General features: G+C 60.0%; 106 protein-coding genes and 5 pseudogenes (2 of these 111 only partly in view). 68 read left to right on the top strand and 43 right to left on the bottom strand.

Going from position 1 to position 114,311, the window contains the following annotated elements:
• The 28 genes from tssC to BXA01_RS15380 form a co-directional block, all read left to right on the top strand.
• Positions 1-60, top strand: the 3' end of a protein-coding gene (gene tssC, locus BXA01_RS15515; RefSeq protein WP_076564584.1) for a type VI secretion system contractile sheath large subunit. 1,416 nt of this gene lie to the left of the window's left edge; 60 of the gene's 1,476 nt are visible here — the last part of the coding sequence; the start codon falls outside the window, past its left edge; the stop codon is at positions 58-60.
• A 9-nt stretch (positions 61-69) separates the two neighbouring features.
• Complete coding sequence (tssE, locus tag BXA01_RS15510) at positions 70-477, top strand: type VI secretion system baseplate subunit TssE (RefSeq protein ID WP_007920274.1); 408 nt, start codon at positions 70-72, stop codon at positions 475-477.
• Positions 478-488: 11 nt separating this feature from the next.
• Entirely contained in the window at positions 489-992 is a 504-nt protein-coding gene (locus BXA01_RS15505; protein WP_076564582.1) for a PAAR domain-containing protein, read from the top strand.
• Between the two features lie 5 nt (positions 993-997).
• A complete protein-coding gene (locus tag BXA01_RS15500) occupies positions 998-1,849 on the top strand; it encodes a hypothetical protein (protein WP_076564580.1) in 852 nt (283 codons plus the stop codon).
• Complete coding sequence (locus BXA01_RS15495; RefSeq protein WP_076564579.1) at positions 1,846-2,223, top strand: hypothetical protein; 378 nt, start codon at positions 1,846-1,848, stop codon at positions 2,221-2,223. The genes BXA01_RS15500 and BXA01_RS15495 overlap by 4 nt, the downstream gene beginning before the upstream one ends.
• A 108-nt stretch (positions 2,224-2,331) precedes the next feature.
• Positions 2,332-4,119, top strand: coding sequence for a type VI secretion system baseplate subunit TssF (tssF, locus tag BXA01_RS15490; RefSeq protein ID WP_024014825.1), 1,788 nt, complete (start codon positions 2,332-2,334; stop codon positions 4,117-4,119).
• Positions 4,083-5,090: a type VI secretion system baseplate subunit TssG gene (gene tssG, locus BXA01_RS15485; protein ID WP_056790879.1), complete on the top strand. Its 1,008-nt coding sequence runs from the start codon at positions 4,083-4,085 to the stop codon at positions 5,088-5,090. The genes tssF and tssG overlap by 37 nt, the downstream gene beginning before the upstream one ends.
• 11 nt (positions 5,091-5,101) lie before the next feature.
• Positions 5,102-7,759, top strand: coding sequence for a type VI secretion system ATPase TssH (gene tssH, locus BXA01_RS15480; RefSeq protein WP_076564577.1), 2,658 nt, complete (start codon positions 5,102-5,104; stop codon positions 7,757-7,759).
• 10 nt (positions 7,760-7,769) lie between these two features.
• Positions 7,770-9,290: a sigma-54 interaction domain-containing protein gene (locus tag BXA01_RS15475; protein WP_076564575.1), complete on the top strand. Its 1,521-nt coding sequence runs from the start codon at positions 7,770-7,772 to the stop codon at positions 9,288-9,290.
• Positions 9,291-9,587: 297 nt separating this feature from the next.
• Positions 9,588-9,728: a hypothetical protein gene (locus BXA01_RS15470; protein WP_003229566.1), complete on the top strand. Its 141-nt coding sequence runs from the start codon at positions 9,588-9,590 to the stop codon at positions 9,726-9,728.
• A gap of 18 nt (positions 9,729-9,746) precedes the next feature.
• Positions 9,747-10,943 (top strand): type VI secretion system-associated FHA domain protein TagH, encoded by a 1,197-nt coding sequence (gene tagH, locus BXA01_RS15465; RefSeq protein ID WP_016772508.1) that lies wholly within the window; start codon positions 9,747-9,749, stop codon positions 10,941-10,943.
• A 5-nt stretch (positions 10,944-10,948) separates the two neighbouring features.
• Positions 10,949-11,449: a type VI secretion system lipoprotein TssJ gene (gene tssJ, locus BXA01_RS15460; RefSeq protein ID WP_016772509.1), complete on the top strand. Its 501-nt coding sequence runs from the start codon at positions 10,949-10,951 to the stop codon at positions 11,447-11,449.
• A 2-nt stretch (positions 11,450-11,451) separates the two neighbouring features.
• On the top strand, positions 11,452-12,783 hold the full coding sequence (tssK, locus tag BXA01_RS15455) for a type VI secretion system baseplate subunit TssK (RefSeq protein WP_016772510.1): 1,332 nt from the start codon (positions 11,452-11,454) through the stop codon (positions 12,781-12,783).
• 5 nt (positions 12,784-12,788) lie between these two features.
• Entirely contained in the window at positions 12,789-13,664 is an 876-nt protein-coding gene (gene icmH, locus BXA01_RS15450; protein ID WP_016772511.1) for a type IVB secretion system protein IcmH/DotU, read from the top strand.
• 14 nt (positions 13,665-13,678) lie between these two features.
• Positions 13,679-17,218 carry a type VI secretion system membrane subunit TssM gene (gene tssM / locus BXA01_RS15445; protein WP_016772512.1) on the top strand — a complete coding sequence of 1,180 codons (3,540 nt, stop codon included), beginning with the start codon at positions 13,679-13,681 and terminating at the stop codon, positions 17,216-17,218.
• Positions 17,218-17,946 (top strand): PP2C family protein-serine/threonine phosphatase, encoded by a 729-nt coding sequence (locus tag BXA01_RS15440; RefSeq protein ID WP_042608097.1) that lies wholly within the window; start codon positions 17,218-17,220, stop codon positions 17,944-17,946. Before tssM ends, BXA01_RS15440 begins: the two co-directional genes overlap by 1 nt.
• Entirely contained in the window at positions 17,943-18,944 is a 1,002-nt protein-coding gene (locus BXA01_RS15435; protein ID WP_076564573.1) for a serine/threonine-protein kinase, read from the top strand. The genes BXA01_RS15440 and BXA01_RS15435 overlap by 4 nt, the downstream gene beginning before the upstream one ends.
• A gap of 28 nt (positions 18,945-18,972) precedes the next feature.
• Positions 18,973-21,015: a type VI secretion system Vgr family protein gene (locus BXA01_RS15430; protein WP_076564570.1), complete on the top strand. Its 2,043-nt coding sequence runs from the start codon at positions 18,973-18,975 to the stop codon at positions 21,013-21,015.
• Between the two features lie 203 nt (positions 21,016-21,218).
• Positions 21,219-23,714, top strand: a complete 2,496-nt coding sequence (locus tag BXA01_RS15425) for a pesticin C-terminus-like muramidase (protein ID WP_331717071.1) — start codon at positions 21,219-21,221, stop codon at positions 23,712-23,714.
• Positions 23,696-24,286: a lysozyme inhibitor LprI family protein gene (locus BXA01_RS15420; RefSeq protein ID WP_076564567.1), complete on the top strand. Its 591-nt coding sequence runs from the start codon at positions 23,696-23,698 to the stop codon at positions 24,284-24,286. Before BXA01_RS15425 ends, BXA01_RS15420 begins: the two co-directional genes overlap by 19 nt.
• Before the next feature lie 128 nt (positions 24,287-24,414).
• Positions 24,415-25,779 (top strand): lysozyme inhibitor LprI family protein, encoded by a 1,365-nt coding sequence (locus BXA01_RS15415; RefSeq protein WP_076567743.1) that lies wholly within the window; start codon positions 24,415-24,417, stop codon positions 25,777-25,779.
• 139 nt (positions 25,780-25,918) lie between these two features.
• Positions 25,919-26,407: a cell division protein gene (locus BXA01_RS15410; protein ID WP_076564565.1), complete on the top strand. Its 489-nt coding sequence runs from the start codon at positions 25,919-25,921 to the stop codon at positions 26,405-26,407.
• Complete coding sequence (locus BXA01_RS15405) at positions 26,400-27,152, top strand: hypothetical protein (protein ID WP_231990978.1); 753 nt, start codon at positions 26,400-26,402, stop codon at positions 27,150-27,152. The genes BXA01_RS15410 and BXA01_RS15405 overlap by 8 nt, the downstream gene beginning before the upstream one ends.
• Positions 27,153-27,240: 88 nt before the next feature.
• Positions 27,241-27,690 carry a hypothetical protein gene (locus BXA01_RS15400; protein ID WP_076567737.1) on the top strand — a complete coding sequence of 150 codons (450 nt, stop codon included), beginning with the start codon at positions 27,241-27,243 and terminating at the stop codon, positions 27,688-27,690.
• 11 nt (positions 27,691-27,701) lie between these two features.
• Positions 27,702-28,565: a tetratricopeptide repeat protein gene (locus tag BXA01_RS15395; protein WP_076564562.1), complete on the top strand. Its 864-nt coding sequence runs from the start codon at positions 27,702-27,704 to the stop codon at positions 28,563-28,565.
• A 2-nt stretch (positions 28,566-28,567) separates the two neighbouring features.
• Positions 28,568-29,326, top strand: coding sequence for a lysozyme inhibitor LprI family protein (locus tag BXA01_RS15390; RefSeq protein ID WP_076564559.1), 759 nt, complete (start codon positions 28,568-28,570; stop codon positions 29,324-29,326).
• A 58-nt stretch (positions 29,327-29,384) separates the two neighbouring features.
• Positions 29,385-30,473, top strand: a complete 1,089-nt coding sequence (locus BXA01_RS15385; protein WP_076564556.1) for a tetratricopeptide repeat protein — start codon at positions 29,385-29,387, stop codon at positions 30,471-30,473.
• Between the two features lie 73 nt (positions 30,474-30,546).
• Entirely contained in the window at positions 30,547-30,975 is a 429-nt protein-coding gene (locus BXA01_RS15380) for a hypothetical protein (protein ID WP_076564553.1), read from the top strand.
• A gap of 58 nt (positions 30,976-31,033) precedes the next feature.
• Here the strand turns inward: BXA01_RS15380 and BXA01_RS15375 are convergent, their stop codons facing one another.
• Positions 31,034-31,426 (bottom strand): DUF6124 family protein, encoded by a 393-nt coding sequence (locus BXA01_RS15375; protein WP_231990977.1) that lies wholly within the window; start codon positions 31,424-31,426, stop codon positions 31,034-31,036.
• Between the two features lie 378 nt (positions 31,427-31,804).
• Between BXA01_RS15375 and BXA01_RS15370 the strand changes: the two genes are divergently transcribed.
• Entirely contained in the window at positions 31,805-32,188 is a 384-nt protein-coding gene (locus BXA01_RS15370) for a hypothetical protein (RefSeq protein WP_056790828.1), read from the top strand.
• 188 nt (positions 32,189-32,376) lie between these two features.
• Entirely contained in the window at positions 32,377-34,941 is a 2,565-nt protein-coding gene (locus BXA01_RS15365; RefSeq protein ID WP_076564551.1) for a hypothetical protein, read from the top strand.
• 88 nt (positions 34,942-35,029) lie between these two features.
• Here the strand turns inward: BXA01_RS15365 and BXA01_RS15360 are convergent.
• The 6 genes and pseudogenes from BXA01_RS15360 to exbB all read right to left on the bottom strand — a co-directional run bounded on the left by BXA01_RS15360 (position 35,030) and on the right by exbB (position 41,929).
• Positions 35,030-36,426, bottom strand: a pseudogene (locus BXA01_RS15360) (aminoacyl-tRNA deacylase and HDOD domain-containing protein).
• A 79-nt stretch (positions 36,427-36,505) separates the two neighbouring features.
• On the bottom strand, positions 36,506-38,581 hold the full coding sequence (gene recG, locus BXA01_RS15355; protein WP_076564549.1) for an ATP-dependent DNA helicase RecG: 2,076 nt from the start codon (positions 38,579-38,581) through the stop codon (positions 36,506-36,508).
• Positions 38,582-38,590: 9 nt separating this feature from the next.
• Positions 38,591-39,520, bottom strand: coding sequence for a hydrogen peroxide-inducible genes activator (locus BXA01_RS15350; RefSeq protein WP_016772533.1), 930 nt, complete (start codon positions 39,518-39,520; stop codon positions 38,591-38,593).
• Between the two features lie 277 nt (positions 39,521-39,797).
• On the bottom strand, positions 39,798-40,544 hold the full coding sequence (locus tag BXA01_RS15345) for a TonB family protein (RefSeq protein WP_076564548.1): 747 nt from the start codon (positions 40,542-40,544) through the stop codon (positions 39,798-39,800).
• The gene (gene exbD, locus BXA01_RS15340; protein ID WP_016772535.1) at positions 40,541-40,969 is read right to left on the bottom strand and encodes a TonB system transport protein ExbD; all 429 of its coding nucleotides are present in this window, start codon (positions 40,967-40,969) and stop codon (positions 40,541-40,543) included. The genes BXA01_RS15345 and exbD overlap by 4 nt, the downstream gene beginning before the upstream one ends.
• A 6-nt stretch (positions 40,970-40,975) precedes the next feature.
• On the bottom strand, positions 40,976-41,929 hold the full coding sequence (exbB, locus tag BXA01_RS15335; protein ID WP_024014803.1) for a tonB-system energizer ExbB: 954 nt from the start codon (positions 41,927-41,929) through the stop codon (positions 40,976-40,978).
• 188 nt (positions 41,930-42,117) lie between these two features.
• Between exbB and BXA01_RS15330 the strand changes: the two genes are divergently transcribed.
• Complete coding sequence (locus BXA01_RS15330; RefSeq protein ID WP_076564547.1) at positions 42,118-42,975, top strand: SDR family oxidoreductase; 858 nt, start codon at positions 42,118-42,120, stop codon at positions 42,973-42,975.
• Between the two features lie 140 nt (positions 42,976-43,115).
• On the opposite strand, the gene BXA01_RS15325 is transcribed toward BXA01_RS15330, so the two are convergent.
• The 6 genes from BXA01_RS15325 to BXA01_RS15300 all read right to left on the bottom strand — a co-directional run bounded on the left by BXA01_RS15325 (position 43,116) and on the right by BXA01_RS15300 (position 48,418).
• Positions 43,116-43,856, bottom strand: coding sequence for a hypothetical protein (locus BXA01_RS15325; protein WP_071172109.1), 741 nt, complete (start codon positions 43,854-43,856; stop codon positions 43,116-43,118).
• Between the two features lie 65 nt (positions 43,857-43,921).
• Positions 43,922-44,302: a RidA family protein gene (locus BXA01_RS15320; protein ID WP_014340863.1), complete on the bottom strand. Its 381-nt coding sequence runs from the start codon at positions 44,300-44,302 to the stop codon at positions 43,922-43,924.
• Positions 44,303-44,326: 24 nt separating this feature from the next.
• Positions 44,327-46,432 (bottom strand): bifunctional GTP diphosphokinase/guanosine-3',5'-bis pyrophosphate 3'-pyrophosphohydrolase, encoded by a 2,106-nt coding sequence (gene spoT, locus BXA01_RS15315; RefSeq protein WP_007920338.1) that lies wholly within the window; start codon positions 46,430-46,432, stop codon positions 44,327-44,329.
• Between the two features lie 57 nt (positions 46,433-46,489).
• Positions 46,490-46,753 (bottom strand): DNA-directed RNA polymerase subunit omega, encoded by a 264-nt coding sequence (gene rpoZ, locus BXA01_RS15310; RefSeq protein WP_008030604.1) that lies wholly within the window; start codon positions 46,751-46,753, stop codon positions 46,490-46,492.
• A 168-nt stretch (positions 46,754-46,921) separates the two neighbouring features.
• The gene (gene gmk / locus BXA01_RS15305; RefSeq protein WP_039757364.1) at positions 46,922-47,542 is read right to left on the bottom strand and encodes a guanylate kinase; all 621 of its coding nucleotides are present in this window, start codon (positions 47,540-47,542) and stop codon (positions 46,922-46,924) included.
• 12 nt (positions 47,543-47,554) lie between these two features.
• Positions 47,555-48,418, bottom strand: a complete 864-nt coding sequence (locus BXA01_RS15300) for a YicC/YloC family endoribonuclease (protein WP_076564546.1) — start codon at positions 48,416-48,418, stop codon at positions 47,555-47,557.
• 268 nt (positions 48,419-48,686) lie between these two features.
• On the opposite strand from BXA01_RS15300, the gene rph reads away from it, so the two are divergent.
• From rph to gltS, 3 genes are all read left to right on the top strand, one after another.
• Positions 48,687-49,409: a ribonuclease PH gene (rph, locus tag BXA01_RS15295; protein WP_024014799.1), complete on the top strand. Its 723-nt coding sequence runs from the start codon at positions 48,687-48,689 to the stop codon at positions 49,407-49,409.
• 24 nt (positions 49,410-49,433) lie between these two features.
• The gene (locus tag BXA01_RS15290) at positions 49,434-49,802 is read left to right on the top strand and encodes a DUF4870 domain-containing protein (RefSeq protein WP_016772541.1); all 369 of its coding nucleotides are present in this window, start codon (positions 49,434-49,436) and stop codon (positions 49,800-49,802) included.
• A 370-nt stretch (positions 49,803-50,172) separates the two neighbouring features.
• A complete protein-coding gene (gene gltS, locus BXA01_RS15285) occupies positions 50,173-51,381 on the top strand; it encodes a sodium/glutamate symporter (RefSeq protein ID WP_076564545.1) in 1,209 nt (402 codons plus the stop codon).
• 65 nt (positions 51,382-51,446) lie between these two features.
• On the opposite strand, the gene BXA01_RS15280 is transcribed toward gltS, so the two are convergent.
• Positions 51,447-52,226: an exodeoxyribonuclease III gene (locus BXA01_RS15280; protein ID WP_016772543.1), complete on the bottom strand. Its 780-nt coding sequence runs from the start codon at positions 52,224-52,226 to the stop codon at positions 51,447-51,449.
• Between the two features lie 82 nt (positions 52,227-52,308).
• Here BXA01_RS15280 and pyrE point away from each other — a divergent pair, with 82 nt between their 5' ends.
• Entirely contained in the window at positions 52,309-52,953 is a 645-nt protein-coding gene (gene pyrE, locus BXA01_RS15275) for an orotate phosphoribosyltransferase (RefSeq protein WP_076564544.1), read from the top strand.
• Between the two features lie 136 nt (positions 52,954-53,089).
• On the opposite strand, the gene BXA01_RS15270 is transcribed toward pyrE, so the two are convergent.
• The 6 genes and pseudogenes from BXA01_RS15270 to coaBC all read right to left on the bottom strand — a co-directional run bounded on the left by BXA01_RS15270 (position 53,090) and on the right by coaBC (position 58,692).
• A complete protein-coding gene (locus tag BXA01_RS15270; RefSeq protein ID WP_076564543.1) occupies positions 53,090-53,473 on the bottom strand; it encodes a hypothetical protein in 384 nt (127 codons plus the stop codon).
• On the bottom strand, positions 53,460-54,032 hold the full coding sequence (locus tag BXA01_RS15265; protein WP_076564542.1) for a hypothetical protein: 573 nt from the start codon (positions 54,030-54,032) through the stop codon (positions 53,460-53,462). The genes BXA01_RS15270 and BXA01_RS15265 overlap by 14 nt, the downstream gene beginning before the upstream one ends.
• A 424-nt stretch (positions 54,033-54,456) precedes the next feature.
• Complete coding sequence (gene argB / locus BXA01_RS15255) at positions 54,457-55,362, bottom strand: acetylglutamate kinase (RefSeq protein ID WP_016772548.1); 906 nt, start codon at positions 55,360-55,362, stop codon at positions 54,457-54,459.
• Positions 55,363-55,379: 17 nt separating this feature from the next.
• Positions 55,380-56,783, bottom strand: a pseudogene (locus BXA01_RS15250) (phosphomannomutase/phosphoglucomutase); the annotation flags it as partial.
• Positions 56,784-57,022: 239 nt separating this feature from the next.
• Positions 57,023-57,478, bottom strand: a complete 456-nt coding sequence (gene dut / locus BXA01_RS15245; RefSeq protein ID WP_041476635.1) for a dUTP diphosphatase — start codon at positions 57,476-57,478, stop codon at positions 57,023-57,025.
• Between the two features lie 5 nt (positions 57,479-57,483).
• Positions 57,484-58,692 (bottom strand): bifunctional phosphopantothenoylcysteine decarboxylase/phosphopantothenate--cysteine ligase CoaBC, encoded by a 1,209-nt coding sequence (gene coaBC, locus BXA01_RS15240; protein ID WP_016772551.1) that lies wholly within the window; start codon positions 58,690-58,692, stop codon positions 57,484-57,486.
• A gap of 133 nt (positions 58,693-58,825) precedes the next feature.
• On the opposite strand from coaBC, the gene radC reads away from it, so the two are divergent.
• The gene (gene radC / locus BXA01_RS15235; protein ID WP_016772552.1) at positions 58,826-59,500 is read left to right on the top strand and encodes a RadC family protein; all 675 of its coding nucleotides are present in this window, start codon (positions 58,826-58,828) and stop codon (positions 59,498-59,500) included.
• A gap of 147 nt (positions 59,501-59,647) precedes the next feature.
• Here radC and BXA01_RS15230 read toward each other — a convergent pair whose 3' ends face one another.
• The gene (locus BXA01_RS15230) at positions 59,648-61,234 is read right to left on the bottom strand and encodes an ABC transporter substrate-binding protein (RefSeq protein ID WP_076564541.1); all 1,587 of its coding nucleotides are present in this window, start codon (positions 61,232-61,234) and stop codon (positions 59,648-59,650) included.
• A 446-nt stretch (positions 61,235-61,680) separates the two neighbouring features.
• On the opposite strand from BXA01_RS15230, the gene rpmB reads away from it, so the two are divergent.
• Together rpmB and rpmG are read left to right on the top strand one after the other, a co-directional pair.
• Positions 61,681-61,914, top strand: a complete 234-nt coding sequence (gene rpmB, locus BXA01_RS15225) for a 50S ribosomal protein L28 (protein WP_007920377.1) — start codon at positions 61,681-61,683, stop codon at positions 61,912-61,914.
• A gap of 11 nt (positions 61,915-61,925) precedes the next feature.
• A complete protein-coding gene (rpmG, locus tag BXA01_RS15220; protein WP_016772554.1) occupies positions 61,926-62,081 on the top strand; it encodes a 50S ribosomal protein L33 in 156 nt (51 codons plus the stop codon).
• A 205-nt stretch (positions 62,082-62,286) separates the two neighbouring features.
• Here the strand turns inward: rpmG and BXA01_RS15215 are convergent, their stop codons facing one another.
• Positions 62,287-62,649: a cupin domain-containing protein gene (locus BXA01_RS15215; RefSeq protein ID WP_016772555.1), complete on the bottom strand. Its 363-nt coding sequence runs from the start codon at positions 62,647-62,649 to the stop codon at positions 62,287-62,289.
• A 236-nt stretch (positions 62,650-62,885) separates the two neighbouring features.
• Here BXA01_RS15215 and BXA01_RS15210 point away from each other — a divergent pair, with 236 nt between their 5' ends.
• Both BXA01_RS15210 and BXA01_RS15205 read left to right on the top strand, forming a co-directional pair.
• Positions 62,886-64,379 (top strand): aldehyde dehydrogenase, encoded by a 1,494-nt coding sequence (locus tag BXA01_RS15210; RefSeq protein ID WP_076564540.1) that lies wholly within the window; start codon positions 62,886-62,888, stop codon positions 64,377-64,379.
• Positions 64,380-64,639: 260 nt separating this feature from the next.
• On the top strand, positions 64,640-65,785 hold the full coding sequence (locus tag BXA01_RS15205) for an MFS transporter (protein ID WP_016772557.1): 1,146 nt from the start codon (positions 64,640-64,642) through the stop codon (positions 65,783-65,785).
• A gap of 33 nt (positions 65,786-65,818) precedes the next feature.
• Here BXA01_RS15205 and BXA01_RS15200 read toward each other — a convergent pair whose 3' ends face one another.
• The gene (locus BXA01_RS15200; protein ID WP_076564539.1) at positions 65,819-67,387 is read right to left on the bottom strand and encodes a phospholipase D family protein; all 1,569 of its coding nucleotides are present in this window, start codon (positions 67,385-67,387) and stop codon (positions 65,819-65,821) included.
• A gap of 61 nt (positions 67,388-67,448) precedes the next feature.
• Positions 67,449-68,870, bottom strand: a complete 1,422-nt coding sequence (locus tag BXA01_RS15195) for an aminotransferase-like domain-containing protein (RefSeq protein ID WP_076564538.1) — start codon at positions 68,868-68,870, stop codon at positions 67,449-67,451.
• Between the two features lie 175 nt (positions 68,871-69,045).
• On the opposite strand from BXA01_RS15195, the gene BXA01_RS15190 reads away from it, so the two are divergent.
• On the top strand, positions 69,046-69,288 hold the full coding sequence (locus tag BXA01_RS15190) for a DUF1127 domain-containing protein (RefSeq protein ID WP_076564537.1): 243 nt from the start codon (positions 69,046-69,048) through the stop codon (positions 69,286-69,288).
• Between the two features lie 126 nt (positions 69,289-69,414).
• Here BXA01_RS15190 and BXA01_RS15185 read toward each other — a convergent pair whose 3' ends face one another.
• Positions 69,415-70,725, bottom strand: coding sequence for an NAD(P)/FAD-dependent oxidoreductase (locus BXA01_RS15185; protein ID WP_076564536.1), 1,311 nt, complete (start codon positions 70,723-70,725; stop codon positions 69,415-69,417).
• A gap of 146 nt (positions 70,726-70,871) precedes the next feature.
• Here BXA01_RS15185 and BXA01_RS15180 point away from each other — a divergent pair, with 146 nt between their 5' ends.
• Complete coding sequence (locus tag BXA01_RS15180; RefSeq protein WP_041476668.1) at positions 70,872-71,225, top strand: YkgJ family cysteine cluster protein; 354 nt, start codon at positions 70,872-70,874, stop codon at positions 71,223-71,225.
• 120 nt (positions 71,226-71,345) lie between these two features.
• Here BXA01_RS15180 and BXA01_RS15175 read toward each other — a convergent pair whose 3' ends face one another.
• Positions 71,346-71,834: an Lrp/AsnC ligand binding domain-containing protein gene (locus BXA01_RS15175; protein WP_010465173.1), complete on the bottom strand. Its 489-nt coding sequence runs from the start codon at positions 71,832-71,834 to the stop codon at positions 71,346-71,348.
• Between the two features lie 153 nt (positions 71,835-71,987).
• On the opposite strand from BXA01_RS15175, the gene dadA reads away from it, so the two are divergent.
• From dadA to BXA01_RS15145, 6 genes are all read left to right on the top strand, one after another.
• Positions 71,988-73,292, top strand: coding sequence for a D-amino acid dehydrogenase (dadA, locus tag BXA01_RS15170; RefSeq protein WP_071172120.1), 1,305 nt, complete (start codon positions 71,988-71,990; stop codon positions 73,290-73,292).
• Entirely contained in the window at positions 73,264-73,617 is a 354-nt protein-coding gene (locus BXA01_RS15165) for a RidA family protein (RefSeq protein WP_041476645.1), read from the top strand. The genes dadA and BXA01_RS15165 overlap by 29 nt, the downstream gene beginning before the upstream one ends.
• 92 nt (positions 73,618-73,709) lie before the next feature.
• Complete coding sequence (alr, locus tag BXA01_RS15160) at positions 73,710-74,783, top strand: alanine racemase (RefSeq protein WP_076564535.1); 1,074 nt, start codon at positions 73,710-73,712, stop codon at positions 74,781-74,783.
• 88 nt (positions 74,784-74,871) lie between these two features.
• Positions 74,872-75,420, top strand: coding sequence for a cupin domain-containing protein (locus tag BXA01_RS15155; RefSeq protein WP_016772566.1), 549 nt, complete (start codon positions 74,872-74,874; stop codon positions 75,418-75,420).
• 181 nt (positions 75,421-75,601) lie between these two features.
• The gene (locus tag BXA01_RS15150) at positions 75,602-76,015 is read left to right on the top strand and encodes a c-type cytochrome (protein ID WP_016772567.1); all 414 of its coding nucleotides are present in this window, start codon (positions 75,602-75,604) and stop codon (positions 76,013-76,015) included.
• 169 nt (positions 76,016-76,184) lie between these two features.
• A complete protein-coding gene (locus BXA01_RS15145) occupies positions 76,185-78,107 on the top strand; it encodes an acetyl-CoA hydrolase/transferase C-terminal domain-containing protein (protein ID WP_076564534.1) in 1,923 nt (640 codons plus the stop codon).
• A 133-nt stretch (positions 78,108-78,240) separates the two neighbouring features.
• Here BXA01_RS15145 and BXA01_RS15140 read toward each other — a convergent pair whose 3' ends face one another.
• Together BXA01_RS15140 and rep are read right to left on the bottom strand one after the other, a co-directional pair.
• Entirely contained in the window at positions 78,241-78,813 is a 573-nt protein-coding gene (locus BXA01_RS15140; protein ID WP_016772573.1) for a xanthine phosphoribosyltransferase, read from the bottom strand.
• A gap of 57 nt (positions 78,814-78,870) precedes the next feature.
• Positions 78,871-80,880, bottom strand: a complete 2,010-nt coding sequence (gene rep, locus BXA01_RS15135) for a DNA helicase Rep (RefSeq protein WP_076564533.1) — start codon at positions 80,878-80,880, stop codon at positions 78,871-78,873.
• Positions 80,881-81,152: 272 nt separating this feature from the next.
• Here rep and BXA01_RS15130 point away from each other — a divergent pair, with 272 nt between their 5' ends.
• Positions 81,153-82,826 (top strand): putative bifunctional diguanylate cyclase/phosphodiesterase, encoded by a 1,674-nt coding sequence (locus BXA01_RS15130; RefSeq protein ID WP_076564532.1) that lies wholly within the window; start codon positions 81,153-81,155, stop codon positions 82,824-82,826.
• A gap of 127 nt (positions 82,827-82,953) precedes the next feature.
• On the opposite strand, the gene BXA01_RS15125 is transcribed toward BXA01_RS15130, so the two are convergent.
• On the bottom strand, positions 82,954-84,348 hold the full coding sequence (locus BXA01_RS15125) for a NorM family multidrug efflux MATE transporter (protein WP_076564531.1): 1,395 nt from the start codon (positions 84,346-84,348) through the stop codon (positions 82,954-82,956).
• 159 nt (positions 84,349-84,507) lie between these two features.
• Between BXA01_RS15125 and BXA01_RS15120 the strand changes: the two genes are divergently transcribed.
• The 3 genes from BXA01_RS15120 (at position 84,508) to BXA01_RS15110 (ending at position 89,002) form a co-directional block, all read left to right on the top strand.
• Positions 84,508-85,428, top strand: a complete 921-nt coding sequence (locus BXA01_RS15120) for a LysR substrate-binding domain-containing protein (protein WP_024014781.1) — start codon at positions 84,508-84,510, stop codon at positions 85,426-85,428.
• 187 nt (positions 85,429-85,615) lie between these two features.
• Entirely contained in the window at positions 85,616-87,592 is a 1,977-nt protein-coding gene (locus BXA01_RS15115; protein WP_016772578.1) for a methyl-accepting chemotaxis protein, read from the top strand.
• A gap of 195 nt (positions 87,593-87,787) precedes the next feature.
• A complete protein-coding gene (locus BXA01_RS15110) occupies positions 87,788-89,002 on the top strand; it encodes an aldose 1-epimerase family protein (protein ID WP_076564530.1) in 1,215 nt (404 codons plus the stop codon).
• On the opposite strand, the gene BXA01_RS15105 is transcribed toward BXA01_RS15110, so the two are convergent.
• Together BXA01_RS15105 and BXA01_RS15100 are read right to left on the bottom strand one after the other, a co-directional pair.
• A complete protein-coding gene (locus tag BXA01_RS15105; RefSeq protein WP_071172128.1) occupies positions 88,999-90,492 on the bottom strand; it encodes a YifB family Mg chelatase-like AAA ATPase in 1,494 nt (497 codons plus the stop codon). The two genes, BXA01_RS15110 and BXA01_RS15105, sit on opposite strands and share 4 nt — an antisense overlap.
• A 383-nt stretch (positions 90,493-90,875) precedes the next feature.
• The gene (locus tag BXA01_RS15100) at positions 90,876-91,340 is read right to left on the bottom strand and encodes a hypothetical protein (protein ID WP_073470953.1); all 465 of its coding nucleotides are present in this window, start codon (positions 91,338-91,340) and stop codon (positions 90,876-90,878) included.
• 252 nt (positions 91,341-91,592) lie between these two features.
• Between BXA01_RS15100 and BXA01_RS15095 the strand changes: the two genes are divergently transcribed.
• Positions 91,593-91,862, top strand: coding sequence for a HigA family addiction module antitoxin (locus BXA01_RS15095; protein WP_076564529.1), 270 nt, complete (start codon positions 91,593-91,595; stop codon positions 91,860-91,862).
• Here the strand turns inward: BXA01_RS15095 and BXA01_RS15090 are convergent.
• Both BXA01_RS15090 and BXA01_RS15085 read right to left on the bottom strand, forming a co-directional pair.
• Positions 91,857-92,378, bottom strand: a pseudogene (locus BXA01_RS15090) (BRO-N domain-containing protein). The gene BXA01_RS15095 and the pseudogene BXA01_RS15090 overlap by 6 nt on opposite strands.
• 364 nt (positions 92,379-92,742) lie before the next feature.
• Positions 92,743-93,003: an accessory factor UbiK family protein gene (locus BXA01_RS15085; RefSeq protein WP_007920416.1), complete on the bottom strand. Its 261-nt coding sequence runs from the start codon at positions 93,001-93,003 to the stop codon at positions 92,743-92,745.
• A 394-nt stretch (positions 93,004-93,397) separates the two neighbouring features.
• Between BXA01_RS15085 and glnK the strand changes: the two genes are divergently transcribed.
• From glnK to sutA, 4 genes are all read left to right on the top strand, one after another.
• Positions 93,398-93,736 carry a P-II family nitrogen regulator gene (gene glnK / locus BXA01_RS15080; RefSeq protein ID WP_002555808.1) on the top strand — a complete coding sequence of 113 codons (339 nt, stop codon included), beginning with the start codon at positions 93,398-93,400 and terminating at the stop codon, positions 93,734-93,736.
• Positions 93,737-93,773: 37 nt separating this feature from the next.
• A complete protein-coding gene (locus BXA01_RS15075) occupies positions 93,774-95,111 on the top strand; it encodes an ammonium transporter (protein ID WP_041476939.1) in 1,338 nt (445 codons plus the stop codon).
• A 214-nt stretch (positions 95,112-95,325) separates the two neighbouring features.
• Positions 95,326-95,751 carry a secondary thiamine-phosphate synthase enzyme YjbQ gene (locus tag BXA01_RS15070; RefSeq protein ID WP_076564528.1) on the top strand — a complete coding sequence of 142 codons (426 nt, stop codon included), beginning with the start codon at positions 95,326-95,328 and terminating at the stop codon, positions 95,749-95,751.
• Between the two features lie 101 nt (positions 95,752-95,852).
• A complete protein-coding gene (gene sutA, locus BXA01_RS15065) occupies positions 95,853-96,179 on the top strand; it encodes a transcriptional regulator SutA (RefSeq protein WP_016772583.1) in 327 nt (108 codons plus the stop codon).
• Between the two features lie 189 nt (positions 96,180-96,368).
• Here the strand turns inward: sutA and BXA01_RS15060 are convergent, their stop codons facing one another.
• From BXA01_RS15060 to lptM, 6 genes are read right to left on the bottom strand one after another with little or no spacing between them, the layout of a single operon-like run.
• Complete coding sequence (locus tag BXA01_RS15060) at positions 96,369-97,076, bottom strand: HAD family hydrolase (protein WP_076564527.1); 708 nt, start codon at positions 97,074-97,076, stop codon at positions 96,369-96,371.
• Positions 97,073-97,972 carry a tyrosine recombinase XerC gene (gene xerC, locus BXA01_RS15055; RefSeq protein WP_076564526.1) on the bottom strand — a complete coding sequence of 300 codons (900 nt, stop codon included), beginning with the start codon at positions 97,970-97,972 and terminating at the stop codon, positions 97,073-97,075. Before xerC ends, BXA01_RS15060 begins: the two co-directional genes overlap by 4 nt.
• A 2-nt stretch (positions 97,973-97,974) precedes the next feature.
• Positions 97,975-98,700: a DUF484 family protein gene (locus BXA01_RS15050; protein WP_024014772.1), complete on the bottom strand. Its 726-nt coding sequence runs from the start codon at positions 98,698-98,700 to the stop codon at positions 97,975-97,977.
• 13 nt (positions 98,701-98,713) lie between these two features.
• Positions 98,714-99,544, bottom strand: a complete 831-nt coding sequence (gene dapF / locus BXA01_RS15045) for a diaminopimelate epimerase (RefSeq protein ID WP_041476933.1) — start codon at positions 99,542-99,544, stop codon at positions 98,714-98,716.
• Positions 99,545-99,547: 3 nt separating this feature from the next.
• Complete coding sequence (lysA, locus tag BXA01_RS15040) at positions 99,548-100,795, bottom strand: diaminopimelate decarboxylase (RefSeq protein ID WP_056791636.1); 1,248 nt, start codon at positions 100,793-100,795, stop codon at positions 99,548-99,550.
• Positions 100,796-100,804: 9 nt separating this feature from the next.
• The gene (gene lptM / locus BXA01_RS15035; protein ID WP_016772589.1) at positions 100,805-100,975 is read right to left on the bottom strand and encodes an LPS translocon maturation chaperone LptM; all 171 of its coding nucleotides are present in this window, start codon (positions 100,973-100,975) and stop codon (positions 100,805-100,807) included.
• Positions 100,976-101,289: 314 nt separating this feature from the next.
• Here lptM and cyaY point away from each other — a divergent pair, with 314 nt between their 5' ends.
• The 3 genes from cyaY to rnk all read left to right on the top strand — a co-directional run bounded on the left by cyaY (position 101,290) and on the right by rnk (position 102,521).
• Positions 101,290-101,622, top strand: coding sequence for an iron donor protein CyaY (gene cyaY, locus BXA01_RS15025; protein WP_041476930.1), 333 nt, complete (start codon positions 101,290-101,292; stop codon positions 101,620-101,622).
• A gap of 3 nt (positions 101,623-101,625) precedes the next feature.
• On the top strand, positions 101,626-101,847 hold the full coding sequence (locus BXA01_RS15020) for a DUF1289 domain-containing protein (protein ID WP_076564524.1): 222 nt from the start codon (positions 101,626-101,628) through the stop codon (positions 101,845-101,847).
• 254 nt (positions 101,848-102,101) lie between these two features.
• On the top strand, positions 102,102-102,521 hold the full coding sequence (gene rnk, locus BXA01_RS15010; RefSeq protein WP_039757397.1) for a nucleoside diphosphate kinase regulator: 420 nt from the start codon (positions 102,102-102,104) through the stop codon (positions 102,519-102,521).
• Positions 102,522-102,530: 9 nt separating this feature from the next.
• Here the strand turns inward: rnk and BXA01_RS15005 are convergent, their stop codons facing one another.
• The 3 genes from BXA01_RS15005 to BXA01_RS14995 form a co-directional block, all read right to left on the bottom strand.
• On the bottom strand, positions 102,531-105,374 hold the full coding sequence (locus tag BXA01_RS15005) for a class I adenylate cyclase (RefSeq protein WP_076564522.1): 2,844 nt from the start codon (positions 105,372-105,374) through the stop codon (positions 102,531-102,533).
• Between the two features lie 181 nt (positions 105,375-105,555).
• On the bottom strand, positions 105,556-105,801 hold the full coding sequence (locus BXA01_RS15000; RefSeq protein ID WP_076564521.1) for a TIGR02647 family protein: 246 nt from the start codon (positions 105,799-105,801) through the stop codon (positions 105,556-105,558).
• A gap of 196 nt (positions 105,802-105,997) precedes the next feature.
• Positions 105,998-106,288, bottom strand: a complete 291-nt coding sequence (locus BXA01_RS14995; RefSeq protein ID WP_076564520.1) for a hypothetical protein — start codon at positions 106,286-106,288, stop codon at positions 105,998-106,000.
• A gap of 123 nt (positions 106,289-106,411) precedes the next feature.
• Between BXA01_RS14995 and BXA01_RS14990 the strand changes: the two genes are divergently transcribed.
• Positions 106,412-107,071: a glutathione S-transferase family protein gene (locus tag BXA01_RS14990; RefSeq protein ID WP_076564519.1), complete on the top strand. Its 660-nt coding sequence runs from the start codon at positions 106,412-106,414 to the stop codon at positions 107,069-107,071.
• Between the two features lie 119 nt (positions 107,072-107,190).
• Here BXA01_RS14990 and argH read toward each other — a convergent pair whose 3' ends face one another.
• A complete protein-coding gene (gene argH / locus BXA01_RS14985) occupies positions 107,191-108,585 on the bottom strand; it encodes an argininosuccinate lyase (RefSeq protein ID WP_039757402.1) in 1,395 nt (464 codons plus the stop codon).
• Positions 108,586-108,896: 311 nt separating this feature from the next.
• Between argH and BXA01_RS27320 the strand changes: the two are divergent.
• The 7 genes and pseudogenes from BXA01_RS27320 to BXA01_RS14960 form a co-directional block, all read left to right on the top strand.
• Positions 108,897-109,058 (top strand): annotated as a pseudogene (locus tag BXA01_RS27320) (sensor histidine kinase); the annotation flags it as partial.
• The gene (locus BXA01_RS14980; protein ID WP_016772598.1) at positions 109,055-109,801 is read left to right on the top strand and encodes a LytR/AlgR family response regulator transcription factor; all 747 of its coding nucleotides are present in this window, start codon (positions 109,055-109,057) and stop codon (positions 109,799-109,801) included. The pseudogene BXA01_RS27320 and the gene BXA01_RS14980, both read left to right, overlap by 4 nt.
• A 137-nt stretch (positions 109,802-109,938) precedes the next feature.
• A complete protein-coding gene (hemC, locus tag BXA01_RS14975; RefSeq protein WP_076564518.1) occupies positions 109,939-110,880 on the top strand; it encodes a hydroxymethylbilane synthase in 942 nt (313 codons plus the stop codon).
• Positions 110,877-111,575, top strand: a pseudogene (locus BXA01_RS27315) (uroporphyrinogen-III synthase); the annotation flags it as partial. The gene hemC and the pseudogene BXA01_RS27315, both read left to right, overlap by 4 nt.
• Positions 111,576-111,659: 84 nt before the next feature.
• A complete protein-coding gene (locus BXA01_RS27310) occupies positions 111,660-112,802 on the top strand; it encodes a uroporphyrinogen-III C-methyltransferase (RefSeq protein WP_231991048.1) in 1,143 nt (380 codons plus the stop codon).
• Positions 112,799-114,037: a heme biosynthesis protein HemY gene (locus BXA01_RS14965; RefSeq protein ID WP_076564516.1), complete on the top strand. Its 1,239-nt coding sequence runs from the start codon at positions 112,799-112,801 to the stop codon at positions 114,035-114,037. Before BXA01_RS27310 ends, BXA01_RS14965 begins: the two co-directional genes overlap by 4 nt.
• A gap of 216 nt (positions 114,038-114,253) precedes the next feature.
• A protein-coding gene (locus tag BXA01_RS14960; RefSeq protein WP_016772601.1) for a disulfide bond formation protein B crosses the window boundary here: on the top strand, positions 114,254-114,311 show its 5' portion. It continues 494 nt past the right edge of the window; the window shows 58 of its 552 coding nt (coding positions 1-58); its start codon is at positions 114,254-114,256; its stop codon lies off the right edge, out of view.

The raw sequence follows: 114,311 nt of genomic DNA, 5'->3' as shown, positions 1-114,311 counted from the left end.
TTCAAGTACATGGGTGCCGATTTCACCCTGTCGCTGGTTGGCAAGCTGGACAAAGAGTAAGAGCGACTCATGGACGGATACGGCAGCCTGTTCGAACGCCTCAACGGCGACGCACAACTACGCAAGGGCAACAGCCTTGAGGCTTGTGCCATGGCGTCAGTGGCTGCCCATCTGGCCAAAATGCTCAGCACCCGGGCCGGCAGCGTGCAAACGCTGGCCGACTACGGGTTGCCCGATCTCAATGACATGCGCCTGAGCCTGCACGACTCGCTGAGTCAGGCCCGCCTGGCCATCGAAAACTTCATCGAAGCCTACGAGCCACGCCTGAGCAACGTGCGTGTCATTTCCCTGCCGCGTGACCACGATCAACTTCGCCTGGCCTTCAGTATCGAAGGCCTGCTGGAAGTCGAGGGTTTCAAGCGTCAGGTCAGTTTCTCCGCGCGCCTGGATGGCAGCGGTCAAGTCAAGGTCACCTAAGGAGATCCCCGATGTCTGGCAAACCCGCAGCACGCGTATCCGACCCCACCGCTTGCCCGCTCCCCGGCCACGGCACCAACCCGATCGCCGCCGGTTCCGGCGACGTGTTCTTCGACGGCCTCGCGGCCGCCCGCCAAGGCGATGTCTCGGCGTGTGGTGGTGCGATGGTCGGCGATCTTGCGACAACCGTGTTGATCAACGGCAAACCGGCTGCGACCGTAGGTTCGGTTGGATCTCACGGCAATAAGGTCACGGCCGGATCCGGGACGGTGATTATTGGCAATTCGCATACGCCGGCGCCGTTTGTGCCGCCGGAGCCGGTCATCATTCCTGGAATATTCAATCGTGTCTTTGAATTCAAAACCGCAGATGGAAGAACGGTTGAAAATTTAAACTACATCATGCGCTCTGATAGCGGGATTGAGAAAACAGGCTCAACGTCAACAGGCATGTCAGGTGGTTTTTCAACTGGAAAGACGGCAGAGCCTGTAACTATATATATTTCGGCGGACTAGTAGGTATGGAGACCGTAATCAACATCGATGGTGTCGCTTACACGTTTGTGACTCAGGACGAGGTGACTACACTTAAAGTTCTTACCGAAACAACTGAGAGCAAGGATACAAAGCCGAAGAAAGTTGACCTTCCGTTGGCCTGGATTATTACGCGAAAAAGTGGTGTGCCACTCTTCGCCTTGAAACCGGGTAAGGATGACTCTCCATTCAGAATTATCACTGCGGAGAAACTATACGCAGAAAAGGGTCAGTGGTTCGAACCGTTGGCCAGATATTATAGAGAGCTTGTCTGGATCAACCCGGAAACAACGCAGGCCGGATCAGAATCGCATGCGGCTTATAAACATGTTACTTGGCAGGAGCTGATCGACTTCGCAATCGTCGACCGGTTTTCATTCACTTTTCACTCTGGAATGCCGGGTGACTGGAAATTCCGTGCCGTGGGCGGTGCTGAGTTCTTGATGGTGTTCATGGAGGATAAACCGTATTGGACTGATGGCATTGGCCAGGTGCCGTTTGCGGTTAACACCTATAGAAAATATCTGCGAGAAACAAAGCAGGTAGAACTCGCAATAAAGCTGGCTGGTGAAACGGGTGTGACCTGGGGCGACGGCAAAGCCTATACCGGAGCAGAGCGAGGACCGAAAGACGTTTACGATAACTTCATCATATTGCGAGGGATATTGTGGGCAAAAGAAAACTGCAAGTTGGTTGTGAAAAAAGACACGGTATACGATAAAGGTATCCCGCACACAATTGAACTTACTGACGCACCTTATGTGTCTGTATCGAATGCGAAGTTAATAAATCCAATTTCGCAAGGCGATATGGATCAGTACGGGGCATGGAATAAATGAAAGCTCGTCGCTTAGTTGCCTGTATTCCACACCTGATAGTATGTGCCCTGTATATTCCTTTGCATAACTACGGTGTCGACGTATATATCGATATGTATGGCGGGTTGACATCGAGAGGTATCGGCATCGGTATGACGCCGGATCTAATGGTTCAGTATTTTGTGGTGATGAACGCTATAGCGTTTTTTGTCCCCAAGCTGAAATTAAAGGTCCTGTCTGTCTCATTAATGCTGGGACTTATTTTGTACTATTTTTTGCCTCACTACCCCGTCCGTGCGATGGCTTACACCTCGATGGGTGGTGTCCTGACTTTTGCGGCGATATTTGCTGGCCAATTGATTGATCGCGTTTTTTTTTTCAAATCGAGAAGTTAAAGCATGACTGTTGGGCGTTATGGCCGACATTGCCCGCGGGGAGTTTCTTACCCGCATGAACTGTTCTGCTGTTTTTTTAAATGAGTTCCACTACCAGGCAGGTACACCGTGTCCTTTAACCACTACTACCAAAGCGAACTCACCGCACTGCGCCAGCTCGGTCGCCGTTTCGCCGAGCGTAGTCCGGCGCTGGCGCCGTATCTGGGGCAGGCCGGGCGGGATCCGGATGTAGAGCGGTTGCTCGAAGGCTTTGCATTCCTCACCGGGCGCCTGCGCCAGAAGCTCGATGACGAACTGCCGGAGCTCAGCCATTCGCTGATGCAGTTGCTGTGGCCGAACTACATGCGCCCGCTGCCGGCGTTCAGCATTTTGCAGTTTGATCCGCTCAAGCGTTCCGGGCCGGCGCTGCTGGTCGAGCGCGATACGCCGATCGAGAGCAAGCCGATAGAAGACGTGCGCTGCCGCTTCCGCACCTGCTACCCGACCGAAGTGCTGCCGCTGGATCTGGCCGCGCTGAATTACTCGGTCAAGGGCGACGGCTCGCTGCTGAGCCTGCGCCTGGAAATGAGCGCTGACGGGCACCTCGGCGAACTGGAGCTGAGCAAGTTGCGCCTGCACTTTGCCGGTGAGCGCTACATCAGCCAGATGCTCTACCTGAGCCTGCTGCGCAACCTCGACGGCATCGAACTGATCCCGCTCGACGGCGCCGGCAAGCCGATTGATGGCGTCAGCGGCAAGCCGATGGCGTTCAAGATTCCCGGCGACCGGGTGAAACCGGTGGGCTTTGCCGAAGAAGAAGCGTTGATCCCGTATCCGCTGAACACCTTCCGTGGCTATCGCTACTTGCAGGAATATTTCGCCTTCCAGGACAAGTTCCTGTTCGTCGACGTCAACGGTCTGGACATTCTCAAGGCGCTGCCGGAAGACACCCTCAAGCAGATGCGCGGCCTCGAATTGCGTTTCGACATTCGCAAGAGCGGCATCATGCGCATGCGCCCGACGCTTGATAACGTGAAGCTGTTCTGCACGCCGATCGTCAATCTGTTCGAGCACGACGCGCTGCCGATCCGTCTCGATGGCAAGCAGGATGAGTACCTGTTGCTGCCGGCGGAATACGACCTGGAAAACTGCGGCGTGTTCTCGGTGGAGACCGTCACTGGCTGGAAGCCCGGCGGTCTCGGTTATCAGGAGTACGTGCCGTTCGAATCCTTCGAGCACGACCCGAGTTTCGACGTGCCCAACAGCCGTCCGCACTACAGCATTCGCCAGCGTTCGTCCTTGTTGCATGACGGCCTCGACACTTACCTGAGCTTCGGCATCCGCCACACCGAAGCCCACGAAACCCTGTCGATCGAGCTGATGTGCACCAACCAGAACCTGCCGAAAAAGCTCAAGCTCGGCGACATCTGCATGGCCAGCGAGCAGACCCCGGAATTCCTCAGTTTCCGCAACATCACCCCGGCCACTCCGAGTTTCGCGCCGCCGCTGAACCGTGACTTCCTGTGGAAGCTGATCAGCAACATGTCGCTTAACTATCTGTCGCTGGCCGACGTCAATGCGTTGAAGGTGATTCTGGAAACCTACGACCTGCCGCGCTACTACGACCAGCACGCGGAGAAGGTCAGCAAGCGCCTGCTGGGCGGCCTCAAGCACATCAAGCATCACCACGTCGACCGACTGCATCGCGGCCTGCCGGTGCGCGGTTTGCGCACCGAACTGACCATCGACCCGGAAGGCTATATCGGCGAAGGCGACCTGTTCGTCTTCGCTTCGGTTCTCAACGAGTTTTTCGCGCTTTACGCCAGTCTCAATTCATTCCATGAGCTGCGGGTAAAAAGCACACAGGGAGAGGTGTACCAATGGACACCACGTATGGGCCTGCAGCCCCTGCTTTAAGCGGGCTGACCAAGGTAATACGCGAGTACTCGCTGTTTCAGGCCGTGCTGCTGGTGATCGACCGGCTGCGCGAGGCACACCCGCATCTGAGCGAAGACGATCTGTACGACCAGGTCGAGTTCCAGGCCAACCCGAGCCTGGGCTTTCCGCGCAGCGACGTCGATCGCGTCGAGTTTTTCGAAGAACACGGCAAGATGCGCGCGCGCATGCGCTTCAACCTGATCGGCCTGGTCGGCTCCGGTTCGCCGCTGCCGGCGTTCTATGGCGAACAAGCCCTGGGCGACAGCGAGGACGGCAACCCGACGCGCAATTTCCTCGACCTGTTCCACCATCGCCTGCAACGACTGATGCTGCCGATCTGGCGCAAGTACCGCTACCGCGCGAGCTTCCAGAGCGGCGCGATCGACCCGTTCTCGGCGCAACTTTTTGCGCTGATCGGCCTGGGTGGCGACGAGATCCGCAAGGCCAAGGAACTCAACTGGAAACGCCTGCTGCCGTACCTCGGTCTGCTCAGCTTGCGGGCGCACTCGGCGGCGCTGATCGAAGCCGTGCTGCGTTACTACTTCAAGCACGAAGACCTGGTCATCGAGCAGTGCATCGAGCGCCGCGTGGAAATTCTCGACGAGCAGCGCAATCGTTTGGGCCGCGCCAACAGCGTACTCGGCGAAGACCTGGTGCTGGGCGAACACGTGCGCGATCGCAGTGGCAAATTCCGCATTCACATCACCGAACTCGACTGGCAGCGATTCCATGAATTCCTGCCGATCGGTTTCGGTTACCAGCCGCTTTGCGCGCTGGTGCGGTTCACCTTGCGTGACCCGCTCGATTACGACATTCGCCTGGTCCTGCGCCAGGAAGAAATCCGCGAACTGCGCATCGGTGAGCAGAACGCCTGTCGCCTCGGTTGGACCAGTTGGCTGGGCCGCGAAAAAGCGGACGGCGTGGTGACCCTGGGCAGCAAAATTCATTAAGGACGTGAGCCATGATCAACGTAGACCTGCAACAACTCATCCAGGCGCTGGACGCCGAAACCCGTCGTGATCTGGAACGTTCGGCCGAGCGTTGCGTCGCCCGTGGCGGCAGCAAGATCCTCGTCGAAGACTTGCTGCTGGGCTTGCTCGAGCGCCCGAACGGCTTGCTGTCGCGCGCGCTGCAAGATGCTGACGTCGACGCCGGTGAACTGACCGCTGCATTGCAGTCGCGGGTCGAGCACAGCGCTTCGCGCAACCCGGTGTTCGCCCCGGAACTGGTGCAATGGCTGCAAGACGCGCTGCTGGTGGCCAACCTCGAGCTGGGCCAGACCCAGGTCGAAGACGCCGCGCTGATCCTGGCGTTGCTGCGCAACCCGATGCGTTATGCCGGCAGCCGTTATCAGCCGCTGCTCGCCAAGCTGAACATCGATCGCCTGAAAGAATTTGCCCTGTCGCAACAAGAGCAACCGGCGGCTAACGGCAAACCGGCGGCGCAGGGCGAATCGCTGTTGCAGCGTTTCACCCACAACCTGACCCAACAGGCCCGCGACGGCAAACTCGACCCGGTGCTGTGCCGTGACGGCGCGATCCGGCAGATGGTCGACATCCTCGCCCGTCGCCGCAAGAACAACCCGATCGTCGTCGGTGAGGCCGGTGTCGGTAAGACCGCCATCGTCGAAGGCCTCGCCTCGCGCATCGCTGCCGGTGAAGTGCCGCAGGTGCTCAAAGGCGTTGAATTACTCTCGCTGGACATGGGCCTGTTGCAGGCCGGCGCCAGCGTCAAAGGTGAATTCGAGCGCCGTTTGAAAGGCGTGATCGACGAAGTCAAAGCCTCGCCGAAACCAATCATCCTGTTCATCGACGAAGCCCACACGCTGATCGGTGCTGGCGGCAACGCTGGCGGTTCCGACGCGGCCAACCTGCTGAAACCGGCGCTGGCCCGTGGCGAACTGCGCACCATCGCCGCGACGACCTGGGCCGAGTACAAGAAATACTTCGAGAAAGACCCGGCGCTGGCCCGTCGTTTCCAGCCCGTGCAACTGCACGAACCGACTGTCAGCGAAGCAGTGACCATTCTGCGTGGTCTGGCTCAGGTCTACGAGAAGAGCCACGGCATCTACCTGCGCGATGACGCGGTGGTGTCCGCTGCTGAATTGTCCGCGCGTTACCTGGCCGGTCGGCAACTGCCGGACAAGGCCGTCGACGTCCTCGACACCGCGTGCGCCCGCGTGCGCATCAGCCTCGCTGCGGCCCCGGAAAGTCTGGAGCGCCTGCGTGGCGAACTGGCTGAAGGCGGCCGTCAGCGTCAGGCTCTGCGCCGCGATGCCGAGGCCGGTCTGCTGATCGACCACGAAGCGCTGGAAGCACTGGAAGCGCGTCTGGACGAAGCCGAAAGCGAGATGGTTGCGCTCGAGACCTTGTGGACTGAGCAAAAAGAATTGGCCGAGCGTCTGCTGGAACTGCGTCAGCAACTGGCCAAGGCCCGCGAAGCCGCAGCCGTCGAGCCGACCGTCAGCGTGGAAGAAGACGCCGAAGGCACCGTGATTGAAACCGTGGTCGCCGAAGTCGAAGAAGGCCAGAGCGTCGAAGCGCTGGAAGCCCAATTGCATGAAACCCACGCCGCGTTGACCGCTGCGCAAGTCAAAGAACGTCTGGTCAGCTTCGAAGTGTGCCCGCGTCTGGTCGCCGAAGTGATCAGCGCCTGGACCGGTGTGCCGCTGGCGCAACTGGCCCGCGAGCACAACGCCAAGGTCGCCAGTTTCGCCACCGATCTGCGCACGCGCATCCGTGGCCAGGAACAAGCCGTGCACGCGCTGGATCGTTCGATGCGCGCCACCGCTGCCGGTCTGAACAAGCCTGATGCACCGGTCGGTGTGTTCCTGCTGGTCGGCCCGAGCGGCGTCGGCAAGACCGAAACCGCGCTGGCACTGGCGGACCTGCTGTACGGCGGCGACCGCTTCATCACCACCATCAACATGTCCGAGTTCCAGGAGAAGCACACCGTCTCGCGTCTGATCGGCGCGCCACCGGGCTACGTCGGTTACGGCGAGGGCGGCATGCTCACCGAAGCGGTACGCCAGAAGCCGTACTCGGTGGTGCTGCTCGATGAAGTCGAGAAGGCCGATCCGGACGTGCTCAACCTGTTCTACCAAATCTTCGACAAAGGCGTGGCCAACGACGGCGAAGGTCGCGAGATCGACTTCCGCAATACGTTGATCCTGATGACCTCGAACCTTGGCAGCGACAAGATCAGCGAACTCTGCGAAGACGGCGCGCGGCCGACCGCTGAAGTGCTCGAAGAAACCATTCGCCCGGTGCTCAGCAAACACTTCAAACCGGCGCTGCTGGCGCGGATGAAAGTGGTGCCGTACTACCCGGTGGGCGGGCCGGTGCTGCGCGAGCTGATCGAAATCAAACTCGGCCGTCTCGGCGAGCGCCTGAACCGTCGTCAGCTGGACTTCAGCTGGTGCCAGAACCTCGTCGATCACCTGTCCGAGCGTTGCACGCAAAGCGAAAGCGGTGCGCGCCTGATCGATCATCTGCTCGATCAACACGTGCTGCCGTTGGTGGCCGATCGTCTGCTCGATGCGATGGCGACCGGCGAAAGCCTCAAGCGTGTGCATGCCACGCTCGACGGCAACTCCAGCGTGACCTGCGAGTTCGTCTGAGGTGGGCGTGATGTTCACTCAAGTGCCGCAGCCACTGGTCTATGCCGAAGCGTTGCTGGCGCAGTTCGCCAGTCTTTCGCGCGCGGCGGACAGTGCTGCGCTGCTGGGTGAATTCGTCCGTGGTCTGGCCGAGCTGAGCGGCTGCGAACTGACGCAGCTGTATCTGCTCGACGCCACCCACACCTGCCTGGGGATGAACGCCGAGTGCCTCGACGGCGCGCTGCAACCGCGTCAGGCGGCGAGCCTGCCGGCGGATTACAACGGTGAACAACTGCTGCAATTCGCCCTGTGCCAGAACCGCGTGGTGTGCCTCGACGACCTGACCGGCAGCCTGCACGAAACCAGTTTTCTGCCGGCGGCGAGCACGCCGTGGCAGTCGCTGTTGTGCGTGCCGCTGGTCAATCAGCACAAGTCGGTTGAGGGCTTGTTGCTGTGTGCCAGTCGTCGTCGCACTGACTTGCAGGGTTTTGCCGATTCCCTCGGCCAGCTCGGCTCGTTTGTGCTCGGCCAGCTGCATCTGCTGCAACGCCTGCGTCAGCCGCCGGCCGAATCGGCCACCGCCACACGCAGCGTGCCGAGCATCAGCGGCTACGGCCTGATCGGCAAAAGCGCGGCGATGCGCCAGACCTATTCGCTGATCAGCAAGATTCTTCACAGCCCGTACACCGTGCTGTTGCGTGGCGAGACCGGCACCGGCAAGGAGGTGGTGGCACGGGCGATTCACGATTGCGGCCCGCGTCGCTCCCAGGCGTTCATCGTGCAGAACTGCGCGGCGTTCCCGGAAAACCTGCTGGAAAGCGAACTGTTCGGCTATCGCAAGGGCGCCTTCACCGGTGCCGATCGCGATCGTGCCGGGCTGTTCGACGCGGCCAATGGCGGCACGTTGCTGCTCGACGAAATCGGTGACATGCCGTTGTCGCTGCAAGCGAAGATTCTGCGCGTGTTGCAGGAAGGCGAGATTCGTCCGCTGGGTTCCAACGACACGCACAAGATCGACGTGCGCATCATCGCCGCGACGCACCGTGATCTGGCGGCGCTGGTCAGCGAAGGCAAGTTCCGCGAGGACTTGTACTACCGCCTCGCACAATTTCCGATCGAGCTCCCGGCCCTGCGTCAGCGCGAAGGCGACATCCTCGATCTGGCCCGGCATTTCGCCGAGAAGACCTGCACGTTTTTGCAGCGTGATCCGGTGCGCTGGTCGGACTCGGCGCTGGAGCATCTGTGCGGCTACACATTCCCCGGCAACGTTCGCGAACTCAAGGCACTGGTCGAGCGCGCGGTGTTGCTCTGCGAGGGCGGCGAGTTGCTCGCCGAGCATTTTTCCCTGCGCCTGGAAGCGATGCCCGAGGACAACAGCGGCCTGAATCTGCGCGAACGCCTGGAGCAGGTCGAGCGCACTTTGCTGCTCGATTGCCTGCGCAAGAACGACGGCAACCAGACCCTCGCCGCCCGCGAACTGGGCCTGCCACGGCGCACGCTGCTGTACCGCCTCGGGCGCCTGAATATCAATTTGGGTGACTTTGATGGTTGAGCTACAGCACTTCTTCGAACCCAACACATACCCTGTGGAGAGGGGATTTATCCCCGTCCGGCTGCGCAGCAGTCGCAGTCCGGTACATACGGTTTCACTGAGAAATCGCGCTGGCAGGTTATGGGGGCGCTGCGCACCCCAACGGGGACAAGTCCCCTCGCCACGGGAGGTCGCCGTACCTCCAGGCTATGGCGCAAGGCCCCGATCTAGAGGCTTCGAGCCCACCTCAAAAACTTATTTCAGCGCCGCCCGCAAGGGTCGGCGCTTTGTGCTTTGTCTACACCTGGAGACCCTCTGATGTCTGTTCGTCACTGGCACGCTGTCCTGCTGACCCTCGTCGTTCTATGCGGCCTTGGCGGCTGTAGCGGCAATTACAAATTCAACGACAACGACTATCGCCCGTTGGGTGATCCGCAAGCGGTCAATCGCGGCAAGTGACCGCAAGGAGCATCAAACATGGAATTGGTTTTCGAAATGCTGAACACCAAGCAGTTCGTGCCCACCGAGCTGTGCCAGCGGACCTTCAAGCAGGCCGGTGGCGTGATCGGGCGCGGCGAGGACTGCGACTGGATCATCCCTGACCGCAAGCGTCACCTGTCCAATCACCACGCGATTGTCAGCTACCGCGAGGGCTCGTTCTTCCTTACCGATACCAGCAGCAACGGTGTCCAGGACGGCAGCAGCGGCGCACGCCTGCACAAGGGCGAACCGGTGCGCATCGAGCACGGCAGCACCTACATTCTCGGCGACTTCGAGATCCGTGCGCGGCTGGTTCGTGACCCGGCGACCTTCGACGGCGAAGTCGGCCGTCCGCGCGCCGCTGGCAGCATCATTCCGGACGACGCGTTTCTTGACCTCGACCCGCTCAACGCCCTCGAACAGCAAGAGCGCGTGTACTCGGAAATCGACGAACTGCTGTCGCCTACCGCCAAGCCGGAAGACTCCCGTCAACGTGCCGACTACGCGCGCATCGACATGGAAAGCCTGATGGTCCCGGAGCTGATTGCCGCCCCGGTCGAACCTGAGCCGGCGCCTGCACCGAAAGCCGTCGAGCGTCAGAGCGAAGGTTTCTGGGAGCACTTCGGCGCGGCGCTGGGTGTCGACGTCAAAGGCCTCAGCCACGACGAACGCGAAGCGCTGGCGCTGAACGCTGCGCGGCTGCTGCGCCAGAGCATCGGCGGTTTGCAGCAGAGCCTGCGTACCCGCTCCGAGCTGAAAAACGAACTGCGTCTGGCGCAGACCACCGTGCAAGGCACCAACAAGAACCCGCTGAAATTCGCCGTTGATCCGAGCGAAGCACTGCAGATTCTGTTGCAGCCAAGCAAGCCTGGCCATCTGCCCGCCGAGCAAGCGATCTCCCGTGCATTCCGTGATTTGCAGGCGCACCAAGTGGCTCTGCTGACCGCCAGTCGCGCCGCTGTGCGTGGCACGCTGGAGCACTTCTCGCCGGAGCAACTGACCCTGCGTTTCGAGCGCGACAGCAAGCCGTTGATCGCCACGTCGGGCGGGCGCTGGAGAGCGTTCGGCCGCTATCACCAGGCACTGCGTCAGGACGATGACTGGAGCGAGCGTCTGCTGGCCCGCGACTTCGCCCAGGCCTACGAAGAACAGATCCGCCTGATCTCCACCCTCCACACCGACCACCAAGGATGATGCGCATGTCTCGCCGCTCGACCGCTTTTTTCAAGACGCTGACTGCGCTCACCGTGCTGGTGCTGCTTGCCGGTTGCTCGTCGCTGTCGCCGTACTCGAAAGTGACCAAGATCAACCTCAAGCTGACTGGCAGCGATCAGCTCAACCCGGACCTCAATGGTCGGCCGTCGCCGATCGTCGTGCGCCTGTTCGAACTCAAGCACCCGGTGACCTTCGAGAACGCTGATTTCTTCAGCCTCTACGAGCGCGCCAAGGAATCCCTCAACCCGGATCTGGTGGCCAGCGAAGAACTCGAACTGCGCCCGGGTGAAACCGTGGAACTGAAACTCAGCGTGGAGGAGGGCAGCCGTTACGTGGGCATCCTTGCTGCCTATCGCGACCTGCCGGATACCCAGTGGCGCCACACCGTGCAGATCACTCCGCTGGAACTCACCGAGGCTGATCTGACCCTCGATCAGGCCGGTATCCGCAATACCCAACAAGTGCTCGCCAAGGCGGATGACTGATCATGAACACCCATAAAGTCATTTGGCAGGAAGGCATGCTGCTGCGACCGCAGCACTTCCAGCACAACGATCGTTACTACGATCACCAGATGAAAACCCGCACGCAATTGCTCGGTGGCTATACCTGGGGTTTTCTCAATCTGGAAATCGACTTGCAGTTCCTCAACATGGGCAAACTGGTGATCAGTGAAGCCTCGGGGATTCTGCCGGACGGCAGCCTGTTCGAACTCGGTGGCAACACCGAGCCGCTGGCGCTGGACGTGCCGCCGAACACCGGCAACACGCCGATCTATCTGGCGCTGCCGCTGGTCACCGGCAACCACATCGAGGCCCGGCGCCCGGAGCAATCCGACGTGCTCGCGCGCTACACCGCGTATGACGCGGAAGTCGCCGACTCCAACGCCGGCGACGATTCCGCCAGCCAGGTCAGCTGCGGTCGTCCGGACTTCAAACTGTTGCTCGGCGAGCAGCAGAGCGATCAGGCCTATGTGAAGCTGAAAATCTGCGACGTGCTCGACACCACGCCCGACGGCGTGATCAGCCTCGACCCGGATTTCGTCCCGACCTACATTCAGGCCCACGCCTCCAGCTACCTGCTGTCGTGCCTGAAAGAAGTCATCAGTATGCTCAGCCACCGTGGCGACACGATTGCCGAGCGGATTCGCTCCAATGGCAAGGTCGGCGGCGCTGAAGTCGGCGACTTCATGATGCTGCAACTGATCAACCGTACCGAACTGCTGCTGCGCCATTACCTCGGTCTGGAACAAGTGCACCCGGAAGAGTTGTATCGCACGCTGCTGACCATGCTCGGCGATCTGGCGACCTTCTCCGGCGAGAGCAAACGCCCGCGTCTGGACAGCCGCTATTCCCACGCCGATCAGGGCGCAAGCTTCCGCAAACTGATGGAAGCGATCCGTCAGGTGCTGTCGATGGTACTCGAACAGCACGCCATCGAACTGATCCTGCAGGCGCGTCAGTACGGCATCATCGTCTCGCCGTTGCACGATCACAAACTGCTCGGCTCGGCCTCGTTCGTGCTGGCAGCCAGTGCCAACTGCGACTCCGAAGAACTGCGTCAGCGTTTGCCGCAGCACCTCAAGGTCGGCCCGGTGGAGCGCATCCGCCAACTGGTCAACCTGCACTTGCCGGGGATCAAGGTCAAACCGTTGCCGGTGGCCCCGCGGCAGATCGCGTTCCACTCGAACAAAACCTATTTCATCCTCGAACTCAGTTCCGAAGACCTGGCACAACTCGAACGCTCCGGCGGTTTCGCGTTCCACGTGTCCGGCGAATTCGCCGAGCTTGAACTGAAATTCTGGGCCATCAGGAACTGACCGACATGATCAAGGAAACGGATTACAACCAGGACGACAAAACCGTCCTGCTCGACCGTCAGGGCCACGGACCGGCATCGAGTCCGCTGACCGACTTCGCCGCGCCGCCGCGTTTCGAGCAACTGGAAGAACGCATGATCTACGCCGCGCGCCTGCGTCCGGCGGAGGCGTTCAACATCAGCCTCAACTCGCTGGTCGCGGCCTCGTCCGACCTGCTCTCGGAAGTGGTGCGCCTCAAGCACAGCGAAACCCGCGAAGACCTGTATGCGCTGAATGAGCGGCTGACTGCCGGGCTGAAATTGTTTGAAGTGCGCGCCCTGCACAACGGCGCCGAAAGCAGCCAGGTAATGGCCGCGCGTTACGTGCTCTGCACCGTGGTCGACGAAGCCGTCGTGACCACGCCGTGGGGCAACGAAAGCGAGTGGTCGCAGATGAGCCTGCTGAGCAGCTTCCACAACGAAACCTTCGGCGGCGAGAAGTTTTTCCAGCTGCTCGATCGGCTGTCGAAAAACCCGGTCAAGCACCTGCCGATGCTCGAACTGATGTACCTGTGCCTGTCCCTCGGTTTCGAGGGCAAGTACCGCGTACAGGCACGCGGCATGCTTGAGCTTGAAGGCATCCGCGACGCCTTGTACCGGCAGATCCGTCAGTTGCGTGGCGACGTGCCGCGCGAGTTGTCGCCGCACTGGGAAGGCCTCAACGACCAGCGCCGCAACCTGGTGCGCATCGTGCCGGCGTGGATGGTGGTGCTCTTTACTCTGGTCTGCCTGGTGGTGATGTATTCGGGCTTCGCCTGGGTCCTGAGCGAACAACGCGACACCGTTCTGCATCCTTATCAGCCGCTTGATCCAGCCGCGGTGCAACCGCAGGCGCAGCCGTAAAACAGGGACGTGTGATGAAAAAGTTTTTCAAGAAAGTCGGCGCTTTCCTGCGCCAGACCTGGGTCTGGACTCTGCTGCTGGTGCTGTTCGTGGCGCTGCTGGTGTGGTTCGTCGGCCCGTTGTTGGCGGTCGATGATTACAAGTTCTGGGAAAGCGCGACCTCGCGCCTGCTGACCATCAGCGTGCTGTTCCTGATCTGGGGCCTGACCATGGTCTTCGTCAGCTGGCGCGCGGGTATCCGCAAGAAGGCCGAGGAGGAAAGCGAGGACGGTCAGGACCGCATTCGCCGCGAAGAGCTGATCGACGAAGAACAGAAAGAGTTGAAGGCGCGTTTCAAGGACGCGCTGAAAACCCTTAAGACGTCGAGCCTGTATCGCGGTCGCAGCGAGCGCTGGCGCAGTGACTTGCCGTGGTACCTGCTGATCGGTCCGCAGGCCTCGGGCAAAACCAGCCTGCTGGACTTCTCCGGTCTGGAATTCCCGATCAACAAGATCGACCGCAAGCTGACCCGCGACACCCTCGGCACCCGTCATTGCGACTGGTATTTCGCCGACCACGGTGTACTGATCGACACCGCCGGGCGCTACACCACTCAACCGGACGCGGAAGTCGACGGCAACGCCTGGACAACCCTGCTGGAGCTGCTGCGCAAGCGTCGTCGCGGCCGTCCGTTGAACGGTGTGCTGGTGACCATTCCGGTGGAAACCCTCACCGGCGGCAGCGAGCAGGACATCGAGACTCTCGCACGCCAGGTGCGCAGCCGTCTGCAGGACGTGCACCAGAAACTCCACGTCGACGTGCCGGTGTATCTGGTCCTGAGCAAGGCTGACAAGCTGCTCGGCTTCGACGAATTCTTCGATCAACTGACCCGCGAAGAAAGTGATCAGGTGCTCGGCACCAGTTTCCGCAAGGATCAGGTCGGCACCGACGTCACGGTCCTGCGCAACGAGTTCGAAGAGCTGCTGCGCCGCCTCAACAGCCAAGTGATCATGCGCATGCACTCCGAGCGCGACACTCAGCGCCGTGGCCGCATCCTCGACTTCCCGCATCAGTTGGGGCAGATCGGCGAGCGTCTGTGCCTGTTCGTCGACATGGCGTTCACCGGCAACCGCTATCAGCGCGCCACGCAACTGCGCGGCTTCTACCTGACCAGCGCGCCGCACCTGACCCAGGAAATGGATTCGACCACCGCCGGCATCGGCGCCAGCCTGGGCATGAACGCCGGCGTGCTGCCGACTCTGCGCAGCGGTCGTTCGCGATTCATCCACCACTTGCTCAGCCAAGTGATTTTCCCCGAGGCCGATCTGGCCGGTCTGGACAAGCGCGAGCGCAGCCGCATTCATTGGGGCCAGCGTGCGCTGTACGTCGGCGCTCTGGCGGCGCTGGCACTGTTCGGCATGCTCTGGGCCGGTGGTTTCTCGGCCAACTATGAGCGTCTGGAAAATCTGCGCACGCTGGCGCAGAACTGGACCCAGCAACGCTCGGCCGTCACGCCGCGTGATGACGCCATGGGCGTGCTGAAAGTGCTCGACACCAGCTACGCCGCGACCCAGGTGTTCCCGAGCAAGGGCGACGTCTCGTACCACGAGCGTGGCGGCCTGTATCAGGGCGAAGAGATCAACCCGGTGGTGAAAACCGCCTACGAGCGTGAGCTTGAAGCGCAGTTGCTGCCACGGGTCGCAACCATGCTCGAAGGGCAGATCCGCGCCAACATGAAGGACCGCGATCGCCTGCTCAACAGCCTGCGCGCGTACCTGATGCTGAACATGAAGGATCGTCGCGACGCGGCGTGGCTCAAGGACTGGGTCGCCACTGACTGGTCGCAGCGCTACACCGGCAACACCGCGGTGCAGAACGGTCTGAACACGCACCTTGAGCGCTTGCTCAAGCAGCCGTTCATCTACCCGCTGAACGATCAGTTGGTGACGCAGGCGCGTCAGGTCCTGCGCAGCGAATCGCTGGCCAATGTGGTTTACCGCATGCTCCGCGAGCAGGCGCGCAACCTGCCGGACTACCGCTTCAGCCAGCACCTCGGCCCGCAAGGTTCGTTGTTCATCGGCACTGAATACGTGATCCCGGGTTTCTACACCCAGCAGGGTTATCAGCAGTATTTCTCGGTGCAGGGCGCCGCGCTGGTCACCGACATCCTGCGCGACAACTGGGTGCTGGGCGAAGGCGCGGGCATCAGCGACATGGACTTGCGTCGCCTGATGGTCGAGCTTGAGCAGCTGTACTTCCGCGACTACGCCAACTACTGGAGCGAAGCCGTTGGCCAGGTCGCGTTGCCACCAATCAGCGACGCTGGCGAAGGCGCCGAGCAACTGGCGGGCCTGACGTCGGCCAACTCGCCGGTCCTCGCATTGCTCACCGAAGTGCGTGAAAACACTCGCTTCGAAGCCGCGGCTGATCCGGTCGATGAAGCCGGCGAAGCCGCCGATGCGCTGGCCGGGCAGAAAGGCAAACTGGGCAAGGTCGGCAAACTCGCCGCGGCTGCCGCCGACAAGGCTTCGGCGCTGAACGTGGCGAAGAATCTGCCGGACACCGCGAAGAAATCCCTGCAACGCCGCTTCGAACCGCTGCATCGTCTGCTCGATGACAACAACGGCCCGGGCGCTGACCTGACGCCAGCGTTCAGCGCGCTCAACGACCTGCAACTGCAACTGGCCGGTCTGGCCCGTTCCAGCACGCCGGAGCAAGCCGCATTCGAGATGGCCAAGACGCGCATGAGCGGCCAGCGTGATGCGCTGACCAACCTGCGCAATGCCTCCGGTCGTCTGCCGCGTCCGCTGAGCGTGTGGTTCAACGTGCTGGCCGAAGACTCGTGGCGCCTGGTGCTCAACGATGCCTATCAATACCTGAACGGCCGTTATCAGAACGAGCTGTACAGCGTGTATGGCAAGACCATCAGCAAGCGTTATCCGTTCAGCGCCAGCAGCACCAGCGACGTGGCGATCAGCGACTTCCGTGAGTTCTTCCGTGCGCAAGGTACCGTCGACCGCTTCTTCGACAGCTACATGCGGCCGTTCGTCAGCGGCGATCCGGGGAACTACCGCATGCGCAGCGTCGACGGTCACAGCCTGCCGGTATCGAAGGTCTACCTCGATCAGATGGCGGCGGCGCAGACCATTCGCCAGAGCTTCTTCTCGATCAACCCGGCCGAGCCGACCGTGCAGTTCAAGCTTGAGCCGTACACCCTCGACCCGGCGGTCAGCCGCTCCGAATTCAAGTTCGGCGACAAGACCATGGAATACCGTCACGGCCCGATCCTGCCGATGACCTTCAAGTGGCCGACCGATGCTGAAGACGGTCGCACCAGTCTGGTCATGGACAAGATGGCCGGGCGTCCGATCGGGATCGAGAAGAACTCCGGCCCATGGTCGCTGTTCCGTTTGTTCGACCTGATGCAGACCGAGTACCTGAACGGTCGTGACGTGCTGGTACTGAAAGCCGACGTGGGTGGCCTGCGCGCCAACTACCTGCTGACCAGCCAGCGCACGCCGAACCCGTTCGACATGGGCGTACTGCGCACCTTCCGTATGCCGGTGCAGCTCTGATGCTGGTGGCCAGTCCCTGGCGCAGCGCGGCGCGTACCGACCCGGGCAAGGTGCGGGCGCGCAACGAAGATGCCTTCCTCGACTCGCCGCAGCATGGGCTGTGGGTGGTCGCGGACGGCATGGGCGGTCATCAGGGTGGCGACATCGCCAGCCAGTTGATCGTCGCCAGCCTGGCTGAGTTGCCGCAACACGAGGACTTCGACGAACGTCTCAAAGCCATCCGCCAGTGCCTGCACTGGCTGAACCGGCGCTTGGGGCAGGAGTTGACGGTCACTGCCGGGCGTCACGACAGCATCATGGGCAGCACCGTCGTCGCGCTGCTGGTGGAAGGCAATCGCGCGGCCTGCATCTGGGCCGGTGACAGCCGTTGCTATATGTGGCGCGGGCAGCGGTTGTATCAGCTGTCCAAGGACCATTCGCTGCAACAGCAACTGATCGACGAGCAGCAAATGAGCGTCGAACAGGCGGCAGCGCACCCGGCGGCTCAGGCATTGACCCGAGCGGTCGGTGCCGCCGAAACACTGACCCTGGATGTGCTTGAACTCGAGGTCTATCCGGGCGATGTGTTTTTGCTCTGCAGCGATGGTTTGTATCAGGGCCTGAGCAGCGATGCCCTCGGCAACGCCCTCAGCCTCAGCGCGCCGCACGTGGCGCTGGAACGTTTGTTCGACGGAGCTCTGCGTGGCGCCGCGCGGGACAACCTGACTGCCGTGGTGATCCGCCAATGAGTGAACTCGAATCGCCCATCGATGACCTGCTGATCAGCGAAGAGCAGGCCAACAACCTGACCTACTTCGCCTTCGCCAAGGGCAACAAGGCCGAACCGCTGCTGGCGCCGACCAAGGCCAGCATCGGTGCGCTGCCGGATGTACTCGCCGGTCGCTACCACCTCGAGCGTCTGCTCGGGGCCGGTGGCATGGGCGCCGTTTACCGGGCGCGAGATCTGCTGCATGAGCAGTTCGGCGATCCCGACCCTTACATTGCGCTGAAAATCCTCAGCGAAGAATTTGCCGAATCGCCGGATGCCAGTGCCTTGCTCTACAGCGAGTTCGCCCTGACCCGACGCCTGCGCCACGACAACGTCGTGCGTGCGCACACCTTTGAAGTCGACACCGACTGCCAGCGGGCCTTCATCACCATGGAATACATGCGTGGCCTGACCCTGGACAAATTGCTCTGCGAGCGGCCCCTCGGCCTGCCGTGGCAAGAATTGCGTGACATCGTCCTGCCGCTGCTCGACACGTTGGCCTACGCCCACCGTCGCGGCGTGCTGCACGGTGATCTGAAACCGAGCAACGTCATGCTCAGCGAAGACGGCCTGCGCCTGTTCGACTTCGGTCTGGGGCAGGCAGAGGAGGGCATCTTGCCCGGCCTGCCGCACCTGAGCCGCGAGCGCTTCAACGCCTGGACCCCGGGCTACGCCGCCCCCGAACTGCTTGAGGGCCAACCGTTGTCGGCCAGCGCGGACGTGTACGGCGTGGCCTGCGTGATCTATGAACTGGCGGGCGGCAAACACCCGTTCCGCCGCTTACCCTCGACCCAGGCCCGCGACGAGCATCTGGAGCGCGAGCTGCGCGCCCCAGCGAATCTACCCCAGCACGGCTGGCACGCGCTGCGAACCGCGCTGAGCTTCAACCCGGCAGAACGCACCATCACTGCCCAACAATTGCGTGACGCCTTGGGCGCCACTTCGTCCTGGCTGCAACGTCTGCGACTTCGGGCGTAACGGATGACATTCGAACAGGGAGCACACGATGTTCAACTCAGCTAACGAAACCCACTTCAGCCTCAAGGTCGAAGACTACGTCGGCGACCTGCAAGTGCTGTCGTTCACCGGCACCGAAGGCATCAGCCAGGCGTATCGCTTCGACCTCGAACTGGTCAGCGAAAACCCCGATCTGGACCTCGAACAACTGCTGCACAAGCAGGCGTTCCTGGCGTTCGATCCCCAGGGCTCGGGCATTCACGGGCAGATCTACCGCGTCGCCCAGGGCGATGCCGGCAAGCGCCTGACCCGCTACAAAGTCTCGATCGTGCCGCAACTGCAATACCTGCGTCACCGCACCAACCAGCGCATCTACCAGCAGATGTCGGCGCCGAAGATCATCGCGCTGATCCTCGAAGAGCACGGCATCAAGAGCAACGCCTACAGCTTCCAGCTCAGCCAGCCGTGCCCGGATCGCGACTACTGCGTGCAGTACGACGAAACCGACCTGCATTTCGTCCAGCGCCTGTGCGAAGAAGAAGGCATTCACTACCACTTCCAGCACAGCGAAAAAGCGCACCTGCTGGTGTTCGGCGACGACCAGACCGTGTTCCAGAACTTGGGGCAGCCAACTGCTTATGTGCAGGGCAGCGGTATGGTCGCCGACGAGCCGGTGATCAAAGCCTTCAAACTGCGCCTGGAAACCCGCACCACGCGCACCACGCGCCGCGACTACGACTTCGAAAAACCGCGCCTGCGAATGGAAGCGGCCTACAAACCGGACGGCGACAGCACTGAACCGGATCTCGAAGACTACGACTACCCCGGCCGCTTCATCGACCGCGCGCGCGGCAAGTTCCTCAGCCAACGCGCCCTCGAACGCCATCGCGCCGACTACCGCCAGGCCGAAGGTCGCGGCGACCAGACCAAACTGGTCAGCGGCCACTTCATGGAAATGTCCGACCACCCGCGCAGCGAGTGGAACGACCTGTGGCTGCTCACCGAAATCTTCCACGAAGGCAAACAACCGCAAGTCCTCGAAGAAGGCGTGACCAGCGACACCACCGACAACAAGGACGACTTCCACCAAGGCTACCGCAACACCTTCCTCGCCACCCCGTGGGACGTGTTCTACCGCCCGGCCCTCGAACACCCCAAACCACGCGTGCTCGGCAGCCAGACCGCCATGGTCACCGGCCCCAAAGGCGAAGAAATCCACTGCGACCAATACGGCCGCATCAAAGTGCAATTCCACTGGGACCGCGAAGGCCTGGCCGACGACAAAACCAGCTGCTGGCTGCGCGTCTCCAGCTCCTGGGCCGGCGACCGCTATGGCGCCATCAGCATCCCGCGCATCGGCATGGAAGTCCTCGTCACCTTCCTCGAAGGCGACCCCGACCAACCCCTCGTCACCGGCTGCCTGTACCACAAGGAAAACCCGGTGCCGTACGCCTTGCCGGCGAACAAGACGCGCAGCGTGTTCAAAACGCTTAGCTCGCCGGGGGGCGGTGGCTATAACGAGCTGCGCATTGAAGACAAGAAAGGTGCGGAGCAGATCTACATTCATGCCCAGCGCGATTGGGATGAAAACGTTGAGCATGACCAGAAGATTCGGGTCGGTAATGAACGTCATGACACGGTGGTGAAGAACACCTACACCGAGCTGAAGGCTGAAGAACACCGCACCACGATCTCCGATCGCAAGGTTGAAGCGAAGCTGGATGATCACCTGACGATTGGGCAGAACCAGCATGTGAAGCTGGGGACTGCGCAGCTGACCAGCGTGGGGAAAGAGATACACCTCAAGGCTGGGGACAAGATCGTTATTGAGGCGGGGACGGAGCTGACCATTCTTGGGGGTGGGAGCTTTATCAAGCTTGATGGCGGTGGGGTTACGGTGGTTGGGCCGGTGATCAAGATCAATGCTGGGGGCTCGGCTGGGTCGGGTACTGGCATCGGGATTAAACCGCCGGTGCTGCCGGGGGCGGCGGATAAGGATAAGGCGGGGAGTTTGATGGATCAGGCGTTGTTGAATGCGTCTGAGGAGAAGATCAAACGCAAACCGAAGCGCATGCTCAATTTTTCCGGGTAAGACATCGACGGCAATCCAAGCCACCAGGGATCAGAATTCAGGTAATTGGTAATGACAGAGACAACGAACAAAATTCAAAAATGGTCGTATCCCCTCAAAGTCGGGGCAGCTGAAGCGACCGATCCGCAGCAGTTCTACAAGGCGTTAGCCAAAGCGAAGGACGGCTACTATCCGTTGGGGCCAATGGGCTTTGGCATGGTGGTGTGCATTTCGATGAGGATTCGGGTCTGGTGCAGGACTCGACAGAAGTCCGATGCATAGCGGACGGTGAAGTGGTTGCCTATCGAATCGATAGCGCCTATCCCAAGTCGAATTTCGGTACAAGCCAGTCCGATTTTTCCACTGGCTTTGTATTGGTCAAACACCGATTGGAAGTGCCGATGCCGCCAGCGCCGGCGGTACCGCCGGGTTCTCCTCCTGCAGCACCCGTTCCCGGCCCGAGTCTTACCTTTTTCAGTCTGTATATGCATTTGTTGCAATGGAAAAGCTACGAAGAAACCCCTGCACTGCCACGGCCGGCCTTTTGGAGCGGCGGTACTTTGCAGGTGAAGACAAGTGCCAATGACGAACTCCTGGGCTTACGTGTCCGCCAGGAACCACGAGGAAGGCCCGGGTATGCAACGGTATTGACAGTTTTGAATCGCGGCACGGTTGTCGAGACAGGCGAAGAGCACAATGGTTGGCTCAAGGTTGTCAGCGTCACGCCAGCCAGTACCGACCTGCCTCCGGGTACAGGCTGGGTGTTCAAAAGAGAGATGACCGCAGGACCAACGCCAAATACTTACGTCATTGGTGCCGCTGCCAAAGACCCAATGACTCCGCCTCAGAAAGGTCTTGTCGTACGCGCCTCTGCCAGCCAGTCAGGCGCTGTGAAAGCAATTTTGCCGCACGGTACGCAAGTTAAAATCGGAAACGACGGGACGCGTGGCAAGTACCAGAAACTGCTGGAGATCGTCAGTGGGAATGCTGTTCCGCCGCTGGCAGCGGGAGAGGTGCTTGGATATGTCTGGGAAGGGCTACTTGAGGCCAAGAGTGAGCCAGCAGAAAAGGACGCCGTGCATGTCTTGGCGACTCCATTCCCGATTACCGCGGGCAGTATGATTGGACATGTAGGGAAGTATCAGAATCACTCCGATTCGGCCCCCAACAATGTACTGCACGTTGAGCTGTTCAGCTGTGAAGACGTGAAGGCCTTCACCGCGCTGAGCAAAGAGAAGGCTGCGGGACTGCCAGCAGCTGAAAGAACGCTAGTGAAAATTCCTAAAGGCAGCGTGGTGGTTACTCACGTGGAGGGAATGGGCTCTACCAATCCACCTAAAGTGACTGATCCGCACAAAACGGTTGGTTATGATTTTCTGGTTCCTGTCGGAGTGCTGGAAGCTTTACCGGCTGAGAAAAAAATAAAGGTTCCTGTCGTCATGGGAGGAAGCACTACCTATACGTTGTGGTGGCGCCTGGACGGGGTATTAGGTGATGCCGACGGGAATGAGCTCAATGGATGGTTTGCAGAGCCAGATACCAAGTTATCGCGGCATTCACCCTTTGAGTGGGAAGGTTTCAGTTTCATCGAAGAAACTGTCAGTAATGCGGACCACCTCGCGGCATCTCTCCATGCTCAGGAAAATTTGACCGAGGAAGAGCGAGCGACATATTTGCCAAACGTTGGAAATGCCAATGACGGCCCCGCTAAGCAGCATTTGTACAAAATGCTTGATAAAAACGGCGACAACAAACTTACACCTACGGAAATCAAAGAAGCGTTAAGCAAGCCTTGGTTTTCTCAGCCGATATCTCAAATGGTTACGCGTTACGAAAGCGAGTGGCAGTTCAAAAAAGAAAAATGGGATTCGCTGGACGAGCTGATTGGGCATAGTGTCTCGGATCCTCATCAGCATTGGGTGGAAGAAAAACTTCGAATTGAACGCTTGAGTTGGTGGGATAAGCTAGTCGGGAAACATGGCATAACCGTTGATAATAATGTTCAGCATATTCATTTGCTTGGTTTGTTGGGCGGTTTCTTGTCCGGCTGTCCTGAGAAGTGCAAGGCCGAAGTCTATACCCTCGACACAACAGTTGGGCCATATGTAGTATCGAAGAAACTATTTGAATTTCTGTTGGCAATCGAAGCTTATCGAGAACATCCATATGCATTACCTGATGATAGCAGTGGAATAACGATAGGTTATGGTTACGATCTTGGGCAGCAAACAGCAGCGAGAGTTGATGCGGAGCTTAAAGACCTGTATACCCCTGAAGAAATAGAAAGATTAAAAGGAGCTCTTGGCAAGAAAGGTCAAGATGCGCGCGATTATGTGCACAACGTCAGCTCGATATCCATCAGTAAGGATAATGCTTTAAAGTTAGCTGTCATTATGAAAAAACGGTATGCGCAACAAGTTGTTGATGTATACCCTAAAGCTATAAATTTGCATCCGGATTGTCAGGGTGTATTACTTTCTCTTGTAGTAAATCGGGGCAATTCCTTATCAGGGAATACGCCCGCTAAGGCGTTGAAGCGGCTAGAGATGAAACAGATAAAAGAAGATTTCGATAACGATAAGCCCGAACTGATTCCATCCCGGCTACGTAGCATGAAGCGGCTTTGGGAAAATGACCCTAATACCGTCGGTGTAGCCACTAGACGTGAAAAAGAAGCGGTATTTTTTGAGGAGGCGTTGAAATGCAATTGCTGGAAGTGACGAAGAAAGTCTTTTCTATTTTATCGGTCGTATTTCTTTCTACCGGCGCTGCGTCGGCCGATGTTGATTGTAGCTCGGTTAATTCAACGAATCCTGACATTGTCAGCTGCTCTCAGAAGTCGTTTGAAAAAATTGATAAAGTCCTGAATGAGCAATACAAAGCTTTGTCTGCTGAGCTCGATTCATCAACTAGGGCGGAGCTGCTTTCTACGCAAAAAAAATGGATAATCCTTAGGGATGAATACTGCAAAAACGATGATGAAGAGGGCGGAGAGTCTCCGATTGAGCAATTGTCGTGTAAGAAACAGTTGACGAGTTTTCGTGTGGCTGAACTTGTTTATCTTCGGACCGGCGTCATAGGGGATGGTTTTTATAAGGCTGTATCGCTAGTTAATGAAAAAGTCACCGCTATGAACTATTCGGAAGCTTTGAAGTTTGTCGGCGATAACGAAGATTTCGGATCGGCTTGGAAAGGATATGCAGAAGAAAACTGCGCGATAACATCCAGGTTGTTCGGCGAGGCTAAAGATCGGTGCATGGGGAGAATGCGTTTTCAGATTCCGATTTTTTGATTGCGGGTCGCGGTGATGCAGATAATTAAATGGCGGTAGACCGCGTTTGAGTAGTTATCCAAAAACGTGGTCTTTGCCCATTTTCCCGTTGCCAAACGCAAAGCCTGAAAGACTCAAGGATGAACACAGTGAACCGTTTTGCTTTTACGCTGCTGGCCGTGCTGCTGCCGCTTTCATCTGTCTATGCGCAGGATGATTGCAGCCAAGTCACCTCAAGTCTGGAAATGGTGCCCTGCTCGGAGGCGGCGAAGAAGGCTGCCGATACGCAGTTGAATGTCAGCTACAAGCAGCTGATGACGCGACTTGAGTCTGACTATCGAGCGGATCCGGCATTGGGCGCGGAGTACGCCGCGAAGGTCAAAGAGTCGCAACGTGCGTGGTTGAAGTTGCGCGATGCGAACTGCCCTTTGGAGGCATTCGAAATCGAGACGGGGATGCCAGCGCATGTGTTTGCCGTTAACTCGTGTATCGCCAGAATGAGTCGCGAGCGCTCGGCATATCTGGACAAGATTGTCCCTGCTCTTGCATCCGACAAGAGCACTTCGACGGCACCCACCAGAGACGCTTGCCCCTCGGAGGAGTTCGCGCCTTTCCTGACAGCATTTTCCGCCAACAGCGAATCACAGCGCCGCCTGACTGCGATGACGGTCAAGTCGCTCGTGTTGAAGCCGGTAGCGGGAAAGGAACGTAGCACCTTTGAGCCTTCCACCTCGGGTGTCAGTGGAGCTACTTTTACCTATCCGCTGATGGCCGCCATCACACCCGGCAAAACGCCTGGAGTCGAGATCGAAGAGGTCGACGACAGTCACGTCAACGTGGTGGATAAGCGAGCGGGCAACAGCAATATCAAGATCTTCAACTTCTCTCGTCAGGCGTGCTGGGTGCTTGAGGGGATTGAGGATTGGTCGATCAGTGAGAAGGATCTTGTCGCAACAGAGAACCCGGGAATGAGCCGCGCCGAGAACTTCTGTGATCAGCGTGCTGAAGCTTTAGGTGGGCTGGGGTTTCTTGAGCAATACCGGCTGACTGCGGAGTTGATTGAGGCGTCCCTGGAGAATTTTGTGTGTGCTGCAGAGTCAGGTGATGCACAGGCCAGCCTGTCGGCGGCAAGCCTGAGTCTTTCGCAAATGGCACCTCAGTTAGAAACCCCTAAGGTTGAGGCTTTGTTCAAAGCGGCTTCGAAAATACCAAAGGGTGCGATGGGCTATGCGACGTTTCTTTGTTCAGGAAACTCCACCGACTATAACGGCCCTTGCCTTCACCCCAAGCAGGCAGAAGAGCAGGTTATTCGGGCGATTACCATGGGCTCCACGGACGCGATGAATTACCTGGCCTCTACCTTTGAGGGTGGGGAGTTAGGAACGAAGGATATATCGCGGGCGTTAGCCTGTTATCAAATGGCGGCTGACAAGGGTGATCAGTTGGGCCTCTTCAACGTGGGGCGATTGGGATCGTCAGCCACGGCGCCGATCAAAGCCAGCCACTGCATTTGAATTTCGAGGGGCTGTTTGAGGCGGTTTTGCACAAGTTTTGTCTGAATCCCTCACGCTAAAACGTTTAACGCTTGAGCATCTGAGGACCGCGATTTTCCTTTAAACTTCCCACCCCCAAGGAACGCGCTCAGGACACGGAATGCCAGCCTCTTCTTCCTCGCTTCGCCCAGCGTTGGTGCTTTGGCTATATGCCGCTGCGATCACGCATATCCTCGCCGGTCTTACCCTGACCTGGGCCGGTGACTCCGGCTTGCTCGATGGCTACCTGCAAGTCCTCGAACTGTCGTTCTGGGGTGCCGATGCGGTTCCCACCGCCGGCCACGAACAACAAGTCTGGTGGCTCGCGCTGTTCGGCGCGACGTTGCAAAGTTATTCGCTGTACATGTTCGCGCTGGTGCACCTGGGCAATCGCTTGAAAGTCCCGGCAGTCTGGGGCTGGTTGATCGCCGGCATCCTGTTATGGGCGCCGCAGGACATGTGGCTCTCGGCGCAACAACAGGTCTGGTCGCACCTGTGGCTCGACGGTTTTGCGTTGCTGGTGTTGTTGCCGCCGCTGTTTTGGCTCTATCGACATGACTGTCGGAAAGGCTATCGCGCGACCGAATCGAGCGAGCAGAGCCGTGGCTGATGTATCACCGTTGAGTTTCATACAGCCTCGATATCTACGCGGACTGCTCTTTGGTTTTGCCCTCACGCAGGTTAGTCATGCCATTGCCGACAAGACCGTGTTGATCGGTGATGCTCTCGGTCAATCGCAGGCCGCTCAAGGGCCAGTTACCGCCTTGGTGGTTATGACACCCTGCCGGTTTTCGATGACGCTTACGCAAGATCAATGGCTGCAGTTCAATTCGCCTGATCTGGTATTCGTTGCGACAAAACAACTTCCCAACAAATTGAACGCGCCGCACTTGTGGCAGGCACCAAGCTCAAACAGCGCTGAGTGGAATTTCGAAAAGTCAGCGGGTCTGAGCGAGCCATGGTTTGGTGTTATGTGTGAAAGTGCGGGAAGTTTTTCCGCTCTCACTAGTCAGCAGTTGCCGGCCGATGGCGCGATGGAGTTGCAGCTGTTGCGTGAAGCCAACGACCGCAAGTGTCCGGCGACTCTGACTGATCATGGCTGGGGGCCAACGTTGTTGGCGGGGCATCCGCAAACCTACACGTTTGAGTCGCTGAAGGGGGCAAAGTCGTCAGGATTCATCATCGGTTATCACGATGAGAGTCGACGTCTGTTCAGTCGCATCACCTTCTGCCTTATGCATAACGAACAGGTACTGATTGGGTCCGCGGAGTCGGGCTCATCCGCCCCGTTGGCGATAAGCGTTGAAGGATTTGAAGAAATCAAAACAGCAGTGCGGAGCATCGCCTTCGAGTGAGCATGTTGACGATGCATTGCATAGATGGAGCTACAGCGTGAAAGGATTTTCAGTTCTTCTCGGCAGCTTGATATTGGCTGCCGCGTCCATGGCATTCGCTGCCGATCCAGCCTTCAAGGATTACACCGTCACGCCAGTTTTCAACGGGCCCAACCATAAACTGGTGCCGCAAGAGAACAGCAGTCCAATGATGGATCAGGCACGGGTGCAAGCCCTGCAAGGCAAGGTCAACTTCGCCGGCCATTACATCCTGCACAGGCTCGGTTGTGGCGGCAGCGCCATTTGCGGCGAAGTGCTGGACGCCCAGACCGGTGAAGTGGTTGGAGGTCTGCCGAATGCTTACGAGGGCAGCACCTTCGGCATGGTCTACCAGCCCGACAGCCGCTTGATCATCGTCTCCGGCGTCACGCTCGACGGTGAAGAGGACGCCCAAGGGAATGCGTTGGAAAGCGGTAACCGGGATCGTTACTACGAGTTTGTGAACAATGAATTTCGACTGCTGAGCATGACCGACGTGGAATCGTCGCCGATGGAATGAGGAGTGAGTGGATGAACCGTCTTCTCGCGGGCAGCCTTAAGCGGATGATGATTGTCATGAGCCTGTCAGCTTCAGCCAATGCCTTGTCTGAAAATATTCAGATCGTGGGGGTTGGCGGGCACTTAGTGACGCTGAAGGACAAGACATGGGGCAGGCCTGCTGCGGAGTCGGCGGTTGCCTCGTTTACCGCCAATGGAAAAACGTTTCCCCTCTATGTACCCGCGGTGGGTACTGAAACGCATGAGACTTGGTTAAGTCCCGACAAGAAAACATTGTTCCTCCTTCAGACTCTGTATGGCGTTGTCATTGGCCAGGAGGGTGAAGAAATCCCGACAGAGGAAACTGGTTGCGGGGTCATTTCGATGGAGACCGGTTGCGTGCTCAGTCAGCACGCAGCCAGGTTTTGCTACGGCAAGTGGGAGGGCAATCGGTGGACTTTCGGGGAAGAGGATGCGCCTGACCTCGTCATGCACACGCCGTCTCCAAAGGACTTATTGAAGCAGGTCTCAAATATTGAGATGCCGCAATCTCGCGTGGAAGAACTCGCATTCAATCTTCGCACTATAAGTCCAGAGTCCTACATGGCTTGTCACCCACCGGCGCGCAATGTTCAAGCTTTCAACGACTTGGCCTTCTATTTGGCCGAGGGCGGTAGAGATGAGCTGGCGCTGAAGTTTTATCGCGGCGTTGAGGCCGTTGGTAAACGCACGGTACTGATGTTGAACATTGCCGACTCGCTCTGGCGCCTTGATCGCAAAGATGAAGCGCAGAGCTATTACAGCCAGTACCGCGACGCGATGAGCGCCGACGGCAAGGCGCAGAAAATACCTCAACGTGTCGTTGAGCGATCCGTCATTCAGGGAATGAAAAATTGAACATGTTTGCGCGTTTTATCGCGTTGTCCTTTGGATGCCTGTTTGCCTCTTTTGCGATGGCCGAGGACGACTGCAAAGAAATCACCGTTAGCGCCCAGGTTGATCGGTGTGTGGAGGCAGCTCGCAAAGAAGCCGACACGCAACTCAATGCCAGCTACAAGAAACTGCTGGGACGGTTTGAGGCTCAACAGCGGCGCGACCCTGAGCAGGGTAAGGCGCTGGTCGCCATGGCCAGAGAATCCCAGCGCGCCTGGATCAAGCTACGCGACACCACGTGCCCGCTTGAAGCCACGGAAATCGAGCCTGGGGTGGCAGCGCATGTCACGACGATCAGCAACTGCATGGCCAGACTGAGTCTGGAGCGTGCGGCCTACCTGGACACAATCGTCGCTGATGAGCCGGGTAATGTGGTCGATCTCAACAAGGTGTACCTGTCCAGCTCCCAGCGCTTCGGCGATGTCGTGGCACGTTATGTCAGCACCTTTGGCAGCCCATGTCTGACGGTCCAGATACTGGCGCCCAACGGCGGTTGGAGAGTGCTGTCCTCCAAGCGGTTTTGCAGTTTCGAGGGCAAGGCATTTTGGACGGACTATGCCGATGCCGGGTTTGAGGATCATGTGTTTGCCGAGGATGGGTTGCACGTGACGCTCAGTTTGACGGAGCTTCGTGGTCTCGGAGAGAAGCGCCTCGCTTGTGTGATTCCGATCAAGAACGAGCAAATCAAAGAGCTGAAATGCGGCGCGCCTGAACCCGGTGCCTAATCGGGGCTCAATTGGAACGTATTTGGACATCATTTGATTGAATCAAGGATTGAAGAAAGTGAAACGCGTATTGCAGAGCGTTCTCTGCGCTCTAACTTGTTGTGTCGCTGTACCGGGTTCTTCCGCGCTTGCTGCGCCCCAAGTCCTCAAGGAAATTCCGGCAAGCTTGCTGGGTGATGCATCACGGCAAAAGGTATTTGTTCTGACAGGGGATGCGGACGAGGCCTCCAACCGGTTGTTGATCGCGCCGGTGCAGGCACGTAATGAGGAAATTTTGCTCGATACGTCGAAGGCGCTGCCTCTGATAAAAAGTCAGTACTCGTCTGCGCTTCAGGGTGTATTCAGCGTCCATGTACTCAAAGGTCGCCCTGGCGTGATGACTGTCATTGATCCGCAGGCTGAGGAAGCTGTGGTCAAGCAGCCGTTCGTTGAGGCTGGGGATTACATCGCGCTGGTAACTAGCGAAGAAGATAACGCGGTTTACAACTTCAACCTGTTGTTCGCCTTCAACAGAGGTTCAAAGCAGTTTGAGCTGAAAGCTCTGCTGGAAGTGGCGAACAACGACTCCTGTGATCGGTCGCTTGTCAGCGTAGTGGAGTTGCCGGTGCAGACATTGGGCCCAATCACTCTCGCTTCTTTCGACGGGCGTGAAGCGCTGCAGAAGCTGCAGGTTGCTCGTACTGGCAGTATTGAGGGCGTTAGAAAGAAATTGATGACCGTCAATTCGGCTGATTTGCTGGATATGGCGCTGGCAGCCTACCGAAAGGGTGATGACTCTTCCTTCAAGGATACGATGAGCTACGCGTTGATGGGCGGTGGCTCGCATGACACTTGTCCCCCGGATAGCTATATCGTCGCAAAGTACTACTACCCGCAGCGTCCCGGCTGGTCCAACGATCTCGGTTTTCTGCTCGGCGAGGCGGGTTACTACGCTGAGTCAATTGAGTTGCTCAATGCAGTGATTGCCAACCACCCAAACAGGACGGTTGCTTACCTGAATCTCGCTGACAGTTATTGGGCCGTGAACGATAAAGAGCGGGCGGTGGCGGCTTACAAGCAATACGCATCGCGAATGTCTGAAGCGGGGAAGGTTTCGAAGATCCCGGCGAGGGTGGGTGAGCGCAGTGCTGGAGTTTCCAAGAAATGATTCGGGCCCTATTTCCGTAAAGTTCGCAGAAATGCACTTTCAATTGCCCATAAGTCGCTAAGGAATGATCGGTTTGAAATCGTCGTTTGCGTTTATTTCTGCGCTTCTTCTAATACCGCTGACTGCCCTAGGTGAGGTTACTACCGAGGTTTCCTGCTTCCGTTCGTTGGAAGGCAAGAACATCAATTTCGAGTTTCGATCCTTTTACGACACCGTCGCACGGTGGAGCGGAGCAGGGGTCAAGTACACGAAGTCCCGAAAGGTCATTCCACTGGTCTATCGGGGTGTCGAAGAGGAAGTCATGGCAGAGGGGCGGCCTTCTCAGTTCACGACAACTTGGGTAGAAGTGTCCGAAGACTCGCTGACAGGCGAATATGAAATGGTCAGCCAGGGTGCTCGAATTTACGGGATGACTTACACGAACTACAAATCCGGAAAGAGGTATTCATTTGAACAAGACATCACCATGGATGCATCTGCAGAGACAGGCTGTCGGTGGTAAGACAGTGATCATCGAGAAAGAGGGCTCAACGCCCCCTCTTTTTCATCCGTGAATCTCGCTAAAACTTGGCCGCCATGTTCCGCACTTCAATGTGATCAAGCGTCCCTTCCACCATCAATCTGACCCCGTCCGCCATCCTACTCAATGCCAATGCAACCGAGCGGCGTGAGCCATCTATGTCGTCCGCAAGGTCCGCAGCGATGATGCTGATGGATAGCAGGTCTTCCGAGGCGTTGGCCAGGAGGGCTTCGGCGTCGATGTCCGGGTTCAGGCTGAACAGGCCTTCGCGGCGTGGGGCCTGAGGGAGGTCGGATTTGCAGAAGTGGTGATCGAGGGCGCGTTCGGCGGCTTCATGTAGGGGGAGGTGTCCTCGGTGTTGGTAGTTGAATTGGTCATCGGTGTAAATCCCTTGGAGTAAGAAGTAATTGCTCCCGAATTCGGACTTGCACATCCGGTCACCGAATACCCGATGACGCAGAAAGCCTATCGGTGATCTTCGAGCTCGCCTAGTTCATGGACAGCCCCGCACTTCGCAGGAAATTTCCCATAGATCCGCGGGGCGGAAGATCAAAAGATCGCAGGCTTCGCCGGCTCCTACAGGGATGTGTTTCAACAGGTGTAGGAAAGGTGAGTGGTGAGACGCGGAGCGTCTCGGGATGCATTCCCACGCGGAGCGGGGGAACGATCAGGGGTGAACGTAGAGTCGTGACTTGGCAGTCATCGTGCGGGAAATGGTCTGCATCCTCTTCCAACAGCTTCAGATACTGGCGTTATCGTTCGAATCCCTTACACTGCCCCGGCCGTTCATTTTCCTTTTGAGGCTGTGCGCATGAAATTTCGTTTTCTCCTGTGGATGATGGGTTTGTTGATGGGTAAGGCCAGCCGGACAAATCCTGCGTTCCAGCAGCAGTTGGGTGATAAGGATCTGGTGTTTCAGCTGCAGACGCTGGACGGGAAAGTGGCGCGGCATTTCGTGGTCAAGGATCAGCGCATCACCAGCAAGTCTGGCGTGGTGCCGGAGCCGGCATTTGCGATTGCGTTTAAAGATGCCGGTTATGGCTTTGCTACGATGCAGGCGAAGAACAAGCAGTTGGCGTTTATGCAGGGGATTCAGGACAAGTCGATCCAGTTGAAGGGTAATCCGGCGCTGGTGATGTGGTTTCAGGGGTTGATGAAGTATTTGAAGCCGAGGAAGGCAAAGGCCAAGGCTTGAGACTTTTTCGGGTTGGCTTCAAGCGAAGCACGATGAAGAATCGTGCGTTCTTTGGCTCGCAAAGTCTTTATTCAGGCCTGTAAAGACGGTCGAACTGTCATTTCTGTCAGGTGCTTTGCTCATCTTCGCGATGCTCTACTCAAGCTCCGGTCCCGTAAAGGACGCAACGCACTTGATGGAGCAAGAACATGACTCAGGCTCAGGACTTGACCACCCCAGGTACCCCCGATCCCTCTTTTGCCCTGAATGGTTTATTGACGTTGCCGATACCGGGCATCGCTAGCCATGAGGCTGCGGCCGTTTTGGCCCTTCCCGACGGGAAGTTGCTGGTCGCTCTTCCTCTGGAAGGAAATGATGCGCCGCTGGCAATCGCCCGATTGGCCGAAGACGGTACGCTCGACAAGTCCTTCGGAAGTCATGAGACGGGTTTCGTCGAGATATCTTTAAACGGCGCTAGCATCAGCACCGTGTTTGGGCTCGATGCGTTGCGGGACGGCGGCTGGCTGGTGCGCGTTCAATACTTCACACAGAAGGCCGTCGATGCCGGCCAAGCAATGATCCGCTTGAAAGGCGACGGTGAGCTGGACGATTCGTTCGGCGATAACGGGGTGAGTTTATTTTCTTTCTACAAGATCCCAAGCTCCACGCCTGCGTCGTCGGCAGGGGCGAAGTCAAGCCAAAAGTCCCCCGCTACAAATGCCTCTACCGGCTCTGCAGTTCAGCAGGCCGATGGCAAAATCGTCCTGCTCCATTTCCTGCTGATCGATGAGCCATGGCCATCGCCCGTCGTGATGCGTCTTTTGACAAACGGCTCGCTCGATCCATCATTTGACGGCGCGGGGTACGTCTTGGTGGATGTCGGTGCCACCTCGAGCACCGCCGGCGCTATCGCTGTTCAAGGCGATGGCAAAGTATTGGTTTGCGGCGTTTTTCAGAATGGTGAGACAGGCTCCGGAGTTTTTCTGGCACGTTTGGACGTAGCGGGGAAGCTGGATAAGGATTTCAACAATGGCCAGGCGAAGCTGATTTTCAACGAGGATGGCGAGCGCTCTCTGAAAGCCATTTCGGTGCGGGGAAGTGATGGCCGGATCGTTGCGGTCGGTGATGCCTGGCAAGAAAACGTCCACGGCGGGTTAGTGGTTGTGCTGACCGCCAGTGGAGCGGCCAATCTTGTATTCAATGATGGCCAGCCTCTGTTTTCTCCGTTACTGCCAGACGGGTTGACGTGGTGGCATACATCACAGCTCGACGGTTCGATCATTGTCGTTGGTGCCGGGGATTCAGCGGTAATGACCGCGCGCTTTCTTGCTGACGGCAAACTGGACACGGCCTTCAACGGTATTGGCTATACGCTCTCCGATGACGTCGCGGGGCCAGTGTTTCCTCGGGATCTGGCAATCATGGAGGACGGTCGGATAGTGGTGTCCATGACCCACACCAGCCTTTCTGACCCTTCCCGGGTGGATGGCTGGATCACTCGCTATCTAAGCGCAAACCTGACGAGTGGCACGCTGAATTTTGATCCGTCTTTTGGCGAAAACGGCATTGTCAGATTTCCGCTTGGAGAATTGTCTGAGTTTGACGTAAGAGCGGTATTGGCTCTGCCGGACAACAAGTTGCTGGTGGCTGTTCGTCGACGCAAGGATGGCCTGGAAACGCTGATCGCCCGGCTTCTGGAGGACGGCCAACTGGACCTCGGTTTTGGTGAAGAAAAGACCGGATTCGTCGAGATTTCACTCAAGGACGGTTTGTATATGCACTCGATGCTCGAGTTGACGCTGCTCCCGGATGGCGGTTGGCTCGTTCGTGCCGAGTACCAGAACAATGGGCCTGATGTTTCTGCCGGGCTGGTTGTCGTGAAACAAGACAAAGATGGACGGCTGGATCACAACTTTGCTGACCAGGGTGTGCGATACATTCCTTATGCGCAGATGGGGAGCGCGGGTCATGGCGACAATGTCTTGCGGCAAGACGAGAAAATCCTGCTGGTCGGCTCCGTCGAAGACGACACTGGCCGTGTGAGCGGCATCGTCATGCGGCTCAATGCGGATGGCTCCGACGACACCACGTTCAATGGCACGGGTTTCGCGCTTGTCGAGCTCGCTGGCATTGCACACCAACACAGTTCTGCGCAGCTGGTCGCGCATCAACCTGACGGTGCTGTGGTGGTTGGCGGCAGCTATAGCGGGCCATCTTCGGGCGCTTACGTCATTCGATTCGACGCTAACGGCAAGATCGACAGGTCATTCGGCGAGAGCGGTAACGGCGTCGTGATCATCTCTGGTGAGGATGAGATGCACCTGTCCGCCATTTCAATTGTGGATGGCAAAATTGTTCTTGCAGGGGCTGCCGTAAAGGACGGTGGCATGCGTGGAGTGATTGCGGTCCTCACGTCCAAAGGCTCCTACAATCTCGTATTCAATAATGGTAAACCGTTGTTATCCGACTTTGTCCCGCAAGGTTTGAGATGGTTGCGCTGTGTAGCCCGACCTGACGGTTCAATCGTCGTCAGCGGCGACACCGGAATCGGAGTCACCGACGATGATCCGAGTGCGATCACGGCGAAGTTTTTGGCGGACGGAACACCAGACCTGTCATTCAACGGCACAGGGTTCAGCATCTTCGACGAGGCCGGGGTCCTGGAGGCTCTTCATGACATGACGGTACTGGCGGACGGCCGAATTGTAGTGGGAGGGTATTTCATTGGAAGCTTCCCGAACCCGCAGGGCTGGGTGATTCGGTACCGCGGTTGATTACGCCAATAATCAACAGTTGGCCGCAACGCACCCGCTCCTGAAGATCGCATCGATCTTGTGGGAGCGGGCTTGCCCGCGAAGCTTTTCAGGTCTGGCTGAACTGCGAAGCCAGTTCACGCAGCAGCACTTCAGCCTCAAGCACTTTGCTGACGACATCGTTGGCTTTGTCACGGCTCAGGCCGACGCGTTCAAGCAGGGCATCCGGAATATCTTCATCCGGCCCGGAGCCAATCCCGCGACTACGCAGCAGGCGCACGGCCAGGCAGACGAGGTTCGGGTATTCGGCGTAGGCGCCGTCGTAGCTTGGGTCGTGCTGGAAGCGCAGGGCGGTGGCCAGCTCATCCGGCATGTCCCAGTAGCGCATCAGCCACGAGCCGATCTGTTCACGGCTGATACCGAGCAGGTGTTGCTCGATGTAGCTGTGGCACAGGTGCGGGTTGACCTCCAGGTGGCGGCAGATCAGTGAGAAGTGCGGCGGGAACACGTGGGCCAGCAGCAGGTAACCGAAGTTGTGCAGTAGACCGGCCAGATAGGTCAGGCCGGCTTCCGGGCGCTGGGCGCGGGGCATGGCGCGGGTCAGGCCTTCGATGACGGCGGCGGTGTAGATCGATTGCTGCCAGTACGGCGTAGTGTGTTGCGGGTGGTCTTTGGGCAGGCTCAGGGTCTTGCCGAGGGCCAGGCCCAGCGCGAGGTTGATCACCAGATCGAAGCCCAACACGCGGACGATCGCGTCTTCCACCGAACGAATCTTGCCCGGCGAGGCGTAGTAGGGCGACGCCGCCCAGCTCACCACTTGCGCGGCCAGCGCCGGGTTTCGACCACGCCGGTGATGTCGTCGATGGTGGCGTTGGGGTCGACGCGCAGCTTGATGATTTTTTGCGCGGTTTCGGCCAGCGGTGGAATCTCGATGGTCGCTTCCAGACGCTGCTGAATGCGCCGCGCAGTGAACGCCTGCACGGCCTGGGTGATTTCCTCGCGGTCATCGTCCGGGCGGTCGAGGTTCGGGCGAATGCTGCTCAGGGCTTCGCCGAAGTTGGCGGCGCTGGCCTTGGTCAGCATCGATTTGAAGTCTTCGCTGCTGATTTCCAGCAGCAGGCCCGGCTCGCCGGAGTTGATCAGCAGCTTCGGCTCGCGCAGCAGGCTTTCTTCGTAGAGGCACGGCGAACTGGTCAGCGCTGGCAGGCCCGGCAACAGGCTCAGATTGTGTTTGCCGAGCATCTTCTCCAGACGCTCGGTGGACACGGCTGTGAGGCGGCGGCCAGTGAGTTCGGCGAGGCGATTGAGATCCAGCAACTGGCTCTGTGGAAACAGCACCATCAACGCGCCCACGGCGTCGTCCAGCAACACGGCCTGCACTTTGCGCGAGGCATTGAGGCCGTGGTGGTCGAGCACTTCTTCGTAGGCAACGCCCAGCTTGTTGAGCAGCAGCCGAATAACAGACGGAGCTTGCGGAGATTCGGGGACGAGAGCAGCTTCGGTCATGGTCTGTATCCGTTTTTGAAACAATGGCAGGAGTATAACCAGCTCTGTAGGAACGATCCTGCACAAACTGCGACGGTGCTCACACTTGGCCGTATTGCTGCCCATGGCGCAGCCAACGGTCAAGCAATGGGCTGACGTGGGTCGGCCAGCGCTCCAGCAGAGCCTGGGCGGCGTCGCGCACGGCGGGCAGCAGGTCGGCGTCGCGCATCAGGTCGGCGACCTTGAATTGCAGCAGGCCGGTCTGACGGGTGCCGAGCATTTCCCCGGGGCCGCGCAGTTCGAGGTCTTTTTCGGCGATGACGAAACCGTCGTTGGTCTCGCGCATGATGCCCAAACGCTGACGGCCGATCTGCGACAGCGGCGGGTGGTAAAGCAGTACGCAGTGGCTGGCCGCGCTGCCCCGACCAACCCGACCGCGCAACTGGTGCAGTTGCGCGAGGCCGAGACGCTCGGGGTTTTCGATGATCATCAGGCTGGCGTTGGGCACGTCGACGCCAACTTCGATCACGGTGGTGGCGACCAGCAGTTGCAGGTTGCCGGCCTTGAACTCAGCCATCACTGCGGCTTTCTCGACCGGCTTCATGCGCCCGTGAATCAGCCCGACTTTCAATTCGCCGAGGGCGGCGGTGAGGTCTTCAAACGTGGTTTCGGCGGCCTGGCAGGTCAGCTCTTCGGATTCTTCAATCAGCGTGCACACCCAATAGGCCTGCCGCCCTTCGGCACAGGCGCTGCGCACGCGTTCGATGACTTCGACGCGGCGGGTGTCGGTGACCAGCACGGTGTTCACCGGGGTGCGCCCGGGCGGCAGTTCGTCGAGGATCGAGGTGTCGAGGTCGGCGTAGGCGCTCATCGCCAGCGTGCGTGGAATCGGCGTGGCGGTCATGATCAGCTGATGCGGGCACATGCGCCCGCCGACGCCTTTCTGCCGCAGCGCCAGACGCTGCTGCACGCCGAAGCGGTGTTGTTCGTCGATGATCACCAGCGCGAGGTTCTTGAACTGCACTTCGTCCTGGAACAGCGCGTGGGTGCCGACCACCATCGGCGTGCCGCTGGCGATCTGCTCCAGCGCAGCGACGCGGTTCTTGCCCTTGAGCTTGCCTGCCAGCCACGCCACTTCAATGCCCAGCGGCTCGAGCCAACGCTTGAAGGTGATGAAGTGCTGTTCGGCGAGGATCTCGGTCGGCGCCATCAGCGCGACCTGGTAACCGGCCTCCAGCGCTTGCAGTGCGGCGAGGGCGGCAACCACGGTCTTCCCCGCGCCAACGTCACCCTGAATCAGGCGCAGCATCGGTTCGTGCTGACTGAGGTCGTAGGCGATTTCGTTGCCGACGCGCTGTTGCGCGCCGGTCGGGTTGAAGCCGAGGTTTTTCAGGTATTTCGGTGGCAGCCTGGTGGCTTTCGGCATCGCTGGGGCGCGCAGTGAGCGCATGCTTTCACGCAGACGCTGTTGCGACAGTTGATGGGTGAGCAGTTCTTCGAACGCCAGGCGATGCTGCGCCCAGTGATGGCCAAGGGCGAGTTCATCGACATCGGCATCGGCGGGCGGGTTGTGCAGGTAACGGATCGCGTCGGCCAGCGGCGCCAGTTGGTAGTCGCGGGCCAGTTCGGTCGGCAGCCAGTCGGGCAGGGTGTTCGGCTTGAGCAGCGTCAGGGTCTGCATGCACAACTGGCGCAGGCGCTGTTGGGTCAGGCCTTCGGTGAGCGGATAGACCGGGGTCAGGGTTTCATCGACTGGCGGCGGTTCATCGCCGATGATCGCGCGGTATTCCGGATGATAGATTTCCAGGCCTGAGGCGCCGGGCCGGGCTTCACCGTAGCAGCGAACCCGCGTGCCACGCTTGAGCCCTTCCTTCTGCGCGTTGCTGAAATGGTAGAAACGCAGACTCAGCCCGCCGGTGCCGTCCTGCAAGCGCACGACCAGGCTGCGGCGGCGACCCATGACCACGTCGGCGCCGCTGACGGTGCCTTCGACCACGGCGTCCTGCCCCGGGCGCAACGCACCGATCGGCACCACGCGGGTGCGATCCTGATAACGCAGCGGCAGGTGGAACAGCACGTCCTGCAGATTCTCCAGGCCGACCTTGGCCAGTTTCTCGGCCATGGCCTCACCGACACCCTTGAGTGCCGTCACCGACACTTGCGACAGCTCCGTCATGACGCTCGCTTAACCGGCCGTAACCGGCGCCGTTGGCTTGGCCACCGAGCACAGGCGAATGGAATCGGCGAGGATCTCGATGGCTTTCGGCCGTGGGAAGCTGGCGCGCCAGGCGATCGCCACGGTGCGGAACGGCACCGGCGCGGTCAGTGGGCGCACTTCAATCACGCCCGGGGCGTAGTGATGGCTGTCCACCGCCGACAGTGGCAGGATCGAGATGCCCAGGCCGGACGCGACCATGTGGCGAATGGTTTCCAGCGAGCTGGATTCCACCGTGGTGTGCTTGGCGCCGTCGTTGCCTTTGGTCAGGGTCGGGCAGGCTTCGAGCACCTGATCGCGGAAGCAGTGGCCTTCACCGAGCAGCAGCAGGCTCTTGTCGTTGAGCAGGCCGGCGTCGATGGACTCTTTCTTGGTCCACGGGTGCTGGGCCGGCATCAGGACGTAGAACGGCTCGTCGTACAGCGGCAGGGTCAGCACGTCGGCTTCGTTGAACGGCAGGGCAATGATGATCGCGTCGAGTTCGCCGTTGCGCAGTTTGTCGCGCAGCACGTGCGTGAAGTTTTCTTCGATGTACAACGGCATCTGCGGGGCAACCCGGTGCAGTTGTGGGATCAGGTGCGGGAACAGGTACGGGCCGACGGTGTAGATGGCGCCGACTTTCAGCGGCGCGGTCAGCTGATTCTTGCCGGCCTGGGCCAGTTCGCGAATGCCCTGGGCTTGTTCCAGTACTTTCTGCGCCTGGGCGACGATGCCTTCGCCGACCGGGGTCAGGCGCACGGCGCTTTTGCTGCGCTCGAAAATCAGCACACCGAGTTCGTCTTCAAGTTTCTTCACGCCCACCGACAGCGTCGGCTGACTGACGTGGCAACGCTCGGCGGCATGGCCGAAATGCTGCTCTTGGGCGAGGGTAACGATGTAGCGTAATTCTGTGAGGGTCATAGCAAGCGTCCATGAAGATGCGCGCCAAGCATACCGGCTGCAATCGATAGACGCACGTTATCAGACTGCGGGCTGAGTGCGACACCGGTCGAGGACGGTTTGCCGCAGGCAGATACGCAAAAGGCACCTTTCGGTGCCTCTTGGCTTGGTTCTCTCGGCTGGCGGAGAACCTTGTGGGAGCTGGCTTGCCAGCGATTGCAGTGGGTCAGCTAATAAATCCTTCTCTGACACACCGCTATCGCTGGCAAGCCAGCTCCCACAGGTATTGCGGTGTTGCTTAGCGGCGACGTTCCAGCGAATAAACAAACGGCGCAACAATTTCGATCGAGCCGTTGTTGAGCATGTCGGCCGGAGGCTTGGGCAGCGGTTGCGCGCGGCGGATCATGTCCAGGGTGGCCCGGTCCAGATCAGCGTTGCCAGAGCGGCCCACCAGTTCGAACGACAGCACATTACCTTCGCCATCGACCACGAAACGCAGACGATTCAAGCCTTCCTTGCCCCGCGACTGCGCACTCTGCGGGTACTTCTTGTACTTCTGCAGATGCGCGAGCAAGGCGCCTTGCCAACTGGCCTTGGCCGCCACTTCAGCTGGCGATGGGCCCGGTGCCGGCTGGGCGGATTTCTCCGTCGGTGCCTGGGTCGGTTGCGTATCGGCCGGTTTCTCCTCGGAAGGTTTTTCCTTCGGCGGCTCTGGCAGTTTTTTCTCGACCGGCTTCGGCGGTTTTGGCTTGGGCTTCGGCTTGGGTTTCGGTACCGCGATTTCCGCTTTCGGTGCTTCAGCCAGTTTCGGAATCGGCAATTCTTCCACCGGAGCCGGTGGCTGCGGCGGTGTGACGACTTTCGGCGGAGCCGGCGGTGGCGGGGCAGGCAACGGGGCCAGCTCGACCATCATTGCCTGCGGCGGCAATTCGATGGGCGGGCGGGCAGTCCAGTTCAGCGCCAGCGCGATGGCCAGCGCATGCACGCCCAGCACCACGGCCAGGCTACCGCTGTAACGCGTCAGCTTATGGCGCGTCGTGATCATTTCTTGGCTGCCGTCTCAAGTCCGACCAGACCAACCTTCAGGTAACCGGCGGCGCGCAGGCTGTCCATCACGCTCATCAGGTCACCGTAATCCACGCCTTTGTCGGCCTGGAAGAAGATGGTGGTGTCTTTCTTGCCCTGGGTCTTGGCGTCGAGGGTAGCGCCGAGGGTTTCGGCTTTCACTTCGTCGTCACCGAGGAACAGGCGCTGGTCCGCTTTCACACTGAGGAACACCGGTTTTTCCGGCCGCGGCGCCGGTTTGGCGGTCGAGGCCGGCAGGTCGACTTTTATGTCCACAGTGGCCAACGGCGCGGCCACCATGAAGATGATCAACAGCACCAGCATCACGTCGATGAACGGCGTGACGTTGATTTCGTGGTTCTCGGCCAGATCGTCGTCTGCGCCTTCTTTCAAATGCAGGCCCATGGCCGATTACCCCACTTTAACCATGTGCGGCTGCGAGCTGCGCTCAGGCTGGTGGTCGAGATCGCGGCTGACCAGCAGCAGGACTTCTGCCGAGGCATCGGAGACCTGCGCCTTGTAACCGGCGATGGAGCGGGCGAAGACGTTGTAGATCACCACCGCAGGGATCGCCGCAACCAGACCCAGTGCAGTGGCCAGCAGGGCTTCAGCGATACCCGGTGCGACAACGGCGAGGTTGGTGGTCTGGGTTTTGGCGATGCCGATGAACGAGTTCATGATGCCCCACACGGTACCGAACAGACCTACGAACGGTGCGGTCGAACCGATGGTGGCGAGGACGCCGGTGCCGCTGCTCATGTTGCGACCGCAGGCAGCAACGAGGCGCTCGAGGCGGAAGCTGACACGCTCCTTGATGCCTTCTTTCTCGCGGCTGTTGACCGACAGGCGCATCTCTTCGAGCGCGTCATGCACCAGCAGGTTGGCGAGGGTGCCTTCCTTGCCTGCGGTAGCGCTGGCTTCCTTGAGGGTGGTGGCTTTTTTCAGTGCAGCGATTTCGCCACGCAGACGACGCTTGGCGCCCATCAGCTCGAAGCCTTTGGCGATCCAGATGGTCCAGGTGATGATCGATGCGATGGCCAGACCGATCATCACGATTTTCACGATGATGTCGGCGTTCTGGTACATGCCCCACGGCGACAGGTCGTGGGCCATGCCCAAGGTGTTGTCGGCTTCGAGAACTTCAGGTGCGTCGGCCGCGTCGACAGCCTGCACCGGATCGGTGGCGGCCGGTGCAGCCGGAGCGGCAGCGGGTGCGCTCTGCTCGGTGGCGGCTGGGGTGGCGGGCGCTTGGGCGTCGGCGAAGGCGGCGGTCGGTGCCAGCATCAGGCTGAGCAACAGAGCCGCGACGGCGCTCCAGGCGCGAGGTCGAGTGGTTGGCGAAGCGGGAGTTTGATTACGTGTCATGCTGGCCGGACCTGAGATAGAAAAACGTTGTTGCTCTTCCAGGCCTCGTGAGGCCGAGAACAAAAGTGGCGTGCATTATTGCAAGTAATTCTTGTTAACAAAAGTAATAGAGTAACTTTTTTTCCTTCATTGCTAGCCGTTCGTCCTGTGCCAGAGCTAGTCTGTGCCTTTCCGATGGGAGTTTTCTGATGTCCGCGCCTTCTGTTTTGATTGCCGGTTGTGGTGATGTCGGCAGTCGTCTGGCCACGCAATTGCTGGCGGCTGGCTGGCAAGTCCGTGGCCTGCGCCGCGACGTTTCCAAGCTGCCGGAGGGTGTCATCGGCGTCGCCGGCGATCTGTTCAACGAAGAATGCCCGGCGACCTGGCCGGTGGGTGCCGTGGATTATCTGGTGTATTGCGCTGCGGCCACCGACCACGATGAAGAGGGCTACCGCAAGGCCTACGTGCAAGGCTTGCAGAACGTGCTGAGCTGGCTGGACGACTATGGGCAAGTGCCTGAGCGGCTGATCTTTGTGTCGAGCAGCAGCGTGTACGGCCAGCAGGATGGAGCATGGGTGGATGAGACCTCCGAGACTGTCGCGGCCGGTTATTCAGGTCGCTTGATGCTTGAGGCCGAGCAGGTCGCGCTCAATAGCGGCATTCCGGCAAGTGTGCTGCGCCTGACCGGCATTTACGGCCCGGGCCGCGAGTGGCTGCTGACTCAGGTGCGTCGCGGGTATCGCGTGGCAGTCGAGCCGCCGCTGTATGGCAATCGGATTCATGCCGATGATGCAGCGGGGCTGCTGGCGTTCTTGCTGGAAAAAGACCGCGAGGGCATCAAGCTGGACGAGCTCTATATCGGTGTGGATGACGCGCCAGCGCCGTTGGCCGAAGTGGTGGGCTGGTTGCGCAAGTATCTGGGCGTGACTGAATGGGCGGAAGACGCCAGTGTGCGGCGCACTGGCAGCAAGCGTTGCAGCAATGCGCGGGCGAAAGCGTTGGGGTGGGTGCCGAAGTATTCGAGTTATCGCGAAGGCTATGCAGCGATTCTTGAAGGTAAGTGCTGAATTTTCAGCAACACAAAAACCACTGTGGGAGCGAGCCTGCTCGCGAATGCGGTATGTCAGTCATTATCAGTTTGACTGACCCACCGCGTTCGCGAGCAGGCTCGCTCCCACATTTGATCTTCTGAGATTTCGGAGGCAGGTTACTGCTTCTCCAGCAACCACTTGCGCTCACCTGCGGCGAACTGCGGTTGCTCATCCGCCAGCGCAGCGTTCACTGCCTGCAGAATCTCCAGCTCCTTGCCCTTGCGCACAAAGATCCAGTTGTTGCCCTGGCCATTGAGTTGCAGCCACATGCTGTCGTTGCCATTGCTCATGGACGCGCAATCGCCGGCCAGACACAAGGCATAACGATCAACGCCCGGCAGGCCGGTCACCTGGCCGTCGGCCTGGAACTGCACGGTGCCGCCTTCACCCTGGCCGCTGGCGATGATCCAGTTACCGCCCAGATATGCCGAATACAGCGCGCGTTCGAAGCTGGCACCGATTGGAGCGCCTTCCGGCACCGGGATCTGTGCGCGATCGAAAAGCTGCTCGGGTTCGTTGTCGCTGGCAGCTTGCTGCAGGCGCCCGCCGTCGCGTTTCAGTTCGCTGGCGGAGCTGCCATAGAAGTCGACTTTCCAGGCGCCGGACTCTTCGCCCAGCAGCCGTCCTTCGACGTTCTCAAAACCGTTGGTGTAGCGGGCCTGACCGGCCTTGGTGTTGACGTCCCATTCCAGATTCGGGCCGTAAGCCTGCAGCGCTTCACGCAGGGGACCGCCCTTGGCGGCGGCATCGATCGCCACCTGGTTGATCCAGGTGCCGCTGATGTCACGGTCGGCAGGGTCGCTGGCGCAGCCGCCGAGAAACAGGGCGAGCAGCGAGAGAGCTAGCGCTTTGCGCATGGTGGAATCCTTTCAAAACCTTTTCTTGCAGCAGTCGGCGCGGCGTGGAGGCCGCGCCGTGCGCATCACTCGATGACCAGAATGGCATCCATTTCAACCTGCGCACCCTTCGGCAGGGCGGCCACGCCAATGGCGGCGCGGGCAGGGTATGGCTGGTCGAAGTACTTGCCCATGATCTCGTTGACCTTGGCGAAGTGGCTCAGGTCGGTGAGGAAGATGTTCAGTTTGACGATGTCCTTGAACGAACCGCCGGCGGCTTCGGCCACGGCTTTGAGGTTCTCGAAGACCTGGACGGTCTGGGCTTCGAAGCCCTCAACCAGTTCCATGGTTTTCGGGTCCAGAGGAATCTGGCCCGACATGTAAACGGTGTTGCCTGCCTTGATCGCCTGGGAGTAAGTGCCGATGGCGGCCGGGGCCTTGTCGCTGGTGATGACGGTTTTGGTCATGTAGGACTCCTTGTAATAGGCAGGTTATGCACGCATGCGGGTGATGCGTATCACCCCGGTCAAAGCGCGCAGTTTCTTGATCACGCGGGCCAGGTGCACACGGTCGTGAACGCTGACCACCAACTGCACGACGCTGATGCGACCATCGCGTTCGTCCATGCTGATTTTCTCGATGTTGCCGTCGGCCGCGTTGACGCTGCTGGCCAGCAGGGCGATCAGGCCACGCTGATGTTCCAGCTCGACGCGCAGCTCGACGTTGAATTCGCCGGTGACATCCTTGGCCCACGAGAGCTGGATGCATTTTTCCGGGTTGTGCCTGATTTCGCTGATGTTGCGGCAGTTGTCCAGGTGCACGACCATGCCTTTGCCCGCCGACAGGTGCCCGACAATCGGGTCGCCCGGGATCGGCGTGCAGCACTTGGCGTAGCTGAGCACCAGGCCCTCGGTACCGCGAATCGCCAGCGGACCTTCCGGACTTGGCAGCTGCTCGCCTTCGCCAAGCAGGCGACGGGCGACCACGTACGCCATGCGGTTGCCCAGGCCGATGTCTTCGAGCAGGTCTTCGATCAGTTCGAGGCGGTACTCGGTAAGCATTGCTTTGACGCGCTCTGCCGGAATCTTTTCCAGCGAGCTGTCGAAACCGTTGAGCACCTTGTTCAGCAGGCGTTCGCCAAGACTGATGGACTCGGAGCGGCGTTGTAGCTTCAGCGCATGACGAATGTGCGTGCGCGCCTTGCCGGTAACGACGAAGTTGAGCCACGCCGGATTTGGCCGTGCGCCGGGGGCGCTGACGATTTCGACCGTGGAGCCGCTTTGCAGCGGTTCGGACAGCGGCGCGAGACGACGGTTGATCCGGCAGGCGATGCAGCTGTTGCCGACGTCGGTGTGTACCGCGTAGGCAAAGTCGACCGCCGTGGAGCCTTTTGGCAGCTCCATGATCCGGCCTTTGGGCGTGAACACGTAGACCTCGTCCGGGAACAGGTCGATCTTCACACTCTCGATGAATTCCAGCGAGTTGCCGGCACGTTGCTGCATCTCCAGCACGCCTTTGACCCACTGGCGGGCGCGGGCGTGAGTGCCTTTCGGTTGCTCGTCACCGCTGGATTTGTACAGCCAATGGGCGGCGATGCCGTTATTGGCCATCTCTTCCATTTCGCGGGTACGGATCTGGATCTCGATCGGTACACCGTGCATGCCGAACAGCGTGGTGTGCAGTGACTGATAGCCGTTGGCCTTGGGGATCGCGATGTAATCCTTGAAGCGCCCTGGTAACGGTTTGTACAAATTATGCACAGCACCCAATACGCGGTAGCAGGTATCGACCTTGTCGACGATGATCCGGAACGCGTAAACGTCCATGATCTCGTTGAAGGCCCGACGCTTGCCGCGCATTTTCTTATAGATGCCGTAGAGGTGTTTCTGCCGACCGCTGACTTCGCCCTGGATGCCGTCGATGGCGAGGCAATGGCCGAGGGACTCTTCGATCTTGTTGACGATTTCCTTGCGGTTGCCCCGGGCGCGCTTGACCGCCTGGTAGATCCGCGCGGAACGCATCGGGTGCATGGCCTTGAAGCCGAGGTCTTCGAATTCGATGCGGATCGCGTGCATGCCCAGCCGGTTGGCAATGGGCGCGTAGATCTCGAGAGTTTCCTTGGCGATGCGCCGGCGTTTTTCGCCGGACAGCACTTCAAGCGTGCGCATGTTGTGCAGGCGGTCGGCGAGCTTGACCAGGATCACCCGGATGTCGCGCGCCATGGCCATGGCCATTTTCTGGAAGTTTTCCGCCTGGGCTTCGGCCTTGGTCTCGAAATTCATCTGGGTCAGTTTGCTGACCCCGTCGACCAGTTCGGCCACGGTTTCACCAAACTGCGCTTGCAGCGCTTCCTTGGCGATACCGGTGTCTTCGATCACGTCATGCAGCATCGCGGCCATCAGGCTCTGATGGTCCATGTGCATGTCGGCAAGAATATTGGCCACGGCAAGAGGATGCGTGACATACGCCTCGCCGCTGCGACGGCGTTGACCGTCATGGGCTTGTTCGGCGTAGAAATACGCTCGGCGGACCAGGTTGACCTGGTCGTTGCCGAGGTAGGTCGATAAGCGATCGGCGAGGGCGTCTATGCTCGGCATGATGATTCCTGCCGAAAGCTGTGACCCCGCGCCGTGCTACGTCGACCAGGCATAGGCTTAGACGGCCTCGTTCGACTCGTCCTCGAACGCTGCGAACAGCGGTTCATCCTGGACGATTTCCTGCTCGGCGATGAACTCGTAGCTCATCAGACCTTCAGCAATTTCACGCAGCGCGACAACGGTCGGCTTGTCGTTTTCCCACTGCACCAATGGCTCTTTGCCGCCGGTGGCCAGTTGACGGGCACGCTTGGTAGAGAGCATGACCAGCTCAAAGCGGTTTTCCACGTGTTCTAGGCAGTCTTCAACGGTTACGCGGGCCATGGTATTCCTCGGAGCGAATGCAATATGCGCGCTGCCCGGTTGGGCGAGCGGACTGAGCAGTTTAAAAAATCACCAGCGATTAGGGAAGCGCTGATTTTTTGACCAGACCCTTCAACGCGCTGCAAGCACCAATGTAAAGCGCTTGCAGGCATTTTGGGAAGTGCTGTTTTAGCCGAGCAATTCAGCCAGCAATTTGCCGAAACGCACTTGCTGGCGTTTCTGTTGCAGCTGATTGGCGCGGAAAATCGCTTTCAGATCGTCCAGCGCGTGGGCGAAATCGTCGTTGATGATCAGGTAATCGTAATCGACGTAATGGCTCATCTCGCTGACCGCTTCGCGCATGCGGCCGTCGATGATCTCGTCGCTGTCCTGGCCGCGGTTGGTCAGGCGCTGGTGCAGGGCTTGCAGCGATGGCGGCAGGATGAAGATCGAGCGCGCTTGCGGCATCAGCTTGCGCACTTGCTCGGCGCCTTGCCAGTCGATTTCCAGAATCAGGTCGTGACCTTCGTCCAGGGTCTGTTGCAAACGGCTTTGCGAGGTGCCGTAGAAGTTGCCGAAGACTTCGGCGCGCTCAAGAAAGTCGCCGTGCTCGCCCATCTTCACGAACTCTTCGCGGGTTACGAAGTGGTAATTCACGCCGTCCACTTCGCCCGGGCGCATGGCGCGGGTGGTGTGCGAAACGGAAACGCGAATCTCCGGATCGGCGTCGGTCAAGGCCTTGACCAGACTGCTCTTGCCCGCGCCCGATGGCGCGGAAATGATGTACAGGGTGCCGGTGTGTTGGGTCATGTCAGGGTAGCCTTACTCAATATTCTGCACTTGTTCGCGCATCTGCTCGATCAACACCTTGAGGTTGACGGCGGCCTGGGTGCTGCGCGGGTCGAAGGCTTTGGAGCCCAGTGTGTTGGCTTCGCGGTTGAGCTCCTGCATCAGGAAGTCCAAACGCCGCCCGGCGGCACCACCGGACTTGAGCACCCGGCGAACTTCGATGATGTGAGTGCTCAGGCGATCCAGTTCTTCGGCCACGTCGCTTTTTTGCGCGAGGATGACCATTTCCTGTTCCAGGCGCTGCGGGTCGAGCTCGGCCTTCATGTCGGCAAAGCGGTCGAGAACCTTCTGGCGCTGGGTGGCGAGCATCTGCGGCACCAGTTCACGCAGGGTCACCACGTCTTCTTCGATGGACGTCAGGCGGTCATTGATCAAGCGAGCCAGCTCCGCGCCTTCGCGCTCGCGGCCAGCCTTCAGATCCTTCAAACCCTGATTGAACAGCGCCAGCGCTTCGGCGTTCAGCGCTTGCGGGTCGGTCGCATCGGCCACCAGCACGCCGGGCCAGGCCAGCACTTCCAGCGGATTCAGCGCGGCGGGATTCTTGATCAGCCCGGCAACGGTTTCCGCAGCGGCAACCAGTTGCGCGGCGCGCTCGCGGTCCACTTGCAGCGGTTTGCCGGTGCTTTCTTCGGTGAAGCGCAGCGTGCATTCCAGTTTGCCCCGCGACAGGCCCTGACGCAGCGCTTCACGCACGGCGCCTTCGAGGTCGCGAAACGATTCGGGCAAGCGCAGGTGCGGTTCCAGATAGCGGCTGTTGACCGAGCGCAGTTCCCAGCTCAGGGTGCCCTGAGCGCCGGCTTTCTCGACGCGGGCGAAGGCGGTCATGCTGTGCACCATGGCGGTGACCTCGCAATGCAGATCGGCGCGAAACGCTGTTTCGCAGGCGCGATTTCAATGAATTTAAGCCGACTGGCAGCAAAGGCGCAGGATTGTAGCGCAGTGCGGCGAATGCGCCCAAACACACGGTGTGACAAAGCGCTGCAGCCCGTCGGTTATGCGCGCTTGAGTGGCTTCGGTCGTCGGCCGGCGGTTTTAACCAGTGCCCACTCGCGGTGCAGCGCTCTATAATGCTCGGCAGTTTTCCGTCCTCAGTACAGGTATCCCTATGAAACGTCCAAGTGGTCGCGCTGCCGATCAGCTCCGCTCGATCCGCATCACCCGCAACTACACCAAACACGCCGAGGGATCCGTACTGGTCGAATTCGGTGATACCAAAGTCATCTGCACCGTCAGCGTCGAAAATGGCGTGCCGCGTTTCCTCAAAGGTCAGGGCCAGGGCTGGTTGACTGCCGAGTACGGCATGCTGCCGCGCGCGACCGGCGAGCGTAACCAGCGTGAGGCCAGCCGTGGCAAGCAGGGCGGTCGTACTCTCGAAATCCAGCGTCTGATCGGCCGTTCCCTGCGCGCAGCGCTGGACATGTCCAAGCTTGGCGATGTGACCCTGTATGTCGATTGCGACGTGATCCAGGCCGATGGCGGTACTCGCACCGCCTCCATCACCGGCGCCATGGTTGCGCTGGTCGATGCCCTGAAAGTGATCAAGAAACGCGGCGGCCTGAAAGGCGGTGACCCGCTCAAGCAGATGATCGGTGCGGTCTCGGTCGGCATGTACCAGGGCGAGCCGGTGCTGGATCTGGACTATCTTGAAGATTCCGCTGCTGAAACCGACCTGAACGTAGTGATGACCAGCACCGGCGGTTTCATCGAAGTGCAGGGCACCGCAGAAGGCGCGCCGTTCCAGCCTGACGAGCTCAATGCCATGCTGGAACTGGCCAAGCAGGGCATGAACGAAATCTTCGAATTGCAGAAGGCTGCGCTGGCCGACTGAGGTTTTGACCACAAGGAGGACGTGATGAGTGACGAGCAAGAGTTGCTGCCCAAACCGAGCCAGGAGGTTCGCCAATGGGCGATGTTCTGTCACTTGTCCGCCTTGCTGGGGATCTGGATTCCCTTCGGCAATCTGATCGGGCCGCTGATCCTTTGGCAGATGAAGCGCGAGAAAGACCCGTTCATCGATGCGCAGGGCAAAGAGGCGCTGAATTTTCAGATCACGGTGGCGATAGCCTCAATGATCTGCTTCTTGCTCATGCTGCTGATCATTGGTTTCTTCCTCTTTGGTTTGCTGGCAATCGCGGCATTGGTCCTGACGATCATTGCAGGGGTCAAAGCCAACGAAGGTTTCCCGTACAGATATCCGTTCACTTGGCGACTCATCAAGTAACAGTCTGTTGTATCGCAATATGGAAATGCCCCGGCTTATCGGGGCATTTTTATTTGTGCAACTCAATAATTGGTTTTTGTTGTAGGACTAGTCTGTTGTCGATGTGCGGTTTGGCATTTATTTATTGATATTTCTCCATTACATCTTTGGTCACAACTGATCGAGCAAGTGCTTATTCCCGTTCTTGTTATTGACGCGAGCGGGTTGTTAAAGTTGCCCGATGCAATGTTTCGATTGAAACATTTCGATATGTTCAAGCCATCGATGGCACTTGAATTCCCCAGTAATCAGTGTTGATAAAATCAGCCGGTTCACCCGTCGAGCCAAGGTAAACGCTCGCCTCGTGAATACTTAGCCAAGAATAATCCACATGATTGAGCTCGATTTCTACGGCACGCTCGTGGCCGCTTCTTTAGTACTACTGCTCGGGCGCGGGCTTGTTACGCGTGTCAGCTTTCTGCGAAGTTACAATATTCCTGAACCGGTAGCGGGTGGCCTTGTGGTTGCCGTGCTCCTGTTGATATTGCGCACGTTCGATATTGAAGTCCGCTTCGATACATCATTGCAAACACCGTTGATGTTGGCTTTCTTTGCCACCATTGGCTTGAGTGCCGACCTTGCCAGTCTGAAAAAGGGCGGGCGCATTGTCGGCATCTTCCTGCTGGCGGTTATTGGCTTGCTGGTGGTGCAGAACGCCATGGGCATCGGATTGGCAACCCTGCTCGGGCTCGACCCTTTGATGGGCTTGCTGACAGGCTCGATCACGCTCGCTGGCGGCCACGGCACTGGCGCTGCATGGGGCGCGGTGTTCAGCGAGAAATATGGCCTGGCTTCGGCTTCGGAGCTGGCGCTGGCCTCAGCGACGTTCGGTCTGGTGCTCGGTGGGCTGATCGGTGGGCCCGTCGCCCGGTTGCTGATCAAGCGCGTGCAAGTGCCGGGCTGCAGTCCCCAGCAAGCGCCGCGACTGCCAAGAGGTTTTGAACAGCCGAACAAGGAACGCTCAATCACGCCGTTTTCGTTCGTCGAAACGCTGGCGCTGATTGCCGTCAGCCTGCTCGTTGGCAATCTTTTGAATGGTTTGCTGCACGGCACTGCATTCGAACTGCCGACGTTTGTTTGCGTGCTGTTTGTGGGTGTGGTGTTGCGCAACAGTCTGTCAGCGCTTGGCTTGTATCAGGTATTCGAGCGTGAAGTTTCCGTGCTCGGCAATGTCAGCCTCTCGTTGTTTCTGGCGATCGCGCTGATGTCGCTGAAATTATGGGATCTGGCGGCGTTGGCATTGCCGATCTTCATCATTCTGGCCGTGCAGGCGCTGGTCATGGCGCTGTTCGCGATTTTCGTAACGTTCCGGGTGATGGGCAGCAACTATGATGCCGCCGTGCTCGCTGCGGGGCATTGCGGCTTCGGTCTGGGCGCCACGCCGACGGCGATTGCCAACATGCAAGCGGTGACGCAGCGCTATGGGCCATCGCAAATCGCGTTTCTGGTGGTGCCGATGGTAGGAGCGTTCTTCATCGATATCGTCAACGTCATTGTGATCAAGCTGTACCTGACCTTGCCATTCTTCGCTGCCGTCTAGAGAGCACGGCGCATAAAAAATGCCCGCATCTCACGATGCGGGCATTTTTTTGGCTGCGAGGACGCTTAGATGGTCAGCGTCCAGTCGTAGTCGACGATCAACGGCGCGTGCTGCGAAAACCGTGGCTGACGCGGCAGGCGTGCACTGCGCACCGAGCGACGCAGGCCCGGGGTCAGGATCTGATAATCGAAACGCCAGCCCAGATTGAGCATCTCGGCCTGTTCGTTATCCGGCCACCAGCTGTACTGATCGCCTTCGCGGCTGACTTCGCGCAGCGCATCGACATAGCCCATGTTGCCGACAATCTCGTCCATCCAGGCGCGTTCCGGCGCCAGGAAGCCGGGAGATTGCTGGCTGTCGCGCCAGTTCTTGATGTCGAGTTTCTGCTGCGCAACGTACAGCGAGCCACAATAAATGTACTCGCGACGTTTGCGTCGCTGTTTGTCCAGGTACTTGCCGAAATCGTCCATGAGCTTGAACTTCTGGTTCAAGTCCTCATCGCCGTTCATCCCCGAAGGAAACAGCAAGGTGGCAATACTGACTTTGTCGAAATCTGCTTGCAGGTAGCGCCCGTAGCGGTCGGCCGTCTCGAAACCGAGACCGCTGATGACAGCCTTCGGTTGCAACCGCGAATACAAAGCCACGCCGCCTTGGGCAGGGACTTCAGCATCGCAGGCATAAAGGAAGTAGCCATCCAGTTGGAAGGCTGGGTCATCCAGTTCAAAGGCGGAGGCACGGGTGTCCTGCAGGCAGATGACGTCGGCATTCTGGGCTTGCAGCCAACTGAGCAAACCGCGCTCGACTGCCGCCTGAATACCATTGACGTTCACACTGATGATCCGCATAAATGGCCCCAAAAATCGCGTGCGTGTATGATACACGGCGTCAAGCTAATTAGCTAAATCCGTGGTATTTGGGGTTTTTTTCATGCAAGCGTATCAGCGCGATTTCATTCGTTTTGCCATCGATCGCGGCGTTTTGCGCTTCGGTGAGTTCACCCTGAAGTCCGGGCGCACCAGTCCCTACTTCTTCAATGCCGGCCTGTTTAACTCCGGTTCGGCCCTGGCGCAGCTGGGGCGTTTTTACGCCGCAGCCATCGCCGAAAGCGGCATCTCCTTCGACGTCCTGTTTGGCCCGGCCTACAAAGGCATCCCGCTGGCAGCAACCACTGCCGTTGCGCTGGCCGAGCATCACGACCGTGACCTGCCGTGGTGCTTCAACCGTAAGGAAGCCAAGGCCCACGGCGAAGGCGGCAGCCTGGTCGGCGCACCGCTGACTGGCGACGTGCTGATCATCGACGACGTGATCACCGCCGGCACCGCGATTCGTGAAGTGATGCAGATCATCGCTTCCCAAGACGGCGCCAAAGCCGCCGGTGTGCTGATCGCGCTGAACCGCCAGGAGCGTGGCAACGGCGAATTGTCGGCCATCCAGGAAGTCGAGCGTGACTTCGGCATTCCGGTGATCAGCATCGTCTCGCTGAATCAGGTGCTGGAGTTCCTCGCCGACGATCCGCAGCTCAAGCAACACCTCCCAGCCGTAGAAGCGTACCGCGCGCAATTTGGCGTGTGACCAATGTGGGAGCGAGCCTGCTCGCGAATGGCCGCCACACTGAACGATGTGAGGCGAATACCGCTTCGCGAGCAGGCTCGCTCCCACAAAAAGAAGACCCAGTTCAGGCTGCTGAATTGGGTCATTTTGTTAGCGATTAACGCAGATTTCGCCATTTGAGGAGCAGCCTCAGCGCCAGTCCGACATTGACCAGCGCAAACACCAGCAGCGCAACAACCACCATCACGTACAACGTGCGATCCACATCGAAATCCCACAAATCCAGCGTGCTGCTATCGATGATGCCAACCGCCGCCGGCAAGTTAACGTAAAACAGCGCCACAAAAGCACACGTCAGTGGCAGTGCTCGCCAGTAGAAAGCAGCCATCACCTTGTCTCGACTGCGCTTGCGGGCCTGCGAGCCTTTTTGAAATTCATCCTCAGCCAGCGCTTCATTGAGCGCCGGCCACGCCAGATTGAACATGAACGTGGTCAGGGTCAGCAGCAAGCCACTGACCGCGACGATGTCACTGAACGGCATTCAGACCCAGCTTCGCGCAGAGCAATGCGTGGGAATCTTCGCTGATCTCGAATTGCCCGGCGCTGCCCTTGCGTTTGGTGATGGGTTTGAAGGTCGGCTCGTTTTGGGTGATGAGCATGTTCAATTCATCGCGAATCACGTCCGAGCTGATCACCACCAGAAACACGTTCTGCGCATGTTCGGCGGAAACGATGACGGCGCGCATGCTGTGCTGCAGGATATCGTCGAGCTGATTGCGAAAACGCGAAACGGTGTTCTTCAGCAGGGTTTTGCTTTGGCTCTGGGTCAGTTGAAAGATCGTCGAGATCTGCGATTCGGTCGGCAGGGTCTGCCCGAAGTAACTCTGAATCAGATACAGCAGGCGATCCTGCTTGGCTTCGTCGGCCCGGCTGGGCATGCCGCCCTCGACCAGCATTTTCAGGTATTCGGTCAGGCTGGCTTTGGCGATGCGCTCCAGCGCATGGGCGATTTCGGCGTCGCCGATGCGCAAGGTCTTTTTCACCGGTTCCTTCTGTTCCTGCTCGAAAGCGTCGGCGTCGATCGTGAACGAGATCTGCATGAGTCGCCGCTCCGGTTATTTGTCGCTGGCGGCTGGGTAGGGATCCTGGGGTGCATCTCCTTGGCCGGTGAGCACTTTCCAGCCCTTGAGTGGGTGAGAGGCTTCGGTGAAGTCAGGGCAGGGCGGCATCGAAGTCTGCGAAGGGGCTGAATACTCTCGGCCGCAGTCCACGCAGGCGTAAGTGCCAGCCGAAATGTCACTGCCGTAAGGAACGCTGTTTTTTTGCATGGGAAGATCTCCGTTGGATGAGAGGAAGATCCTATGGAGATTTGTTCTGAAGGGATGTCGGACGTTTCGCTGTGTCGAGTCAGGCGTTTCCTGCGCGCACAAAAAAGATCGCAGCCTTCGTCAGCTCCTACAGAAATTTCGCATTAACGAAATTTGCAGGCGCTGCCGCAGACTGCGATCTCCGGTGTATCAGCGATCAGGGACGCTTGCGATTACTGATCAGCGTACCCACGCCAGTATCGGTGAAAATTTCCAGCAGGATCGCGTTCGGCACGCGACCGTCGATGATCAACGAACTGCCAACCCCACCCTGAACCGCTTCCAGTGCGCAGCGGATCTTCGGCAGCATTCCGCCGTAGATCGTGCCGTCGGCAATCAGATCGTCGACCTGCTGCGTGCTCAGGCCGGTCAGCACAGTGCCCGACTTGTCCATCAGGCCGGCAATGTTGGTCAGCAGCATCAGCTTTTCGGCTTTCAGCGCTTCGGCAACCTTGCCCGCCACCAGGTCGGCGTTGATGTTGTACGACTCGCCGTTCTCACCGACGCCAATCGGCGCGATGACCGGGATGAAGTTGCCTTTGACCAGCAGATTCAACAGCTCGGTATTGATGCCGACGACTTCGCCGACATGGCCGATGTCGATGATTTCCGGTTGGGTCATCTCCGGGGTCTGACGGGAGACGGTGAGCTTCTTCGCCCGGATCAGCCCGGCATCCTTACCGGTCAGGCCGATGGCGCTGCCGCCATGGCGGTTGATCAGGTTGACGATGCTCTTGTTGACCTGACCGCCAAGGACCATTTCCACCACGTCCATGGTCGCCGCGTCGGTAACGCGCATGCCGTCGACGAAGTGGCTTTCGATCGACAGACGCTTGAGCAGATCACCGATCTGCGGGCCGCCACCGTGCACGACCACCGGGTTGATGCCCACGGCTTTCATCAGCACGATGTCGCGGGCGAAGCCGGTCTTCAGCTCCTCGCTTTCCATCGCGTTGCCGCCGTATTTGATCACCAGGGTCTTGCCGACATAGCGTCGGATGTAAGGCAGCGCTTCGGACAGGACCTTGGCAGTGTTGGCGGCGGCTTCGCGTTCGAGGGTCATTCAGGGCTCCGGGTGGATCAGAACGGTAGTTGGAGATCAGGTGCAACGCGTTTCAGTTGGGCGTGGAACACATCCTTGATGCGCTGCAATTCAGCCTCGTCATCGGCCTCGAAGCGCAGCACCAGCACCGGTGTGGTGTTGGATGCGCGCACCAGGCCCCAGCCTTTGGCGTAATCGACACGCACGCCGTCGATGGTGGTCAGGTCGGCGCCTTCGCCCCACTGAGCATCGTGCAGTGCATCAATGATGCTGAATTTGCTCTCTTCGGTCACATGGATATTGATTTCCGGCGTGGAAATATCGTTCGGGAAGGTCGCAAACAGCTCTTCCGCGGTGGATTTTTCCTTGCTGAGGATCTCCAGCAGACGTGCGGCGCTGTAGATGCCGTCGTCGAAACCGAACCAGCGTTCCTTGAAGAAGATGTGCCCGCTCATTTCGCCGGCCAACAGTGCGCCGGATTGTTTCATTTTCTTTTTGATCAACGAGTGACCGGTCTTCCACATTAGCGGCCGACCACCGTATTCCTTGATCAGCGGCACCAAACGGCGAGTGCATTTAACGTCGAAGATGATTTCCGCGTCCGGGTTACGCGCCACTACGTCGCGAGCGAACAGCATCAGCAGACGATCCGGGTAGACGATACTGCCGGTGTTGGTCACCACGCCGACGCGGTCACCGTCGCCGTCGAAGGCCAGGCCGATATCGGCGTTGGTCTCTTTGACTTTGGCAATCAGGTCTACGAGGTTTTCCGGTTTGCCCGGGTCCGGGTGATGGTTCGGGAAGTTGCCGTCGACTTCGCAGAACAGCGGGATGACTTCGCAGTTCAGCGCTTCGATCAGTTGCGGGGCGATCACGCCGGCCGCGCCGTTGCCGCAGTCGACCACGACTTTCAGGCGGCGGGCCAGTTTGATGTCCTGGACGATTTCGGTGTTGTAGCGGTCGAGGATTTCGACCTGAGTGACGCTGCCCTGGCCGCTGCTCAGGTCATTGTTCTTGATGCGCTCGTGGAGCACCTGAATCTGCTCGTTGGCGAGGGTGTCGCCGGCGATGACGATTTTGAAACCGTTGTAGTTCGACGGATTGTGGCTACCGGTGAGCATCACCCCGGACTTGCCGGCCAGCACGTTGGCGGCGTAATACAGCGCTGGCGTTGGCACCAGGCCGACATCGCTGACGTGGCAACCGCTCTCGGCGATGCCACGAATAAGTTCCGCGACCAGCTCCGGGCCGGACAGGCGACCGTCGCGACCGACCGACACGTTCGGCTCGCCCTGGGCCAGGCTCTGCGAGCCGATGGCACGGCCGATCCAGTAAGCGGTTTCACCGTTGAGGTATTCCGGCACAGTGCCGCGAATGTCGTAGGCGCGGAAAATGCTGTCAGGCAGCTTCGGGGCGATCTTGGCGGGGGTGCTCATCTGTGGACATGCTCCATCTCGAAAAGGGCGGGACAGACCGGCGAAATGTTCGACGGCAGGCTCAAACTGAAGGGTATGACGGCGTTTTCCACAGAGAGTTCGTGCTATGAAAGGGCCATGACGCCCCGGCTGGCGTGGCTTTCGGCCGGCAAAACCTTGATTTACGGTGTTAAAACCTGCTGCCGATGTAGCGCATTTTTTGTGGCGAGGGGATAAACCCCCTCACCACAATAATTTCTATCCGGTTATTTGGTGCCGGTATGGCCAAAACCACCGGTACCGCGCTCGGTCTCGACAAACTCTTCAACCATTTCGAAATGCGCCTGCACCACCGGTACCAGCACCAATTGCGCCAGACGTTCGCCGACGGTCATGGTGAAGTCGCTCTGGCCGCGGTTCCAGCAGGAGACCATCAGCGGGCCCTGGTAATCGGAGTCGATCAGGCCGACCAGATTGCCCAGAACGATGCCGTGTTTGTGGCCCATGCCCGAGCGCGGCAGGATCAGTGCGGCGAGATTCGGGTCGCCGATATAGACCGACAGGCCGGTGGGAATCAGCACGGTTTCACCCGGTTTGATCACGATGTCCTGTTCCAGCATGGCGCGCAGGTCGAGGCCGGCGGAGCCTGGCGTGGCGTATTGCGGCAGCGGGAATTCGCTACCGATGCGTGGATCGAGGATCTTGGCTTGCAAAGCGTGCATGTAAATTAAACCTGGTTCAGACGTTCGGCGATAAAAGTGACCAGTTGGCGAGCGATCTTGCTCTTGCTGGTCTGGGCGAAAACCGTGGCGTGCAGCTCACGGTCGATGACGCTGCAGGCGTTTTCTTCGCTGTTGAAACCGATGCTCGGGTTGGCGACGTCGTTGGCGACGATCAGATCGAGATTCTTGTCCTTCAGCTTGCGTGCAGCGTAGTCGAGCAGGTGTTCGGTTTCGGCAGCGAAGCCGACACTGAACGGACGGTCGGGACGGGTCGCGATGGTGGCAAGGATGTCCGGGTTGCGCACCATTTGCAGGACGAAGCCGTCTCCGCTCGTAGGATCTTTCTTGAGTTTGTGCGGGGCGACGACTTCAGGGCGGTAGTCCGCCACCGCTGCCGACGAGATGAACACGTCGCAAGGCATGGCTGATTCGCAGGCGGCGAGCATATCGCGGGCGCTGACCACATCGATCCGCGTCACGCGATCAGGCGTCGGCAGGTGCACCGGGCCGCTGATCAAAGTGACACGGGCGCCGGCTTCCACGGCTGCTTCGGCGAGGGCAAAGCCCATTTTTCCCGAGCTGTGGTTGGTGATGTAGCGCACCGGGTCGATGTTTTCCTGGGTCGGGCCGGCGGTGATCACCACATGCTTGCCGGTCAATGCCTGGCGCTGGAAGCAATCGGCGGCGAGCAGTGCCAGATCGGTGGCTTCCATCATGCGGCCCATGCCGACGTCGCCGCAGGCCTGGCTGCCCGAGGCCGGGCCGAAAGTCTTCAGGCCACGGCTCTCCAACAGTTGCAGGTTGGCCTGGGTCGCCGGGTCGCGCCACATCGCCTGATTCATTGCTGGTGCGACGGCAACCACGGCATCGGTGGCCAGCACCAGCGTGGTCAGCAGATCGTTGGCAATGCCTTGGGCCAGACGGGCGATCAGGTCGGCGGTGGCCGGGGCGATCAGCACCAGATCGGCCCATTTCGCCAGCTCGATATGGCCCATGGCGGCTTCGGCGGCAGGGTCGAGCAAGTCGAGGTGAACCGGGTGGCCCGACAGGGCCTGCATGGTCAGCGGGGTAATGAATTCGGCGCCGCCATGGGTCATGACCACGCGCACTTCGGCACCCTGGTCGATCAGGCGGCGAACCAGATCGGCGCTCTTGTAGGCCGCAATGCCGCCGCCGACGCCCAGAACGATGCGTTTCCGATACAGCCGCTGCATAGGTCTGCCTTTCATTTCGTTGATGACGGCGGCGCGATACCCCTCCCCAGGGTTGAATCGACCGCCAAAAAGATGGGCTACGATATCACAGCGACCGCTACGGAACAGCGGCGCCCACAGACAAGGAGGTGCTATGAGTATTCGCGATTGGCCGGCGGCGGAACGGCCGCGGGAAAGGCTGTTGGAACACGGCGCAGGGAGTCTTTCGGACGCTGAGTTGTTGGCGATTTTTCTGCGCACCGGATTGCCCGGAAAAAGCGCTGTCGACCTTGCCAGACATCTGCTGACGCAATTCGGTGGCCTGCGTTTGCTGCTTGAGGCCGATCAGGACGCATTCAGCAAACAAATGGGCCTCGGCCCTGCCAAGTTCGCCCAGCTGCAAGCCGCGCAGGAAATGAGCAAGCGCCATCTGGCCGAGCGCTCACGACAGAAGCCGGCACTGGAGAACCCTCAGGTCGTCCGCGATTACCTCAAGGCGATGCTGCGGCATGAGCCGCACGAGGTGTTCGGCTGCCTGTTTCTCGATTCGAAACATCAGGTGCTGAATTTCGAGGCGCTGTTTCGCGGCTCGATCGACAACACCAGCGTGCATCCTCGGGAGGTGGTGAAGCGCGCGCTGGCCAATAACGCCGCAGCGGTGATCCTTTGTCACAACCACCCGTCCGGCAACACCGATCCGAGTCAGGCCGATCGGCTGCTGACCAAGCGCCTGCAGAAAGCGCTGGAGCTGATTGACGTGCGAGTGCTCGATCACTTCATCGTCGGAGACGGCGAGCCGCTGTCGATGGCGGAGTGTGGCTGGATGTAGTTCTTGGCGCCAATTCTGGACCCTGTGGGAGCGAGCCTGCTCGCGAAGGCGTTTTACCAGTCAGCATCATTGTTTGCTGACAGACCGCTTTCGCGAGCAGGCTCGCTCCCACAGATTGTTTCCATCCACCGGTTTGTGTCAGGCAGGTTATTTGAGGCTGATCTTGGAGTAATCCTGGCGGCCAAACGGGCTGACGGAATAACCCTGAACATCCTTGCGCGTCAAAGCGTAGGCCGTCGGGTGCGCCAGTGGCAGCCACAACGCCTGCTGCTGGATCTGCGCCTGTGCCTGTTCATACAGCTTGGTGCGCACGCCTTGCTCGCTAGTGGTCTTGCCGGCGCTGATCAGCTTGTCCAGATCGGCGTTGCAGTACCGGGCGAAGTTGGTCCCGGACTTCACTGCTGCGCAGGAAAACTGCGGAGTGAGGAAGTTGTCCGGGTCGCCGTTGTCGCCGGCCCAGCCCATGAACAGCAGATCATGTTCGCCGGCCTTGGCGCGACGAATCAGTTCGCCCCATTCGATCACGCGGATCTCCGCCTGGATGCCGATCTCGGCGAGATCCGATTGCAGCATCTGCGCGCCGAGGCTTGGGTTCGGGTTGAGCAGGCTGCCCGATGGCCGCGTCCAGATCGTGGTCTGGAAGCCGTCCTTCAAGCCGGCCTTGGCCAGCAAAGCCTTCGCCTTGGTCACGTCGTGCGGATAGCCCGGCAGGTTCTTCGCGTAGCTCCAGGTGTTCGGCGGGTATGGCCCATTGGCTGCCTCGGCGGTGTCTTCGAACACGGCTTTGATGTAGTTGGCCTTGTCGAAGGCGAGGTTGATCGCCTGGCGCACTTCCGGCTTGTCCAGCGGCGGATGCTGGCTGTTAATGCCCACGAAAGCGGTCATGAACGCGTCAGTCTTTTCGACTTTCAGCGTCGGTTCCTTCAGCGCGGCCTGTACATCCAATGGTTTTGGCGACAGGGCGATCTGACATTCATTGCGCCGCAGCTTTTGCAGACGCACGTTGGCGTCCGGCGTGATGGCGAAGATCAACGGGTCGACCGCAGGCTTGCCACGGAAATAGTCCGGATTGGCCTTGTAGCGAATCGCCGCGTCTTTCTGGAAGCGATTGAACACGAACGGGCCGGTGCCGATCGGCTGGCTGTTGAGTTTGTCGGTGGCGCCGGCCTTCATCAGTTTGTCGGCATATTCGGCGGAATAGATCGAGGCGAAACCCATGCTCAGGGTCGCGAGGAAGGTCGAATCCGGATGATCGAGAGTGAAACGCACGGTGAGCGGGTCGAGGGCGTCGATCTTCTTGATCAGGGTCGGCAGTTGCATCGACTGCGCATGGGGGAAGCCGCTCTGGGCGACTTTGTGCCACGGGTTGGCCGGGTCGAGCATGCGGTCGAAGCTGAATTTGACGTCTTCAGCACTCAGTTCGCGGCTCGGCTTGAAGTATTCGGTTGTATGAAATTTCACCTGCGGGTGTAGCTTGAATACATACGTCAGGCCATCAGTGCTGACTTCCCAGCTGTCGGCCAGGCTGGGGATGACTTTGCCGCTGGCGGTGTCGAAATCCACCAAGCGGTTCATCAGTACGTCAGCTGAAGCATTGGTGGTGGTCAGCGAGTTGTACTGCACCACGTCGAACCCTTCGGGGCTGGCCTCGGTGCACACGCTCAACGCGGCGGCCTGGGCAAGGGGGCTCAGCAGGAGCGGGGCGAGCAACAGGGGTAGGGCAGCGAGGCGCATGGTCGGTTTCCTTTACAGATCGAAGGCCCATCTGCAAGTGCAGTCTGGAAAAGTCCTACCCTAGAGCTCTGAATTGCAAATGACTATCCCCTTTTTGCATTTTCAGGCGCACTCTTGCGCGGTTTCGAGCGTGGGCAGGGGGATGAAAAGTCTGAATCGCCTGTAGGACGGGATTTCTGCGACGAGTGGTCAAAACTGGCCGCAGCCTTTGTCCAAGGCGTCTGCGGCGGAAAAAATCGCCCTTTTGCCGATTGATTGCACACCGATTGTTGTTGCACCCCGGTCTTTCTGGTATAAAGCAGCGCTCTTTTCTAGGGGCCCGGTTCCTTCACTGTAGGTGTAGCCGGTAAGACCTCTAAAGAAACGCGGCGCCTGGCGCCAAATGACTGAGAGATTAAGCGGCCAACCCATGCCGGGTTGGGCATGTGGTTTTAGAGGGCTGAGGCATGTCGAGAGTATGTCAAGTTACCGGTAAGGGTCCGGTGACTGGGAATAACATTTCCCACGCAAACAACAAAACCCGTCGTCGTTTCCTGCCGAACCTGCAGCATCACCGCTTCTGGGTTGAAGAAGAGAAACGTTTTGTGCGTCTGCGCGTATCTGCCAAAGGCATGCGTATCATCGACAAGCGTGGCATCACTGTCGTGCTCGCCGAACTTCGCCGCGATGGCAAGATTTAAGGGAGCTAATCATGCGTGAATTGATTCGTTTGATCTCGAGCGCCGGTACTGGTCACTTCTACACTACCGACAAGAACAAGCGTACTACCCCGGACAAAATCGAGATCAAGAAATATGATCCGGTTGTTCGCAAGCACGTGATGTACAAGGAAGGCAAAATCAAGTAATTGATTTTTCCTGACTGCGAAAAAGGCCCGTATCGTGAGATGCGGGCCTTTTTTGTTTGCCGTGGATTCTGCGGTGACCGGTTGGGCCTTATCGCTGGCAAGCCAGCTCCCACATTGATTGCCGGTCTTCACAGAACCTGTGTCATGCACAAAACCTGTGGGAGCTGGCTTGCCAGCGATGAGGGCCGATCAGCCAGCAAACATCTCAAGCCTTCTGTTCAAAGATCACATAAACCTTGCGGCAAGCCTCCAGCACTTCCCAGGTTCCGCGAAACCCCGCCGGGATCACGAAGCGATCGCCAACGCGCAAGGTCTTGGCATTGCCATCGCTGTCACGCAATACCGAAACCCCCTGCAGAATCTCGCAGTACTCATGCTCGGTGTAATTCACCGTCCACTGACCCACCGCGCCTTCCCACACGCCCACGCCCATTTGCCCACAAGGGCTGTCGTATTGATGAAACACCGCCTGCTCAGGATCGCCCTTGAGCACCTTCGCCGGGTCCGGGCGATAACGCTCGGCTTCGCTGCTGGCGAGGCTGATGTCGACGACGTTCTGGATGTTCATTGTTGTTTTCTCCGTTAATGACGGCGCATGGGCTGGAATGGGCCAAAGTCTATGTTTATTAAAATGAACACCGCAAGGCTGTATAGCCAGCTTATGTCAAATATATTGAAACAAACCCGGCCGCTGGTTTAGGGTGGCGGGTGCCTCGGGCCGAAAGTGCAGGCTGGCCGGGCAGAATTCTTGAACAGCGCCGCAGCGCTTGCGGTGCTCGTATTCAATAAGAGGAGGACACCCGAATGACCACCCTGACTCGTGCCGACTGGGAACAACGCGCCCGCGATCTGAAAATCGAAGGCCGCGCCTTCCTGAATGGCGAATACACCGACGCCGTTTCCGGCGAAACCTTCGAATGCATCAGCCCGGTCGATGGCCGTCTGCTCGGCAAGATCGCCAGCTGCGACGCCGCCGATGCTGACCGTGCTGTAGAAAATGCCCGCTCCACCTTCAACTCCGGCGTCTGGTCGCGCCTGGCGCCGACCAAGCGCAAAGCCACCATGATCCGCTTCGCCAGCCTGCTGAAACAGCACGCCGAAGAACTGGCGCTGCTGGAAACCCTCGACATGGGCAAGCCGATCAGCGATTCGCTGTACATCGACGTACCGGGCGCGGCGCAGGCGCTGAGCTGGAGCGGTGAAGCGATCGACAAGATCTACGACGAAGTCGCCGCGACTCCACATGATCAACTGGGTCTGGTGACTCGCGAGCCGGTGGGCGTAGTCGGCGCTATCGTGCCGTGGAACTTCCCGCTGATGATGGCTTGCTGGAAACTCGGCCCGGCGCTGTCGACCGGCAATTCCGTGATCCTCAAGCCGTCGGAAAAGTCGCCGCTGACCGCCATCCGTATCGCTGCGCTGGCCATTGAAGCCGGGATTCCGAAAGGCGTGCTCAACGTGCTGCCGGGCTACGGCCACACCGTCGGCAAGGCGCTGGGTCTGCACAATGATGTCGACACGCTGGTATTCACCGGCTCGACCAAGATCGCCAAGCAACTGATGGTCTACGCCGGCGAATCGAACATGAAGCGCGTCTGGCTGGAAGCCGGCGGCAAGAGCCCGAACATCGTCTTCGCCGATGCGCCGGATCTGCAGGCCGCCGCTGAATCCGCCGCCAGCGCCATCGCCTTCAACCAGGGCGAAGTGTGCACCGCCGGTTCGCGCCTGCTGGTCGAGCGTTCGATCAAGGACAAATTCCTGCCAATGGTGATCGAGGCGCTGAAAGCCTGGAAGCCGGGCAATCCGCTGGACCCGGCGACCAACGTCGGTGCGCTGGTCGATACCCAGCAGATGAACACCGTGCTGTCGTACATCGAATCCGGCCATAGCGATGGCGCCAAACTGGTCGCCGGCGGCAAGCGCATCCTCCAGGAGACCGGTGGCACTTACGTCGAGCCAACCATTTTCGATGGTGTGAGCAACGCGATGAAGATTGCCCAGGAAGAGATTTTCGGCCCGGTGTTGTCGGTGATCGCTTTCGACAGCGCCGAAGAAGCCATCCAGATCGCCAACGACACGCCATATGGTCTGGCCGCAGCGGTGTGGACCCAGGACATCTCCAAGGCGCACTTGACCGCCAAAGCCTTGCGCGCCGGTAGCGTGTGGGTCAACCAGTACGATGGCGGCGACATGACCGCGCCGTTCGGTGGCTTCAAGCAGTCGGGCAACGGTCGCGACAAATCGCTACATGCCTTCGACAAGTACACCGAGCTGAAGGCCACGTGGATCAAGCTGTAAGACATTAGCGAGCCCGGTCACGCCGGGCTTCCTGACCAAACAGAGATCCCCTGTGGGAGCGAGCCTCTGTGGTGAGGGGATTTATCCCCGTTCGGCTGCGAAGCAGTCGCTAAACCATTGCACGCGATGTACCTGATACATCGTGGTTGCAGGTTTTGGGGCCGCTGCGCGACCCAACGGGGATAAATCCCCTCGCCACAGGGGCTCGCTCCCACAGTGATTTTGTGGTGCATATAAAAATATCCACAGGAGCGTGGAGCATGCGGTGGGCGACGTATTTCGCCGTGTTGGCTTCTGTCTTGAGTGTCGGTCTGGCCCTGGGGGTCAGCATGCCGCTGGTGTCGTTGCGTCTGGAGGGCTGGGGCTACGGCTCGTTCGCGATCGGTGTGATGGCAGCCATGCCGGCGATCGGCGTGTTGCTGGGGGCGAAGATTTCCAGCCATCTCGCTGCGTATTTCGGCACGGCGAACCTGATGCGTCTGTGCCTGTGGGCCGGGGCATTGTCGATCGGCCTGCTGGCACTGCTGCCGAGTTACCCGATCTGGTTGCTGCTGCGCCTGCTGATCGGGGTGATCCTGACCATCGTGTTCATCCTCGGCGAGAGCTGGATCAATCAACTGGTGGTCGAGCAGTGGCGCGGGCGTCTGGTAGCGCTGTATGGCAGCAGCTATGCGCTGAGCCAGCTGTCCGGTCCGTTGCTGCTGGGGGCGCTCGGTACCGAGCATGATTACGGTTTCTGGGTCGGGGTCGGTCTGCTGACGCTCTCGCCTTTCCTGCTGCTGGGGCGCAGCGGGGCGCCGAGCAGTGAAGCCAACAGCGTGACCTTTGGTGATCTGTGGGGCTTCGCCCGCGAGTTGCCGGCGATTGCCTGGGCGGTGTCGTTGTTCGCCGCGTTCGAGGCGATGATTCTGACGCTGCTGCCGGTGTACTGCCTGCAACAAGGGTTCACCGCCGAAATCGCGCTGGCCATGGTCAGCACCGTGGTGGTCGGCGATGCGCTGCTGCAATTACCGATCGGCGCGTTGGCCGATTACCTGTCGCGGCGCACGCTGTTCGCCGGATGCGCGGTGGTGTTGATGCTGTCGAGTCTGGCCATTCCGATGTTGCTCGACACGCTGCTGATCTGGCCGTTGTGGGTGCTGTTCGGCGCCAGTGCCGGCGGCTTGTTTACCTTGTCACTGATCCTGATTGGCGAGCGTTATCGAGACGATGCGCTGGTTCGCGCCAATGCGCATATCGCGCAGTTGTGGGGTGTCGGTTGTCTGGTCGGGCCGTTGGCGGCAGGGGCGGGCAGTCAGTGGATCAATGGGCATGCGTTGCCGCTGTTGATGGCGGCTGGGGCGTTTGGCCTGGTGCTTTTGTTGTTGCGCCAAGGGGCCTTTGGCACAACGGCGGAAGCAGCCTGAGCGCATCCCACAAGGGATCATCAACAGACGGACTTACAGCATCCGCTCCAGGCCGACGTTGGTGCTGAACCATGAGTTGAAGCGCCGCCACCAGCTCCCCGGTTCCTTGGTCAGGGTATGCATCTGGCCGTTGTCTTCGGTGACCCAGACAACCTTGCCGTCCTCGAGTTTCGCCTGATAACTCAAGGTCGGCGCCATGCCTTGCAGTGCCAGTGCGCGCACGTGCTCGGCCAGTTCCGGGCTGTCGACGAGCACGCCGACTTCGGTGTTCCACAGCACCGAGCGCGGGTCGAAGTTGAACGAGCCGATAAACGATTTGCGCCGGTCGAAGATCATCGCCTTGCTGTGCAAACTCGAATCCGAACCGCGAAACGACTTGCTGTAGAACACTCGCGGCCCGCTGCCGTAGTTATCCCCAGGCTGGCGGCGCAGTTCATAAAGTTTCACCCCGTGTTCAAGCAACGCCTTGCGATAGGGCGCGTAACCGCCATGCACCGCCGGCACGTCAGTGGCCTCCAGTGAATTGGTCAGCAGGCTCACGGAGACCCCGGCATCGGCGCGCCCGGTCAGGTAGACCAGCCCCGGCTGGCCGGGCACAAAGTAGGCGGAAATCATGATCAGCTCTTTGCTGACGCCGGTCAGTTCCGGCGCCAGTTGTGTGGTCAGCAGCAGATGCGGATCCGGTTCACCCTTGGACAGGACCTTGCTCGGCGCATCCCACAGCGCCTGGTTCCAGGCCCAGATCAGCTCTCTGCGCCAGATGTCCATGCGCGGGTCGGTGGTGAACTTCATCAACTGCTGATACAGCGCGTGGTTCTGCTTGCGGGTTTCTTCCAGCGACTCTTCCAGGCGCGTGCGCGTGTTTTGCAGGTCGGCGGCGGTCGGTTGGCTGGAGAGGAATTCGTCGATCGGCTTGCTCAGCGCGCTGTTCCAGTACTGGTCGAAACTGTGTCCGAGCTGCTCGGCCACCGGGCCGATGCTGAGCATGTCGATGTCGGTGAAATTCAGGTTGGGCTCGGCGTCGAAATATTCATCGCCCAGATTGCGCCCGCCGACGATGGCCGCGCTGTTGTCCGCCAGCCACAACTTGTTGTGCATGCGCCGATGCTGCACGGACAGATTGAACAGTCGCCCGGCCGCGCGCGTTACGCCGGTGCTGCGCCCTAGGTGCAACGGATTGAACAAACGAATCTGGATCTGCGGATGTGCCGCCAGCGTCGCGATGATCTGGTCGAGGCCGTCGCTGGTGGTGTCGTCGAGCAGGATGCGCACGCGCACGCCACGGTCGGCCGCCTTCAACACTTCCTCCACCAGCATCCGCGTGCTGATGCCGTCGTGGACGATGTAGTACTGCAAATCGAGGCTGACCTGGGCATGGCGAATCAGCTCGGCGCGGGCGGTAAACGCCTCGCCACTGTCGGAGAGCAAGCGAAACCCCGATTGCCCTTTGTAGGGTGCGGCCTGAGCCTGGATCGAACGGCCGAAGCTGGAGTCCGACGCTGGCAATGCCTGGCTTGGTTCGCGCGGCACATCGAGGCTGGCGCAGCCGCTGAGGAACGAGGCGAGTATCAGTAAAGCGAGTAGGGGCTGTCTGAAGCTCACGTAGGGTCGTTCCGGTTGGCGGCTGAGGTCGGCAATTTGGACGCCGGGCGCGCAAAAAAGGTCAGTCGGTCTCGGCGAGTAATTTGATTGCCGCAGCGCCGACCTTGCGCACCGCTTCTTCGATCTGCGCTGTTGGTTTGGCAGCGTAGTTCATCCGCAGACAATTGCGGTACTTGCCCGAGGCGGAAAAGATGCTGCCAACGGCAATCTGTACGCCCTGATCGTGCAGCGCGCGATTCAGTTTCAGCGTGTCGAAACCTTCCGGCAGTTCCACCCAGAGCATGAAGCTGCCTTGCGGGCGGCTGGCGCGGGTGCCGGCCGGGAAATAGCGCGTCACCCAGTCGATCATCGCGTCACGATTGCGTTGGTACTGCATGCGCATGCGCCGCAAGTGCGGCTCGAAATGGCCGGCCTTGATGAATTCGGCGATAGCGATCTGCGGTTGTGGTGCGGTGGAGCCGGTGCTGATGTATTTCATGTGCAGCACTCGCTCCAGATATCGGCCCGGCGCCACCCAGCCGATGCGCAGCCCCGGCGCCAAGGTCTTGGAAAACGAGCTGCACAGCAACACGCGGCCGTCTTCGTCGAAGGATTTGATCGTACGCGGGCGCGGGTAGGTATAGGCCAGCTCGCCATACACATCGTCTTCGATGATCGCCACGTCGAAACGCTGGGCGAGCGTCAACAACGCGCGTTTGCGCGACTCGGGCATGACGTAGCCGAGCGGGTTGTTGCAGTTCGGCGTGAGCTGAATGGCCTTGATCGGCCACTGTTCCAGTGCCAGTTCAAGGGCGTCGAGGCTGATGCCGGTGAGCGGATCGGTAGGGATCTCCAGGGCTTTCATGCCCAGGCCTTTGAGGGTCTGCATGGCGCCGTGGAAACTCGGCGAGTCCACCGCGACGATGTCGCCCGGCTCGCAGATCGCGTGGATGCTGGTGGACAGCGCTTCGTGGCAGCCAGTGGTGATCACCAGATCGCTGGCGCTCAATTGGCAGCCGGAATCGAGCATCAGCCGTGCGATCTGTTCGCGCAGTTCGAGGTTGCCGTGGATGTTGTCGTAATACAGACCGGGCATGTCCTGCCGGCGGCTGATTCGCGCCAGTCCGCGCAGCAGCGGCTTCATGGTCGGCGAGCCGACATCGGGCATGCCACGGCCCAATTGCACGACGTCCTTGCGCGGTACCGCGCGGATCAATTCCAGCACCTGATCCCATTGCGAAATCTCGACTGGCCGCTGCGCCGGGCGGCCCACTGCGGGCAGCTCCGGCAACTCGCGGCCGACTGGGACAAAGTAGCCAGACTTGGGTTTTGGCGTGGCCAGACCGCTGTCTTCAAGCACGCGATACGCCTGCTGCACCGTGCTCAGACTGACTCCGTGTTCGATGCTCAAGGCACGCACCGACGGCAAACGATCGCCGGGGCGGTAGAAGCCTTGTTCGATGCGGGTGCCGAGCAATTCGGCGAGATTTACATACAGAGTCATGGTGGCCTCGGTGCGTCTTGGTGGAAACCAGTACAGATGCGGCAAAAATCAGTCATTCAGTAGACGAATCGGCAAATCTGTATGGAGTTAATACAGGTTCTTTGAGTCTGTAATGGTTTTGCTCGCCCGCGCATCATGGAATCTCTGGCTACCCAAGTAAACAGGAGCAACGAAAATGAACGGCTTGAGCGATGTGCGGCTGACGTTACACAGTCAGGAACTGGCGGCAGGGCAGAAGGGCAACGCGCGCAATCTGCTGCGTAACGCGCCGTCCGGCCTCAGTCGCTGGGAGCTGTTCTGGCATCGTCTGCACACGCGCAAGGCGTTGTTGGGACTGACGCCGGAGCAGCTCAGGGATGTCGGGCTGACGCGAGAGCAGGCAAGGGAGGAGGGGTTGAAGCCGTTTTGGCGGATATGAATACCGCAGATCGTTCCCACGCTCTGCGTGGGAACGCCGCCCCGGACGCTCTGCGTCCGCTGTGACGCAGAGCGTCACTGGATGCATTCCCACGCGGAGCGTGGGAATGATCCTGACGAAATACCCTCAGACCAACTCTTTCAGCCGATGCCACAACATCCCCAACGCCAACAACGGCGAGCGCAAATGCTTGCCGCCGGGGAAGGTGATGTGCGGCACCTTGGCGAACAGATCAAAGCCGCCGCCGTGCTGTCCGCTGATTGCTTCGGCCAGCAGCTTGCCGGCCAGGTGCGTGGCATTCACCCCATGCCCGGAATACGCCTGGGCGTAATACACGTTCGGCTGCTCGGCGAGCCGGCCAATCTGCGGCAAGCGGTTGGCGCCGATGCCGATCATCCCGCCCCACTGATAATCGACTTTCACCCCGGCCAGTTGCGGGAACACTTCAAGCATCTTCGGTTGCATATAGGCGCCGATGTCTTTCGGATCGCGTCCCGAGTAATGACATGCGCCGCCAAACAACAAACGTCGATCCGCCGAGAGCCGGTAGTAATCGAGCGCCACCCGCTGGTCGCAGACCGCCATGTTCTGCGGCAGCAGGTTGTGCGCCTGCTCTGCGCTCAGCGGTTCGGTGGCGATGATGTAACTGCCGGCGGGCAGGACCTTGCCGCTCAGTTGCGGGTTGAGGTCATTGAGATAGGCATTGCAGCCCAGCACCAGAGTTTTGGCCCGCACCGAGCCCTGCGCCGTGTGCACCTTAACTTCGGGACCGTAATCGATGCGCGTCACTGCCGATTGCTCGAACAATTGCACGCCCAGTTGCTGCGCCGCTGCCGCTTCGCCCAGCGCCAGATTCAGCGGGTGCAGATGCCCGGAGCCCATGTCGATCAAGCCGCCGACATAGCGCTTGGAACCGACCACGGTGTGCATTTCACTGGCCTGCAACAGACGGGTTTCGTAGCGGTAACCGAGGCCGCGCAACTCTTCGGCATCTTCGGCAAAACCGTCGAGATCGGAAGGCTTGTTGGCGAGGTCGCAGTAGCCCCAGGTCAGGTCGCAGGCAATGCCGAAACGCTCGACGCGCCGGCGGACAATCTCCACCGCTTCCAGGCCCATGAGCTTCATCTCGCGCACGCCTTCGGCACCGATGACATTGGCGAACTGATCAAGGCCGTGACCGACACCGCGAATCAACTGCCCGCCGTTGCGACCACTGGCGCCCCAGCCGATCCGGTGCGCTTCCAGCAACACTACGCTGAAACCGCGTTCGGCCAGTTCCAGCGCCGTGTTCAACCCGGAAAAGCCACCGCCGACCACGCAGACATCCGCCACCACCTCGCCTTGCAGCACGGGATGGTCAGGCTGCGGCAGGCTGCTGGCGGCGTAATAAGAGGCAACGTGGGGTTGGCTCGCGGTGGTCTGGGCGCGGGCGGTCATGGGCATCATCCAACGGCTGAGTGTCGAGAAAATTTGACGGAGCATAAGCCGCGCGCCCGAACGTGGGCAACATCGGTCGGCCTGCGGTGTCTGGATCCGGGCTTTTGCGGCACAATCATCAGCCCGCCACTTTGGTCACCGTTTCGATGAGCTGCAACAGTCAGAAAATCCGCACCCTGCGTCAGCAGATCCCCACGTTCGACTGCGTGCCGGGCTGCCACGACTGCTGCGGCCCGGTGACCACGTCGCCCGAGGAAATGGCCCGGCTGCCGCGCAAATCCCGCGCCGAGCAGGATGCGGCGCTGGAAGAACTCAACTGTGTGCATCTGGGGCCGAATGGCTGCACGGTGTATGAAGAGCGGCCGCTGATCTGTCGATTGTTTGGTACGACCAAGACCCTGCCGTGCCCGAACGAGCGGCGGCCGGTGGAGTTGATACATCCACGGGTCGAGAAGCAGATTTTCGAGTACATGGCGGCGAATCGGCAGGTGTTGGTGTAAGCGATCGTTCCCACGCTCTGCGTGGGAATGCCTCTTCGGACGCTCCGCGTTCGGCCTTTGGGACGCAGAGCGTCCCGGGCTGCATTCCCACGCAGAGCGTGGGAACGATCATTGCGGTGATCAATCCGGAATCGGCAGGCAAAGGCTCTCTTTCACCTCTTCCATGACGATGTAGCTCTTCGATTCACGCACATGCGGCAGCTTCAAGAGAATGTCGCCGAGCAGTTTGCGATACGAGGCCATCTCGGAAATCCGCGCTTTCACCAGATAGTCGAAATCCCCTGACACCAAATGGCACTCCAGCACATGCGGCAGCTTCAGCACCGCGCGTCGGAACTCTTCGAATGTGTCGCCGGATTTGTAGTCGAGGCTGATCTCGACGAACACCAGCAGGCTACCCTTCAAATGCTGCGGATTGAGCCGGGCGTTGTAGCCCATGATGATCCCCTCGCGCTCCAGACGTCGCACGCGCTCGGTGCACGGCGTGGTCGAGAGGCCGACCTTTTCCCCGAGCTCGGTAAAGGAAATCCGCCCGTCCGCCTGGAGGATTCGCAGGATGTTGCGGTCGATCTTGTCCAGCTCACGTTTGGTCTGAGTGTTGGTACGCATAGGGGATGCGCCTCCGTGAAAAGGGTTTTTGCCGAGAATTGTCGCCAAATATAGGCGCTTATATAGTGAAAAGCACTGGCATTTCTTTTTTACACTGCGCCCATCATTGCTCTAACAAACAGTTCGGCGAAAAGCCGCGATGAGGGATTGAAAATGCGCGTCATGGTCTTGGGTAGCGGCGTCATCGGTACCGCCAGTGCTTACTATCTGGCCCGTGCCGGGTTTGAAGTGGTGGTGGTCGACCGGCAGCCTGCTGCGGCCATGGAGACCAGTTTCGCCAACGCCGGCCAGGTCTCGCCGGGTTACGCCTCGCCGTGGGCCGCGCCGGGCGTGCCGCTCAAGGCCATCAAGTGGTTGCTGCAACGCCATGCGCCATTGGCGATCAAGGCCACCGCCGATATCGACCAATACCTGTGGATGGCGCAAATGCTGCGCAACTGCACCGCCAGCCGTTACGCGGTGAACAAGGAGCGCATGGTGCGTCTGTCCGAGTACAGCCGCGACTGCCTCGATGAATTGCGCGCCGAAACCGGTATCGCCTACGAAGGCCGCAGCCTCGGCACCACGCAGTTGTTCCGCACTCAGGCGCAGCTGGATAACGCCGCCAAAGACATCGCCGTGCTGAAAGAGTCCGGCGTGCCGTTTGAAGTCCTCGACCGCGCCGGCATTGCCCGCGTCGAACCGGCTCTGGCAGGCGTGACTGACATTCTCGCTGGCGCCCTGCGTCTGCCCAACGACCAGACCGGCGACTGCCAGATCTTCACCACCCGTCTCGCCGAAATGGCGCGCAAGCTCGGTGTGGAATTCCGTTTCGGCCAGGACATCCAGAAACTCGACTACGCCGGTGATCGCATCAACGGTGTGTGGATCGACGGCAAGCTGGAAACCGCTGACCGCTACGTGCTGGCGCTGGGCAGCTACTCGCCGCAACTGCTCAAGCCGTTGGGCATCAAGGCCCCGGTGTATCCGCTCAAGGGCTACTCGCTGACCGTGCCGATCACCAACCCGGACATGGCGCCAACGTCGACCATTCTCGACGAGACCTACAAGGTCGCGATCACCCGTTTCGACAACCGCATCCGCGTCGGCGGCATGGCCGAGATCGCCGGTTTTGACCTGTCGCTGAACCCGCGTCGGCGCGAAACCCTGGAGATGATCGTCAACGACCTTTATCCTCAGGGCGGCAATCTGGCCGAGGCGAGTTTCTGGACCGGCCTGCGCCCGACCACCCCGGACGGTACGCCGATCGTTGGCGCCACGCCGTTCAAGAATCTGTTCCTCAACACCGGTCACGGTACGCTCGGCTGGACCATGGCCTGTGGTTCCGGCCGTTTGCTCGCCGACCTGATGGCGAAGAAAAAGCCGCAGATCAGCGCTGAAGGCCTCGATATTTCCCGTTACGGCAACCAGACCCAGGAGTCCGCAAAACATGTCAATCCAGCGCCAGCTCACCAATGAGCGCATGAGTCAGATCGTCAGCCACAACGGCACCGTGTATCTGGCCGGGCAGGTCGGCGACGACTTCGACGCCGGAATTGAACAGCAGACCCGCGAGGTGCTAGCCAACATCGAGCGCTTGCTCGATCTGGCCGGGACGGACAAGCAGCATCTGTTGTCGGCGACGATCTACCTGAACGACATCGAAGCGCACTTCGCCGGAATGAACGCGGTGTGGGATCAGTGGCTGCCAAAAGGCGCCGCGCCGGCCCGTGCCACCGTCGAAGCGAAGATGGCCAAGCCGAGCATTCTGGTGGAGATCTCCATCGTCGCCGCGCTGCCATAACGTTCCCAAGATCCCTCTCCCGGTGCTGTTGGCGGTTCACGTCGTCAGTCAGCGCCGGTTTTTCTTCCCATGACCGCCCAGAAGTTGCCGCCATGCGTCCTGCCCGTGCCCTGATCGACCTTCAAGCCCTGCGCCACAACTACCGAATTGCCCGCGAAGTCACCGGCGCCAAGGCGCTCGCCGTGATCAAGGCGGACGCCTACGGCCATGGCGCGGTACGTTGCGCCCAAGCGCTGGAAGCCGAAGCGGACGGTTTTGCCGTGGCCTGCATCGAAGAAGCATTGGAGCTGCGCGCTGCCGGAATTCGCGCTCCGGTACTGCTGCTGGAAGGCTTCTTCGAAGCCGATGAGCTGGCGTTGATCGTCGAGCATGATTTCTGGTGCGTGGTGCATTCGCTTTGGCAGCTCGAAGCGATCGAGCAGGCAGTCCTGAGCAAACCGGTCACGGTGTGGCTCAAGCTCGATTCCGGCATGCACCGCGTCGGCCTGCATCCGAAAGATTATCCAGCGGCCTATCAGCGTCTGCTGGCCAGCGGCAAGGTGGCGAAAATCGTGCTAATGAGCCACTTCGCCCGCGCCGATGAACTGCATGCGCAAAGCAGTGCCGAGCAGGTCGCGGTGTTCGAAGCGGCGCGTCAGGGTCTGGCGGCGGAAGTCAGCTTGCGCAACTCGCCAGCCGTGCTTGGGTGGCCAGAAATTCAAAGCGACTGGGTACGCCCGGGCATCATGCTCTACGGCGCGACCCCGTTCGAAGAAGCCAACGCCGTGGCTGAACGCCTGCAACCGGTGATGACCCTCGAATCGAAAGTCATCAGTGTGCGTGAATTGCCGGCCGGCGAGCCGATCGGCTATGGCGCCAGATTCATCACCGACAAGCCGATGCGCATCGGCGTGGTCGCCATGGGTTACGCCGACGGCTACCCCCGCCAGGCGCCGACCGGCACACCCGTGCTGGTGGCGGGCAAACCCAGCCGCCTGCTGGGGCGCGTGTCGATGGACATGCTCTGCATCGATCTGACCGACGTAGCGGAAGCGGGGCTTGGTTCAACTGTCGAGCTGTGGGGTAAAAACATCCTCGCCAGCGACGTGGCAAAGTGGGCCGATACCATCCCGTATCAGATCTTCTGTAACCTGAAACGGGTGCCAAGGCTCTATTCCGAGGGTTAACGCCGCTGCGGGGGCCAGCTGTTGTAAATACTGAACGCTGTCGCCATGATAACGCTCAATATTCTTACAACATCAGGAGGCTCCCGCCTTGGACGTCGGTGAACGACTGCAATCGATCCGCAAGCTCAAAGGGCTTTCCCAGCGTGAACTCGCCAAACGCGCGGGCGTCACCAACAGCACCATTTCGATGATCGAAAAGAACAGCGTCAGCCCTTCGATCAGTTCGCTGAGAAAGGTGCTCGGCGGGATTCCCATGTCGATGGTCGAGTTCTTTTCCGAAGAGATCCTGCAGGACCAACCGACCCAGATCGTCTACAAGGCCAATGAGCTGATCGACATCTCCGACGGCGCCGTGACCATGAAACTGGTCGGCCGCGCCCACCCGAGCCGCGCCATCGCCTTCCTCAACGAAATCTACCCGCCGGGCGCCGACACCGGCGAAGAAATGCTCACCCACGAGGGCGAGGAAACCGGGATTCTGGTGGAAGGCCGCCTCGAACTGGTGGTAGGGCTGGAAACTTTTATCCTCGAAGCCGGCGACAGCTACTATTTTGAAAGTACCAAGCCGCATCGTTTCCGTAACCCGTTCGACGTGCCGGCGCGACTAATCAGCGCAGCCACGCCGGCGAATTTCTAAGCAGAGGGCGCCAGGCCAATATGGCAAAGGCCCCCGAACCGTTTTACCGATGGGCAACAAGATCCCTCTAACCATGGGGTTGTTTCAGTACAGCGGCCTACCCGCTATACTTGCGCCCGCCTGCGAACCGTGGCCGCAGGCGTGAATAGCCACCATTGAGGGTGAACGCGTGAACCTAATTATGAAAATGCTGGCTGCACCAGCAACCGTACTGGCCCTCTGGGCTGTCAGCGCTCAAGCTGCGACAAATGACGACATCGCCAAACGCCTTGAGCCCGTCGGCCAGGTGTGTGTTCAAGGGCAGGAATGCAAGGGTATGGAAGTGGCTGCTACCGCTGGCGGTGGCGGCGGAGCAAAGGCCCCTAAAGACGTGATCGCCAAGCACTGCAACGCTTGTCACGGCACGGGCCTGCTCGGCGCGCCGAAGATCGGCGACAAGGCAGCCTGGAAGGAGCGGGCCGATCATCAGGGTGGTCTGGACGGCATCCTCGCCAAGGCCATCACCGGCATCAACGCCATGCCGCCAAAAGGCACCTGCGCCGATTGCACCGATGAAGAGCTCAAGGGTGCGATCAAAGAGATGTCCGGTCTGTAATCAGCGCCGGCTTTGAAAAAAACCGTCTTCGGACGGTTTTTTTGTGTCTGTGGTTTCTGGTTTCCGATTCATTCAGGCCCTGATCCCTCGAAACCAAATGCTGTCCTTTGCAGCAAACTCAAGGCAATCTCGGTCTACCCCTATCAACGGAACGGGCGGGAGGCTTCAGATGGTGCAGTTGTGTTCGATCGAACAGGCGGTGGACGATGTGCTGGCGCGTTTGCCTGCGCACATCCACATGGGCCTGCCGCTGGGGTTGGGCAAGCCGAATCACTTCGTCAACGCGCTGTACCGGCGCATCAAGGACCTGCCCGAGCGGCAGCTGACGATCTATACCGCGCTGTGCCTCGGTCGGCCGAATCTGGGCGATGGCTTGCAGAAGCGCTTTATCGAGCCCTTTGTAGAGCGGGTGTTTGGTGATTATCCGGAGTTTGATTTTCTCGCCGATCTGCAGCGCGACAGTCTGCCCGCCAACATCCGTATCCAGCAGTTTTTCATGCAGCCTGGCAGTCTGCTCAACAGCGCGCCGGCGCAGCAGGATTACGTCAGCAGCAATTACAGCCATGCCGCTCGCGACATCAACGCAGCGGGTCTCAATCTGGTGGCGCAATTGCTCGCCAGCAGCAGCGAACACCCTGATCGCTTAAGCCTGAGCTGCAACCCCGACATCACCCTCGACCTGTTGCCGATGATCGCCAAGCGCCGCGAGGCGGGGGAGACCATTGTGCTGGTCGGCCAGGTGCATACGGATCTGCCGTACATGCCCGGCGATGCGGAAGTCGACATCGACACGTTTGATCTGCTGATCGACGAGAAGGACAGCAGCACGCTGTTTTCCACGCCGAACATGCCGGTGGGCTTTCAGGATCATTTCATTGGCTTGCACGCCAGTACGCTGGTGCGCGATGGCGGCACATTGCAAATTGGTATCGGCTCGATGGGGGATGCGTTGACTGCTGCGCTACTTGCCCGTCAGGCCGATAACGCCGGTTATCAGGCGTTGCTCGATGACATCAACCTCAGTCAATGGGCGCAATTGATCCAGCGCGAGGGCGGCACCACGCCATTTGCCAAAGGCCTTTACGGTTGCAGCGAGATGTTCGTCAACGGGCTGTTGGTATTGACGGATGCCGGGATCATTCGGCGCAAGGTCTACCCGGATGTGCCGACCCAGGAGCAGGCCAATGCCGGCACCCTCGATGAAGCGGCACAGCCCGACGGTATCTCGGTGCACGGCGGCTTCTTCCTTGGCCCGCGCAGTTTTTATGAGCGGCTGCGCGAGTTGCCGCAAAGCAAGCTGCTTGAATTCAACATGACCCGCATCAGCTACATCAACGAGCTGTACGGCCAGGAAGAGCTCAAGCGCTTGCAGCGCATCGATGCGCGCTTCATCAACACCGTGTTCACCATGACTCTGCTTGGCGCCGGGGTGGCTGATCAATTGGCAGACGGACGCGTGCTCAGCGGTGTTGGCGGCCAGTACAACTTTGTTGCTCAGGGCCATGCGCTGGAAGGCGCGCGATCGATGTTGATCCTGCGTAGCTGGCGCGAATCGGGCGGCGAGGTCAGTTCCAATATCGTCTGGGACTACGGCCACTGCACGATCCCGCGGCACCTGCGCGATATCGTCGTCACCGAGTACGGCATCGCTGATCTGCGCGGCAAATCCGACGCAGCGGTGATCGAAGCGCTGCTCAACATCAGCGATTCTCGCTTCCAGCCGGGGCTGATCGAGCAGGCGCAGAAAGTCGGCAAGCTGCCAAAGGATTTCCGTATCGATCCACGGTTTGCCGATAACACACCGCAACGCTTGCAGGCGATTGCCGCGCGGCACCCGAACCTGTTTCCGGAGTATCCGCTGGGCTGTGATTTCACCGCGATCGAACGTGATCTGCTGCGGGCGCTGAACTGGCTGAAGAGCAAGTTCAAGCTGACCGAGATTCTGGAATTGGGCAAGGCAGCGCTGGATGCGCCGGAGGCCTCAACGTTCCCGGAACATCTTGAACGGATGCAACTGACGAATCCGGAGGGCCTGAAGGAGGACCTTTTCCAACGCCTGCTGCTCACAGGCCTCAAAGCTACCGCGCAATAACTGACCACCCCCAGAACCCACTGTGGGAGCGAGCCTGCTCGCGAAAGCGGTGTGTCATTCACTCAACAGGGTGACTGACACAACGCATTCGCGAGCAGGCTCGCTCCCACAGGAAATAACTAGGGGCCGCTGGTTACTCGATGAAGGTAACGACGCCATCCTTCAGCGATTGCACGCGAGCCAGCGACTCGACGCGGTAGCCCTGCGAGTCCAGTTCGGCGCGGCCGCCCTGGAACGACTTCTCGATGACGATGCCCAGACCGGCAACGGTGGCGCCGGCCTGTTTGATGATCGAGATCAGCGCTTGCGAGGCCTTACCGTTGGCCAGGAAGTCGTCGATGATCAGCACGCGGTCGCTGCTGGTCAGGTGGCGCGGGGAAATGGCCACGGTGCTTTCGGTCTTCTTGGTGAACGAGTAGACGGTCGCCGAGAGCAGGTTTTCAGTCAGGGTCAGCGACTGTTGCTTGCGGGCGAAGATCACCGGCACGCCGAGGTTCAGACCGGTCATGATCGCCGGGGCGATGCCCGAGGCTTCGATGGTGACGATCTTGGTGATCCCCGAGTCCTTGAAGAGCGCGGCGAATTCGTCGCCGATCAGCTTCATCAGGGCCGGGTCGATCTGGTGGTTCAGGAAAGCGTCGACTTTCAGGACCTGATCGGAAAGCACGATGCCTTCTTCGCGGATTTTTTTGTGCAGTGCTTCCACAACAGCTTCCTCTATTGGCGCGATGGGCGCCGAAGGTAGATTAAAAAGTAGTCGATTCTAGCGCTTTAACATCGCGCGTATGTCAGCCAATGCGCTATTGCCACGCACGGCTTTGACTTCAGTCGGTGTGTCGTCGTTGCCTTCCCAGGCCAGATCGTCCGGTGGCAGCTCATCGAGGAAGCGGCTCGGCGCGCAGTCGATGATTTCACCGTACTGCTTGCGCTTGGCGGCGAAGGTGAAGGCCAGGGTCTGACGCGCGCGGGTGATGCCCACGTAGGCCAGGCGGCGTTCTTCTTCGATCGTGTCGGCTTCGATGCTGGAGCGGTGCGGGAGGATTTCCTCTTCCATGCCCATGATGAACACGTAAGGGAATTCCAGACCCTTGGACGCATGCAGGGTCATCATCTGCACGCCTTCGGCACCGTCCTCTTCTTCCTGCTGGCGCTCGAGCATGTCACGCAGCACCAGTTTGCCGATGGCGTCTTCGACGGTCATTTCGCCGTCTTCGTCTTTCTCGAGGGTGTTTTTCAACGCCTCGATCAGGAACCAGACGTTGCCCATGCGGTAGTCCGCCGCCTTGTCGCTGGAGCTGTTGGTACGCAGCCAGTTCTCGTAGTCGATGTCCATGACCATGCTGCGTAGCGCCGAGATCGGATCTTCGCCGGCGCACTGCTCGCGGACCTTGTCCATGAAGCGCTTGAAGCGCGCCAGGCGATCAGTAAAGCGGCTGTCGAGATGTTCGCCCAGGCCAATTTCGTCGGTGGCGGCGTACATCGAGATCTTGCGTTCGGTGGCGTAGTTGCCGAGCTTTTCCAGGGTGGTCGAGCCGATCTCGCGACGCGGCACGTTGATCACGCGCAGGAAGGCGTTGTCGTCATCCGGATTGACGATCAGGCGGAAGTAGGCCATCAGGTCCTTCACTTCCTGACGGCCAAAGAAGCTGTTGCCGCCGCTCAGACGATACGGCACCTGGTGGTGCTGCAGCTTCAGTTCGATCAGCTTGGCCTGATAGTTACCGCGATAAAGAATGGCGAAATCGCTGTACGGGCGGTCGGTGCGCAAGTGCAGGCTGAGGATTTCCATGGCCACGCGCTCGGCTTCGGCGTCCTCGTTGCGGCAGCGGATCACGCGGATCTCGTCGCCGTGGCCCATCTCGCTCCACAACTGTTTTTCGAATTCGTGCGGGTTATTCGAGATCAGCACGTTGGCGCAGCGCAGGATGCGGCTGGTGGAGCGGTAGTTCTGCTCGAGCATGACCACTTTCAAGGACGGATAGTCGTCCTTGAGCAGCATCAGGTTTTCCGGGCGCGCGCCACGCCAAGCGTAGATCGACTGGTCATCGTCGCCCACCACGGTGAACTGGTTGCGCTTGCCGATGAGCATCTTCACCAACAGATACTGGCTGGCGTTGGTGTCCTGGTATTCGTCGACGAGCAGGTACCGCACCTTGTTCTGCCACTTTTCGAGAATGTCGGCGTGTTCTTCGAAGAGCTTTACCGGCAGCAGGATCAGGTCATCGAAGTCCACCGCGTTGAACGCCTTGAGCGTGCGCTGGTAGTGGGTGTAGACGATCGCGGCGGTATGTTCCTTGGGATTGCGCGCGTTTTCCAAGGCCTGGGCGGGCAGAATCAGGTCGTTTTTCCAGGCGCCGATCATGTTCTTGATCTCGTCGACGCCGTCGTCGCCTGCGTATTCCTTCTGCATGATGTCGGTCATCAGGGCTTTGACGTCGGTTTCGTCGAAGATCGAGAAACCGGGTTTGTAGCCCAGCCGCGCATGCTCCTTGCGGATGATGTTCAGGCCCAGGTTGTGGAAGGTGCAGACGGTCAGGCCACGGCCTTCGCCGGCACGCAACAGGGTGCCGACCCGCTCTTTCATTTCGCGCGCGGCCTTGTTGGTAAAGGTCATGGCGACGATGTACTGGGCGCGGATGCCGCAGTTCTGGATCAGGTGCGCGATCTTGCGTGTGATCACGCTGGTCTTGCCGGAGCCAGCACCGGCGAGCACCAATAGAGGGCCGCCGACGTAGTTCACGGCTTCTTGCTGCCGGGGATTGAGTCGGGACATACGAAAATTCGGGAGTCGTTGACGAAATGGGCCGGCATTTTAACAGGCTCAGCGATTTCTGCTGCTCTGTCCGACTTGTGACGCAGCACGCGATTCAGATTTGCCGCTTTTGTTACTTTCACGCAGGATACGCGGGGATTTTGCGGCTAATGTTCTCATTCGTGACACAAAATAACGTTTCGATGCCGTTGTCATCAGACAACGCATTGGTCATTGTTCAGCACACCGGCATAATGCCCCGCCTACATCATTGCAGAGTCTAGGGAGTCAGCTTGTCTACGCCTGTCGAACCCTTGCGTTTGCTGCTACTGGCCGAAGAGCCAGCGTGGACAGCGTTGTTGCGTGAGTGTCTGGCTCCGATGGGGAGCGCGGCGGTGCTGATCAGCGCGCCGAACTGGGATTCGGTCAGCCGCCTGTTCGAGGATAACCGCCACGCGGTATTACTGACTCTGCCGGCGTTGCAACCGCCGCCCGGGCGTTGCAGCCTGCCGACCGTTCTGCTGCTGGAGCACGAACCGGCCACCGCGCCGGTCGGTGTCAGCGACTGGCTGGTGTTCGACGCCCTCGACGCCGGCATGCTCCAGCGTTGCCTGCGCCATGTGCGCGAGCGCGGCGTGCTGGAAAACACTCTTCAGCGCCTCGCCGAACAGGACCCGCTGACCGGTATCGCCAACCGTCAGGGCTTCCAGACCCTGCTCACGGCGCGCCTTGCCGAAGGCGACGGTCGCGGCCTCGCCCTCGGCCATCTCGATCTCGACAACTTCCGTCATGCCAACGACGCTCTCGGTCATCAGGCCGGCGATCGCTTGATCCTGCAAGTGGTCGCGCGGCTGAAAAGTCAGCTGGAGGCCGGCGATCAACTGGCACGGCTGGGCAGCGATGAATTCGCTCTGCTGATCGATACCCGTCGTGCACCGCAACGCGCCGAGTGGATGGCCGAACGCATTACTGAGGCGTTGGCCGAACCTTACTGGGTTGACGGCGAAAGCCTGCTGATCGGTTCCAGCCTCGGCATCGCCCATGCCCGCGCCAATGGTGGTGCCGATCCACTGATGTGGCACGCGCACATCGCCATGCAGCAGGCCAAGAGCACGCAGGGCTGCACTTTTCATATCTTCAACGAACGCATCAACCGCAACGCGCGGAGCATGGCCGACCTCGAAAGTGAACTGCGCCGGGCCTTGCGCCGCGATGAGCTGGAACTGCATTACCAGCCACGCCTGAATCTTGAAGACGGCCAGATTGTCGGCCTCGAAGCGCTGGTGCGCTGGCGTCATGGCGAGCGCGGGCTGTTGCCACCGAGCGAGTTCGTCCCGCTGGCCGAGCAGAGCGGTCTGATCGTGCCATTGGGTTACTGGGTGATTTCCCGCGCCTTGCGCGATATGCAGGCCTTGCGCGAGCAGGGTCTGCCGGCGCTGCACATGGCGATCAACCTGTCGTTCCGCCAGTTTCAGGACAGCCAGTTGCTGCCGACGCTCAGCCGCCTGATTGCCGAACGTGGGGTGGAGGCGCAGTGGCTGGAATTCGAACTGACCGAAACCGCGGTGATGCGGCGCAGCGATCTGGTCAAACAGACCATGGACGCCCTCGGCCGCCTCGGCGTGCGCTTCTCGCTGGACGATTTCGGCACCGGGTTTTCATCATTCGTGCACCTCAACAGCCTGCCGATCACCTTGTTGAAGATCGACAAGAGTTTTGTCGGCGGCATGGAACAGCGCGAAGAGAACCGCAAACTGGTGCACGCGATGATCAACCTCGCGCACAACCTTCATCTGGAAGTGGTCGCCGAGGGCGTCGAGACGCCGGAGCAACTGGAGTTGTTGCGCGGGTTCGGCTGCGATCAGGTACAGGGTTATCTGATCAGCCGACCGTTGCCGCTGGATGAGCTGGTGGAATATCTGACCTCGGGATCGAGCCAGCAGCCGGCTTTGGAAATCGTCGGTTGATCACGATTGTTGCGGCCGGCACAAATCCCCGTGGGAGCGAGCCTGCTCGCGAAGGCGTTCTGTCAGCTGAATGATCTGGGCCTGACACTCGGTCTTCGCGAGCAGGCTCGCTCCCACAAAGGAACCCTCATTCGGCCTGGGGGATGTTGAAACCTTGAGCTTGCGGCTCGCGCCGAATCATCCGCTGCATCTTCCATTCGAACGCCAGTGTCAGGCTTACCGCTGCGCACGCCAAGCCCAACGCCAAACCCCACCAGACGCCGGTCGGTCCCCAATTGAGATGGAAAGCCATCCACCACGCCGCCGGTGCGCCAATCAGCCAATAGCAAGCGAGCCCGACCAGAAACGTAGTCTTGGCATCCTTGAGCCCGCGAATACAGCCCATGGCAATCGTCTGCGTGCCGTCGAATAGTTCGAACCACGCCGCTACGGCCAGCAGGCTCACCGCCAGACGGATCACCTCGGCAAACGCCGGATCGTTGTGGTCTAGGAACAGGCCGACCAACTGGTTCGGCCACAGCCAGAACACCAGGGCGAAGCCGAGCATCACCACGGCGCCGAAGGCGATGCCGACACGCCCGGACATGCGCGCATCGACCAGTTGCCCGGCGCCATAGTGCTGGCCGACGCGCATGGTGATGGCATAGGACATCCCGGCCGGGACCATGAACGCCACCGACACGATCTGCAGAGCAATCTGATGCGCGCCCATCTGCGTACTGCCCATGGTGCCCATGCACAGCGCAGCGAAAGCGAACAACCCGACCTCTACCGCATAGGTGCCACCGATCGGCAGGCCCAGGCGCCAGAGTTCCTTGAGGTATTGCCGGTTCGGTCGCGACAGGCCGGCGCGCAACGGATAAGCGTCATACGCCGGATGCCGGCGGATATGCCAGGCCAGCGCCAGTGCCATGCAGTTGGCGACAATCGCTGTGACCAGACCAATGCCGGTCAGACCCAGCTGCGGCAGGCCGAACATGCCGGTAATCAGCGCGTAGTTGAGCAGGAAGTTGGCCACCGTGCCGGCGAGGCTGATGACCATCACTGGCGTCGCCCGGCCAATCGCACTTGTAAAACCGCGCAGGGCCATGAAGCTCAGATAACCGGGCAGGGCGAAGGGCAGGGCGATGAGAAATTGCCCGGCGGCGTTGACGTTGGTTTCGGTTTGGCCGAACAGCAGCAACACCGGTTTGAGGTTCCACAACAACAGCCCGCCGCCGAGGGCCATCAGCCAGGCCAGCCACAACCCGGCCTGTGTCAGGCGCGCGGCACCGATGATGTCGCCGGCACCCTGACGGATTGCCACCAGTGTGCCGACCGCTGCAATCACGCCGATGCAGAAAATCGACACGAACGAGTAGCTCGCGGCACCAAGGCCGCCACCGGCCAGCGCTTCGGGGCTGAGGCGCGCCATCATCAGGGTGTCGGTCAGCACCATCAGCATGTGCGCCAACTGCGAAGCGATCAGCGGCCCCGCCAGCCGCAGAATGGCCCAGAGTTCGGTACGCACAGGATGCTGCATGGTCATCACCACCCAAATATCAGAGGAAGCAGAAGAGCGTCGATTCTCGGCGCTTGGCAGGCTTTGCACAAAGGGATAAAAAGGATGGGTGGCATGATTAATACTCATCCTGAATCGTCCTGCCGAATTGGCTGTATCCCCGCTATTGGAGCTTTATGTATGTCCCGACGCCTTCCGCCGTTGTATGCCCTGCGCGCATTCGAAGCGGCAGCGCGACACAGCTCGTTCACCCGCGCGGCGGAAGAACTGTCGATCACCCAGAGCGCGGTCAGTCGGCACATGCGCACGCTTGAGGAACACTTCGCCTGCCGGCTGTTTCACCGCAGCGGGCGCAATCTGCAACTGACCGAATCGGCGCGGCTGCTGCTACCCGGTATCCGCGAAGGCTTCGCCGCCCTCGAGCGCGCCTGCAATACCTTGCGCGCCGAGGACGACATCCTGCGCATGAAAGCGCCATCGACCCTGACCATGCGTTGGCTGTTGGCGCGGTTGAGTCGCTTCCGCCATTTGCAGCCGGGCAATGAGGTGCAATTGACCAGCGCATGGATGGATATCGATTCGGTGGACTTCAACAATGAACCGTTCGATTGCGCGGTGTTGCTCAGTGACGGGCATTTCCCGCCGGACTGGGAAGCGAGCCTGCTGTTTCCCGAAGAATTGATCCCGGTCGGCGCGCCGAACCTGCTCAATGATCAACCTTGGGACGTGGCGCGTCTGGCGACGGCTGAACTGCTGCACCCGACCCCGGATCGCCGCGACTGGCGCAGTTGGCTGGAGCGCATGGGCCTGTCCGATCAGGTTTCGCTCAAGGGCGGGCAAGTGTTCGATACGCTGGAGCTGGGCATGATCGCGGCGGCGCGCGGCTATGGCGTTTCGATGGGGGATCTGTTGATGGTTGCCGAAGATGTTGCGCAAGGGCGCTTGAGCCTGCCGTGGCCAACGGCCGTCGCCAGTGGCCTGAATTATTACCTGGTCTGGCCAAAGCCGCGCCCGGGAGGTGAACGTTTGCGCCGCCTCAGCGATTTTCTCCAAGGCGAAGTCCGCGCCATGCAATTGCCGGCGGTAGAGCGCTTGAGCTGAAACGTTCGAGCCGGCACAATGCCACTACTGCGCCATACCCACGCAATCCGCTCAAGTATTCGGTTTTACCGCCGACTACGAGCATGTGGAACCGTCGTGCCGGTTCCGCGCTACCCCCATTATTAGAATATTTTCCGGGCAATTACCGCGATCAAGGAGGATTCGGTGGCTCGGCCAGGAGCTGTTCATGTCTCAACCTCGTGCTCGGATCGCCTCGCAGCTGGGTCTTGCCCTTGCTGTGATACTGGCGATAGTCATCAGCGGCAGTACGGTGTTCGCCTTGCGTTCGCTGGATTCCGCCAACCTCGCCACCCGTGAAGAGCATCTGGCCAGTGAGGCCCGGCTGCTGGCCGATCAACTGAGTACCTTCCACGGTACGCTGCGCGAAAGCACCCTGCGCCTGAGCGGGCTGTTCGAAAAGCGCTTCGGCAGTGGTTTGAGTGTGCACCCCGATCAGCCAGTGACCGTGGCCGGCGTGCAGACCCCGGGCCTGCACCTGGGTAACGAAGTGCTGAACAACAACTTCAAGGAAGTTGACGAGTTCAAGCAGATGACCGCCGGTGTGGCCACGGTATTCGTGCGCAGCGGCGAAGACTTCATTCGCGTTAGCACCAACGTCAGCAAGCAGGACGGCACCCGTGCCATCGGCACCGTGCTCGATCATGCCAACCCGGCCTACGCGAAGTTGATGGCGGGGCAGAGTTATGTCGGCCGCTCGTTGCTGTTCGAGCGCTACTACATGTCGCAGTACACCCCGGTGCGCGATGCGGGCGGCAAGATCATCGCCGTGCTGTACGTCGGCTTCGACTACACCGACGCGCAGAACGCGCAGTTCGCCAATCTCAAGCGCTTCCGCATTGGCAAGACCGGCTCGCTGGCGCTGCTCGACGAGCAGAACAAATGGCTGGTGCCGATTGCCGGCGTCGAAAACCTGGATCAAGCCGCCCCGACCATCAACAACCTGGTGAAAACCCCGGGCAAGGGTGAGTTCTGGAGCGACAAGGGCGAGGACTTCTACAGCATCGCCGTGCCGTTCGAAGGTGGCCCGTGGTCGGTGGTGGCGAGCATGCCGAAAGCCGAGATCCGCGCGGTGACCTGGAGCGTCGGTACGCAACTGGCGATCGGCAGCCTGCTGGCGATGTTGCTCGCGGTCGGTTCCGTGGTCTGGCTGCTGCGCAGCAAACTCGCGCCGCTGGGTGACCTGGTGCGTCAGGCCGAGGCCTTGGGTGCTGGTGATCTGAGCGTGCGTCTGAACGTATCGAGCCACGATGAAATCGGACAGCTGTCCCGCGCGTTCAACCAGATGAGCCAGGCGCTGTCGACCATGGTCGAGCACATCCGCCGCGCTTCGGAAGAGGTCAACAGCCGTGCGCAGGCGCTGTCCGGTTTGTCCGGCGGTGCGTATGAGGGCATGGAGCAGCAGTCGGGCGAAATCACCAGCATGGCCGGCGCCGTGGAAGAGTTCAGCGCGACGTCGTTGAACATCGCCGACAACATGGGCGCGACCCAGCGCCTGGCGCAGGAAAACGCTCAGCAGACGCAGATTGGCCGCAGCTCGATGGAAGAAGCGTCGTCGTCGCTGGAGCAGATCGCCGGTGCGCTGAACAGCACCGCCAGTGTGATCAACACGCTGGGGCAGCGCTCTCAGGAAATCGGCGGCATTGTTGGCGTGATCACCTCGATCGCCGAGCAGACCAACCTGTTGGCACTCAACGCTGCCATCGAAGCCGCGCGTGCCGGTGAGCAGGGTCGCGGTTTTGCCGTGGTCGCGGACGAAGTGCGCAGCCTCGCCTCGCGCACCCGTCAGGCGACCGATGAAATCTCCAGCATGATCCACAGCATCCAACAGGAAACCGGCAACGCGATCAGCACCATGGAACAGGGCAATGTGCTGATGCAGGAAGGCCTGTCGCGCAACGCCAATGTCGCCTCGGCGCTGGCGCGGATCGACGAGCAAAGCCGTTCGGCAGGCCAGCAGTTCGCCGCGATCACCACCGCCACTCAGGAGCAGAGCAGCACTGCTACGTTGCTGAGCAGCAATTTGCAGAGCATCGCCTTGGCCAACAGCGAGCAGCGTGAGGTGGTGTCGAACCTGGCTGTCACCGCTAAAGAGTTGGAGAAGCTGGCGGCGGATCTGCGTTCCGAGGTTGATCGCTTCCGTTGATGCATCTCTGAAACAGCTACCGCGAGCAGGCTCGCTCCCACAGTAGTCGGCGTAATTCACAAATATTGTGAAGGCCCGAAATCCCTGTGGGAGCGAGCCTGCTCGCGAATGCTTATCACCGACAGCTTCTTTGGACTTGCTGAAACGTTTCCGCAGCGCTATAAAAATGGCACAACTCCAATAAAGGCTGCTGCCATGACCCCGCTCAAACTCCTCGTCGCCCTCGGCGCATTCTCTGCCGCTTCTCATGCCATGGCCTGGGACTATGTCCTGCTCGACGCCAACACTCCGGCCAAAAACTGGACGATCACCAGCGAGCAACTCGGCGTAAAAACCGCCAAACCGTTTTCCGTGACCCTGCGTACCCTGCATGGCGGTCGTCAGGAGGGCGTCAGCATTGTCGATATCGATAACGGCACGATGAAACTCTCGGTAGTGCCGACCCGTGGCATGAACGTGTTGCAGGCTTCGGTGGGCGACGTGCGGATGGGCTGGGACTCGCCGGTCAAGGACGTGGTCAACCCGGCGTTCATCGAACTCAACGGTCGCGGTGGCCTGGGCTGGCTCGAAGGCTTCAATGAGCTGGTCACCCGTTGCGGTTATGAGTGGGTTGGCCATCCCGGCATGGACAACGGCGAATTGCTGACCTTGCACGGTCGCGCCGCCAACATCCCGGCCAGCACCGTCACTTTGCACATCGACGAGAAGCCGCCGTATGCCATCACGCTGCGTGGCGAGCTGAAAGAGCAGGCATTCAAGAAAGTCGATTTCTCGGTAGCGACCGAACTGGTCACCGAACCGGGCAGTGCAAGCTTCGCCCTCAACGACACCCTGACCAACAACGGCGACTATGCGAAGGAATATCAGGCGCTGTATCACAGCAATTTCAGCACGCCGTTTCTCGAGCAGGGCGCAAAGTTCGCAGCGCCGGTGAAGCAGGTTTCGCCGTTCAACGACAAGGCCAAGGGAGATCTGCCCGACTGGCAGACCTATCGCGGGCCAACCAAGGACTACGACGAAACTGTCTACAACGTCGTGCCGTATGCGGACGCCAAAGGAGATACCTTGACCGTGCTGCACAACAAGGCCGGTAGCCTCGGCGTATCCGTTGGCTTCAATACTCAGCAGTTGCCAGTTTTTTCGCTGTGGAAAAACACCGACACCCAAGGGCAGGGCTACGTCACCGGGCTGGAGCCGGGAACCAGTTTTTCCTACAACCGTCGCTATCAGCGGCCGTTGAATCTGGTGCCGACCATTGCGCCGAAAGAACATAAACAGTTCCAGATCAGCTACAGCCTGCTGGCCGACAAAGGGGCGGTGGACAAGGCCCTCAAGCGCGTGACTGAAATTCAGGCCGGGCGCGATACTGAAGTGCGCCAGGCACCGCTGGTTGATCTGACTGAGCATTAAGGTGTCGCCGGCCGGTATTGCAGTGCCTCGGCCAGATGCTCGCGGGTAATCGCATCGGCCTGTTCAAGATCCGCCAGCGTACGCGCGACCTTGAGCAGGCGATGCGCCGAGCGCAGCGACAGGATCAGTCGCTCGCAGGCCGCCTCCAGCCATTTCTCGTCAGCTGTGGATAACTTGCAGTGACGCTTGAGCCCCGGCAGATCGAGAAACGCATTGGCACAGCCCTGACGTTTCTGCTGGCGCTCCCGCGCTTCCGCCACCAACGCCGCAGCGCTGGCGCTGTTTTCGCCTGGCTTGGCTGCCGGATTCAACGCGGTTGCCTCCCGCGCGACGGTCAGGTGCAGATCAATCCGGTCGAGTAGCGGCCCTGACAGTTTGTTGCGATAGCGCTGGACCATGTCCGGTGTGCACGAGCACTTGCCGCTGGGTTCGCCAAGATATCCACAGGGACACGGATTCATCGCTGCCACCAATTGAAACCGTGCGGGGAAACGCACGCGATCCTTGGCCCGAGCGATGACGATATGCCCGGACTCCAAGGGCTCGCGCAGCACCTCCAGAACCTTGCGATCAAACTCCGGCAACTCATCGAGAAACAGTACGCCATGGTGGGCGAGGGTGATTTCGCCGGGTTGCGGTTTCGAGCTGCCACCGACCAATGCCGGCCCTGAAGCCGAATGGTGCGGTTGCCTGAACGGCCGCTGCGGCCAGTGAGTCAAGGGAACCCCGCTGGCGACCGATTGAATCGCTGCCACTTCCAGCGCCTCGCATTCGGATAGCGGCGGCAATAATCCTGGCAGACGACTGGCCAGCAGCGTCTTTCCGGTTCCCGGAGGCCCGCTGAACAACAAATTGTGAGCTCCCGCTGCGGCAATCAGCAGTGCGCGTTTGGCGGCTGTCTGCCCCTGCACTTCGTTGAGGTCGGGATAGGGCTTGGCAGCGTGCATCAAACCATCGGAAACGTATGGCTCGACCGGCGTGTGCCCATTGAAATGCGCCACCGCTTCCAGCAAATGATCGACCGCAAACACCTTGAGGCCCGAGGCCAGGCACGCCTCTTCCGCATTCGCTCGAGGCACCACCAACGCCCGCCCGGCCTTGCGCGCCGCCAGTGCCGCCGGCAGCACGCCCCGCACCGGCCGCACGGCACCCGACAGCGCCAACTCACCCAGACATTCCACCTCATCCAGGGTCAGACAGGGCACCTGCACACTGGCCGACAAAATCCCCAAGGCAATCGCCAGATCGAAGCGCCCGCCATCCTTGGGCAGATCCGCCGGCGCCAGATTCAAGGTGATCCGCCGCGCCGGAAATTGCAGCCCGGAATTGATGATCGCGCTGCGCACCCGATCCTTGCTCTCCTTCACCGCCGCTTCAGGCAGGCCGACCATGGTCAGCGAGGGAAGACCGTTGGCCAGATGAACTTCGACGGTAACAGCGGGGGCTTCCACGCCAATCTGGGCGCGACTGTGGACAATGGAGAGGGACATGGTCGTTCCTTGAGCTGAATCGGGGAGCCGCTTCCTGCGGGTTTTTGAAGGGTAGTTGAGCCGGGTTTCAGTGCTGAAATAGAGGTTTACAAGACGTATCAAGACCCGATGGGCTGTCATTGCTTGCCTGAATTGGACCGTTGACTCTCGACCGGCATTGACGGATCATCCCGTTCGAGGACTGCAACTGCGCATTCGTCGGGACTGGGCACCAGCAAAAGCTCCCCCGCATTTTTGGCAGCAGAGAAAGCTGGTTTCTCTGAAGTAGTGACGACGGGCTAGCCTGTCGGATTCTGAACCCAAGGCCGTGAAGCCAGGAGCTAAAGAATCGCTGCGACTACTCCTCAAAAAATACTTAAAAGGCGTCCATCGGACGCCTTTTTTTATTTCTGATTTGGTGGTGCTCGTGGTATCTGCCCCACTAACGTGCCATGTGCACGTTTTTGCGGGTACCAAGTCACCACGAAGTAACCAAATCCTGTGGCGCGCTCGTGTCGCGGTTCAAGAATCAGTGTTCCCATAGATGTCCTCAGTACCGCGACCCTGTTTCCACATCGCTGTTCTTTGAACTCACAATAGATTTGCGCCCCCGGGACGATCATTTTCGCAACAATCGCTGCTACCCCATCGGCAGTCTGGCAACCATGCTTGAGCAAATCGGCACTATGGGCTTCCCAAATGTGCACTACGCCAAAACCACTATTCGCTCGACGGTGAATACCTACCCGCAGATAAATCTTCCCGCCTGGCAAGCCGAATTTTGGCATATCGGGGATCGTGCCAAAGATGTAACCACCATCTGGATGCTGAACCAGCGTGTTTTCTTTGAGCTTGAGCAAATGAGACAAGAGGGATCCAGAACCAGAGTGTCTGGCGATCAATGTGTATCGCCTGGAACTCGACGAATAGGATCGACCAGCGCAGGCGAAAGCCACCAGCCTAATCACAGCCAAGAACTCACGGAATCAGGCGCAGACGCTGATTCTCGTAGGGTTATGCCCTATTAGTTGTAGGACGCCGGCCAAACGGTTTTGATGGTCTTGTTTTCCTGAATCGGATGCTCCATTTTGGTTACTCAACGCAGCCTCTGGAGGCGAAAAATGAACCGCAATGGTATGCGCCCGATTCATCCGGGCGAGGTTCTGAATAAGGAATTCATGGAGCAGTTGGGCATGACTGTCATGGATCTGGCCATGCCCACGAACTGGCCCGAAAGTGAGATCGAAAAGCTTGTGAAATGCCAGCTCAGGATCTGCGCCGATCTGGCAATCAGCCTTGCCACTCATCTCAACACTACGCCTGAGTTCTGGATGAATCTCCAATCGACTTACGATTTGCGCAGGGCCCAGCTCCGGCATGCGAGTTTATAGCGATTGCAGCATCCGCGAAGCCCTTTTCCACCATGGCCCTGTCTTTGGGCGCTTGGTCTGCTCCCGTTCCACCATCATCTGCGGTACATCTTGCAACCGTATCCACGGCTGATTATTCCAATGCAACAAACTCAACGTCATGTCCGGCCAACTGAGCAAGCTGAGGTGTGGGCGTTCGCCTGTGCAGGGATGTTGGGCTTCGCGCAGGGTGGGGATGACCTGGTGGGTGAGCCATTCGCGCAGGGCTCGGTATTCGGGGCAGTAGTGGTAGACGAGGAGGGCGTAGATGCCGGATTCGCTGATCTGCAGGGTGTTTTCGATCTGGTTGTGGATCAGGGTTTTGCGGGTTTGGTATTGGTCGGGGTCGAGTTTCCGCAGCATGCGTTCGTTGAGGTAGATGTGCAGCAGGCGACTCAGGTCTCGGACGCAGAACCAGGGTTAGTTCTGGATGAGGAGGGCGTGGAGGGGGAGTTTGTGGCGGGTGAAGATGCTAGGTGTCAGGTAGTTTTCGTCCATGGTTCAGTTCTCGAATTGAAGTGAAGAAAACTGCTTCTGTTCGTCGCCAAACGAAAAGGGTGGCAGCTATGCGCGGGTTGGCGAACCGGTGAATTCGAAACCGGCAGACCCTGAGGTCTCCCACGCAAAGCCGCCATAACTCGTTGAGAGAAAAAACCTCTCTGTGAATTTAGTTGCATTGCGTCGAATTCGATCCAGGTCGCCAAACCCGCTGCTGAACATTCAGCATCAGATGAGCTTAGAAACCTGGGCTTTTTGGCGCAATCGGACGGCGGTCATAAAGGTTGTAGGACGTTGCGAGGATGGTTGAAGGGCTGAATATCAAAAGATCGCAGCCTTCGGCAGCTCCTACAGGGGACGCGAATTATTCAGCGGGCGGTGTCAGCTTCGCTTCCATCTCGGCGACTTTGGCTTCGAGGCTTTCGAGGCGGGCGCGAGTACGCGCCAGCACTACCATCTGACTGTCGAACTCTTCCCGGCTGACCAGATCGAGTTTGCTGAAGGCACTTTGCAGGAGCATTTTGAACTGGCTTTCGATTTCGGCTTTCGGCAGCGGGGTATCGCCGCTGAACAGGCGGGAGGCGGTGCCGCTCAGGGCGTCGAGGAAGTCTTTGGGCGCGAGCATGGGAAATGTCCTGGAAACAATGGCCGGCAGTGTATCACGCAGTGTCTATAGTCAATCCCGTTGCACGGATGCACGCTTTTCGCGCAGGGGGACGGACGGTGGCGCACCGTTGTTGTGCGTATCGGCAAAAGCTTTTCTGCCCGAGCGGGTGCAACAGGGGCCAAGCGATTGAAATGCAGGAGTTTTGCCGAGCTGGCAAGGTTTCTGCTTAGTCACCCTCGACCCATGCACTGATGCAGTCGCTGTGACGAATGCAGTGCGGCAGACGAAGCGGGGAGTTTCGTCTGATGCGGTTAGCTGGCGTCAACGATGCGTTACAAAGCCAGGCACTGCGCTTAGACTTGAGACGGGTTTGTTTTCCTGGGGCAAGTCCACCAATTCGGGAGAGAGTTTCATGAAGCTAGTCACTGCCATCATCAAGCCGTTCAAGTTGGACGACGTGCGCGAGTCGCTGTCCGAAATCGGCGTGCAGGGCATTACCGTCACTGAAGTCAAAGGCTTCGGCCGGCAGAAGGGTCACACCGAGCTGTATCGCGGCGCGGAATATGTGGTCGATTTTCTGCCCAAGGTGAAAATCGACGTGGCCATCGACGACAAGGATCTGGATCGGGTTATCGAGGCGATAACCAAAGCGGCCAACACCGGCAAGATCGGTGACGGCAAGATCTTCGTGGTCAATCTGGAACAGGCGATCCGCATCCGTACCGGCGAAACCGATACCGACGCGATCTAAGCGCCGCCACAAACCCAACGCCCCAGGAGAAAACAATATGACTCTGCGTAAATTCGCAGGGCTAGGCGCCCTGTTGTCCATCGTAATGCCCGGCATCGCCATGGCGGCAGACGAAGTGGCAGCGCCAGTCCTCAATTCCGGCGACACCGCCTGGATGCTTACCTCGACAGCGCTCGTGCTGTTCATGACCATCCCCGGCCTGGCGCTGTTCTACGGCGGTATGGTTCGCTCGAAAAATATTCTTTCCGTGCTGATGCAGTGCTTCGCCATTACCGGTCTGATCAGCATCCTGTGGGTCATTTATGGCTACAGCATTGCCTTCGACACCACCGGCATGGAGCAGGGCGTCGTCAACTTCAATTCGTTCTTCGGCGGCATGGGCAAGGCGTTCCTCGCCGGTGTCACGCCTTCGAGCATCACCGGCCCGGCTGCGCTGTTCCCTGAGGCGGTGTTCATCACCTTCCAGATGACCTTCGCGATCATCACCCCGGCGCTGATCGTCGGTGCGTTCGCCGAGCGCATGAAGTTCTCTGCGATGCTGATCTTCATGGGCATCTGGTTCACGCTGGTTTATGCACCGATCGCGCACATGGTCTGGTCCGGTAACGGCGGCCTGATGTGGGACTGGGGCGTGCTCGACTTCGCCGGTGGCACCGTGGTGCACATCAACGCCGGTATCGCCGGTCTGGTCGCGTGCCTGGTACTGGGCAAGCGTAAAGGCTTCCCGACCACACCAATGGCTCCGCATAACCTCGGCTACACGCTGATGGGCGCGGCGATGCTGTGGGTCGGCTGGTTCGGCTTCAACGCTGGTTCCGCTGCTGCCGCCAACGGCACTGCCGGTATGGCCATGCTGGTTACTCAGATCGCCACCGCCGCTGCGGCACTGGGCTGGATGTTTGCCGAGTGGGTCACCCACGGCAAGCCAAGCGCACTGGGGATTGCTTCGGGCGTGGTCGCCGGTCTGGTCGCGATTACACCGGCCGCTGGCACTGTAGGCCCGATGGGTGCACTGGTGATCGGTCTGGCCGCAGGCGTGGTGTGCTTCTTCTGCGCCACCACCCTGAAACGCAAACTCGGCTATGACGATTCCCTGGATGCCTTCGGCGTGCACGGTATCGGCGGTATCCTCGGCGCGATCCTCACCGGTGTGTTTGCCGCACCGGCACTGGGCGGCTTCGGCACCGTGACTGACATCGGCGCGCAGGTCTGGATCCAGATCAAAGGCGTCGGCTTCACGGTGATCTACACCGCGATCGTGACTTTCATCATCCTCAAGGTGCTGGACGCCGTCATGGGTCTGCGCGTAACCGAGGAAGAAGAGTCGGTCGGCCTCGATCTGGCACAACACAACGAACGCGGCTACAACCTGTAAGTACGCGCGATAAAAAACTGCCCGGTTCGCCGGGCATTTTTTTGTCCGGGATTTGTCATTCAAGGTGCGGCTGAAAGGATTTTTCTTACGGCTTTGGTCGTCTTTACGACGAGGCTTTTTCTGCGGGCAATCGCTTACATCGCTGCAGGAATATTAGGGCCTTTGTTTTTTTTCAGAGCACGCTAGAATGCGCCCCGAACGAGCGGAGAACTGTATGTGGCAACAGACTCTGATAACCCTGCGGGCAAGGCCCCGGGGCTTTCATCTGGTGACGGACGAGTTGCTCGCAGGCTTGCCTGAACTCAAGACCTGTCGGGTCGGTCTGTTGCATTTGTGGCTGCAGCACACGTCGGCATCGTTGACCATCAACGAGAACGCCGATCCGGCAGTTCGTCGCGACTTCGAACGATTTTTCAATCGCCTGATCCCACAAGGAACAGACGGCTACGAGCACAACGACGAAGGCCCGGATGATCTCCCGGCGCACTTCAAGGCCAGCGTGCTCGGTTGCCAGATCAGTCTGCCGGTTGCGGCAGGGCGGCTGGCACTGGGTACCTGGCAAGGGATTTATCTGGGCGAGCACCGTGAGCATGGCGGTGCCCGTAAAGTCCTCGCCACCTTGCACGGTGAACAGGCATGAGCCGCTGCCGGGCAGCGGCAGAAGATTTTTCAACGGCGGCTTCGACAGCCGCCAAAGCTGGTCTATAACTAATCTGCTTTTGGCAAGTCATGAGGTAGAACATGAGCGACGATGATCTGGAAAACGACGACCTCGAAGTAGGCGACGAAGACGAGGCCGAGGAAGGCCTGGAAGCGGCAGCGGAAGACGTTGCCGAAGATGATGGCGGTGACGACACGCCGGCCCCGGCTGCCAAAGGCAAAGCCAAGGCTGCGGTCTCGGTCGACGAGTTGCCGAGCATCGAAGCCAAGAACAAGGAGCGTGACGCCCTGGCCAAGGCCATGGAAGAATTCCTTGCGCGCGGCGGCAAGGTGCAGGAAGTGGAGGCCAACGTGGTCGCCGATCCGCCCAAGAAGCCGGATAACAAGTACGGCAGCCGCCCTATCTGAGGCGCGTCGCTCGCTTGCTGAAAAAGCCCGCCGTCGCTGCGGGCTTTTTTATGCGTGGAATAAATGCGTTGAAAACAAATGCAGTCCCCTGTGGCAGCGAGCCTGCTCGCGAAGAGGGCATGTCAGCCGACATACATGTTGAATGACACACCGCATTCGCGAGCAGGCTCGCTCCCACAGGGCTGTAGATCAATTCGAGGAAGCATTCCAGCGGGAGAGCACGGCGGGCAATTCGGTCAGGCTGCGAATTTCCGCATCCGGCAAGCGCTCCGCCTCCCAGACCTTGCCTGTCGGGTTGAACCACACTGCGCGCAAGCCCGCCTGCTGCGCCCCGGCGATGTCATCGCCGGGATGATCGCCGATATGCACGGCGGTTTCAGCCGTGGCGCCACCGCGCTGCAACGCTTCATGAAACAGCCGCGCATCCGGTTTGGCGATGCCGATGTCTTCGGCGCACAAGGCGAACTTGAAGTAATCCGCCAGCCCCAGCCGGCGCACGTCGGCATTGCCGTTGGTGACCACGCCGAGGGCATAGTGATTGGCGAGCAGCTCCAGCAGCGGCTCGACTTCCGGGAACACCTCGATCTGATGCCGCGCATGCAGGAACACTTCAAAAGCCTTGTCAGCCAGCTCCGACGCCTCGCCGTGGGCATATCCAGCTTCTTCCAGCGCATGGAACAGCACACGTCGGCGCAGCGCGCTGATGCGGTGTTTGAGGCCCGGTTCGCCCGCCAGCACTCGCTCGCGAATCGACCACAAATGCTCCACCGGCACCGCGCCCAGGTTCGACGCATGTTCGCTCAGCCATTCGCGCAACACGGTTTCGGCGCTGGCGATCACCGGCGCGGTATCCCACAAAGTGTCGTCGAGGTCGAAGGTGATCAACTGAATGCTCATGAATCATCGCCTTTCATGCGTTTGGCCCGGGGATGGGCGCTGTCGTAGACCGCCGCCAGATGCTGGAAGTCGAGGTGGGTATAGATCTGCGTGGTTTTGATATCAGAGTGACCGAGCAATTCCTGCACCGCGCGCAAGTCCTGCGAGGACTCGAGCAAATGGCTGGCGAACGAGTGCCGCAGCATGTGCGGATGCAGGTTCTGCCCCAGTTCGCGCTCGCCAGCCAGTTTGACCCGCACCTGAATCGCGCGCGGGCCGAGGCGTCGGCCTTGCTGGCTGACAAATACCGCATCGTCCGCCGGGTTGGTCATGGCGCGCAGCGGCAACCAGTGTTCAAGGGCTTCGCGGGCCTTGGTGCCAACCGGCAACAGCCGGGTCTTGCTGCCCTTGCCGAGCACCTGAACCATGCCGTCGGCGAGATCGAGTTGATCGAGATTGAGCCCGGTCAGCTCGGACAGGCGCAGGCCAGAGGAATAGAACAGCTCGAGAATCGCCTGATCGCGCCGGGCGAGAAAATCGTCCTCGACCGCACCTTCAAGCAGCTGCAATGCGCGATCGGTATCAAGGGTTTTCGGCAGGCGTCGTTCGCCTTTCGGTGGGGCCAGACCGGTGGCCGGGTCGTGGTCACACAGGCCTTCGCGATTCAAGTAGTGATAGAGCCCGCGCACCGCCGAGAGCAGGCGGGCGAGGCTGCGCGAGGACTGGCCTTGCGCATGCAACCGGGCAATCAGGCTGCGCAGGCGCTGGATGTCCAGCGCGGCCCAACTGCCGATGTTCTGCTTGATGCACCAGCCAAGGACTTTATCGAGGTCGCGGCGATAAGCCGACAGGGTGTGCGGCGACACCTGTCGCTCACTGCGCAGATGTTCGCAGTAAGCGTCCAGTTGTAGTTCCATGGTCAGCGTACCGAGCGCAGCGAGCTGTTGACCCGTGGCAGCACGCGGCCCATGACCTCGGCGATGTAGCTGAGGAACAGGGTGCCGACCGAGCTCTTGTAGTGCTGCGGGTCACGGCTGGCGATGGCCAGAATGCCGTGAATGCCCTGATGGCTGACGGCAACCACGGCGGTCGAGCCGATCTGCTGGCGCTGTTCTTCGCCGAAGAGGAAATCCAGCTCATGTTCACGCAGGCTGCCGCTGACGCTTTTGCCTTCGGTGAGCAGGCCGCCGATAGCGGTTTGCGCGTCGGCGTGAGTCACCCAGCGGCCGACCGGTGCGGGGTTGTCGCCGAGCAGGATCAGGCTGACGAAAGGCACCTGGAAATCCTGACGCAGGCTGTCCTCAACGCTGATGACCACGTCTTCCAGGGTCGATGCATCCATCAGCGCGAGAATCAGGCGTCGGGTCTTTTCGAACAGGCGATCGTTGTCGCGGGCCACGTCCATCAGATGCGAAAGGCGATGGCGCATCTCGATATTGCGATCGCGCAGGATGGTCATCTGCCGCTCGACCAGCGACACGGTGTCGCCGCGTCGGTGCGGAATGCGCAACGACGGCAGCAGTTCTTCGTGCTCGACGAAGAAGTCCGGATGAGCCTCCAGGTAGGCGGCAACCGCGGCTGCCTCGAGGCTCTCGGACGCTGATTCGTCGACTGGTCGGGCGGGTACCTGTGGCTTGTCGGTCATGATTTCTGCTCGCTCAAAGACGCACTTGTCCTTCGTATACACGCACTGCCGGACCGGTCATCAACACCGGTTCGCCCGGGCCGGCCCACTCGATGGACAGACGCCCGCCGGGCAGGTCGATCAACAGCGGCGAATCCATCCACCCCTGACTGATGGCTGCCACCGCCGCCGCACAGGCGCCGGTGCCGCAGGCCTGGGTTTCCCCGGCGCCGCGTTCCCAAACACGCAGTTGCGCGCGATGGCGGTCGATGACCTGAAGGAAGCCGACATTGACCCGCGCCGGGAAGCGCGGATGGTGCTCGATCTTCGGCCCCAGCTCATGCACCGGTGCGCTGTTGATGTCGTCCACGCGGATCACCGCATGGGGATTGCCCATCGACACGGCGGCCAGCTCGACCGTGGTGCCATCGACTTCCAGCTGATAGCTGCTGGCCTGGGCTGGCGCCTGGAATGGAATGTCTGCCGGCACCAGGCGCGGCGCGCCCATGTTGACGCCGATCTGGCCGTCGTTACGCACGTCCAGTTCAATGATGCCGCCCTTGGTCTCGACGCGGATCTGCCGTTTCGCAGTCAGACGCTTGTCGAGCACGAAGCGGGCGAAGCAGCGCGCACCGTTGCCGCATTGCTCCACTTCCGAGCCGTCGGAGTTGAAGATCCGGTAGCGGAAATCCACATCCGGGTTGCTCGGCGCTTCGACGATCAGCAACTGGTCGAAACCGATACCGGTGTGGCGGTCGCCCCATTGCTTGGCGTGTTTGGGCTGAATGTGCGCGTGCTGGCTGACCAGGTCGAGGACCATGAAGTCGTTGCCCAGGCCGTGCATTTTGGTAAAACGCAGCAGCATGGGTTACTCCGGCAGCAGGCTTTCGCCGGCAAACAGCTCGGCCACGGTTTCGCGGCGACGCACTTCAAAAACCTGATCACCATCCACCAGCACCTCGGCAGCACGGCCACGGGTGTTGTAGTTGGAGCTCATGACGAAACCGTAGGCACCGGCCGAATGCACTGCCAGCAGATCGCCTTCTTCCAGCGCCAGCTCGCGGTCCTTGGCGAGGAAGTCGCCGGTTTCGCAGATCGGGCCGACGATGTCGTACTTGCGTGCAGCGCTGTCGCGCGGTTTCACCGCCGTGACGTCCATCCACGCCTGATACAGCGCTGGACGGATGAGGTCGTTCATCGCCGCGTCGACGATGGCGAAATCCTTGTGCTCGGTGTGCTTGAGGTATTCGACCTGGGTCAGCAACACGCCGCCATTGGCAACGATGAAGCGACCCGGTTCGAACACCAGCGCCAGATCACGCCCGTCGAGACGCTCGCGCACGGCTTTGATGTAGTCGGCAGCCAGCGGCGGCTCTTCATCGCGATAACGCACGCCCAGGCCACCACCGAGATCGATGTGGCGCAGGTGAATGCCGCAATCGCCCAGACGGTCGACCAGATCGAGCAAGCGATCCAGGGCGTCAATGAATGGCGGCAGCGTGGTCAGTTGCGAACCGATATGGCAGTCAACGCCCACCACTTCCAGGTTCGGCAGATGCGCGGCGCGCACGTACACGTCTTCGGCATCGGCAATGGCGATGCCGAACTTGTTCTCTTTCAGACCGGTGGAAATGTACGGGTGGGTGCCGGCATCGACGTCCGGGTTCACGCGCAGCGAAACCGGGGCGCGAACACCCAGCTCGGCGGCGACTACTTGCAGGCGCTCGAGCTCATCGGTGGACTCGACGTTGAAGCAGTGCACGCCGACTTCGAGGGCGCGGCGCATGTCGTCACGGGTCTTGCCGACGCCGGAGAAAACGATCTTGTCGGCGCTGCCACCTGCGGCCAGTACACGTTCCAGCTCGCCACGGGAAACGATGTCGAAACCGGCGCCGAGACGGGCCAGGACATTCAGTACACCGAGGTTGGAGTTGGCTTTGACCGCGAAGCAGACCAGATGCGGCATGCCGGCCAGCGCATCGGCGTAGGCCAGATACTGCGCTTCGATGTGCGCGCGCGAGTAGACATAGGTGGGCGTGCCGAAGCGGTCGGCGATGGCGGACAGCGCCACACCTTCCGCGAACAGCTCCCCGCCACGGTAGTTAAAAGCGTCCATGGCGATCCCTTAGTAAACGTCGTGCTTGTGAGCCTTGGATGGCTGCTTCTGCGAAGACTGGGCTTGTTCGGCCGGGTCCTGATCGTCATCCGGCAGGTACAGCGGGCCTTTTTGACCACAGGCCGAAACGAGGCAGGCAACCGCGACGAGCGCAGCAAGGGAAGAGATCAGGCGCTTCATGGCGAAATCCTTGAAAATGCGTTAATTGCGCCGGAGTATACCGGCCACCCGGCAGCTTGCCTATGCGAGGGGGTTCCCGTCCGGCGGGGCTCCTGTGATGCGCATCATCCCTGTGGGAGCGAGCCTGCTCGCGAAGGTGTCGGCAAATTCAACAGGCTCGTTGCCTGACACACCGCTTTCGCGAGCAGGCTCGCTCCCACGGGGGCGGTGCTGGATGGGCCGACAGGTGCTTGGTCGTTAATCTTTGCAATCGGCCGGCAGCGTCCGTATCTTTCGGCGCTTGAGCCTGATCAGACATTTTTGAGGTTGCCGCAATGAGTTTGTCCGAAGCCCGTTTCCACGATCTGGTCGATGAAACCCAGGAAAAACTGGAAGACATATTTGACGAAAGCGATCTGGACATCGATCTGGAAAGCTCGGCAGGTGTCTTGACCGTCAAGTTCGAAAACGGCTCGCAGCTGATCTTCAGCCGCCAGGAGCCATTGCGTCAGCTGTGGCTGGCGGCCGTGTCCGGTGGTTTCCACTTCGACTACGACGAAGAGAGCGAGCGCTGGATGTGCGACAAGAGCGAAGAGCAATTGGGCGAAATGCTTCAGCGCCTCGTCAAGCAGCAGGCTGGCGCCGAATTCGATTTCGAAGGTCTGTGATTCGTGACTGATGCAGCGCCTGTTCGCCCGCCGAAACCGCTCTACAGCAACGTCAGCCCGGCGGTGCCTTCGCCGTGCACCGGCGTATGCCGACTGGACGAACAGAAAGTCTGTCTCGGCTGCGCGCGCCACGTCGAAGACATTCGCGAGTGGCGCTCGGCGGATGATCAGCGGCGCCGGGTGATTTGCCAGCAGGCTACCGCACGAAAATCCCAAGCCTGTTGATATCGTGGCGAGGGGATTTATCCCCGTTGGGTCGCGTAGCGGCCCCAAAATCTATACGGCTGCTGCGCAGCCGAACGGGGATAAATCCCCTCGCCACAAGGGTTTCACCCAGGCAAAAAAGGGCGTGACTTGTATATTTTTTGAGCTGTGATAGTGTCCGCGAACGCCTCAAACCACCGAGGCACGGTGAAAACCCCGTCTTTTTTGGCGGGGTTTTGCTTTTTTTGTGCAGAAGAAAGGAGTCTGCCTGGATCATGACCGCACCTTCCATCACCCTTACCCGTCTGGACGTGCAACGTCTGGAGCGCCTGATCGACAGCCTGAGCGAGAAAGACCAGGCTGCGCCGGGCGTGATTGCGCTGCAAACCGAGCTGGACCGCGCCGATACCGTGGTCGGCCACGATGAAGTGCCCGCCGATGTCGTGACCATGAATTCCCGTGTGCATTGCCGCGAAGAAGGCAGTGGCAAGGATTACCACTTGACGCTGGTCTATCCCAAGGACGCCAACGCCGATGAAGGCAAGATTTCCATTCTGGCGCCGGTCGGCAGTGCGCTGCTGGGTCTGAAGGTCGGTCAGCATATCGATTGGCCGGCGCCGGGCGGCAAATCGCTGAAACTGACCTTGCTGGAAGTGGAGTCGCAACCGGTCAACGGCGGCGCCTTTCCCGAATAAATCCCCGCTTCAAACCTGTTCGAGCGCTTCATTCAACGAGCGCTCCAGGTCCGCCTTGTAGCGCAGATACAGATTGCTTGAACTGTGCCCGTCACCGAGCAGACCCGACAGGTCGAGGTCGGTGATGTAGCAGCGATAACGCTCGGTCTCGCGGCGCTGCTCGACGATCTCCCGGGCGACCACGCTGAACAACTGGTCGCCATGCTCCAGCTCGCTGAATTCGCGCTGATTGCAATACAGGGTGACCTGCACTTCGCCGGGTGCGGCTTTGCCGATGATTGCCTGCACATCGTAGAACGGTTTGTTCACCGGCGTCTGCGGTGCCGGGCGGGTTTCGACCCTGCGCGAGCGCCCCGGGCCTGACGGCAAGAGCTGGTAATACAAAGTCTCGGGGCTGCCTGCAGGGCCACCGTCCATCGGCAATTGCGCTTCACGGCGGTACTGGATCGATTGCAGAAAACGCTGCAGCGGTACCAGCAGACTCTGCTCGTCGTGGTACGGCAGTTGCTGCTGCCACAGCGCATTGAATTCATCCAGCACGTACAGCTCCGCCTGCTGTTCGCTGATGCGATAGAACACCTGAATGCATTCCGGCTGACCCATCGGCAGGATCAGCGCCAGGTCGTGATCTTCCAGTGCCATCGGGTCGAGGTGCAGCGGGCTGTAGCGCGGTTGTTCTTCGCCCAGATAATCGAGCAGTGCCGGCAGGGTGGCGAGGGCGACATGGTTGACCTGACCCGGCACCAGCTCCAGCACGTGGTAGTGCTGCTGCACCTGAATCAGGTAGCGGTGATTCAGCTCGCTGAGCAACAGGGTCTGCGCGGTGTCGACGATTTCCTCGACGCGGCGGGCAATGAATTGCGCGCGGTTGTGGCAGAAGCAGCGCACTTTCAGCGACGGCTGCACAGGGCCGCGCGGCAGGTTGTTGAGGTAATCGCGCAGGCAGTCGAGCAGCGCATGCTGGCCGTCGAAACGATTGACCAGCACTTCGTTCCAGCTGTTGAGCGTGACCTGATCGAGGGTCAGCACCAGGTTTTCACGCACGCCGGCATAGCTCAGCGAGTCGGTGCGCTCGGTGGTCATCAGGATATTCAGATCGCGGTGATGCTTGAGCGGGTCGACGCCGACGTTGATCAATAGCAGCACTTCGCTGGGCACAGCGGCGCGCAGCAACGCCTCTTCGGCCACGGTGGGCAAGGGCAGGGCGATGCACTGCTGCAGGCTGCCAAGCAGGTTGAACAGCTCGAACTCGCTCAAGTCGCTGGTGCCCGGATGCAGGGCCAGACGCGTGCTGCTGTCGATCACGCCGTTGCGGTGGCACCAGGTCAGCAATTCAAGCAGTTCGCGACTGCGCTTGATCGGCGCGAAATGTTCCCACTCCAGCGCCGTCAGGCTGCCGTTGTACAGGCCCCACTGGGTCTGCCCCGGCTCTTTTTTGTTCGGCGACTGCACCAGGGTCAGGGTGTCTTCGGCCAGGTCCGGGGCAATGCCCGGATTGATGAGCTCGACCTTGTCGGCCTTGCGCTCGAATGCCGCGTAGAGTCGACGGCCGAGCACATTGAGGTCGCGCTTGTTGATCAGGCTGACGGTCTGTTCGCTGCGGGCGAACTGGGTCAGGAAGCGATAGCTGTAGTTGAGTTCGTTGACCAGTGCGCGGCGCTCGGCGCTGACCTGGCGGACTTTCCACTGACTGCGGCTGTCGAGCAGCGCCAGTTGCCGCTGATCCCAGTGCCACTCGCCAGCCAGGCGTTCGAGCAGTGCGCGTTGCCAGCCTTGGCTGCGGCTGTTGCCGGTGAGCTTGCGGTTGACTTTCAGATACAGCGCGCGGCGCACCAGTTCAAGACGCTCCGGTTCGTTGCGGGCGATCAGGTATTCCTCGATACGCCGGTACACGACCATGTACGGGTCAAGCTCATCGAGATCGAGCTGATTGGCGAACACGGCTTTCTTGAAGCGCAGGCTCAGGCACTGAACGTGCGGGTGTTCACTGGCGTACACCTCGGTCAGCAGCAGTTTGAGCACTGACTTGTAGGGCGATTCGATGCCTTTGAACAACTGCCACAATCCGGCGCCGATGAATTCCCCGGGCGGAATGGTCGCCATCGGCCCGAGATCCAGGGTTTCGTCGGCGCGAATGAAGCGTTTGGACAGCAGGGTGTAGGTGTAGGCGTCGTAGGCTGTTTCTTCATAGACCGGCACCAGCCACCAGATCGGCGTGCGCCCGGCCAGCCAGATCGCCGTGCGGTAAAACTCGTCGAGCAGCAGATAGTGCTGGGTGCTGCCGCAGTTGTCCGAACTGAGCTTGGAATCGCGTTCGCCTTTGACGAAGCGCGCCGGGTCGATCAGGAAGAAATGCGCTTCGGCACCCTGGCTCGCAGCCCAGGCTTCCAGCAATTGGCACTTTTTGCTCAGCTCGGCGAGCTCGCTTTCGCTCAGGTCCGGCCCATGGCAGACCCACACGTCCATGTCGCTCTGATCGGCCTGGGCCAGTGTGCCGAGGCTGCCCATCAGGAACAGGCCGTGGATCGGTCGCGGCGGGTTACTGCCATGGCGCGGCCTGTAAGAGAACGAGCGAGTCAGGCGCTGCGCCTCGGTCAGCGCATTGGCGTCCGGCTCATAATTCGAGAGCCCGGCCGGCGTACTGCCCGAGACATAGCCGGGCAGCAATGGATGATTGACGTGAAAGAACAGCGGCAACAGCGTCAACACGCTTTGCTGGCGCGTCGACAAGCCCTCGAGAGCGCGGCCGAGGCGGCCTTCATTGAGTTTGAGAAAACGTGCGCGCAGTTGGCTGAGTACCTTGCGGTCGATGCCTTCGTCCAGGTCGGGGCGGATTTCGTGGGTGCGGGTCATGTCAGCTCAAACCGGCTTGCAGGCTCGGACGTAGAGGGTCTCGGAATGGCCGCAGTTTAGCCGCTGCGCGGCAGGACGTTTAAGCTGAATTTGTTTTTTGACGTCAGTTTTTTATCGACAGCGATCGGGCGGGCCCGCGGAAATCCCGTGGCAGGAGTTCCCGTGGGCAAAGTCAGAGAAATCAGGCGGTTTCCTGTTCTTTCAAAATCGTCAGTACGGTCTGCACGTTTTGCGCGGCATCGCGACCGAGGCTGGTCAGATAACCGCCATCGGGCTGGTCGGTGAGTTCTTTTTCAAAGAGACGCTGGGCAGCAGCGATGTGTTTCGGGGCAGCGCTCTGGTGAATTTTCAGACCTTCCTGGCAACTGTCCAGGTTGAAGAGTGCAAGGACTTCCAGTTCGGCAACCAACTCAGGGGTAAGCGACATAAGGACTCCAGACTTTCTAGGAATTGGACGACAGCGCCTCTAAGGTGAACCCGCTGGTGCAGCATGTCCAGTGCTCGGATCAGGGGATTTTGTCTTGAGGCGAATTCCAGTGTAGCCGGGCGGCAGCAGATGGCTGGATGGATGCGTAACAAACCTTGTGGGAGCGAGCCTGCTCGCTCCCACAGGAATGATGTGGTTACTGCTTTTCCGGTGGCAGCTCTGGCAAAGCACGCAGTGCTGCTTCGTACCACTGGGTGTCGAACGGGCGATCTTCATCGAGCATCGCGTCAATTTCGAAAGCCAGCACGTGGGCCATCAGATTGAGGATCCCGTCACGGTCCATGCCGACCAAAGTCAGCTTGTTCAACGTCGCCTTCGCCGCCGGCGGGTTGTCGCTTTCAATCTGGTTCTCGATGGCTTCGATCAGGGTCGCTTCGGTGAATGCTTCTTCGTCGTCATCGTTGACGATATCTGTCGGCTCGCTCATGGCAGGCTCCTCAGGGAAAGGCGCCAGTTTACCCGCATTCAGCGGCGTGATGCTGCTGGCGGGAAACGCCGCGGCGATCTATAAACAGGCACTGCCCACCCCGCACGGCCTGGAGGCTCTGTGATGTTCAAGCTCTACGGATTCGCTGTCAGCAACTACTACAACATGGTCAAACTGGCACTGCTGGAAAAAGGCCTACCCTTCGAAGAGGTGACCTTCTACCCGACGCAGACCCCGGAGTCACTGGCCATCAGTCCGCGTGGCAAGGTCCCGGTGCTGGGTGTCGACGCCGGTTATATCAACGAAACCGCGATCATCCTCGAATACCTCGAACAATCACAAAAGGGCACGCCGCTCCTGCCCAGCGATCCGTTCGAGCGCGCGCAGGTATTGGCAATTGCCAAGGAAATCGAGTTGTACATCGAGTTGCCGGGGCGTGCCTGCTATGGCGAGGCGTTTTTCGGTGTGACATTGCCGGAGGCGATCAAGGAGAAGACCCGGACCGAGCTGCTGCTGGGCTTCGCCGCACTCGGCCGCCACGGCCAGTTCGCCCCTTATGTGGCGGGTGACAGCCTGAGCATTGCCGATTTGTATTTCCTCTACAGCGTGCCGTTGGCCTGTGCGGTCGGGCAGAAGTTGTTCGGGGTTGATCTGCTGGCTGAGATGCCGCAGGCGAAAGCGCTGCTGGAGCGGCTTGAGCAGAATCCGCACGTGCAGAAGATTGCGGCGGACAAGGACGCGGCGATGCCGGCGTTTTTGGCGATGATTGCTGCCAAGAAGTGAATTTTGTAGCGCTCTGAAGTCAGTCATCGCTGGCAAGCCAGCTCCCACAGGGCTATGGGTCGAACGCAAAATTGTGTTCCCCAAAGAACCCTGTGGGAGCGGGCTTGCCCGCGATGCTTTTAGCGGCTGGCGATTAGGGCCTGGCCGCGCGCCACCGCAGCCTTGACCTGCGCCGGCGCAGTCCCGCCGATATGATCGCGGGCATTCACCGAGCCTTCCAGGGTCAGCACGGCAAACACGTCCTGCTCGATCTGATCACTGAACTGACGCAGTTCTTCCAGGCTCATCTCCGCCAGATCCTTGCCCGTGTCCACGCCGTATTTCACCGCGTGGCCAACGATTTCATGGCAATCACGGAACGGCAGACCACGGCGCACCAGATAATCCGCCAGGTCAGTCGCAGTGGAGAAACCGCGCAGTGCCGCTTCACGCATGATCGCGTGTTTCGGCTTGATCGCCGGGATCATGTCGGCGAACGCGCGCAGCGAATCGCGCAGGGTGTCGGCGGCGTCGAACAGCGGTTCCTTGTCTTCCTGATTGTCCTTGTTGTAGGCCAGCGGCTGGCCTTTCATCAGGGTCAGCAGGCCCATCAGCGCACCGAACACACGGCCGGTCTTGCCGCGCACCAGCTCAGGCACGTCGGGGTTTTTCTTTTGCGGCATGATCGAGCTACCGGTACAGAAACGATCCGGCAGATCGATGAACTGGAACTGCGCGCTGGTCCACAGCACCAGCTCTTCGGAGAAGCGCGACAGGTGCATCATCGCGATGCTTGCGGCCGAGCAGAATTCGATGGCGAAGTCGCGATCGGAAACGTTGTCCAGCGAGTTGCCGCCGACGGCGTCGAAGCCCAGCAGTTGCGCGGTGTATTCGCGGTCGATCGGGTAGGTGGTGCCGGCCAGCGCGGCGCTGCCCAATGGCATGCGGTTGGTGCGCTTGCGGCAGTCGACCAGACGCTCGTAGTCGCGGCTGAGCATTTCGAACCAGGCCAGCATGTGATGCCCGAAAGTCACTGGCTGCGCGGTCTGCAAGTGGGTGAAGCCCGGCATTATGCTTGCGGCCTCACGTTCGGCTTGCTCCAGCAGGCCCTTTTGCAGGCGGGTGATCTCGGCGAGGATCAGGTCGATTTCATCGCGCAGCCACAGGCGGATGTCGGTGGCGACCTGGTCGTTGCGGCTGCGCCCGGTGTGGAGCTTTTTACCGGTGACGCCGATGCGGTCGGTCAGGCGCGCTTCGATGTTCATGTGCACGTCTTCGAGGTCGACGCGCCAGTCGAACTGGCCGGCCTCGATTTCGCCCTGAATGGTCTTCAGGCCATCGATGATGCTGTCGCGCTCGGCATCGGTCAGCACGCCGACCTTGGCCAGCATGGTGGCGTGGGCGATTGAGCCCATGATGTCGTGGCGATACAGGCGCTGGTCGAAAGTGACGGAGGCGGTGAAGCGGGCGACGAAGGCGTCGACGGGTTCACTGAAGCGGCCGCCCCAGGACTGATTGGTCTTGTCAGTGCTCATGAATTCGCTCGTATCGGCTTGAAGAAATGGCGTGAAACGCTGGCGCGGATAATAACAGGGTTGCCAATCCTGTCGCTGACACCGGTCGATACGTTTTTTCGCGGATGTGTCAGGCATGTCCGGCGCGGTCTGCAAGGAATTTACAAAAGGATATTTTTTGATTGAGCAATATCGTTCCGACGAACGTCTACAGTGGACATAAGGGTCGGTGCGAATGCGGATCATGCAAAGGTCCGGCCACTGGCTATAAGAAGAGGGGGCGGGTGAGTTGTACAACGGTCACCCACCGTGAGAAACGCAGGAAACAGTGGGCTCTGAGCGGTACGACCCGGACGCTGGCAAATATTGCTGGCCGACGTACGGCACTTTTTGGCGCTCGGGCTAGTCTTAGCGTGGATCGCGGTGACGGAGGTCACTACACCTGTCTACGCTATCCTTGTGCGAGACTCACGCAGGAATCCAGCGCAATATGAATGTCCTGATCGTTGATGACGAACCCCTGGCTCGCGAGCGCCTAAGCCGTATGGTGAGCGAACTCGAGGGTTACACAGTCCTGGAGCCCAGTGCCACGAATGGCGAGGAGGCGTTAGCGCTGATCGACAGCCACAAGCCGGATATCGTGCTGCTCGATATCCGCATGCCGGGCCTCGATGGCCTGCAGGTTGCTGCCCGACTGTGCGAACGAGAGACGCCGCCGGCCGTGGTGTTTTGCACCAGTCCCGATGAATTTGCCGTGGAAGCCCTGCAGGCCAGCGCCGTGGGCTATGTGGTGAAACCTGTGCGAACCGAACACTTGAATGAAGCCCTGAAGCGGGCTGAACGTCCCAACCGGGCGCAACTCTCGGCCCTGACCCGTCCCGCTGCCGAAAGTGGCAACGGCCCACGCAGCCACATCAGCGCACGGACCCGTAAAGGCATCGAGCTGATTCCGCTGGATCAGGTGGTCTACTTCATCGCAGACCACAAATACGTGACCCTGCGTCACGAAGCCGGCGAGGTGCTGCTCGACGAACCCCTCAAAGCCCTTGAAGACGAATTCGGCGAACGCTTTGTCCGTATCCACCGCAACGCGCTGGTCGCTCGTGATCGCATTGAGCGATTGCAACGCACCCCATTGGGACATTTCCAGTTGTTCCTCAAAGGCCTCAATGGCGATGCACTGATTGTCAGCCGGCGGCATGTTGCCGGTGTGCGCAAGATGATGCAGGGGCTTTGACCCGATCCTCACCGGCCTTTTCGTGTTCTTTTATCCGGCATGGCAGGCCAGGGAGGCCGCGCCGGTTCTGATTCAGGTCAAAGTGAAATTGACTGAGCTGTTATTATCCGCCGTATCTATTCAGTACGGATTGTTCCATGTCCCCTCGCGAAATCCGCATCGCCACCCGTAAAAGTGCGCTGGCCCTCTGGCAGGCCGAATACGTCAAAGCCCGTCTCGAGGCGGCCCACCCGGGCCTGCTGGTGACGCTAGTGCCCATGGTCAGTCGCGGTGACAAGCTGCTCGACTCGCCACTGTCGAAGATCGGCGGCAAGGGCCTGTTCGTCAAGGAACTGGAAACCGCGCTGCTGGAAAACCAGGCCGATATCGCCGTGCATTCGATGAAAGACGTGCCGATGGACTTCCCGCAAGGCTTGGGCCTGTTTTGCATCTGCGAGCGTGAAGACCCGCGCGATGCTTTCGTCTCCAACACCTACGCCAGTCTTGAAGCGCTGCCTGCCGGTGCCATCGTCGGCACCTCGAGCCTGCGTCGGCAAACGCAATTGCTGGCGCGTCGCCCGGATCTGCAGATCCGTTTCCTGCGTGGCAACGTCAACACCCGTCTGGCCAAGCTCGACGCCGACGAGTACGACGCGATCATCCTCGCCGCTGCCGGCCTGATCCGCCTGGGTTTCGAAGAGCGCATCACATCGGCGATCAGTGTCGATGACAGCCTGCCGGCCGGTGGCCAGGGCGCGGTCGGCATCGAATGCCGCAGCGCCGACCACGAAATCCACGCCTTGCTCGCGCCTTTGCATCACGCCGATACCGCTTCGCGGGTGAACGCCGAACGCGCCCTCAACAAACATTTGAACGGCGGCTGCCAAGTGCCGATCGCCTGCTACGCCGTGCTTGAAGGCGAGCAGTTGTGGTTGCGCGGTCTGGTCGGCGAACCGAGTGGTGGCAAGCTGCTCAGTGCCGAAGCCCGGGCGCCGCGTGCCGACGCGGAAATCTTGGGTGTGCAGGTCGCTGAAGACCTGCTCAAGCAAGGCGCCGACGACATTCTCAAAGCGGTGTACGGCGAGGCGGGGCACGAGTGACGGCCTGGCGCCTGCTGCTGACGCGCCCGGCAGACGACTGCGCGGCGCTGGCCGAACAGTTGGCCGGGCACGGGATTTTCAGCAGTTGTCTGCCGCTTCTGGACATTGTTCCGCTGCCGCTCTCTGAGACTATTCGCCAGGCGATTTCGCGATTGCCCGCTTGCAGCGCGGTGATTGTGGTCAGCAAACCGGCGGCGCGGATCGCGGTGGATCTGCTCAAGTCCCAAGGCACGGCGCCATTGAGCATGCCGTGGTTCAGCGTCGGCGCGGCGACCGCAGGCATTCTTCGCGAGCATGGTCTCGATGTCAGCTTCCCGGCTGACGGCGATGACAGTGAAGCCTTGCTGCAATTGCCGCGTCTGCGCGAGGCGCTCGACCAGTCCGGCGCGAAGGTGATGATCCTGCGCGGCGAGGGCGGTCGTGAACTGCTCGCCGAGCGCCTGCGCGCGCTTGGTGCTAGTGTCGAGTATCTGGAGTTGTATCGCCGCGACCTGCCAGCCTACCCGCCAAACGAGCTGCCACGGCGGATCGAAGCGGAACGCTTGAACGGGCTGGTGGTCAGCAGTGGACAGGGTTTCGAGCACCTGCGGCAGATGGCCGGCGATGCCTGGCCGAAGATCGCGCAGTTGCCGTTGTTTGTTCCAAGCCCGAGGGTCGCCGAGCTGGCACGTGCCGCCGGGGCTCAAACAGTTGTGGATTGCCGCGGCGCGAGTGCCGCGGCTTTGCTGACGGCGTTACGGGAATTTCCCGTGCCGTTTTCTAATGCAAAGGATGGATACGTGAGCGAAACAGCCTTGCCAAAAGATGACGTCCAGCCTGCGCTTGATGCCCAGGTTGAAACTCCACCACCGGCCAAAGAGCCGCGCCGAGGCAATGGACTGGCGATTGTCGCCTTGCTGCTCGGTGCCGCCGGTGTCGCCATCGGCGGCTGGGGTGTCTGGCAGGTGCGCCACCTGCAGAGCAACACGCAGCAACAGTCGAGTCAGGTGCAGGCGTTGAACGATCAGGCGCAGAGTCTGAAGCTCAACGAACAGCGTCTGACCGAGCGCCTGGCGCAGTTACCCGGTGCTGACGAGCTCGCCGAGCGCCAGCGTCTGGTCACGCAATTGCAGGGCGATCAGCAGCGCCTCAATCAACGTCTGGAAACCGTCCTCGGCGCCAGCCGCAAGGACTGGCGTCTGGCCGAGGCCGAACACTTGCTGCGTCTGGCCAGCCTGCGCCTTTCAGCGTTGCAGGACATCAGCAGCGCCCAGGCACTGGTGCAAGGCGCCGATGAAATTCTCCGTGAACAGAACGATCCGGGTTCCTTCGCCGCGCGCGAGCAAGTGGCGAAAACCCTGGTCGCCTTGCGCAGCACCGAACAGCCGGATCGCACCGGGCTGTTCCTGCGTCTCGGCGCGCTGCGCGATCAGGTCATCGACCTCACTGAGCTGGCGCCGGAGTACAAGGATCGCGGCGAGTCGCTGCTGGGCCTGACCAGCGATGGCGATGGCGCCAGTCGCTGGGCGCAATGGTGGGACAAGGTTTCGCGCTATATCCGCATCGATTTCAACGCTGACAAGAACGTCAAACCGCTGCTGGCCGGACAGAGCCTGAGCCAGGTGCGCCTGGCCCTGAGCCTGGCGCTGGAGCAGGCGCAGTGGGCGGCGCTCAACGGTCAGGCGGCGGTGTACACCCAGGCGCTGGCCGAGGCACGCGATGTGCTCAAGGGCAATTTCAACCCGGACAATCCGCAAAGCAAAGTCATGCTGGAACAGGTCGCCGAGCTGAGCAAGGAACCGGTCACCGTCAAGACGCCGGATCTGACCGGCACCTTGAGTGCGGTGCAGGGGTATCTGGAGCGGCGTAACGTCAATGCCGAGGAATCGGTGAAACCGTTCGCCAAGCCTGCCGCCAATGCTGCGCAGGAGGCGACCCCATGAAGCGCCTCTATGTAATCGTGTTTCTGGTCATCGCCGCGACGGCAGCGCTGGGCCTGGCGATTGCCGAGCATTCCGGTTACGTGCTGGTGGCGTACAAGAGCTTCCGCTACGAATCGAGCCTGTGGGCGACACTCGCGGTGATCGCGGTGCTGTGGCTGCTGTTCTGGGGCATCAAAGTGCTGGTCGAGCTGGTGATGACCTCCACCGGCGTGGTCAATCCGTGGTCGCGACGCAATCGCAGCCGCCGCGTGCAAGTGGCGATCGAACACGGCCAACTGGATCTGGCTGAAGGTCGCTGGGCCAGCGCGCAGCGGCATTTGACCCGCGCAGCGGAAGCCGAGCGCCAGCCACTGCTGTATTACCTCGGCGCCGCCCGTGCGGCGAACGAGCAAGGTCAGTACGAAGAAAGTGATCGTTTGCTCGAACGTGCGCTGGAGCGTCAGCCGCAAGCCGAACTGGCGATCGCCCTGAGTCACGCACAGTTGCAGACCGATCGTGGCGACACCGACGGTGCGCTGGTGACCTTGCAGGCAATGCATGAACGGCATCCGCGCAGCGCGCAGACATTGCGTCAATTGCAACGTCTGCATCAGCAGCGTGGCGAATGGCCGGCGGTGATTCGTTTGCTGCCTGAGTTGCGCAAGGACAAGGTCCTGCCGCCGGCCGAGCTGGCCGAACTCGAGCGCCGCGCCTGGGGTGAGAACCTGTCCTTGGCAGCGCATCGCGAAGAAGACGGTACGGTGGGTCTGCAATCGCTCAAGCGGGCGTGGGAGCAGCTGACTTCGGCGCAGCGTCAGGAAGCACCTTTGGTACTGGCCTATGCCGAGCAATTGCGTCAGCTGGGCGCTCAGGTCGAGGCCGAAGAGGTCCTGCGAACAGCGCTCAAGCGCAAATACGACAGCCATCTGGCGCGGCTTTATGGTCTGGTTCGTGGCAGTGATCCTGCGCGTCAGTTGCAGATTGCCGAAGGCTGGCTCAAGGAGCACCCGGCCGATCCGAGTCTGCTGCTGACCCTCGGGCGGTTGTGTCTGCAAACCAGTCTGTGGGGCAAGGCCCGTGACTATCTGGAAAGCAGCCTGCGCGTGCAGCGCAATCCGGAGACCTGTGCGGAACTGGCCCGCCTGCTTGCACAGCTTGGCGATACCGAGCGCAGCAATCAGTTGTTCCAGGAAGGTCTGGGGCTGCTGGATGAACGCCTGCTGGCGGCGCCTTTGCCGGTTGCGGCGAAGGTCTGAATGGCGAGGGAGGTTGCTCCCTCGTGAACTTCAATGACCGAAAATTCCCCTTCTTTGCGCTCCAGAGACAAAGTCCTACAGAGCGCTTCACCGTTTCCTATCGAGCCTGTCGGGTTTTCCCTACACCTGCGGTGAACTGTCGGCAGGCCCTTGCCTTGAAAGGCTGACACGCTTTCCTCTACCGTAACCGTCTGTCTCTACTGTTACGGAAAAGCCATGTCGTTGGCCTGCTCACGCTCCTTGTTCTTCATGGCTTTCATTGCGGGGGCCTTTG

Source organism: Pseudomonas sp. B10, from assembly GCF_900156235.1.
GTDB classification, from domain to species: domain Bacteria; phylum Pseudomonadota; class Gammaproteobacteria; order Pseudomonadales; family Pseudomonadaceae; genus Aquipseudomonas; species Aquipseudomonas siliginis.
Note: the sequence above shows the minus strand (reverse complement) of the source record. Positions and strands in the feature narration are given on the sequence as shown.

Bases quoted from the DNA above. Each gene is read 5' to 3' on its own strand.
- BXA01_RS15115 (WP_016772578.1), top strand. From the start codon at position 85,616: ATGTCTCAACCTCGTGCTCGGATCGCCTCGCAGCTGGGTCTTGCCCTT.
- cyaY (WP_041476930.1), top strand. From the start codon at position 101,290: ATGAGTTTGTCCGAAGCCCGTTTCCACGATCTGGTCGATGAAACCCAG.
- dadA (WP_071172120.1), top strand. From the start codon at position 71,988: ATGCGCGTCATGGTCTTGGGTAGCGGCGTCATCGGTACCGCCAGTGCT.
- BXA01_RS15230 (WP_076564541.1), bottom strand. From the start codon at position 61,234: ATGCGCCTCGCTGCCCTACCCCTGTTGCTCGCCCCGCTCCTGCTGAGC.
- icmH (WP_016772511.1), top strand. From the start codon at position 12,789: ATGATCAAGGAAACGGATTACAACCAGGACGACAAAACCGTCCTGCTC.
- BXA01_RS15475 (WP_076564575.1), top strand. From the start codon at position 7,770: ATGTTCACTCAAGTGCCGCAGCCACTGGTCTATGCCGAAGCGTTGCTG.
- BXA01_RS15375 (WP_231990977.1), bottom strand. From the start codon at position 31,426: ATGTGCAAGTCCGAATTCGGGAGCAATTACTTCTTACTCCAAGGGATT.
- BXA01_RS15185 (WP_076564536.1), bottom strand. From the start codon at position 70,725: ATGACCGCCCGCGCCCAGACCACCGCGAGCCAACCCCACGTTGCCTCT.
- BXA01_RS15330 (WP_076564547.1), top strand. From the start codon at position 42,118: ATGTCCGCGCCTTCTGTTTTGATTGCCGGTTGTGGTGATGTCGGCAGT.
- BXA01_RS14990 (WP_076564519.1), top strand. From the start codon at position 106,412: ATGTTCAAGCTCTACGGATTCGCTGTCAGCAACTACTACAACATGGTC.
- BXA01_RS15350 (WP_016772533.1), bottom strand. From the start codon at position 39,520: ATGACCCTCACAGAATTACGCTACATCGTTACCCTCGCCCAAGAGCAG.
- rpmG (WP_016772554.1), top strand. From the start codon at position 61,926: ATGCGTGAATTGATTCGTTTGATCTCGAGCGCCGGTACTGGTCACTTC.
- gltS (WP_076564545.1), top strand. From the start codon at position 50,173: ATGATTGAGCTCGATTTCTACGGCACGCTCGTGGCCGCTTCTTTAGTA.
- BXA01_RS15110 (WP_076564530.1), top strand. From the start codon at position 87,788: ATGACCCCGCTCAAACTCCTCGTCGCCCTCGGCGCATTCTCTGCCGCT.
- BXA01_RS15075 (WP_041476939.1), top strand. From the start codon at position 93,774: ATGACTCTGCGTAAATTCGCAGGGCTAGGCGCCCTGTTGTCCATCGTA.
- glnK (WP_002555808.1), top strand. From the start codon at position 93,398: ATGAAGCTAGTCACTGCCATCATCAAGCCGTTCAAGTTGGACGACGTG.
- BXA01_RS15390 (WP_076564559.1), top strand. From the start codon at position 28,568: ATGTTTGCGCGTTTTATCGCGTTGTCCTTTGGATGCCTGTTTGCCTCT.
- BXA01_RS15145 (WP_076564534.1), top strand. From the start codon at position 76,185: ATGGTGCAGTTGTGTTCGATCGAACAGGCGGTGGACGATGTGCTGGCG.
- BXA01_RS15175 (WP_010465173.1), bottom strand. From the start codon at position 71,834: ATGCGTACCAACACTCAGACCAAACGTGAGCTGGACAAGATCGACCGC.
- tssM (WP_016772512.1), top strand. From the start codon at position 13,679: ATGAAAAAGTTTTTCAAGAAAGTCGGCGCTTTCCTGCGCCAGACCTGG.
- lysA (WP_056791636.1), bottom strand. From the start codon at position 100,795: ATGGACGCTTTTAACTACCGTGGCGGGGAGCTGTTCGCGGAAGGTGTG.
- tssK (WP_016772510.1), top strand. From the start codon at position 11,452: ATGAACACCCATAAAGTCATTTGGCAGGAAGGCATGCTGCTGCGACCG.
- recG (WP_076564549.1), bottom strand. From the start codon at position 38,581: ATGACGGAGCTGTCGCAAGTGTCGGTGACGGCACTCAAGGGTGTCGGT.
- BXA01_RS15300 (WP_076564546.1), bottom strand. From the start codon at position 48,418: ATGGTGCACAGCATGACCGCCTTCGCCCGCGTCGAGAAAGCCGGCGCT.
- radC (WP_016772552.1), top strand. From the start codon at position 58,826: ATGAGTATTCGCGATTGGCCGGCGGCGGAACGGCCGCGGGAAAGGCTG.
- tssH (WP_076564577.1), top strand. From the start codon at position 5,102: ATGATCAACGTAGACCTGCAACAACTCATCCAGGCGCTGGACGCCGAA.
- rpmB (WP_007920377.1), top strand. From the start codon at position 61,681: ATGTCGAGAGTATGTCAAGTTACCGGTAAGGGTCCGGTGACTGGGAAT.
- BXA01_RS15495 (WP_076564579.1), top strand. From the start codon at position 1,846: ATGAAAGCTCGTCGCTTAGTTGCCTGTATTCCACACCTGATAGTATGT.
- alr (WP_076564535.1), top strand. From the start codon at position 73,710: ATGCGTCCTGCCCGTGCCCTGATCGACCTTCAAGCCCTGCGCCACAAC.
- BXA01_RS15500 (WP_076564580.1), top strand. From the start codon at position 998: ATGGAGACCGTAATCAACATCGATGGTGTCGCTTACACGTTTGTGACT.
- spoT (WP_007920338.1), bottom strand. From the start codon at position 46,432: ATGCCGAGCATAGACGCCCTCGCCGATCGCTTATCGACCTACCTCGGC.
- tagH (WP_016772508.1), top strand. From the start codon at position 9,747: ATGGAATTGGTTTTCGAAATGCTGAACACCAAGCAGTTCGTGCCCACC.
- BXA01_RS14980 (WP_016772598.1), top strand. From the start codon at position 109,055: ATGAATGTCCTGATCGTTGATGACGAACCCCTGGCTCGCGAGCGCCTA.
- BXA01_RS15150 (WP_016772567.1), top strand. From the start codon at position 75,602: ATGAAAATGCTGGCTGCACCAGCAACCGTACTGGCCCTCTGGGCTGTC.
- gmk (WP_039757364.1), bottom strand. From the start codon at position 47,542: ATGACCCAACACACCGGCACCCTGTACATCATTTCCGCGCCATCGGGC.
- hemC (WP_076564518.1), top strand. From the start codon at position 109,939: ATGTCCCCTCGCGAAATCCGCATCGCCACCCGTAAAAGTGCGCTGGCC.
- dapF (WP_041476933.1), bottom strand. From the start codon at position 99,544: ATGCTGCTGCGTTTTACCAAAATGCACGGCCTGGGCAACGACTTCATG.
- BXA01_RS15370 (WP_056790828.1), top strand. From the start codon at position 31,805: ATGAAATTTCGTTTTCTCCTGTGGATGATGGGTTTGTTGATGGGTAAG.
- BXA01_RS15125 (WP_076564531.1), bottom strand. From the start codon at position 84,348: ATGCAGCATCCTGTGCGTACCGAACTCTGGGCCATTCTGCGGCTGGCG.
- BXA01_RS15095 (WP_076564529.1), top strand. From the start codon at position 91,593: ATGAACCGCAATGGTATGCGCCCGATTCATCCGGGCGAGGTTCTGAAT.
- BXA01_RS15195 (WP_076564538.1), bottom strand. From the start codon at position 68,870: ATGACTCTGTATGTAAATCTCGCCGAATTGCTCGGCACCCGCATCGAA.
- BXA01_RS15000 (WP_076564521.1), bottom strand. From the start codon at position 105,801: ATGTCGCTTACCCCTGAGTTGGTTGCCGAACTGGAAGTCCTTGCACTC.
- BXA01_RS15470 (WP_003229566.1), top strand. From the start codon at position 9,588: ATGTCTGTTCGTCACTGGCACGCTGTCCTGCTGACCCTCGTCGTTCTA.
- tssE (WP_007920274.1), top strand. From the start codon at position 70: ATGGACGGATACGGCAGCCTGTTCGAACGCCTCAACGGCGACGCACAA.
- rep (WP_076564533.1), bottom strand. From the start codon at position 80,880: ATGTCCCGACTCAATCCCCGGCAGCAAGAAGCCGTGAACTACGTCGGC.
- BXA01_RS15400 (WP_076567737.1), top strand. From the start codon at position 27,241: ATGGCATTCGCTGCCGATCCAGCCTTCAAGGATTACACCGTCACGCCA.
- BXA01_RS15440 (WP_042608097.1), top strand. From the start codon at position 17,218: ATGCTGGTGGCCAGTCCCTGGCGCAGCGCGGCGCGTACCGACCCGGGC.
- BXA01_RS15050 (WP_024014772.1), bottom strand. From the start codon at position 98,700: ATGACCGACAAGCCACAGGTACCCGCCCGACCAGTCGACGAATCAGCG.
- rpoZ (WP_008030604.1), bottom strand. From the start codon at position 46,753: ATGGCCCGCGTAACCGTTGAAGACTGCCTAGAACACGTGGAAAACCGC.
- BXA01_RS14965 (WP_076564516.1), top strand. From the start codon at position 112,799: ATGAAGCGCCTCTATGTAATCGTGTTTCTGGTCATCGCCGCGACGGCA.
- BXA01_RS15120 (WP_024014781.1), top strand. From the start codon at position 84,508: ATGTCCCGACGCCTTCCGCCGTTGTATGCCCTGCGCGCATTCGAAGCG.
- BXA01_RS15265 (WP_076564542.1), bottom strand. From the start codon at position 54,032: ATGCAGATCTCGTTCACGATCGACGCCGACGCTTTCGAGCAGGAACAG.
- BXA01_RS15215 (WP_016772555.1), bottom strand. From the start codon at position 62,649: ATGAACATCCAGAACGTCGTCGACATCAGCCTCGCCAGCAGCGAAGCC.
- BXA01_RS15205 (WP_016772557.1), top strand. From the start codon at position 64,640: ATGCGGTGGGCGACGTATTTCGCCGTGTTGGCTTCTGTCTTGAGTGTC.
- BXA01_RS15420 (WP_076564567.1), top strand. From the start codon at position 23,696: ATGCAATTGCTGGAAGTGACGAAGAAAGTCTTTTCTATTTTATCGGTC.
- BXA01_RS14995 (WP_076564520.1), bottom strand. From the start codon at position 106,288: ATGAGCGAGCCGACAGATATCGTCAACGATGACGACGAAGAAGCATTC.
- BXA01_RS15410 (WP_076564565.1), top strand. From the start codon at position 25,919: ATGCCAGCCTCTTCTTCCTCGCTTCGCCCAGCGTTGGTGCTTTGGCTA.
- BXA01_RS15280 (WP_016772543.1), bottom strand. From the start codon at position 52,226: ATGCGGATCATCAGTGTGAACGTCAATGGTATTCAGGCGGCAGTCGAG.
- exbB (WP_024014803.1), bottom strand. From the start codon at position 41,929: ATGACACGTAATCAAACTCCCGCTTCGCCAACCACTCGACCTCGCGCC.
- BXA01_RS15430 (WP_076564570.1), top strand. From the start codon at position 18,973: ATGTTCAACTCAGCTAACGAAACCCACTTCAGCCTCAAGGTCGAAGAC.
- BXA01_RS15085 (WP_007920416.1), bottom strand. From the start codon at position 93,003: ATGCTCGCGCCCAAAGACTTCCTCGACGCCCTGAGCGGCACCGCCTCC.
- BXA01_RS15070 (WP_076564528.1), top strand. From the start codon at position 95,326: ATGTGGCAACAGACTCTGATAACCCTGCGGGCAAGGCCCCGGGGCTTT.
- BXA01_RS15165 (WP_041476645.1), top strand. From the start codon at position 73,264: ATGTCAATCCAGCGCCAGCTCACCAATGAGCGCATGAGTCAGATCGTC.
- BXA01_RS15325 (WP_071172109.1), bottom strand. From the start codon at position 43,856: ATGCGCAAAGCGCTAGCTCTCTCGCTGCTCGCCCTGTTTCTCGGCGGC.
- sutA (WP_016772583.1), top strand. From the start codon at position 95,853: ATGAGCGACGATGATCTGGAAAACGACGACCTCGAAGTAGGCGACGAA.
- coaBC (WP_016772551.1), bottom strand. From the start codon at position 58,692: ATGCAGCGGCTGTATCGGAAACGCATCGTTCTGGGCGTCGGCGGCGGC.
- BXA01_RS15180 (WP_041476668.1), top strand. From the start codon at position 70,872: ATGAGCTGCAACAGTCAGAAAATCCGCACCCTGCGTCAGCAGATCCCC.
- exbD (WP_016772535.1), bottom strand. From the start codon at position 40,969: ATGGGCCTGCATTTGAAAGAAGGCGCAGACGACGATCTGGCCGAGAAC.
- BXA01_RS15435 (WP_076564573.1), top strand. From the start codon at position 17,943: ATGAGTGAACTCGAATCGCCCATCGATGACCTGCTGATCAGCGAAGAG.
- BXA01_RS15190 (WP_076564537.1), top strand. From the start codon at position 69,046: ATGAACGGCTTGAGCGATGTGCGGCTGACGTTACACAGTCAGGAACTG.
- BXA01_RS15345 (WP_076564548.1), bottom strand. From the start codon at position 40,544: ATGATCACGACGCGCCATAAGCTGACGCGTTACAGCGGTAGCCTGGCC.
- BXA01_RS15320 (WP_014340863.1), bottom strand. From the start codon at position 44,302: ATGACCAAAACCGTCATCACCAGCGACAAGGCCCCGGCCGCCATCGGC.
- lptM (WP_016772589.1), bottom strand. From the start codon at position 100,975: ATGAAGCGCCTGATCTCTTCCCTTGCTGCGCTCGTCGCGGTTGCCTGC.
- BXA01_RS15290 (WP_016772541.1), top strand. From the start codon at position 49,434: ATGAGTGACGAGCAAGAGTTGCTGCCCAAACCGAGCCAGGAGGTTCGC.
- BXA01_RS15060 (WP_076564527.1), bottom strand. From the start codon at position 97,076: ATGAGCATTCAGTTGATCACCTTCGACCTCGACGACACTTTGTGGGAT.
- BXA01_RS15105 (WP_071172128.1), bottom strand. From the start codon at position 90,492: ATGTCCCTCTCCATTGTCCACAGTCGCGCCCAGATTGGCGTGGAAGCC.
- BXA01_RS15505 (WP_076564582.1), top strand. From the start codon at position 489: ATGTCTGGCAAACCCGCAGCACGCGTATCCGACCCCACCGCTTGCCCG.
- BXA01_RS15270 (WP_076564543.1), bottom strand. From the start codon at position 53,473: ATGCCGTTCAGTGACATCGTCGCGGTCAGTGGCTTGCTGCTGACCCTG.
- tssG (WP_056790879.1), top strand. From the start codon at position 4,083: ATGGACACCACGTATGGGCCTGCAGCCCCTGCTTTAAGCGGGCTGACC.
- tssJ (WP_016772509.1), top strand. From the start codon at position 10,949: ATGTCTCGCCGCTCGACCGCTTTTTTCAAGACGCTGACTGCGCTCACC.
- BXA01_RS15210 (WP_076564540.1), top strand. From the start codon at position 62,886: ATGACCACCCTGACTCGTGCCGACTGGGAACAACGCGCCCGCGATCTG.
- pyrE (WP_076564544.1), top strand. From the start codon at position 52,309: ATGCAAGCGTATCAGCGCGATTTCATTCGTTTTGCCATCGATCGCGGC.
- dut (WP_041476635.1), bottom strand. From the start codon at position 57,478: ATGCACGCTTTGCAAGCCAAGATCCTCGATCCACGCATCGGTAGCGAA.
- argH (WP_039757402.1), bottom strand. From the start codon at position 108,585: ATGAGCACTGACAAGACCAATCAGTCCTGGGGCGGCCGCTTCAGTGAA.
- argB (WP_016772548.1), bottom strand. From the start codon at position 55,362: ATGACCCTCGAACGCGAAGCCGCCGCCAACACTGCCAAGGTCCTGTCC.
- xerC (WP_076564526.1), bottom strand. From the start codon at position 97,972: ATGGAACTACAACTGGACGCTTACTGCGAACATCTGCGCAGTGAGCGA.
- rph (WP_024014799.1), top strand. From the start codon at position 48,687: ATGAAACGTCCAAGTGGTCGCGCTGCCGATCAGCTCCGCTCGATCCGC.
- BXA01_RS15395 (WP_076564562.1), top strand. From the start codon at position 27,702: ATGAACCGTCTTCTCGCGGGCAGCCTTAAGCGGATGATGATTGTCATG.
- BXA01_RS15005 (WP_076564522.1), bottom strand. From the start codon at position 105,374: ATGACCCGCACCCACGAAATCCGCCCCGACCTGGACGAAGGCATCGAC.
- BXA01_RS15365 (WP_076564551.1), top strand. From the start codon at position 32,377: ATGACTCAGGCTCAGGACTTGACCACCCCAGGTACCCCCGATCCCTCT.
- rnk (WP_039757397.1), top strand. From the start codon at position 102,102: ATGACCGCACCTTCCATCACCCTTACCCGTCTGGACGTGCAACGTCTG.